We start from the raw sequence: 115,343 nt of genomic DNA, 5'->3' as shown, positions 1-115,343 counted from the left end.
AACCTCTTCTCTTGTTGTATGAACAGAATGTATGTTAATAGTTGGATGTGTATGCAAAATTCTAATTAATTCCACTCCACCGTAGCCTGTAGTACCGATGATTGCTGCCTTCATAATTTCCTCCTTCAATAGGAAATGTGTATATTTAATCATTTTTTTTTATATTTATTAATATTCGATTCTCTTATTATAAAAACTTAGCATTATAAAATCAACCTGTTTTTTCATAAAAGTATTAGTTTTCTAACTTTTCAAGCAAGTTATTAAAATAGAAAAGTAAAAATGCAATTCAAGCCGATTATTATTCACTAGGGAAAATTCAGAATTTCTGCAGGAAGTTTTTCGCCGCTTAGTGTGGTTGTATATTAATTAGGAATTATGCCTTGGCAAATCTCTGTTTCTTACAACTTATTTTCCACTCTCTCCCTTTTTATTCGCCGTCCTGCTCACTTTTTCTGCTATCCTGCATATATTTTATTACTTATCGAATTTTTTACGATCCAACCTTTTTAACAATGCAAATAAAGCTGCCCCAATTTAGGGCAGCTTCATTCATTTCTCTTTTATAAGTCTTCTATTACAATATACGATGCTTTTACAGGTCCGTGCACCCCTACAACTAAATCCATTTCTATATCGGCTGAGTTGCTTGGTCCTGTAATATAATTAATGCAGCTTGGGATTTTTTCTCCATTTTTCACTTTTTCTCTTAATTTATGTGCTGCTTGTGTCATTCGCGGTACTAGTGTGCTTTTTGGTATAAGCATAATAGAATTGGTTGGTAAAAAGCTGACTGTTCTGCCTCGATCATTGCCGCTATACAAAACTACTGTACCTGATTCGGCTAAAGTTATTTCACTGATTGTTATGCCAATATTAGCATTTTCTGCTTTTTGAATATTTTCTTTGCCTTTTGATGCTTGCCATTCGTATACTTCTATATTTTTATTAGGTAAATCTTGTGTCAATAAATTGCTGACACCATATTCCTCGTAGCGCGAGTCTTTCCAAGTAACGATTGGTCCGCCGCCATATTCTGAAATTAAATTCTCTAACTTTTGCGGGAGATCTGCTTTAGTTGTAGTAATTAAGTCTGTATGGATTTTTAAACATTGTGTTTTTAATACTTCTAATAATTCATCTTTTGTTGCATCTTTTAACACTTGTTCTTGGGGATTATACGCCCAAACAGGTTTTGCAACTTCTACTTTTCTTTCTCTTCCCAATCTTGATGCTATGTTTTTTAAAAAAGAATCTCTATTTTGAATAGTTCCTTGCATCAGCTTTTGCCTCCTTTATCACGGTTTTTATACCAGTCACGGAATCGCTCTTTTGTTGGTGCAGGAAAATCGCGGATATCTGTCCATTCTTTTATTAAGCCAACCCCTTTAGTAATTTTATCTCCTTTAGATAACGGCTTTGTTAATGCTGGAGCCATTTTTGAACCGATGTTATATAAAGCTGGCGAAGCTGCTCCAAGACCAAATGCCTTAAAGATCAGCTTTTCTGATATTGGTGCTTTCCCTTCCCTCTCTACAATTACTTGACGATGTTTATGCAATAATTCATGAAGAGGGATCTTCACTGGACATGCATCCGTACATGCGGCACATAATGTAGATGCATATGGAAGCTCTTTGAATTCATCATATCCACCTAAAAGTGGCGATAATACTGCTCCAATTGGACCAGAATAAATGGATCCATAAGAGTGTCCCCCTACTTGTCTGTAGACAGGACAAACATTTACACATGCCGCACAGCGAATGCATTGAAGAACCGATTGGAATTCTCCGCCAAGTATATCTGATCTTCCGTTATCCACTATGACTAAATGAAATTCCTCCGGTCCATCCACATCGCCAGCTTCTTTAGGGCCTGTTAGAGTAGTTACATAACTTGTTAGTTTTTGGCCTACTGCACTTCTTGTCAACATTCCAACAAGTACTTCCATTTCATCAAATGTAGGAACAATTCTTTCCATCCCCATTACAACAACCTGTGTTTTAGGCAATGCTGCAACAAGGTCCGCATTTCCTTCATTTGTTACAAGGGTAATGGAACCAGTTTCTGCTACTGCGAAGTTGCAGCCAGTTATCCCGATATCCGCCGTTAAATATTCCTCACGAAGAACTTGACGAGCATGCCATGCCAGTTCCTCGGGTCTTTCTGTATTTGTATAATTTAGTTTCTTTGCAAATACATCACGAATTTGCTCTTTATTTTTATGTAATGCTGGAACAACGATATGAGATGGTGGATCATGATCATCTACTTGCAAAATGTATTCCCCTAAATCTGTTTCAATGACCTTGCAGCCAGCGCCTTCTAGCTTTTGATTAAGAGAAATCTCTTCTGTCACCATTGATTTTGCTTTTACTACCTTTTTGGCATTTTTCTTTTTTGCTATCTCTTCAATATAGGTGCTCGCTTCTTCTGCCGTTTTTGCAAAAAAGACATGCCCTCCTCTTTTTGCCACATTTTCACTTAATTCATATAAATAATAATCCAGATTTTCTAAGACATGCTGACGTATCTCTTCCCCGTGCGAACGCCATTCTTCCCAGTTTCCCATCTCTTCTGTCACTGCATTTTTTCTTCCTTGAATGGTTTCTTGAGCCTTTGAAACAGCACCACGCATAAATTCATTTTGCAATTCACTTTTTACTCTGGACTTAAATTCTACGGAGCTAGTTTTCATTGACATAATTAAAATCCCCCTCCCCTTTTATAAACGGCTATTCAAAACTTCTGCAATATGGAGCGCTCTCACTGGCTTACCTTTTCTTCCTAAACGCCCGCCAATATTCATTAAGCAGCCTGCATCTGCACTGATAATATAATCTGCCCCTGTTTCTTCTATACAACTAACCTTTTCATCTACCATTTGTTCAGATATTTGCCCCATTTTGACAGAAAAAGTTCCGCCAAATCCACAACAATTTTGTTTTCCTGGCAAATCTTCATATTCTAAACCTTTTACATTTTTCAATAGTTTAATAGGCGCTTCTTTGACACCTAATAATCTAGTCATATGACAAGAAGTATGATAGGTTACTTTTCCATTAAAACTTGCGCCAACATCTTCTACTCTTAACACGTCTACAATAAATTGAGTTAATTCATATGTTTTTTTTGCAAGTTCTTTTGCTTTTGGTTCCCAGACAGGATCTCCTTTAAAAATATGCTGATACTCATGAAACATATAAGCGCAAGATCCTGAAGGACAAACAATATATTCAGCATGTTCAAATGCTTTTATCATTGTTTTCATGGCACCCTTTGTTTCCTCTACATAACCACTATTATAAGAAGGCTGGCCACAGCAAATTTGTGTTGTAGGAAAATCAATTTCACATCCTAAACGTTCTAATAATTCTACTGTTGCTTTTCCTACATCACTTTGAAACATATCCACTAAACAGGTTGCAAATAAAGTCACTTTCATCATGACATCCTCCTTTAAAAATAAACTCCCAACATTTATTATTCCTTACACACACAAATGAACAGGTCATCAGATGACTAGATTTTTAAAATCACCCTATATGTATCCATAGAGTGTTTTGTTTAATTAGTCTCTATAAAAAAACGTGGTTGACTGTAAGAGATTCTAGAAACTGCTATGATTTTTATGAAATTTCAAATTAAGCGTTTTCATTAATATAGTCCTAATTTTTACATTTTGCAAGTGAAAAAATTTTTCTATCATTGTCCCCTTACTCAAGCTGCTATTTATTATTCATTCTGTTCCTTTTCTTTGGAATCAAAATATTTCTTTAATACTGCCTCTACTTTTTGCAAATGATAGAGCATCGTCTCCTTTGCTTTATTTTCATTCTTCTCAAAAATAGCTTCATAAATGGCAAGATGTTCTTCATACAGTCTCTCTGTTGTTGTTTGTTTAGAAAACAGCCATAATCGCCTCGTTTCTTTCATCGCTTCCTGCATTATATCTGAAACATTAAGCAATAAGTTTACCAACAACGGGTTTTGCGAAGCTGCAGCAACTGCAAAATGAAAGTTTAGATCTGATTTTTCTCCTAGCTCTTCTACGCCATTTGCCAGTTTCATTTTTTCTAAAGCTGCTTTCATTTTTTTCAAATCTTCAGTTGTACGATTATTTGCTGCAGCGACTGCCGCACCTACCTCCATGATGCTTCTTACTTCAAGGAGATGATTAATGTCCTTCTTTTTCATCAGAATAGCGGAAGGCAAGGAAAACATAATTTGATCTGCCTCAAACTTTTTTACATAGGTTCCTTCCCCTTGTTTCATTTCAATTAACCCTTTTGCTTTTAATGCAGATAGCGCTTCTCTAACGGCCGAACGACTTACTTGGAAATTTTCTGCAAGCTGTTGAACAGATGCCAGTTTTTCGCCAGGCTTTAAAGCTCCTGAACGAATTCCTTCATGTAAAGTTTCTGCTATTTCTTCATAGATTTTTTTTGGTCGAATCTGCTTAAATTCCATTGTGGTACCTCCAACGCGCCCATCCTTTTTATAGTTATTATACTGCTAAAAATTATGATATGCATGAAAAAATACATAAAATTGTCAATTTTATGTTGTTTTTTGGAAAATATCATTTTATAATAAGTTCATCAAGTCATCAGATGACCTAATTTTAGGATATTCATAATTGAAAGCGATTTCTTTCACCTGGTGATTGATCAATGAATAATAAATCAGAAAATAAAAACGTAACATGGAAAGAAAATGAAGGAGATGAATTTATGACGTTTACACAAAACTTTACTGTTGTTGGCGACAATTTAGCATTGTCCGCTATCGTAGCACTCATTCCAATTTTATACTTTTTTTGGGCCCTTGCCATTAAACGCATGAAAGGACATATTGCTGGAGTTACAACATTGCTTTTTGCTTTGATTATTTCTGTAATCGCTTTCAAAATGCCTGTTGGAATGAGTGTGATGTCAGCAAGCCAAGGAATTGTTTACGGGCTCTTGCCAATTGGCTGGATTATTGTAACATCCGTACTTCTATATAAACTAACTGTTAAAAGCGGTCAATTCTCGATTATTCGCAACTTTATTTTATCTATTACAGAAGACCGCAGACTTCAAGCATTGCTTGTTGCTTTCTCATTTGGAGCATTTTTAGAAGGCGCTGCTGGATTTGGGGCACCTGTTGCCATCTCTGCTGCCCTTCTAGTTGGACTAGGCTTTAACCCATTATACGCTGCAGGTATCTGTTTACTGGCAAATACCGCTCCCGTTGCATTTGGTGCAATCGGTATTCCAATTACTGCTGTAGAAGGCCCTACCGGCATTCCAGCTATGGAAATTTCCAAAATGGTTGGACGCCAGCTTCCATTTATTTCAGTCTTTATTCCATTTTATTTAGTTATTATTATGGCTGGATTTAAACGAGTATGGGAAGTAATGCCTGCCATTTTAGTATCCGGCATATCTTTTGCCTTTACACAATATCTATCATCTAATTTCATTGGACCTGAATTGCCAGATATTTTATCTGCATTAGTTTCCTTATTTGCGCTTGTTATCTTCTTAAAATTCTGGAAACCAAAAACTATTTTCCGTTTCAAAGGGGAAGCAGAAATCGCAGCTGCATCAGCTGAGCAAAAGAAAACAACAGAATCTACATATACAGCCGGTCAAATTTTCCATGCTTGGTCACCTTTTTTAGTGTTGACTGCATTCATCTCGCTTTGGGGAATTCCTGCTGTGAAATCAGCATTGACTGGTCATTACGAAGGTACAAACGCTATTTTAAAAGGGCTTAACAAGCTAGGGGAACTACTTACATTTATGCCTGAAGTGCCATTAATTCATAATAAAATTATCAATGGTGCTGGTGAAGCAGTGGCTGCCATTTATAAAATAGAAGTTTTAGGGACTGCCGGCACTGCTATATTATTCGCTTGCGTTATCACAAAATATATCGCTCGCCTTTCTTGGAAAGAAGTGTATGAAACATCAAAGGAAACAATTCATGAATTAAAATTGCCAATATTAACAATTTCATCTGTAGTTGGGTTTGCCTATGTAACAAATGCATCCGGAATGTCGACAACTCTTGGAATGACATTAGCTAAAACAGGCGCATTGTTTCCATTTTTCTCTCCTGTCCTTGGATGGCTTGGCGTATTTATCACTGGCTCTGATACTTCTGCCAATTTACTATTTGGAAATCTGCAAAAAATTACTGCTATTTCTGTTGGCATGGATCCTGTGCTTGCAGTTGCAGCCAACTCCAGTGGAGGAGTTACAGGGAAAATGATTTCTCCGCAATCTATTGCCGTCGCTTGTGCTGCTGTTGGTCTGGCAGGAAAAGAATCTGAACTACTTCGCTTTACCGTTAAACATAGTATATTTCTGCTGCTGCTAGTATGTATTATTACCTTCCTGCAAAACAATGTGCTTTCTTGGATGATTCCGTAAAGCACAGCGAAAAAAGGGCATAAAAATCTTTGGTGATTTTTGCGCCCTTTTTGCTATTCTTTACCACGGGAAGCTACTTCCAGATTCTTCTTCTAAAAGAATCACTTTCACCATGTCTCCACATTTATACCCACTATCTCCGCCAGGCAATATTGTTAAACAGTTCGCAAAGGCTAAGCTGCTCACAATATTTGATTTATCCACTCCGCTTGTTCGTGTTTCTAGCTTTCCATTGACAACACAGACTTTACTTCTAATTAGGCGTGTAAATGGATTCGCTTTTGGGAAATCCTCCCTGAGTACAGCATCAACAATAGGCAAATAGGGATTTTGGGAAAACAGGAAACTTTTTATGATTGGGTTTGTAAATAATTCAAACCCAACATAACATGCAGAAGGGTTTCCTGAAAGTCCAAATAGTAATTTGCCATTTAACTGAGCTACTGTTGTTACACTGCCAGGTCTCATTGCTATTTTATTAAAGAGAACTTCTGCCCCCATTTTCCGATAAATATCTGGCAATAGATCATAATCTCCAACAGAAACGCCTCCTGTTGTAATCAGTATATCTATAGAGTCTATTGTGCAATAAATGGCTTCATAACTCGTTTCCAAAATATCCGGCAATTTCCCGAAATAACGAGGAATAGCACCTGCTCTTTCGATTTGTGCCATGATCATATATGCATTACTGTTTCTTATTTTCCCTTCTTCGAGTTCTTCATGCACTTCCAATAATTCCGTTCCTGTAGCGAATACTCCTATAATCGGTTTTTTCGCAACAGGAACCCTTTCTATTCCAAAGGTTGCTAAAAGAGCTACTATTCCTGGATTTATTTTTGTCCCTTTTAGAATTAATACTGTCCCTTTTTTTGTATCCTCTCCTTGAAACGATATATTTTCTCCTTTATTTAAAACATGATTAATTTTTATGTATGTTTTGTTGTCTTTTTTCAGCTCTACAGTTTTTTCAAACATTACCACTGTATCTGCATCATTTGGCAGCATCGCCCCTGTCATGATTCTTATCCCTTGATATCTGCCTATTCTTTTATTAGAAACTTGTCCAGCTCCTATCTCATCAATTATTTCTAATTCAGTAGGATTATCCTCTGATGCATGCATCGTATCCACTGATCGTAATGCAAATCCATCATAACTGGAGCGGTCAAATCTAGGAACATCATGTGAGGCTGTGATATCTTCACATATGTACCGGCCATTGCTGTCAAAAATGGATACAAACTCCTTTGCTCCTTCCTTTTTATATTCCATCACTCTTTTTATTGCATCTTCTACTAAAATAGGAAATCTTTTTTCTACTGCCATTTTTATTTTCCCCCAGCCCTTTTTATGTATTTTATTAAGAAGCTAAAAAAAGAAATACTATATAAACATAAAGTATTTCTTCTAATTCCTGCTATATTCCAAATCCCTTATTTTACCGTACAGCGCTCAGCCGCCAATGTAAGACATTTCTACTTTTTTGCGAGATACCGCCGTTTCCTCTGTACGTTCATCTGAATATCTGTCCTGCCTATTCCACCAGATAGTTTGGATATATTCAACTAAATCAGCATCGGATGCCCCTTGGCGCAAAAAGTCGCGAATATTATGGCCATTTCCATTAAACAAGCATGTATAAAGCTTTCCATTTGCCGATAGTCTTAATCTTGTGCAAGTGGAGCAAAAAGATTCAGACACAGATGTAATAAAACCAATGTGAATCTTTTCTCCTTTATAGCGATATTTTTTGGCAACTTCCCCATAATAGTCGGAACCAATTGGCTCTAGTTCATAATGCTTTTTTAATATTTCATATATTTCTTTTTTTGTCATCACTTGATCCATTTTCCAGCCATTTGTGCTGCCAACATCCATATATTCAATAAAACGCAGTTCTAGTCCCTCTTCTTTGCAAAATTGAGCCATCGGCAATATTTCTTTATCATTTAAGCCCTTTTTTAATACCATGTTTATTTTAACGCCAAGTCCTGCTTCTTTTGCTGCTTGTATCCCTTTTTTCACAGGTGCGACGCCAACATTTCTGCCATTTATTTTTCCAAAAAGTTCATTATCCAAACTATCTAAACTAATATTCACTCTTTTGAGTCCTGCTTCTTTTAACTGTTTAGCATACTTAGGAAGAAGCACTCCATTTGTTGTTAGAGCAATATCATCTATTCCATTAATTTTAATTAATTTCTCCACTAAAACAGGAAGATCCTTACGAATTAATGGTTCTCCTCCAGTAAGTCTAATTTTTTCTACCCCTAATTCTGCAACGATTCTAGCCAGCCTTTCAATCTCTTCAAATGAAAGCAACTCATTTTTTTGAAGAAAAGGAAAATCAGGGCCAAATATTTCCGCAGGCATACAATATTGACAGCGGAAATTGCATTTATCGGTAACACTTATCCTTAAATCCCTTAATGGTCTATTTAATTTATCTTGTATTGCAGCGAGTGTCATAATTTCTCAACTCCATTTAGAGACTTGCTTCCAATTTTCATGGGCTAATATTTTTTTCTAAAAAAACTGAATTTTAAGAATCTTTAATCCAGATTACATTAGAATCCTTTTCTAAAGGAGATTATATCTCCCTTAGAAAAGGATTATTTGAACCTATTGCATGAAAGAACATGCAAAACTATTCTTACTTAAATGTTTTTTATTGCACACCTAATGCAATTTTTGCGTAGCGAGACATGCGGTCTTTTGTCCATGCAGGTGTCCAGACAATATTTACTTCTGTTTCTTTAATTTCTGGAATATCATTAAGTGCCGCTTTCACTTGATCAACAATAACTCCGGCTAATGGACATCCCATCGCTGTTAATGTCATTGTTACCGTCAGTATCCCATCTTCCTTTAAATCTAAATCATATATTAAACCAAGATTAACTATATCTACGCCTAATTCTGGGTCAATTACAAGTTCCAATGCCCCCATGATACTTTCTTTTAATTCTTCATTCATTGTTAAGCACTCCCTTACTATTGATAATATCATTTATTTATAAGGTGATCTCCGAAGTAGACTCATTATAGTCGACAAAAATAGTTTATTTCCTTACTTTATCATATCAAAAAAAACACATTTGAAAAAGAACAGGATTCTCAATTATTTTATTTAGGAAGCAAATACTTTTCAAACCAATCGACTGTTTTAAGCATTGCCTGCCTGCTTACCTTATGGCCTGATTTTTCATCACTAATATAAGCAAGTTTTTCGGAATCCTGTTCATACATTTCTTTAATCTTTTCATAAAATTGATGAGAATATTCATATGGCACTACTTTATCTTGTTTGCTATGCCAAAACATTAAAGGTCTGTTATTCAATTTTTCTGGTTCTTTGCTTAAATCTAATTGTTCCAACTCATAAAGAAGATTAGCTATTTCTTCTTCTGTCAGCGGCAAATTATAGCCGCTCTTTTTTACTTCATCAATTGTATATTGCGCAAATTTTTCATAATAAGGCATTCCCATAAGGCTTACTGCTGTATGAATCCAAGGATATTTTCTTAATGCTCCTAGTGTAGTAATGCCTCCCATGCTAGTGCCGACAAGCCCAATCTTTTCTGGATCAATCATTTGTCTATTCTCAAAATAATCCTTAATTATTTTAATTTCCTCAATGGTTCGCAAGACAATCTCCCAAAATCTTATATTCAGTTCCATTTTGCGGTAGCCTTCATCTCTTTCCCCGTGGTAAAGGCAATCTGGCAATACCACTCTAAATCCCTTTTCCGCTAAATTATAGGCAAAATGAAGATTATGCTCTTTGGCACTTGTAAATCCATGAATAAATTGAATATATGGCAATGTTTGATCATAGTATTCTTTTTTTACTATATGCAGTATAGGTATTTCATTTACATATACTTTTTCAATGATAATCATTCAAAAACTCCTTCCATTCTATTTCCTAAAAAAATCATGAAAAAAGTTTTCTCTAATAATGGCTCTACTTATTTTGGTCATTATGCAGAAATTTTCACAATTTCTTATTTTTACTTTCTATCCTTCTAATCTAAATAAAACCTTTACAGTAAATAGTAGAAATAATGCATATATTATAATAAAATTTTATATGTATATAATGGATAGTAAAGTAAGTTAAGTTTATCATGAAGTGTTTAGTTTTTCTAAACAATAGTTATGGAAACAGCAGCAGAAGTTATGTAAGATTAGCTATTTTTACCATATCAAACATAATAGAAGGAGAAACTATGACAAAAAAACATCTAATAGCACTTGACCTTGATGGAACATTATTAAAAAATGATAAAACTATTTCTCCCTTAACAAAAAAAGTGATTCAAAAAGCAAGACAAGCAGGCCATATGGTGATGATTGCTACAGGGAGACCTTTTCGTGCAAGTGAAGCCATTTATCGTGAATTAAATTTAGATACTCCTATCGTTAACTTTAATGGAGCATTTATTCATCATCCCAAAGATCATCAATGGGGTTTTTACCATACTCCATTGGATATCAAAACAGCAAAAGATATTATTGAAGCATGCCATGAATTCTCCTTTCACAATATCATTGCAGAAGTAATGGATGATGTGTACTTCCATTATCATGATGAAAAGTTACTTGATATTTTTTCATTAGGCAATCCGAAAACAACAACTGGAAACCTTCTTACTTTTTTAGAAGCCCCTCCCACTTGTCTGCTTATTCATACAGAAGAAGAACAAGGAAAAACCATCCGCAGCCATCTGACTGATGTACACGCTGATTTGATTGACCATCGTCGTTGGGCAGATCCTTTTCATGTTATTGAAATAGTAAGGACAGGATTAAATAAAGCAGTTGGCCTAAAAAGAGTATCAGAATACTATCAAATTCCACAGGAGAATATCATTGCCTTTGGAGATGAAGATAATGATTTTGAAATGATTGAATATGCTGGGAAGGGAATTGCAATGGGCAACGGAATTAAAGAACTCCAGTCCCTTGCCAATGAAACAACATTAAGCAATGAAGAAGATGGAATCGCTCATTATCTAAATGAGGCCCTTAATTTAAAAGCAATTTAGACAAAAGTGGTTAACTTTTCCGCCTATAAGCCTCCCTGTTTTGTTCCATACTATAAAAGAAGCAGCAGTTGATTCTAAAGTTGCTTCCACCACTTATATTTGGAGGGATTACCTATGGGAAAACGTAATAAATCAAAACGCTTTGTACAACAGGGTGTAGACTCCGTAACTAAGCATGCTGAACGTATCCCTTATCACATGACCTATGCTGAAGCAGAAAGCTATAAAATGTCCAATGTGAAGGAATCTACTCATGGAGGAATATAAATGGGAAATCGACTATTTCAAGAAGCAAGACAAGCAGTAGAAGCCTTAAAAGTTGCCCAAGGGCATGATGTGGAACATTTAATGGCAGTAGCAAAAAATGCAATCAGCTCTGCATATGCCAATACCAATCTTGCAGAACAACACCAATTAACAGAACTGCAAAAGGAAATTGATACAATTAGCAACCATTAATTTCTTTTAGCATAAAAGGCTTCACTATTTTCAGCAATCCGCTTGATAGTGAAGCCTTTTTAATAAATAATTAATGTAGAAAGCATCTGCCTGCACACTAATTGTTAATCATCTTTTTCATTCAGAATTTTTCCAATTCTATTGGATATGGTTTATCATAATTGGCTGCTTCTTCAATTAGATAAAGAATAAGGGTGCCGTTTTTCGGCAGATCTTGCTCTGGAATTTCTACATGGATGGTAAATGTGCCATTCCTTTTTTTTGTTACCCATTGTTTAGAAATCAGTTCATTATGTCCATCCTCTATAGTATACAAAAGATTATTTTTTGTATCAGCAATGCCTGTGATGGTATATTTCCCCTTTTCTCCTTTGACTTGTATATTTTTAAATACTCTATTTTCTTCTGAAATCGCTATAGTGGCTTTAGCAATCATTAGTTCCGCAGGATCAGTTAAAGCCATAGGCAGCAATTCTGCTTCCACAATATAATCCCCTGGTTCTACTCTTTGTCCATTATTTTTGTAATCCCATCTTTCCTTCCAGACTAAGGATTCTCTTGGATTGATTGCCAATCTTTGTATTGCTTGTGTAAAAAGTTTATTAAAAGAATATCGATAAACTTCTTCTCCCGATAGAGATTTTATTGCAATTTCATATTTTTGTGAAGAGGAAAACCGCAGCTCCTGACGTTGACTACTATTGTTTGTCAATTTTAATTCTATTTCCATATCATCTGTTCTTGGCAATGCATTCATTTCTAAAGATAAGCTGCTAGCCTTGGCAAATATATCGTTTGCAAAAGGAAAGGCAATTAAAAGATAGACAATAAACATAAAAAAAGCTTTCTTCAGCAATGGATTACCTCCAATCTACTCTTTCCTAAAGAAACCAAAAATCGCTGTTGTTTGTACAATATTAGTAAACGCATTTGGATCCACTTCTTTGATAATTCTTTCTAAATCAAATAGTTCATATCGAGTAATAACAATCATCATCATATCTCGTTCCTCATTAGAAAAAGCTCCTCTAGCTGGAATCATCGTAATTCCTCTAACTAGTTTTTCATGAATGGCACATTTTAATTCGTCAGATTTTTTTGTCACAATCATGACAGTAAGCTTTTGATGCCTTGTGTGAATAGCGTCAATCACTCTTGTTGCTGCATATAACGTTACCAATGTGTAAAGAGCTTTTTCCCAGCCATAAAGGTAGCCAGCAGTCACAATAATAATACTGTTTAAGGTGAAAAAATAGGTGCCTACAGGCTTATCCTGTACACGAGAAAGAATCATTGCGACAATATCCATTCCTCCAGTAGAAGCCCCCCATTTGAGCGTAAAACCAACGCCAACAGCAGAGATGACGCCTCCAAAAACAGCATTTAATAATATATCATTTGAATAAGCATTCACAGGTATGATTTCAAGAAATAAAGACATAAATGCGACACTTAAAAAGCTATATAAAGTAAATGACTTTCCTACTTTCAACCAGCCTAGCACTGCAACAGGAACGTTTAATAAAAACAGCAAAATCCCTGTTGACAGCGGAGTCCAGTTGGCAATAAGCTGGGCTACCCCTGCAAAACCACTTGCATAAATATGTGCAGGTATTAAAAAGCAATTCATCCCAATTGCATTTAAGAGTGCCCCAATAATTACAACCGTTAATTTTTTTGCTTGCAGTAAATACATTTGTCTCCTCCATTTATAGTAATTTTTACTATATTGCTATTACCTATACATTGTTTTTTCACAAAAAAAAATATACACTTTTATTATGTATGACCCCTTTATTTAAATAATATAATGGAAAAACTAGCATATCAGCACTCAATATACCATAAATTTAACCATACTATTATTTTTTATAAAATTAAGAAAGAAGATGAACAATTATGACATTTAAAATCATGGCAGATAGTGCTTGTGATTTACCTTTACATTTTTATGAGGAAGATGCTGTAGTACTATTTCCTCTAAAAGTGAACTTAAATGGCGAGGAATTTGAAGATTTAAAATCCATTTCACCATCATCTGTATATGACGCGATACGCAATGGGCAGGTTCCAAAAACTTCTCAAGTTTCTCCAGTCGTTTTTAAAAATACTTTTACGCAAATGGCAGAAAACAAAGAAACAGGGGTATATATCGCTGTTTCTTCCGAGCTTTCAGGGACTTTTCAGACAGCGGTAATGATTTATGAACAAGTAAAAGAAGAATACCCAGACTTTGAAATGAAAATTTTCGATACAAAATGCGTTTCTTTAGGCTGCGGATTAATTGTGCAAAAAGCAGTATCTATGAGAAATTCAGGGGAAAATCTTGCAGAAACACTTGCTTCTCTGCAGTTTTATGCAAATCATATGGAACATTTATTTACGGTAGATGATCTAGATTACTTGGCACAAGGGGGGCGTGTTTCCAAAGCATCTGCTTTTATCGGGGGATTATTACAAATCAAACCATTGCTTCATGTCGAAGATGGCAAACTCGTTCCGTTGGAAAAAATGAGAGGAAAAAAGAAATTGCTGCGCCGCATGTTAGAGCTTATGGAAGAGCGAGGATCTGATTTATCAAGCCAAACAGTGGCCATCAGCCATGCAGATGATGAGCAAACGGCACTAGAACTAAAAAATATGATCATCGAGCAGTTTCATCCTAAAGAAGTTTATATTTCAGCGATTGGCGCTGCAATTGGCTCCCATACAGGTGCTAATACGATTGCCCTATTTTTCTTAAACAGCAAAGAATAGGCTATTACATAATCTCCCCTTTCTTAACAAATAATAAGATGGTTCTAACAAGGAACTTTACTTTTCATGTTGAAAGGAGATCAATATGAGCCATACAACCGATAATGATAAAAAAGCAAAAGACAATAATGCATTGCGTCATGAAAAAAATATGATGCGTGAAAAAAACAGAAAAAATGGGAAACATCAATACAGCAAAAAAACAGATCATCTATAATCGCTAATAAAAAAGGGAGGAGCTCTTCTAATCAGCTCCTCCTCCTTTTCTACTCTTCTTTTTTTGTCAAATAAGTCCAGCCTTCCTCTTGATACACTTTCTTTTCTTTCATCAATTTGCCTAAAGCGCGTTTAAAGGAGCCCTTGCTTAAGCCGAAGCGTTCTTGAATATCTTCTGGCATGCTTTTATCTCCATATGGCATAGCACCTTTTCTCACATGTAAATAAGCAAGAATTACTTCTGCATCCTTATCCATCGCTTCTTCTTTTCTTGGCAGCAGAGAAACATTTATCGTTCCATCCTCTTTGACATCAATAATGCGTCCCTCCACTTTTTCCCCAAGTCTTGGTTCTTTGCCACGTTCTGTTTCATGGATAAACCCTTTAAATCCTTCAGCTGTATAAATCCAGCTGCCCACTTTTGCAGTACGATAAATAAATCCATGAATATTTTTATTGTAGTCTGTTCTAGTTGCTTTTACAGAAATGCTTTCGATGACTGGATCTGTCGCCACTTTGACATATAATAAATTATTGCGGTTCACTTTTAATGTACTATACAGCATATCGCCAACTTCAGGCCAAATTTCTTCATGTACTGGCAAATCGTCCTCGCCTAGAAGCATATCCTTTTTTAGCCCAATATCAAAAAAGCAGCCTACCCCTGATTTAATGTCTGTTACTTTCACCCAATCATACGTTCCGACAGAAATTTTAGGAATAAACGTACTAGAGCATACTCTTCCTTGTGAATCTGTATAAACAAAAACGCGAACCTCATCGCCAATTTCAAACTTTTGATCTGTTTCCTTAAAATGAAGAAGGATATCTTCCTCATCTGCTTCGACTTGCAGAAAATAACCGAATGACGCTTCTCTAACAACTGTTGCTACTACTGCTTGTCCCATGTAATCTCTTAAAGACATTTATTGTCCTCCTTAAATACCAATCCATTCAAATTTCAACTTTTAACTCCAAAGTTGTTACAACTGCTATATTCTACTATAATACATACATAAAAGAAAAGGCTAGGTCCGATTCCCGTCCTATTATAAACAGGATATTAGCCAAAATCAGGAGGTTTTTATTCCATGGCAAAAGAAAGCTCATTTGATATAGTCTCTAAAGTAGATATGTCAGAAGTCTCAAATGCAATTCAAATTGCAATGAAGGAAATTCAAACACGCTATGACTTTAAAGGGAGCAAAAGCACCATTTCTTTAGATAAAGAAGAACTTGTCCTTGTTTCAGATGATGAGTATAAATTGGAGCAATTAAAAGATGTCTTAATCAGTAAAATGATTAAACGCGGAATACCTATCAAAAACCTTGATTATGGGAAAATCGAAGGTGCGTCTGGCGGCACTGTTCGCCAACGTGCAAAATTAGTACAAGGCATAGATAAAGATAATGCAAAAATTATTAATACTCTTATTAAAAACAGCGGACTAAAAGTAAAAAGCCAAATTCAAGATGATCAAATTCGCGTCACTGCAAAAAGCCGTGATGACTTGCAGCAAATTATTGCAGCTGTAAGAGACTCTAAAATTACTGTTGATGTTCAATTTGTCAACTATCGCTAAATCAAACTCCCTCCTGCATTGGAGGGTTTTTTAATTTGAAATTTTATTTATTCCCCCCTTCCCCACTTATAAACCTCCTTTTTCTCTCCTATTATTTCCATGTTTATCCTTGCTTTTTAGGGAAAAATAGACAACATACAAGAAATCAAAGGAGTGACTATATATGAGCAACAGCCAAAATCAACAGAAAACTTTCCCTCCGCAACACCAAAATCAACAACCAGGACTTCAAACGGAAATGAACCCATCTCCAACTGAAGTTAGTCCAAATTATAAAGGTTCTGGCAAGCTAGCTGGAAAAACAGCTATCATAACAGGCGGCGACAGCGGCATTGGCCGTTCTGTCAGCATTTATTATGCAAAAGAAGGCGCAAATGTCGTTATTGTCTATTTAAATGAACATGATGATGCTCAAAAAACAAAAGAATTGGTCGAAGCTGAAGGAGTACAATGCCTGACTATTGCAGGAGATATAGGCGACGAATCTTTTTGTAAATCAGTAGTGGAAAAAACGAAAGCTGAATTTGGAGCGATTAATATTTTAGTCAATAATGCAGCAGAACAACATCCACAAAACAGCTTATTAGATATAACAGCAGAACAATTAGAAAAAACATTCCGCACAAATATTTTTTCCATGTTTTATTTGACCAAGGCTGCTCTTCCCCACCTCAAGTCAGGTGACAGCATTATTAATACAACATCGATTACTGCCTATCAAGGAAATGAAACATTGCTTGATTATTCATCGACTAAAGGAGCCATCACTTCCTTTACCCGATCCTTATCCCAATCATTGGCACAACAAGGCATTCGGGTAAATGGTGTAGCACCTGGACCAATTTGGACACCATTAATTCCTTCTACATTCGACAGTGAAAAAGTCTCAACATTTGGCTCCAATGCACCATTTGGACGCGCTGGACAACCAAATGAACTCGCACCAGCATATGTATATTTAGCCAGTGAAGATTCCAGCTATGTAAGTGGACAAGTTATCCATGTAAATGGCGGAACAATTGTTAATGGTTAAATGATGCCATTTCATTTGTTAACAGGGTAGACTTCCTATAATGGAAGCTATCCTTTTTTATGTTCACCCTGTTGTATAAAAGATTGTTGCTTTTAAACATGCAGATGAAATACACTTCACTTTCCATGGGTGAACGCCGCTCCTCCTCGTCGCATACGCGCTTCTGCTTAGGTCTTGTCTTTCTCCCATTCCCACAGGAGTCTACGGGTACTACGTCTACTTAATCCTATTCCTTCCATTTTTTTCGTTAAAACAATAATGTTTACGAAAAAAGCCTATGTTTATTCATTTTAGCTGATCAGACTCTTCTATAAACCTATAAATATCCTAATTATTTCTCAAGTTCTCCTTTTAAAACCTAGTAATTTTGGCAACAATATGGAAAAGTTTTCTTTAAGGAGAGAGAGAATATAATGATTGATTTAACATCGATTTATCATAGAGCTGTTGATAACTATTGCTATCTTCATGATTCTGAAACTTTGCATATCCGTATTCGTACAAAAAAAGAAAATGTATCTGAAATTGAAATAATTTATGGGGATCAATATGAAACGTCAGACTATCGGTGGGTAACCTTTCGCCAAGGCATGAAAAAAACTGGAAGCGATGGTTTATTTGACTATTGGCAAACTGCCATTAAGTCCGACCATAAACGAGTTCGTTATGGTTTTATTTTAAAAAACGATGAACAGCAAATCACTTTAACGGAAAAAGGATTTTCTCCCTTTATTCCAGAAGATACTGGCTGGTATTTTTGTTTTCCTTATATGCATAAAAAGGATTTGTTTTCTCCTCCCAAGTGGGTGTATGAAACAATTTGGTATCAAATTTTCCCAGAGCGTTTCCGTAATGGCAATGCCTCTTTAAATCCTGATCATACAGTTGGCTGGGGAGAAGAGGAACCAAATTTAACGAATTTTTTTGGCGGCGACTTTCAAGGAATCATGGAAGCATTAGATTATCTCGAGGATTTAGGCATTACTGGAATCTATCTTACCCCCATTTTCTATGCAAAAAGCAATCATAAATACGATACCATTGATTATTTTAAGATAGATCCACAATTTGGAGATATTGATCTTTTCCGCAGACTTGTAGAGGAGTGTCATAACAGAGGCATACGTGTAATGCTTGATGCCGTATTTAATCATAGCAGTGACCAGTTTCCACCATTTCAAGATGTGCTTGTTAATGGAGAAAATTCACCATATAAAGATTGGTTTCATATTAATCAATTCCCTGTTAGAGAGGAAAATGGCTTTCATTATGAAACATTTGGATTTTATGAAAATATGCCAAAATTAAATACATCCAATCCAGAAGTAAAAAAATATTTATTTGAAATTGCTTCTTACTGGATTACAGAATGCAATATTGATGGCTGGAGATTAGACGTAGCAAATGAAATAGACCACTGCTTTTGGAGGGAATTCCGCTCTACTGTAAAAGCTATAAAACCAGACTTGTTTATTTTAGGAGAAGTTTGGCATGATGCATTGCCTTGGCTTAGAGGAGATCAATTTGATTCGGTTATGAACTATCCCGTGTTAAGCAAATCACTGCAGTTTTTTGCATATGATATGCTGTCTGCGCAGCAGTTCATTGAAGATATTACTACCATTCTTCAACAGTACTCAGATAATGTAAATCATCTGCTATTTAATATTGTAGGCAGCCATGATACTCCTCGCATTTTAAATGAATGCCAGTATCGCAAAGAACGGGTGAAACTATTATTTACTTTTTTAATGACCTATCCTGGAACTCCATGCATTTATTATGGAGATGAAATCGGTTTAGATGGGGGCAGTGATCCTGGCTGCCGCAAATGCATGCCTTGGCAGGAGGAACATCATGATTTAGATTTTAAAAATTATATAAAAACATTAATACGAATTCGCAAAGAAACACCACTTTTGACATTCGACGGACCGCTGTACTTTCTTCCGCCAATTGATAAATGTTTTGCTTATTATAAAGAAAATGACTCAGAGTATATCGTTGTCATTCTTAATCATAGCGACCAAGAAATTCATTATACATTGCCATTTTCATTAAAAGGAAAAAAAATTACGATGCTTATAAATCACCATGAATATGCTGCTGAAGCACAAGAGCTGACGGTTGTAATGAAACCGTATGAAAGCAACATTCTGTCTTTTGCACGATGATTTCAGATTTTTAAAAATAGAAGGATATTCCTTAAATTGCGATAATCTTCTTGTTTAACCTAATGATAAGTACTATATTTACTATTATACATTAGAGTAAATACAGGAGGACTATAGTGGAGCAGACAAATAATTCAAAGTCCATTGGGCTGCCATTGCTTATTTCTATTATTGCTATTTCTTTTTCTGCCATTTTTGTTAAGTGGTCTGATTCACCTGCCACCATTTTAAGCATGTATCGCATGTGGCTCGCATGTGGCTTGATGCTTCCAATGGTGTATTTAAATAGACAGGAATTTAAAAAATTAACAAAACATGATTGGCGGCTTTTATTTTTTTCGGGAACCTTTTTGGCCTTGCATTTTGCTTTATGGTTTACTTCCTTAAAATTGACAACTGTTGCAAGTTCGACGATTATTCTAGCACTGCAGCCGATTATCTCCTTATTGGGGGGATTTCTCTTCTTTCGAGAACGTACAACCTCCTCAGCCATCATGACAATGGGAATGGCGATAATAGGAGCAATGATGATTGGCTGGGGAGATATTACATTGGATAGTAAAGCACTCCTTGGCGATATTTGTTCTTTTTTAAGTGTTATTGCAGTAGTTGGCTATTTGCTGATTGGCCAAAGCATTGTCAAAAAGATGTCTCATTGGATTTACACATGCACCGTCTTCTTTTTTGCGGCATGTTTGTTAACCATTTACAACTTAATAATCGGGGAACATTTAACAGGATATCCTTCTAAAGAATGGGGAATTTTTCTATTGCTTGCCATTGTTCCGACTATTGCACATGTTATTAACAATTGGCTCCTTAATTATGTAAATGCCACCACGATTTCTATGAGCATATTAGGAGAACCAGTAGGTGCTACTATACTAGCCATTCTATTATTAGGAGAAACATTAGTTGGCTGGCAAATTGCCGGCGGATTGCTTGTCCTTTGTGGTGTATTCTTTTTTCTTCTACAGCAGCAGCAAAAACGAGAAATCAGACAAAAAAAGGAAGCTGTTTAAGAGGCTGATACAATTACAGCCTCTTTTCATGCTGCCCAAAAAACGCTCGCTCTCTTCGTCATTCTCAATAGTCAACTGTTTTCATTCAACCCCTTTTTTGCTATTTTTCCACTTCAAAATCAATCTCTTTTTTCCTTTCACCATTCACAAAAATAGTTAGCGTATGCATACCCGCATAATGTTTTCTTGTTGTTAGATCTTTAAATACATGTGTTTTTTCATAACGTCTTTTTTCACCTTGGTGCAAAACAGTTTCTGATAAATGAAACACTTTGCGATTTCTTTTTCCATTTGCTTTTACATAATCAATTGCATATTCTATCCTTAATTTTTTCTCATAAGCAGAAGCAGCTTGAAAGGAAAAATTAAGACTTTCTCCGATTCTCAGCGTAGTTCCTCTGCAAATAAAATCTGTTATTTCTACACCTTCGCTATTTTGATAGCCGAAAATCCGCAAAGCTCGAATATCTCCCTTTTTCAGCAGTGTTCTCGATGCATGCTTTATAATCCAGTTTGTATGTGGATTATGTCCATACCATCGTTGTGCAATCTCTATCATTAGGTCAGGATGTGTTTTTGAAATATCATTTAAACTATTAGCAACACTTTTGCGAACATATAAAGACTCATCCGCTTTTAACATTTCTAGAATAGGTAATATTGGAAAAGGATCCTTCTTTAAAGCAGGAATGGACATGCCCCATGGCAACCGGGGGCGGCATCCTTCGCTTGCCAATCTGCGAATATGTTCATTTTCGCTTTTTGCCCAAATTTTCATCTGATCCAGCATTGTCGTTTGATCCAACAATAAATAGGGACGGACGGCAAACTCTGAAGTTGAGTATTCGGTGAAATATTCTAAAGCAGAGATAGATTCCTCCCAATACTCGCGTCCATATACTTCTACATAATCAGGAAAAATAATGCCTGCTAGTCCTGTAAATTTTGGGGCAGCTTTGTAAAAGCAATCAAGCACCTCCGTATACTCTAATGGGATGGTCTTATGTAAAGAAATTGTGATGCGGCGCATTCTCTCCTTTAAGGCAAGCTCTTCCCAATCATCTTGCACTGCTAACTCGATAAACTCCTGTTCATGAAAGTCTATATATTCTGTTTTGATTGCTTGGGCTAACTTCTGTAAAAATAATGTATTGTATATATTTTTTAATGGCTCCATATTATCACCTTTTATCCTCTTTGTCCTTTCTATTATAACCGAACAAACGTTCCTTTCATACCCAAAAAATAAAACAGGGAGAAGTTTTTTTCTCCCTGTTTTATTTATGAAATAATTAGTGCTCTTTTTATATTTATTAATCTACTACATTAATATTATAGTCTTTAAACCAATAATGCATCTGGGCTAAATGTGCCAGTAATTGTGGTCCTGTCATTAATTGCCCAAACCATGGTTCTTTAAAAGCCGATCCTTCTGTTTCAATAATTTGATTTAATTTTTCTTTATCAAAAAATTCATATAAGGCAGAGCTTTTATTTGCAAGTATATTTGTCAGCATATCTTTTACTGTTTTTGTATAAATAGGATTATGCGTTTTCGGATACGGACTTTTCTTGCGGTATAAGACTTCCTCTGGCAGAATTCCTTCTAACGCTTTTCTAAGCAATCCTTTTTCTCTGTTTTGATAATTCTTCATTTCCCATGGCACATTCCATACATATTCTACAAGGCGATGGTCTGCAAATGGAACACGGACTTCCAAACTTGCTCCCATACTCATTCTATCTTTGCGCTCTAGCAATGTTGTCATAAACCAAAGCTGATTTAAATAAAATAATTCTCTTCTTTTGGCATCTTCTTTGCTTTCGCCATCTAATTTAGGGGTTTCCGCAATTGTTTGATTATATTTATCCATCATATAATCTTCTAGCTTTAGCTTGCTGCTCCAACCCTCTTTTAACAAACCCTGTCTTTCTTGAATCGATCTCATCCATGGAAATCCACCTCGAGCCAAATCGGCTTCTCTTCTAAACCATGGATATCCACCAAAAATTTCATCCGCACATTCTCCAGATAAACTGACAACAAAATCTTTTTTTATTTCCCGGCAAAACCATAAAAGCGAAGAATCTACATCAGCCATTCCAGGCACATCTCTTACCGTCACGGCTTCATGCAGAAACTGTGCCAGTGTTTCTTGCGTAATAATGCAATTATGATGAATAGTTCCAAAAGTATCTGTCATCTTCTTAATATAAACGCCATCTGAATTTGGCTGAAATTCATTTGCTTTAAAAAATTTATCATTGCCTTCATAATCAATGGAATACGTATGAAGAGGCCCTTTTCCAGATTGTTTATATTCATTCGAGGCAATTGCTGTAATAGCACTCGAATCTACTCCTCCAGATAAAAAAGTGCTTAAGGGCACATCGGAAACTAATTGTCTTGTGACAGCATCCTTAAATAGATAGCGCACTTTTTCTACTGTTTCTTCAAATGTATCTTCATGCTGTTCACTTTTCACATTCCAATAGCGCCATATTTTTAAGCCCTCTTGTGAGAATTTTAATGCATGACCTGGCCGCAATTCTTTAATCCCTTTAAAAATGCCGCTTCCTGGTGTATGAGAAGGCCCTAATGCAAATACTTCTGCCAATCCTTCCCGGTTTAATTCTGCTTTTACACTTGGATTAGCAAGCAATGCTTTCATTTCCGATCCAAAGATAAATCCAGAACCTGTTTCAGAATAAAACAATGGCTTTACCCCTAAACGGTCTCTTCCGATAAATAAAGAATTTCTTTTTTCATCCCATACAGCAAAAGCAAAGATGCCATTTAAGTATTGTAAGCATTCTTCTTGCCATTCTATATAGGATGCTAATAAAACTTCTGTATCACTATGACCATTAAATGAATATCCTTTTATTAGTAATTCTTTTCTTATGTCTTCTGTATTGTACAGCTCACCATTGTAGCAAATAGTATATGAAAAACCTTCTTTTTCCTTTGTCATCGGCTGAATGCCATTAAGTGGATCTACTACAACTAAACGCTTATGACCAAACCCAGCATGCAGCTTCGTCCATACATTCGTATCATCTGGTCCCCTTTTTGCTAATGTTTCCGCCATCGCCTCTAGTATATCCGATTCTTTTCTCAAGTCCTTTTTGTAATCAACCCAACCTGTTATTCCACACATTTGATTATCATCCTTTCTAAAGTGGAAAGTTTGATTAGATACCAATCAATATGGAGTATTCTATGCGGAAATAAACGAATGGTTATTTGTCCATATAAACTAATTCATTTACTTTAATTTTTGGCTGTGTTAAAGCTAATTATTTGATTTTGCACCCTGTTGATTGGAGCAGTTGTATAAGACTGCTGCATAAAAGTGAACACCCTTAACAGCCAAGTTTAACACAGCCTAATTTTTCAAGGTGAGGAGTTTTGTTTCTATCGTTTTTTCGTATGAAAGCATGATAAGTTTAAAATAGGCAATTTATGTCTAAAAAGAATTTAATGGAGCAAATAGGAGGTTTACAATGAAACAGCAACGTTTGAAGCTTATTGAATACCAAACTCGTGCTTTTACGATGGGCACTGTTGAATATATAAATGATCAATGGATTTTTTTTGATGATGAAACAGAAGAGGCTTCTTTATTAGAGGAATATATTCATCAAGAAATTGAAGTGCTATCATTAAATAACTGGCGAAAAGGCATTCTTTTGGATGAGGGGATGGTAAATGCATCTGGTTCCATTCTTACTCTTAAAAATCAAGATACCATTCGTATACGCAAGCACCTTGTCTTTGCATTAGAAAGACTTTTGGAGGAAATTAGTGATGATAGTTTTTACCAGTTTATAACCACATTAAATACGATGAAATTTTCCATTTATGACTGTATCTATTGTTATAACCAGCTTACCTTTTTAAAAGATGTAAAAAGAAAAAGCGGTGTCAATATGATGATTTTTGATAATCAAGAAGGGCTATGCAGTATAAATCATCATTTTTATTATAATGAAAAAGTGACAGACCGGTTTGAATTTACATTAAATACGGGTAAACGGATGATTATTGAGAAATTGTCTTCTTAACTAGGAGAGATGAAAAATGAGCTCTTTTAGATGATATTCAGCAAAACCCGATTTTCTACTCGAGACCAATAGAAAATCGGGTTTTTACTTATTTATTATGCCACTCCTCGCGAAGCATCCCATACACTACAGTATCTACATAATGGTCATACAGCCATTCTCCTTGCCGAATGATTCCTTCTTGTACAAACCCTAATCTTTCTGGGATACTTCTGCTTTTTTTGTTTTCAACAGCTGCTCGAATTTCCACTTTATTTAGTTTCAGCTCTTTAAACGCATATTCAGTTAATGCTTTAGCCGTTTTTGTCATAATTCCATTCCCTTGAAATCCTTCCGCAAGCCAATAGCCGATATAGGTCGTTTGATTCGCCCAATTAATTTGATTAAAGGATGCCATTCCGACTATTTCTCCTTTCCATATAATCATTACATTCATGCTTTTATTTTCAGCATATCCTGTTAAACAGCTTTTAACAAAAGACTGTGTATCTTCTAATCTAGTTGTTATATCAAGCCATGGCAGCCACTCTCGCAAATGTTTTCTATTTTTATTCGTTAAGCTAAAGATAGATTCTGCATCTCTTATATCGACAAGCTTTAATGAAAGATTTTCGTTGATTTTATGTATAAACATCGTACCCTCCCTTTCCTATAATAGTTATTATAACGTTGATTTAAAAACAATGAAAAAAATGGGCAAAGAGGACATGAATTATGTCTCTATTGCACATTTCTTTTGGAGGGATCTGCCGTTTATTTGCCGTCTTCCCCGATTTATTGGCTGTCCTGTTCTAGTAAGCTAGTTTGCTATCAAACATGTCTTCTTTCAATTAAACGGATGCCTATTCCTAGCATTAATGTTCCCATTAGCATAAGAATAGCAATTGGCAGCAGGAGTTCTGTCCATGACGCACTTTGGATAATGGCCTTTTTTAGCATCTCCATGCCATAGGTTATCGGAACAAACTTCGAGAGCAGCAATAAAAATTTGGAAGTGACAATTTCTAATGGCCAATAAGCACCACCTAACATCGCAAAGCTTACGGATATCAGTGGAATAATGGAAGTAAATTGGCTTGCTGTTTTCACCAAACCTGTCAATAAAATCGCTAATGCAACAATCGCATATAAATACGGAATAATTAAAATAAATACCATGTAAAACTTTCCAGAAAAGTCTACACCTAACGCATAGTTAAATACAGAAAAAATCAGCATGATTTGAATGTATCCCACAATAAAACTAAACAATAAATGCCCTAAATAAAGCTGTGTTTTCGAAGTCGATGATAGTATAAAACGGTCCCATATGCCATTTTGTTTATCTCTTAAAATTTCCACGACTGTATACGCCACTGTATAGATGCTAAAAAATAGCGTAAATCCAAATAATGCCTGCAGTGCTTGATTATATGTTGATTGTTTCTGAGACGAAGCACTATCATAGGAAACAGCTAAAATTGGATCTTTTTCATTCTCTTCGACTATTTTTTCAGCATCCTGGTTCACTGTCATTTCTAATAAAGACTGCTTTTGCTGTTTAGTTTGATAATACTTTTCCACATAGCGGTTGATTAGCATCACATCAGCAGTATCAGCAACCCGATATAGTGTATAGCTATTGTCGCTAAGCTTTAATCCTGCAGTTGCTTCCCCTTCTTCCACTTTCTTTTTGACTTCTTCTTTAGAAAACCGTTTAAAAGAATAACTTTCACTTTTATTCAATTCTGCTATAATCGTTTGCATATCATTTTCTTTTTCTGTAAAAACAGGCACTTCCATTTTTGAAAAAGACGATTTCCCTAGTAGAAAAGAAAATGCAATACAAATTATCGTAGTAATAAGAAGGGCACCTGGCTTTCGAATAAATTGTCTAAATTTCCCCCATAGAATGGCCTTCATATTGCCGCACCTCTTTTCCTAATTAACATCATCGTTACGAAAAGCAATACACCAGTAAATAGGAAGATTGCTTGAAATTGTTCTGCCATATCATAAAGGGAAAATCCTTGTATAACTTTTAAATAAGCGGTAAGCGCAGCACCCCCTGGAGATACTTCTCCTAACCTTTCCATAAATCCGCCAATAGCACTAAGGTCAAAAAAACTCCCCCCAACAAATGCTATAATTGGGACAATTAAACTAGAAAATAGACTTTCTATATTTTTTGAGTTTGTTATATAACTAATTGCGGTAATAAAAACGGCAAAACTTGCTGTCATACAATTTAATGCTATAGTAACACATAAATAATACATAATATTTGGAAACGCCACTCCATAAAAAAGAGCAGTTAGACTGAATAATAGATTTAACTGAACAAAGGAAAGCAAAAATGTCGCTGCAAATATTCCTGCAAAATAGGCAAAAGGAGAAACACTTGCCAGCAGTATTCGCTCATACATATGATCTTCTTTCTGCTGATAAGCAAAACCAGATACTGTTGTCGCCACATAAAATACAAACATGACACACATGCCCACTGCATAATAAGAAAATGCATCGATTTCTTTTTTCTTTGTTATATTTTCGATTGTAGCGACCTTATTTTGGCCAGAAACTATTTTTGCGTAATCAACTTGTAATTGTTGGGCAGTTTTTGCTAAGTTAATCTCTTTCTCGAAACTTGTTACAATATCTTGAATAACAGTAGCATTTACTGATGTATTGTCTGCAACTGCCAATTCCCACTTTCCACCTTCTCCCTTTTCATTGAGAAGTTTTTGATAAAATTCTTCTGAAAAAGACACAGGAATTTCTAATATGCCATCATATTTTTTTTGCTCTTTTGGCGAAAGTGTCTTTTCTATAACGGTCACTTTTAATACTTTTTTTAACTCTTTCGTTTCTATTACTTCATTTAAAAAAATATCTACTGGATGAAAGGCAGAAATAAGGGCGATTTTTTGTGCTTTTTCCTCGTTAGATAAAGCCGTGTTTTGAATTTCCTTTATTATTTTATCTTGTGCTAGCTGTGGATCATCTTTTAAAAGAACAGCAAGTTTTGCATCTACTTTTACATCACCATCATTAAATGCTCCTAGTGCACTTCCTAATATGGTGATTAAAATAAACGGCATTAATAAAAGGACAATTAATTCTCTCGGTCTTCGCCATATGACAAGCAATTCTTTTTTTATTAGCTGAAAGAACATGCCATCCCCTCCTAATCTCTTAACTGACGACCTGTCAGATGTAAAAATACGTCCTCTAAAGTCGGTGTTACAATATTTACGGAGAGTACATTTGTTGTATGTTCTTCCGCTAATTTAAAAATGTCCTTCAACATATTTACTTGTTTTGGAACAATTACCGTAATGACAGATTGCTGAATCGATAAATTTTTAACATTGCTCTGACTCTTTAATGCCTCAACAAAATCATGTTTAATTAATTCCACTTTAATATTGATTGCTGTTTCTTGGGAAAGAATATTTTTCAACTCTTCTTTTGTGCCAGATGCAATGATTTGTCCATGATCCATAATGTAAATGCGATCACAAAGGAACTCTACTTCCTCCATATAATGACTTGTATAAAGAACAGTTATATTTTCTTCTTTATTAAGATTTTTCACTGTTTCTAAAATATAGTTCCTAGATTGCGGATCAATCCCAACTGTCGGTTCATCCATAATAATAATTTTCGGCTCATGAATAAGTGCCACACCAATATTTAATCTTCGTTTCATTCCACCAGAAAATGTTTTTACTAAATCTTTTTCTCTGTCTTTTAGACCGATAATATCCAATACTTCATCGACCCGCTTTTGCAGGCGGCTGTTTGGAATACGATGCATCTTCCCGAAAAAAATTAAATTTTCTCTTGCAGATAGCTCCATATAAAGAGCAATTTCTTGAGGAACAACTCCTAAAATCTCTCGCAAACTTTGCGGTGATTTCAAAATGCTTTCATTATACAAACGTACATCCCCGCCGCTAGGTGAAACTAAAGAAGAAATCAAAGAAATAGTCGTTGATTTTCCTGCTCCATTCGGTCCCAACAAACCAACCGTTTCTCCACTATCCAAGTACAGATTAATTGAATCAACTACCTTTTTTTGCTTATATGCTTTGGACAACTTTATTATTTCTAACATGTATCATCATCCTTTCTATTTCCTATCTTAAAGAAAATTCTCCTATGCTCCTATAACTAAAGGTCACTTCTTACAGAAAAATAAATGACTTAAGTCATAGACTCTCGACATATTCACTTCAAAATAAAAAGGAAAAGATTTCTCTTCCCCTTTTTAAACAGTTTTATTTCATAATACAATTCAAAAAAGCATACTTTCTCACTTGCATCTAAATGAAGATTCTTTACCTAAACACATAAATACAGCACAATAAAGTGAAACTTCAATCAGCGTTTTTTTTTCCATCCCCACTGATTGTTAGTTGAACCAATCGGGCTTTTACGGGCAGTTGTCCCCACCTAAATTTCTCCTTTCTTCTCATAATTTTGAGGTGGAGGTCAAAAGCCCGTTAATGCGGGATAAACATAATCCTATCCAAATTAAATAAAATCATTTTTCACTGCAAAAATAGCAAGCTGTGTCCGATCTCTTAATTCTAGTTTGGTTAAAATCTGTGTAATATGATTTTTTACTGTTCCCACAGATAAAAATAACTCCCCCGCAATTTCTTTATTGGTTTTTCCCAATCCTATATGTTGAACGATTTCTTTTTCTCTATCTGTTAAATGATAATTATGCTGTATGGTAGGTTCTGTTTTATTTTTTGAAAGAAGCTTTGACATCAATTTTGGAGCCACTTCATTATGAATAGACATTCCCCCTGCCAAACAGCTTTTAATGCTCTGCAATAAATACGCGCTGTCTGTTGTCTTTAATAAAAATCCATTTGCCCCTTTTTTAAATGCTTGAATCGCATACTCTTCGTCATTAAATGTTGTTAAAATTAATATCTTTACATTCGGAAATATTTTCCTGATTTGTTCCGTTGCTTCTATTCCATCCATAACAGGCATTCGTATATCCATTAATACAATATCTACTGCATACATGTCTAATTGCCTTAATACTTCTTTGCCATTTTCCGCTTCTGCAACAACCTTTATGTCTGGGTCTTGCTCAATAATCATTTTCAAACCATTTCTTACAATCCCCTGATCCTCTGCTATTAGCACCCTTATCATATTTTTATCTCCTCTACAGGCATTGTTCCTTGTACAATAAATTGATCTTCTACTTGATATATATGTAATGTTCCGCCAATTTCTTCTATGCGCTTCTTCATATTTTTCAGTCCGAACCCTTCATGTAATGAATGTTTATGCACATACTTATTTTTTAATTCAAACATAATATGGCCAATTGGAGAAATACTTAATGTAATAAAAACTTGTTTAGAACTGGCATATTTCATTGCATTCGTTAATCCCTCTTGCATAATGCGGTATAGGATTGTGCTTTGGTGATTATTTATAGATACTTGAAGAACTCCCTTTTTGGTTGTCAAATGAACATAAACCGTATTTTCACTTTCCAATTTTTTTATTAAATGCAAAACAGAGGAAATTCCATGAAGTTCTTCTTCCTGCAAAATGCGTACAGCTTTTCTCGTTTCTTCTAATGATTCCAAAGCCATATTTTTCAGGATATTAAAAGAGTCGTTCTTCTCTTGAATTCTAAACAGCTCGATTTGCATTAGTAAAGCCGTTAACTTATGTCCGACTGCATCATGCATTTCTCTTGCAATAAGATTGCGCTCTTCCAGTCTGGCTGCCTTTTCATTTTGATAAGCATGTCGCTTTTGAATGCGAAATTCATTAACTAAAGATTCATATGCATTTCTTACTTGTAAATAATCCTGGGATACTTCATTTACACGATATAAAAGGATAACAATTAAACTCGTTCCACATAAATACATAAGCACAAAGGAAGAATAAAAAAAGAAAAAGATTAACAAATTAATGATTGCAAGAGCAATTAAAAGAATCCGAAAAGTATATACCGCCAACTCTTTGCTGCATTCTATTAAAAGAAATAGCAATATAGCATATAAATAAACTACAAATTGTCTATCCATTAATATGACTAAAGCTTCTATTAGAATAAATATCAAAATATAAAATGCTGTTTTTTTCTTCACTATCGGAGTAATAAAAAATAATGCAAGAATACAAGATGATGAAAAAAGCAGAATAAGAAACGAAATATGATAAGAAAAAGCAGTAAATAATACACTTCCCAATAAAAACAATAACAGCAATAATTTCGGATAATAAGTTCTCACATTCCTTTCACCTCATTTCTGTTAGTGCTTTTAACGTATCAAAAGAGGATAAAACTGGCAATAAAAAAATGGTTGTGTTAAAGCCAGTTGTTATTTTTTATACTCTGCTGATTGGAGTGCCCCTGTGGGAAAGGCGGAACACTAAAGGAGCTAAGGCTCAAGTTGGAGATTGAAAGAAAAGAACGCATTGCAAGATATTAACTAGTGTTTGGGCCGCAACTAATTAAAAGGACAATGCATCGAGTTTTTCACTACGCATTGTCCTTTTCTAGTGTTTTTGTTTTTAATAATGCCAAATTCCCATCGGCAATGTCATTCCTAAATAGAGAACTAGCACTAGTGCTACAATAAATTGTATCCAAAGAATGCTTGTTTTTCTGTCCTTTTTTGTACGAACAAGAATCATTTCAAACATTACAACAACCCATAGTCCTACTAGTGTTTTTAATAAGTATTTTACTGGAAGACTTCCAAAAGAAATGAGAATCCAAATGCCTGTTCCAATTACAAATAAATACATTAACCGAAGAATCATATGTACAATTTTGCTGCCTTTTGCTTTGCCGCTTTTATGCAATACTAGTGCTATCACAAAAAGAATAAGCGCCAATGCCCATGAAGTTATATGTGCATGTATCATAAGTATGTCCCCTCCTTTTCTTTTAATATCTTATCATAATTTAAAGTGGCAGGCAGTGTCTTACTTGCTGCTTTCCCCTACAATATTGGTTAAAACGCCAATATTCTCTACTTTTATGTCTATTTTATCTCCTGCTTTTAAAAAACGGGGTGGTTTGAATCCTTTCCCCACACCAGCAGGAGTTCCTGTTGCAATTATGTCGCCTGGCTCCAATGTCATGCCCTTGGATAAAACACTTATTACTTCTTCGATTGGAAAAATAAAATGCTCTGTATTGGAATCTTGTCTTACTTCCCCATTCACCATTGTTTGTACCTGCAAGTGGTTCGGATTCTTGATTGCATCCTTTGTAACAATCCAAGGTCCCATTGGTGCACTGTTATCTAGGCTTTTTCCAATAAAAAATTGCTTATGTTTTTTTTGCAGATCCCTTGCTGTAATATCGTTCAGAATGGTATAGCCAAAAACATAATCAAAGGCTTCCTCTTTTTTTATTCCTCGTCCTTTTTTCCCAATAACAACGGCTAACTCTCCTTCATAATCAAGCTGTTCTGTTACTTCTTTATGGAGAAGAATTTGTTCATTAGGCCCAATCACTGTTGTTGGAGCTTTAGTAAAAATCATCACATGTTCAGGTATATCGTCTTTGCTTCCCATTTCTATTGCATGTTCTGCATAGTTTTTTCCGACGCAAAAAATGTTTTTAGCTGGTTTCGGAATAGGTGCAAGTAATTTTACGTCTTTTAGTGGAATGTATAATTCGCCTTCTAGCTGATTGTTTTCCACCCATTGAATAAGTGAATTCATATCTTTTAAAAATTGCTCGCCATTTTGAAGACAAATAAGCAACGTATCAGCAAAGACCTTACTATCAAAACATTTCCTTTCAACATGTTTAACTAGCAGCACTTTATCCTCTAGCTCCCCCAATAAACCTACCATTTCTTTTCCTTGATACAATGCTGTTACTAATTTCATCCCTTCACCCCTAACTTGTATAATCATCCCTTTTATTATAAACTTTCAACTATTTCCATTCAAAAATAAGGAAAAAAAGCAGCAGCAATTGAGAACAAACTACACTGAGTCATTTTATTGTTCTTTAATTGATGCCACTTTAAAAAATCACCAAGTAATTCACCAACTTCTCCCAGCCCCTCCCCCTCCAGAGGAGCCGCCACCACCACTTCTTGGTCCGCCTCCATAACCACCACCTCCGCCTCGTCCACCACGGGAAAGAATCGACAGAATTGCATAGGTGATTGTGCCACCAAAAAATTTAAAATCTAAAAATAATAATACTACAACAATTATAATAATAATCCACATTGGAAAACCAGTTTCTGTTCCTTGCTGAACTGGTTTATCAGCTGCTAGTCCTTCAGGTGCTTCTATGCCATATTCTCCGTATACTTCCTTTACAAGTACTTTATATGTTTCTATTAGCGCCTTATTTGGTTTTTCATTTTGCAAATAAGGAAGAGCATATTCATCTAAAATTCTTCCAGCTTTGCCATCTGGTATTCTTCCTTCCAATCCATAGCCGACTTCGAGTCTTACCTTTCTATCTTTAATAGCAACCACTAAAAGTACACCATTATTTTTTTGTTTATCGCCAATGCCATAAGTCCGAAAAGCTTCATTAGCATATTCCTGAATTGTTTTTTCCCCTGTTGTTTGTACAGATAAAACAGCAACTTGTGCTGTCGTCTTATCTTCTAATGTGCGGCCTAGTTGGTTTAATTCCTGCTTTTGGTCATCACTCAATAAATGAGCAAAATCTTGTACGTAAATATCTCCTACAGGCTTTGGAATTGCATTCTCTGCAGCAAATGTACTTCCACAAGCAAAAAGAAAAAAAACACATGCACAAAAAGCAGAAAATAACTTGGCAGTCATTCTCCGCTTCCTCCAAAGTCTACTTCTGGAGCGTTTTCTGCATTACTATTTGCCTTAAAATATTCCTTTTCATCAAATCCGCTAATACGCGCTAATATAGCACCCGGGAACCTTTTTACCTTTTTATTATAGGAGGCCACTTGTTCATTATAGTCTTTGCGAGCAACAGAAATTCTATTTTCTGTACCGGATAATTCATCCATCAGCTGTGTAAACTGTTTATCCGCTTTTAAATTCGGATAATTCTCCACCACTACAAGAAGACGGCTTAAAGCACTTGACACCTGCGCATTTGCAGTTGCCTCTTCCTCTGGTGTCGTCGCTCCTGCCAAATTTGCCCGTGCATCCGAAATGGATTGAATTACTTCTTTTTCATGTGAAGCATACCCTTTGACTGTATTTACAAGATTCGGGATTAAATCAAGCCTTCTTTGCAGCTGGTTTTCAATTTGTGCATAGGATTGATCCACATCTTCTTGGGCATTAACAAATCCGTTATAGCTGGACATAAAAAGTATCACTAGAACAGCTATAACAATAATTGCAATAATAATGCCACTATACTTTTTCTTCATCACAAAACACTCCTTGTTTATTTTCTTTTCGAATAAAGTGAAACTAACAATCAGTAGGGTTTTTCCATGTCTCTCACTGATTGTTAGTGGGTGCCTATGGATATAAGATCACACAAATGTTGCCACAGGGCGCGGCAGCTTCTTTGTACTTTTATATCCGGCTTTTCCCCACCTAGATTTCTCTTATCATCCCTTAGCTAGGGAGTCACAAGCCCGTTAATGCATGATAAAAAAATATTACTCTAATCCTTTATATGTACAGCTAAAATATTATAGACGCCCTTTCTCTTATTCACTCATCATCCTTCATAGACACATCCTTTAATATGTACTATTCCCCAATTTTCTGTATTTTCACACCTGTTGTTTTTCATATAAAGAAAGTGCTCTATTCTTCTAATTTGCTGTAATAGTCCAACCTACTTGCTGAATACGCTAATTAAGAGAACATGAATCTTTAGGCGAATATATCACCACTTACCTACTTTCACATAGTATGTAAAAAGAATCTTATACAAAGGATGTTGATTATGCCAGCTATTGTTGGAGTGGCACAAGTAATTAACGTAGGAAGCAGTGCCATCTTTAATATTGGAGATGTCTATAAAATGATGCCCATCTCAAATGCAAAAACTTTTGCAGGATCAGGTTCTTTTAATACAGGAGATGGTTTAAGCATAACGAACTACCAAAGTTCAACGAATACATTTGATAATGATGGAGCAGACCAAGGAAATTACTTGAACGCCTAAAAAGAACTTAAAGGTGATAAAAATGAATTATTTTATCCAACAGTCAATTACAATTAATACCATTAAAATTGGCGGGATTACAAACTCATCTGTATTTCAAGTAGGCAGTGCAGGGATTATTAAGCCCTCGTCTTATTTATATAACACCGGAGGGTTTAGTGAATCTGCTCCAGGTACCCAATCAGAGCCTTTAGATATTGCAGATCAAAGTTTGCTTTTTTCACCTGCTGTTCCTCTTCAAGCTCCTGCTAAATCGTAAAAAGGAGGTTATCTTTTATGTCGCAGGAATTTTACCAATATAGTGAAAAAATGCGCTCCTACTTACAGTTCCTTGAAAAAAGAATAAAAAAATTGGAGCAGACTGTCTCTACATTAACAAATGAACTAACAGTGATGAAAGAGAAACCTTCTGTTCATGTTGATCGAATTGACTACAGCTTTGATCAACTAAAGATTGAAAGATTAGACGGAACCTTAAATATCGGACTCAACCCAGCAGATTTAGAAAAAATCGAAGAATTATCCATTAATCCGAAGGGTCCTGTAAATCCAAATGGTCCTTTTTATCCTCCACTAGATCCTAAGCAAATGATGTCCCGTTCTATGGAAATAGAAGAAGCTATACATCAGTTTATTCAATTGGAGCTGCCTGAAATTATTACAAATAAACAAGTTGAATTAGGGTTAGGGGAAGATGAATCATATATTACTTTTATACAGGAAGATATTACAAAACAATTGCCAACGAGAATTCAATATTATCTGCAGCAATTGCATCGCAGCAAGGAGGATGACCAAAATCAATTCGTAGATAAAACCATTGATTCTCTAAAGCAGGAAATGATAAATGGTGTGCATCTTTTTTTAAGCAATATTCCAGAAAATATGAAGGGACGAAAAGATGAATGAACTTTCAAGTATACAATCGAGAGTTAAGTGTCGGAGATATTAATATTATCGGGGTTTCAAGTTCTTCCATTTGTTTAATTGGGGATGCCCAGACCATTCAGCTAGCTTCTACATTCGATACTCCTGCTGAATCTCTAATTATTGGCCCATTTGTCCCTCTTGTTCCGAAAGGATAAAAAAAATGCTGCAAAGAACCTCTGTAGTCAATAAAGCAAAAGCTACTATACTGTCTTTTTCATCTATCTTTGAAATTGGAGACGCCAGCTATTTTCAAGCTATGTCGCGGGCTTTAGCTGTACAAAGACAAAAAAAAGTCTTTTACGGGATAGAAGGTTCTTTTAATGATTACTTAATCTATTCAGAACCAATTCTCCTCCCGCCAATCGAGGAAGAAATAACATGTCATTTTGAAAATTTAAAACCAATTATTAAAGTAAATAATGTTAATATTACTGGGGTCTCAGCCGCTTCCTTGCTGCAAATCGGCAATTGTCGCCATTTATATGCAGAAGTAAGAATTAAGCATATTAGACAACTTGATGCACCAAAGGCTACTTCAACAGAGAATAACATGATACAGCTAGAAGCGCCGAATGAAATTCCCTTTGATGTATCCAATGTCACATAAATAGATGAATATATAGAAAATAAGCTGTTAAATAAGGAGGTGTACCATTTTGCCAGCAATAGTAGGTCCTGTTCAAATTGTCAATGTAGGAGAAGGTATTGTTCAGTTTGGAGATTCACTATTTATTTCCCCAAAGGGCAATTCAAAAGCAACATTAGGTTCGGGAACTTCCAATACGGGAGCTTTTATTATTACAAATAACGGTATTAATGCAAGTAATTATATAGACACTAGTCTTCTCGACCAGCCAAATTTAGCGAATAACTAAATAAAAAATCGCCCTCTTAAGTTGAAGTGGGCGATTTTTATTTAATCAAACAGTTTTTGATCAACTATCCATTTTCAAAGGATTGCCGCCATCTAAGAAAAATAAGTATTTTTCGTCGATTTTTCGTTTAAGGATTTTTTCTAATGCATCTGTATATAGATCTATTTGCTGTTTATATCTTTTAAATAATTCTGGTTTTGCCTCTATAAAGCCGCCTTTATATTTGCCTGTAATTGTATCTGTTTTATAATCAAGCAGAACCGATCCCTTCTCGTCTTCAAAATATACGTCAATAATTCCTTGAACAAGGATTGATTCATCACTTCCAGACCAATTTTCATATACTTTACTTGCAGGATAGGCAATATTAAAAGGAATTTCTCTTACTAATTTATCAGCATTTAACATCCTTTGCCCAATTTCAGATTCGAAAAAGGAGACAATAGCAGAGACCTCAATCACTTCTCCCTGCTCTTTTGTCAGTAATTCTTTTGTGATCATTTCTTCTACTAGACGTTCTATATACTTTGCTGTAATCGTTTCTTCTAAGTTGATATGCTGCATCACCATATGCATAGCCGTTCCCCTTTCAGCAGGGGTCAATTTCTTTTCCTGCATAAAGCGTGGACGATTCCATAATGGTTTGCTTTCTTTCTTTAAAAGCTCTTTTCCTCCTTCCTCATCCTGTTTTTCTCCTTGTCGTTTCAACTCAGAAACCGATTGTTTTGAACGAGAAACCGTACTGTCCAAATAAGAATACTTCCAAGCGAAAACTTCCTGCAGTTGTTTTTTAAATGGGGATTCTTTATCGATTTTTTTTCCTGTTGTTACCTTGTTAAGCCATTGATTATCTTCCTCTTCCTGTTCATTCTGAAACTCTAGCACTTCTTCTTTCGAAAGAATATGGATATTCCATGATGATGGGTGTTCTCCTATCATCGGGAAACTATAAAAGTTTTCTGAATGAAGAGAAATATTTTCTTGATGCCTAACTAATGCTGGACCAATCCAATCCAAATAAGAATTGGCAGAAGCTCTGTCAAATTCATCTAATAGCCAATTATTATGACTCGTCATTTGTCCCCATTTTTCTTTGGACTTCTCAATATCTTTAATCGATCCTACTAGTATTAATTTTTCCTTTGCTCGAGTCAACGCCACATATAATACTCGCATTTCTTCTGCAAGCATCTCCATTTTTTTCTTTTTCTTAAATGCTATTTGAGCAAGCGCTGGATAAGAGATGCGATTTTTCACATGAATATACTTTGTTGCAAAGCCTAAATCTTTATCTAGCAAAAAAGATTTTTTTAAATCCATTGTATTAAAGTTTCTGCCAATGCCAGCTAAAAATACAACTGGAAATTCAAGTCCTTTACTGCTGTGTATAGTCATAATCCGAATAACATCTTCTTGTTCTGTTAACGCACGTGCTGCACCAAGATCATTTCCTCTGTCGCGCATTCTTTCAATAAATCGCAAGAAGCGGAATAGCCCCCGAAAAGAAGTGGCCTCATACTGTCTTGCTCGATCATATAGTGCACGCAAATTTGCCTGGCGCTGATTTCCTCCTGGCAATCCACCAACAAAATCATAAAAATGAGTATCACGATATAATTTCCATATAAGCGCAGACACTTCCCCCTGTCTTGCTTGTGTTCGCCAATTTTGCAGCATATCAAAAAATGGTCTTATTTTATCATACAATGCTTCTTCCCGATTTGCCTTTTCATATAGAAATGCTTGTACTGCATCATAAAAAGACCCTTGTTTATTTGCAATTCTAATTCTGCTAAGTTCCTCTTCATTTAGCCCCATAATCGGAGAACGCATAATAGAAGCAAGAGGGATATCTTGATATGGATTATCGATCACTTTTAATAAAGACATCATAATATTTACTTCTGTCGATTCAAAATATCCTGTTGTAAGGTTTGCATAAGTAGGAATATTAAATTGCTTTAGTTCCTCCATAATTTGCGGTGCCCACGTCATAGAACGAAGAAGTATAACCATATCTTTATATCGAATTGGACGATAGCTTTTAGTTTTCGGGTCATAGACTTCATGATGATTCTCTAATAGCTCTGTCACTTGTTTAGCAATTACTTTAGCTTCAAGCACAGATTGTTCCAAATCTTTTGCATCATATTCTTCATTTTCACCTTCTGATTTGTCTCCCTCTTCTTTTTCTGCTGTTTTTTGATTAACAAGAATAAGATCGATAGGATAAGAGGTTTCTTCTGGATAGGATGCACCTTTTACTAATTCTGCACTTTCGTCATATTCAATTTCGCCGACCATTACACCCATAATTTGTTTAAATATAAAATTTGTTCCATAAAGCACTTCTTTGCGGCTTCTAAAGTTTCTCGCCAAATCTATTTTATAGCCAGAATCTTCTCTTGTCTGAAAACGAAGATATTTAGATAAAAATAGATTAGGCTCTGCCAGCCGAAATCGATATATGGATTGTTTCACATCGCCCACCATAAATAAATTTCCATTGACCTCATCATCTGCCGTGACAAGCTGAAGAATCGACTCTTGCACTAAATTCAATATGGATAGGTAAGCCTTTGAGATGATCTCCGGCTTTTCCCCCCATTCACACCGTACGTGAGAGTTTCCCCTCATACGGCGTTCCATCAATTGTGAATCTTTAAACTAATACTTTATTTCCAGCCATAACTCGAAGTTTGTTCACCTTGTCTTTACATTCTTTTGTTACTTTTATCATTTGAAGATAGTTTTCAATTGTTTCTTCTCTTGTTGCGTGTATCAGTTTGTGTATGGATTTAGTTATAAAAACTAGGTTATTATATTCATCATTTCCACCTAATGACTTGGGTTTCTTATGATGTAATTCCATATTATTCAGAAGGAGCGGTTCTCCTGTTACGAAACATATCCCTTTTTGAGCAATATATTTTGATATACGGTTATCGTTGTACTCCATACTTTGATTGATTACGGGATTTTTCATAAGATACCTTATGATTCCTTCTGAAACTGACTTTTGTGTTTTATGAATAAGACTTCTACCTTCAATTGTGTAGTTGTTTATTTCTTGAGTAAAGTTCTTCGGGTTCTTGTGTTTAACACCGTCAATAGGGAATATTGCGACCTTTGCTACAAATGTCTTTTTCTTGCGTAAATAATCTTTGTAGTGAGTTTTGTAATACTTGCTAAGTTCCCCATTTTCGGATGACACATCTTTTAAGCTGTTATATAGGTTTCGTTTGACTGAAAATGCAATTTCACTAAAATCTTTTGTTACCATTGTTGCTTGCTGATAGAAGTTTTGAAGCCCTAAGATTGTTGCATTAATTTTGGACACTTCTCGAGCGCTGGTATTTTTCTTGATTCTTTTGATGTTTTCTTTGATTTTTTGTGTTGCATTTCTTTTCGCTTTGTCAGTCATGAATGATTTTACGGTATGCTTTTTCTTGTTCCTCGTCACTTTCATTTTAAAACCAAGAAATTCAGAAAAGTTCTTTCTTAAATTTATTACCTTCGATTTTTCCTTACTAATATCGAGATGCAATCTTTCCTTTAACCACTTTTTAACTCCTTCGAAAATCTTAAAGGCGCTTTTGTGGTCTCTACAAAAGATCTTAAAATCATCTGCATATCTAACAATAAACATCTCTTTTAATTTTGTGGCTCTTTTTAAAGTCTTATATTTTACAGACCTATCCAGCCTTCTTTTACCACTTATGATACGTTCTCTCTCATAATTTTTCCTTGTTTTGAAAGTTTCCCATTGATCGCTAATCCACCAATCAAGTTCATTGAGAACTATGTTTGATAGTAGTGGTGTTAGAATACCTCCTTGAGGAGTACCCTTGTCAGATTTTCCTATACCGACTATTTCGGCTTTCAACAGTTTGCTAATTATGGAGATTACTCTTTTATCTTGAATTCCTAGATTCCACATTTGTTTTAGAAGTTTTCCATGATTGACATTATCGAAGAAGCCTTTGATGTCTATATCAACCACATAGTGCAGTTTGTTAATATTCGCCAACGTTACTGCCCTTGAATATGCGTGTAGCGTTCCTCTGTTCGGTCTAAAGCCATAACTGTGATGATGGAACTTTGCTTCGCATATTGGTTCTAGGACTTGTTTTATACATTGTTGTATAATGCGGTCTTCAATTGTCGGTATTCCCAACGGTCTGATTCCGCCATTGGCTTTTGGTATTTCTTTTCTTCTTATTTTATGTGGAGTAAAATTTTCTAATCTTTTTCTAACATAATTAACGAGTTTTTCGGGTTCTTTTTCACCTATTGTGATGATTGTTGATTCGTTTATGCCTTTGGTGAAAGAGCCTTTATTTTTCTTGATGTTTCTATATGCTAGTAGAATGTTTTCTCTATTCACTATAAGTTCGTAGAGATTTTTAAATTTTTTGTTGCTTTGACTTTCTTTGTAAAGCTGATCGAAGGTTTGTTGCATACCGTAATACTCATTGTTTCGTAAAGACTGGCGTTTTAAAACTTTTTTGTTTGCTGTATCAGTCAATACTCTCACCACTTTTGAAATTCATTTGGTGTTTGCATTTCTTTTAGTCATACGAGAACCTGATAATATAAAGTAATGTTTTAGTTATTCATACAATTGACTAATGGCTATCCCTCCACCGCTTATTATCACGGCTTCGCAGGTACTATGCCATCACTTTCACTGACTTAAAATAAGGTTATACAGTTAAGTTTTCCCTTATACCTTTTCATCGAGTGCAATCTCTCCAAGTAGTCAGCTTCCCACGTTCCAAGAAATCATATCTGTACATATAATACATTTAGGTCATTCCTTTAGCCCTGTTAGCTGGATGATGCCTATAACATCATAAGGTGTTTCATAAAGACGAATTTTACTCCACCTCACTAACCCAACAATAAGTTGGAATACCCTTTCGAGTACCTATACCTCTAGAGCCGTACATTCGGAATTTTGTCATTAGGGAATTTTTTCTCCAAATTCTAACCGTGTGTATTTTTGTAGAACCCCAGTCTATCTATCACACAAAATGCCTCCACTTCGCTTTCCTATAATTAGGGTGATATTCAACTGACTTCACCGAGCTTATAACCACATTTTGATTGCACAAAATGAAGCTATTCGGAGTATTAGGTCGAGCCTTTCAGAGCGTTACCTCCTCATTCGACTCATCTGGTTTCTTAGTTCTCCTAGCAAAATGCGCTAGTGGCTAATCTTTTCAATTAGCAACGTGTCACACCATCTTGATACTCATCTATTAATAATTCCTTAAATTGATCCCGATAAACTTCAGCAGCACTAGAAGGTCTTATTGCATTTTCTGCAGCTGCTTCTGGATCATTTAATATTTCTAAACAAAAATGCTCCAAGTCAGCAAAATCCACTAACCCTTTCTCTGCTTTTGCTGCCTGATACAACTGTGAAAATTTCTGGACAAGTCCAACAAGCGTTTCGACATATGGCCTCATCTCTTTCATATCTCTTAAAAAACTTTGCGGCATTCTAGAAAATAATTCACTTTGCATTTCTTGCAGAATTTTTTTAGCTTTTTCTCTTACTCGCTGTGCTTCTTCCACTAATTCTGGAAGATATTGATCACCTTTGCAAGGTTTAGCTCGCGTAAATTTTAAAGACTGCATTGCTTCATACAATGTTTGCCATCCATCATTTTTTGCTTGAATAAGCACTTCCACGAAAGCTAAATCATCATTAAAATTAGCCTCTCGTGGGACCGGTCCACCTGAACGCTGTGTTAATTTCTTTCCATATTCCAAAAGCTTTTTTGCTCCGTCCAAATGAAGCGCAACATCAAATAATAAGTCTTTAGCAAAAGGCAATTCCTCAATCTTGCTGTCCTCTTCTAATTCATACATGTTAATAACGGAAAAAAGGTAAGCATTTGGTGATGGATTTGCTCTAGAAAAGTCATACACTTCTTGAATAATTTTCTGCAAAGCATCGTCACTTCTATCGTTTGTAAAAGCATCAACAAGATCAAAAAAAGTATTATTCTCGGCTTTTCCATATTCTTCTTCAAATAATATTTCTAAACATTCATCACGAAGCAGCTGCGCTTCCGTGTCATCGGCAATTCGAAAGCCAGGATCAAGATCAATCAAATAATAAAACCTTCGAATAACCTCCAAACAAAAAGAATGGATGGTTGAAATATGTGCTTTATTTAATAAAGCTAATTGCTTTCTTAAATGCTGGGAAGTTGGATTTGCATTCAATTGTTTTTCCAATACTTCACCAATTCGATGTTTCATTTCAGCGGCTGATGCGTTAGTGAAGGTAACAACTAACAGTTCGTCCACATTAATAGGAGCATCTGCTACAATTTTTTGAATCATTCTTTCTACTAGAACAGCCGTTTTTCCAGATCCAGCAGCAGCAGCAACTAAAATATCCTGGCCATTTGCCATGATTGCTTTCCATTGATCATCTGTCCATGTGACATCACTTGGCTTTTGAGGAATGTTGGTTTGTCTCATATTTTCTCTGCCTCCCTTTTTATCAGCTCAAGTGCTTCTTCTTTAGAGTAAGATACTAAAGGACGAAACTGATTTGTCTCTAGTGTCTCATCAAATTGACATACAGATTTAAATGCACAAAAAGTACATGGGGTCTTTTCCTTTAATCGATATGGTGCTATATCGACATTTCCTTCCGTAATGCTATTTCCAATTTCTACGTACTTATTGCGGACAAATCGCTGCAAATAGCGAAACTCTTCTTTCGTCGCAACTTTAGACCGTTTTGTTAATGTTCCATCTGTTTTCAAACCTGCAGGAACAATTGCTGAATCCCCTTTTTCTAACGTGACATCCATTAAGTTGATTACTTTTTCTTCCCCTAGCATTAAACCATTCATTTTAAATTTCTTTAGCAACTCTTCTTCTATTTCTTCTAATGTTAAGATTTTTTTGCTCGCAAGCATCGGATTGTGAACATGGAAATAAAGCACCCCTGCTGGATGCGCTTCTTTATCTACAAGCAAAGAACTATTGGTAATAATTAAATCCAGATAGGTCAGCATTTGCAGCGATAGCCCGTAATACACTTCATTCATATTCAATTCATGGGCGCTCGATTTATAATCAATTACTCTCAAAAACATTTCATTGTCGACTTCGCCTTTGTCTACACGGTCAATCCGGCCAACTAAATCCATCTTCCTGCCATTTTTCAATCCAAAAGTAAGTGACGGAATTTTTCCCTTTGGACCAAATTCCAATTCTAAATCAACAGGAGAAAAACCGCTGATTTTGGCATGTTCGCTTAATATATAAGAAGCTCTGCTGATAATTTGTTCTAACTTTCTTTTTATATAATGATGGCGATTCGTGCTTAATAATATTTCATTTTGCAGTTTTGGAGCTAATATGTCTACCGCGTCTCTTGCCAGCTTTTCACATTGCTCTCTTGTTAAATCAGACCACAATAGATTATCTTGCATAACCGTTTCTGCAATAATCTTTAAGGCAGCGTGAAATAAGTCGCCAATAGCCGGTGCCTCTAAGCGAAAAACTGGGCGCTCCTTTAAGCGTAAACCATGATTGGCAAAATGCGAAAATGGGCATGACTGAAATAATTCCATACGTGATACACTTGCCGCGATATCATTTCCATATAAATCCAAAGTTGTCCGTTCTGTCAAATTATTTGTTCCATTTTGATAGTTAAGACTAGAAAACACCTTTGTTGCTGTTTCCTTCCAGTCCCAATTATCCATGTAGGCATTATAAACATCCCACCAAAAGTCATAAATCGCATAATTGCGCTTTTTAAATTGCAGCTGGCCGGTTAAATAAGACAAGCTTGTTTTCCATGAAACGGCATATTCTAGTTGCCCAGATTCTGATAATTCTTTGGGATCTGCCATATAATAAGACGTCTTGGCATCTGGAAATAAATCTCTTAATCTTTTTATATAAACGGATGGAAGGAGCGATTTTCCTTCATCGTTTGCTAACGGATATGTTATATATAAATAATCGGCTGGCGTAGTAAATGCCTTATAAGCTAAAAACTCTTCATCCAATAATCTTGTTTTGCTTGTAGGAGCAATCTTCATGCCATTTTGGATGAGACTTTCCCTATCACTGTCTGCAAATATCCCTTCATCCGCAAACTTTGAGGGGAAAACTCCTTCATTTAAGCCAATTACGAATGCTGCTTTAATATTATCAAGACGGGATTTTTCTAAATCTGCAATTAATACTTGATCAATCGCTGGAGGCACAAGGGAAAAACGCAGTGTATCAAGTCCTGCATCAAGAACTTTTGCAAACTGTTTATTCGATAACTCTTCATCGCCAAGAATTTCAACATATTGATCAAGCAAATCAACAACACTATTCCATGCCTGATCATGCTCTTCCGCTTTTACAAGCTCCCCTTTTTTCTCTAATTCTGTCTTCCATAACTCTAATTTCTTTGGCACTTCTAATTCTTCTAAAAATAAATACAAAGCTTCACACTTAGCGCGAACCGTTTTCCCTCGCTTTAAGCGCCCTGCAAAACGAAGCAATAGATCAGATAACGCAAAACGCAATTCATTTAGCTCTTGTTCCACTCTCTGTTCATTATCTGTTTGTATCCCTTGTTCCATTTCAAGGCCATAAATTCTTTTATATTTCCACCTCTCTTTTTTTGTCCATTTCTTTCCTTTTATTCCATAAGCTAAACAATAGTTCTCTAATTTATCTACTTTTTCTCGCAAACTGGTTGTTGTTTCATGCAATGGAAATAACAGCTCTGTTTTAATGGTGCGAAACACTGGTTCATATCTCCAATTTGTCTCAAAAATCTCTAAAGACGAACGAATTAGCTCAATCAACGGATGAAAATTCATTGTTCTTTTCTGATCAATAAAAAAAGGAATCTGATAATCTGCAAAAATCGTTTCAATGATATGTTGATACTCTGTTATATTTCGGGCAAGCAAACTAAAATCTCGATAACGGTAATTTTTTTGTCTAATAAGTTTTAAGATTTCTCTTGCGATGCCTTCTATTTCCGCTCTTTTGTTGACACTTTCTGCAAAATGCACAGCACTTTTCCCCTTGTAGGGAGATTGAGGTCTGCTAGAAAATTGGGCTTCTAAGTGTTCCAAAGATGCTTCACTGCTGCCCTTTTGCCTTCTAATCACTCTTTCTGCAATCTCAAGACCCGACTGCTCTGCCATCGAATAAATGGTTTGACAAGCTTCCCCAGTCATTCGGAATAAATCCAATTCATTCGGCAAATCATATTTATAAATTTTATCTAATGTAAAAGTAATCGTGACATTTTTACATACGTTCATTAATTGCTGGATGATCAAATATTCCTGAGGAGTAAAACTGTAGAATCCATCTATATATATTTCCGCCTGCTGCAAATAGCTCGATGTCGATATACTATTTGCCAAAAGGCGAAAGTAATCCTCTCCATCTATATATTTTCCAATCATATTTTCCTCAAATTTTGCATAAATAAGCTGTAAATCATGAAGCTTATCTTCTAAGGCTTTGGAATCACTTGCAGCAGAAATATCCTGCTGTTTTGATTCCAACTCTTCTTTTGTCACACAATATCTTCTGAATTCAGTAATAAGCTGTTCTACTTGGCTAATAAAACCATTTTTCTCTACAACTTTTTGAAATAACATCAATTCTTCTTTATTGTCTTCAATGATTTTTCTAATCAACATATTAATGCCGACACTATCAATATGATAGCGGCTAATGCCACCTGTTTCTTGTAAAATTCTCCATGCAAGTCTTGTAAAGCTGTAGACTTGAGCACGGAACATGCCATCAATGCCTTCAGCAGTCACTAAACGCTGATCGGATAAAAAGGTCATTTGTTCTGGCACTAAATAAACAATTGGATTACCCTGAGGATCTTCTAGCAATTTGTTCTGAATTTCTTCTATACATTGGGCAGTTTTCCCACTTCCAGTTCGCCCAGCTAATAGACGTACTGCCATATTAACCGCTCCTTCCCATTCTAAAATAATCTTGCTTCATCATATCATACAAACACCTGTTCCATAAAGTGAACGGACATTTAGCAGGCTGAGAACTTTTGGTAAAATGCTCTTGCCAGCAAAATAAAAAGAAGCTGACTAAAATGACAGCTTCTTTTTATTTTTGAATGCTTTTTAATGCCTGTTGAACATTTGAAAAACTATTATTTCTAGTAATATTATTGATAGCGCCTTTTATGACTACTTGAACTAATTCTGGACGTAATCCAGTAATAAAAACTTCAATTCCCATTAAACGGAGCATTTCGCCAATCTCATGAAAATACCGAGAATTTTCTTCAGTAATGATATAAACACCTGAAAAATCTATAATCACTTTCTCAATATTTAATGCAGCTACCTTCGGAATAACATGCTCCGTAATATAATTTACTCGAAAAGAATCTATTATTCCGATGATAGGAAGAACAACCACCCCATTGCTGACAGGCACAAGAGGAGCGGACGACTTCGCCAATTCTTTTTGCATTTCTTCTTTATGAGCATCTGTAATCCTTTCGAATGCATAAATAGTCTCCATTAAGCTAATATCCAACATAGCATTAAGGCGTTTAATAATATACGCATTTTCTTTAACAGATAATCCCTTCTCAATACTAATCCTTGTTATAATATCTGTTATTACTTCTCGTGTTATCGGATAACGCATCGCAATTTCTGAAATTTGTCCTTCTAAAGCTACTTGCTCTGCATTTTTTTTGCTCCACTCCATTAAACCATCTGGAACACTCTCTCTATTTTGATTTATGAGCGACTTTCCAAAAAAACCCAAAAAATCAAAATACATGGACACTGCCTGTTCTTTCTCCCAAGCTGGAATTGCTAAATTAATCCCCTTAAGAACATTCTCCACTATTTCAACAGCTAGAATTTCTGCATGTTCATTTATAAATTTTGAGAATTCACTCATCTCATTCATAATCCCCACACCTTTATTTACCTATTTCTTTTTTGGCAAACACGGACTTCTATAAAAAAAACCAGTTAAATTCATTTAAAATATAACTAGTCTAATTACTATAACCACTTAATAATGGATATTTCTAAAAGTCCATTTGAAATTCATTCAGCGGCCAATATCTCAAACTTACTTTCCCAACTACTTGATCAATTGATATAAATCCAAAATGCCTGCTGTCCCAGCTTCCTAAACGATTATCCCCTAATACAAACAGCGAGTCATCCGGTACCGTTTTTTTGCCTGTAATTTCTTCTAAAGTAAAGTCACCAGTCAAGCGGCCTGCTGCAACTTGGCTTCGATAACTATCTAAAAAAGACTCCTCGTATTTTTTTCCATTGATATACAAATGATCATCTTTGTATTCTACTTTATCCCCTGGGAGTCCGATTACTCTTTTCACATAGTCATCTTCTTCATTCGCATGGAATACAATCACATCAAAATGCTTTAGATTACTTATCTTGTACCCGATTTTATTTACAACCAACTTATTTCCATTTTCTAAGGTGGGCATCATTGATTCACCATCTACTTCATAATTGGAGAAGAAAAAAGCACGAATAATAATAAAAATGATAATCCCAATAGCAAAAGCCTTGAGCCATTCCCTGCCTTCTCTCTTGAACGTTTCCTTCAACTGCTTTCTCCCTCCAGACCAGTTTTAAAGCTCAAAAACACACTATGCATTTCCTCTTTCTTTTTCTTCCGTATGATTCATCTTCTCTTCTATCCTTTTTCCTACATACCACAGAATAAATATAGCAATTGCTATAGGAATGGTTCTCATCGGCTGCATAATCATTGACTTTAAATCATACCCAATAAAGCTAATTGTAATAATCATTACCAGCTTTCCAATTAAAACAGCAAGCATATACTGTCCAATTGAAATTCTCGATAATCCTGCCACAATATTTACTAGTGCAGACGGTGTAAAAGGAAAACATAAAAGGATAAACAATGGTCCAAATCCATGATTTTCTATCCAAATCATCAGCCTTTGCACCTTCCGATGATTTCTAATAAAACTTAATAATCTTTTTTGTCCATATTTTCTTACCAATAAAAAAACAAGCAGCGCTCCACCACAGGTGCCGATCCATGAAAAAAGGAATCCTAACCAAAAACCGAATGCATTTACATTTGCCATTATAAATAAAAACAATGGCAAAAATGGAAGAAATGATTCCAGCAAAGGTAAAAGGATGCCTGGCAGCGGACCAAAAGAACGGTAGCTATCAATTATTTGCATGATATTCTCCATAGTGAACCACGCTTTAATTGTCTCTATATCCATTAATAAAAACCCCTTGCTACCTTTTAAAGAATCATTTTTATTTATCAATTCTTTTCATTTTTTTCATCAAACAATAACTGCTTAACTTCAACTTGCAATAATTCAGAAAATGCTCTATTTCTATAAAAATGACTAAATCACCCATTTTTATTTTTGCTTATTTAATCAGCCTTTCTAACGCTTGCTAAAAGACATAAACACAGCATTTTCTCCAGATATTCCTTAACAAAGATTTTTCTTAATTTGCTAAGAACTCTGCTATTTCTTGTTTATTCTGCTCAAGATCCACACTTAAAACAGCCGCTCCATTTACCCTCATATCCTGGTAACTGCCATCAACAGGAACTCTCATAGATTCTATTTCCACGTCTTTATTTGTAATAAGTTCTTTTCCTATATAAATGATATCTCCAGTATCCATACTGGTATTTATATATGGAATCATTACCCCAGCAAGCTTAGGTAATTTCGTAACAGTTTGTACACTGGAAATTTGGGAGGCCAATGCTTTTAGTGTTTTTTGCTGCCTTTCTACCCTTCCAAAATCAGAAATGGCATCATGGCGGAAACGAACATATCCAAGCAATTGTTTCCCATTTAAATGTTGCAATCCTGGCTCTAACGTTACCCCAATATTTGTAGACATTTTCTTTTCAACATCCATTTCCACACCATCTGGAAACGCCTCATCAATAAGTGCCTCAAACCCTTCAAAATTAACGATTGCATAGTATTGTAAGTCTATATCAAAATTCTCTTTAATCGTTTGTCTTAATAATTCAGGCCCTCCTATCGTAAAAGCAGAGTTTATGCGACCTTGTCCATTTCCAGGTATATCAACGTACATATCACGCATTAAGGAAATAATCTTATAGGTACCTGTATCTGGATGGTATTGAGCAATCATAATTGTATCTGTCCGAAATTTATCATCCTCTTTTCGGGCATCACTTCCTAACAATAAGACATTGGTTCCCCCAGTTGCATCCTCTTTCCCATTAAATTCATACTTAACCTTGTTAATGGCTCCTTTTTCTTCCGACTGCTTTACTCCTTGCTTATATTGAAAATAAATATAAGCTGCCCCTACTATCAATACCATTAGAAGAAATACTAAAAATACTCTGCCCTTTCTAAGCTTTCTTCGTTTTTTTCTTTTCTTTTGATAATCTGTTCTCTCCATCCCAGTAAGGTTTCCTTTCCATGCTATTTTCAGCTAATAAAGTAAAATTTCAATCAGTGAGATTTTCCACTTACCCCACTGATCGCAGCCCTGAGATCTATAGAATATAGGCGACACAGACGTTGCCACAGGACGTGGGCGCTATAGTAGTCTGTGTTCTTCTCTATCAGGCTTTTATTCGGCAAGTTTCTACCCACCTAGATTTCTCATTTTCTCTTATCATCCCTTAGGTGGGGGCAAAAGCCTGTTCATGTGTGATAAATTCATCCTTAAGTGACTTCCACATTTTTCGTATGACCATTGATTTTTAAAATTATAAAAGATTAGTCCTTCTCTGTACAATTGTTACCCTTGCTAGCTAGAAATACACTATTGTTCAGTCAAAAATCCTATTATTTTTTTTATTAAAATTTTTTATTTCAATGACTTTTCTCTTATCATATCAGAAAATATGCTTTTTAAGATAATTTTTCCACTTTCAAAATAAAGTGAAACTAACAACCAAGCTTTTACTCAGCAAGTTTCTGCCCACCTAGATTTCTCGTTTTCTCTTATCATTCCTTAGGTCGGGGAAAAAGCCCGTTCATGCATGATAAAACTAGTTTTTCATTAGATACTCTTTAAACCAATTATTTATATAGTTTAGACGTTCTATCCTAAGAGAAGGTTTCCCACTTCTTGATAATTCATGATTCGATTCTGGAAAACGAATAAATTTTGTCGTTTTCTTTTGTTTTTTTAATGCAATAAACAATTGCTCTGCCTGTTCAATTGGACAACGAAGATCATTTTCTCCATGCAATATTAGCAAGGGCGTTTCGATTTTTTCTACATATGCTAACGGAGAATGCTTCCATAATGTCTCCATATCCGTTAAATCAGCCTTTAATTGCCAATCAGAAAAATAATAGCCAATATCACTTACCCCATAAAAACTAATCCAATTAGAGATAGAGCGTTGTGTAACAGCCGCTTTAAAACGATTCGTATGTCCTATTATCCAATTTGTCATAAATCCTCCGTAACTGCCACCAGTTACCCCTAATCGTGTTTCATCAATAAAGTCAAAGTTTGCAAGAATATAATCGACTGCATCCATTATATCCTCATAATCCTTATTTCCATAATCTCCTCTAACTGCATCAACAAAATGCTGGCCATAACCAAAACTTCCCCTAGGATTTATATACAAAACAGCAAAGCCATTTGCTGCTAATGCTTGGAATTCATGAAAATAAGTATTCGCATACATAGCATGTGGGCCACCATGAATCTCAAGAGTTAATGGATATGTTTCCCCTGCTTTAAAACCTATTGGCTTCATAAGCCATCCATGCAATTCCCATCCATCATTTGATTGAAACTGAATGGCCTCTACATTTGCAAATTCATGCTCTTTGACAAATTGTTTGTTTACATCCGTTAATTGTTTTACTTCGCCTGTTTCTAAGTTTAATAGAAATAAATCTCCAGGCAGCTTTGGTGTGCTTATAGCCACAACAGCCCATTTTAGGCTGCCTCCTGTTGATAGGCCATACACATGCTGATTATCGATTAAAGATGGATAAATCGCTCCTGTTTCATGTCCAAAATAAACAATCGTATTGCCATGATCGCTTCCTAGAAATACAAAGCTTTCATTGTCTTCTCCCCACAGCATTCCAGGGGTAACAACGCCTTGCTGAAAATCTCCAATCGCGTCATCTCCAACATTTGCATCCCAATCAGGTGTTAAACATTGCAGCCACTCTAACTCAACATCATATACCCATAATTTAGAGTATGTTGCATTTTCATATTCCCTTTCATGTCCAATTAACCCTATTTTCTTTCCATTGGCAGACCATGTTACTTTTCCAAAATCCCCTGATCCGGAAGTTATTTTCTTCCAAATACTAGTTTCTACCTCATACAAAAAGACATCTGAGCAGAAACTAAGATCCTTATCCTTATGTGTATCTGCCGAAATCGCAATATATTTTCCATCTGGGGACCAGCTTTCTAGTAAATAATCATTTTCGCCGGTAGTAATCTCCATTAATTCTCCTGTACTAATATCAATCATTCCTATGTGCTGATATTTTCCATCCCATAAGCCTGATTGATCTGATTTATACTTCATGTTTGTAACTTCTAATGGCACTGTTTTGTAAGTATGATCTATGTTAGCCTCTTTACAATTGATGCTTTCTTCTTTACAGAGTCTTGTTTGAAATGCAATCTTTGAGCCATCGGGAGACCATACAGGATTGGTTGCTCCATTAGGAATATTTGTGAGCTGTCTGGCCTCGCCTCCCTCTCTATTTAAGATAAATAGTTGTTTTTTTCCTGTTCGATTGGATACAAATACAATTTTTTTGCCATCGGGAGACCATCTAGGTGAATGATTTCTATCTTTCCCAAATGTCCATTGCATCTCTTCACTTTCTTCTTCCAAACTTTTGTAATAAATATTAGAAATATATGTATCATTTTTTTTACAGATCGATGTAACAACATATAAACACCCCTTTCCACTACTATCTACTTGAGGGTCGACAACAGAATTTAATTTATACAAATGTTCAGCTGCTATGCTCTTTTTTTCTTTCATAACACACCATCCTTTTATCATTTAATATGCTAATTTCTTATTTGTTCTAATCAAAAAAAAATAACTGACTATATATAAAAGTTTCTATGCCAAGCCTTTTTCCTACATGGAATTAATTAAATGCAAAAAGAATCCATTTCTGTTCCGAATAACCACAGAAAGGATTCTTATATTGGCTACTTTAACCCAATTATTAGGTAATTTCAACTAGCAAAAGACAAATGATAGTTGTTAAAGATTCTTTTTTTATATTAACGAACACATTTTTTAATCTTTAGATAAACTTTTTTTCATGAATTAAGCTAAATACTTACATACAATTTCTACAGTACAACAATCATTTGATAGAATAAACTATTTATTTGTCTATGAATAATTATGATATCAGCATTAGTAAAAGCTTTATTTGGATCTTGTTAAAATAACAGTGAGGACTGTACACAAGGAGTTAATAAACGAAGGCATATATAAATTGTGCTAGTAAGATTCAAAAATAATTAAATATAATTCAAAACGATTTTTTGTATTTAATTTTCCTCATTGTCATCTGAATAAAGAGCATTATCTTCTTTGCAATTTTTTCTTCTCCCTCCTTTTTTATTTTTATAATCGTTTTTAATAAAAAAGGAGGAGCTATTTTTCTGTTCTTGATTATAATTAACCTTTTTCAGCAATGCATTGCTTCTAGATATTTGGTTAGTAATAGAGTGATGGGAAACGCTGACCGTAATTTCCACATTATTTTTAAACATGATATTTGTTTGCAAAGATCCGATTTTTTTCACTTCTACAATAGGCGAAACGGAGATCCATGAACAAGAAGTATGGGATGGAGAATGAGTAGGAAAAAAGCAAATGGAAAAAGCATCAATTGCAATTGGCACCTTATAGCTGTAATTCATGAGCGCTCGAGTCCCTGTTTTTTTTCCATCATAGGAGCAGCCCAAGTGAATACAATTTCTGTTTATTATTTCTTTTGGCGGCAAACTGCAAATAATAATCTGATTCCCTTCATATATCTCTGAAAATAGTTCTCCTTTTTTTGTAGTAAATGGAAAAATTGCAAGTGTTAATAAATTAATACTATAGTTATCCGAATTTTCTGAATTAAAAACCAAAAAATTCCCTCCCTTTTCATCTTTTCCTTTATCATAGCACTAAAGTACTATTTATTAATTAAAACTTTTAATTTTTCTTAATTTATTCAAACTCTTTCATCATTTTCTTAATTTTTAAAATATTTGATTGATATTTTGAAAATTTCACCATATAATATTAAAAAGGTGTCAGGGGTGAAGAAAATGAAGGAAAAGTCATACACTGAGTTAACTAAATTAAATGCTATGAAAAGAAAAAAAGCTAAAACTTATGTGATGGACCTTTACATTGATATGCTGCTATCTGAAATCCACTTAAAAATAGAAAAAGACAACTTAATGACCCTTATTGATAAAGCCATTGATGAAAGAAATAGAGAAAAATTCAATCAATTAAGTATTGAATTCAATCAATTATGTAAGCGCTTCGGCAGTTGAAATAAGCTAAAAATGCCATTTATTCTATGAGGTTCCCTACATAGAATAAGTGGCATTTTCTTTTAATTGCCTCATCCAACAGATTAAAAGAATACAGGAGAAATCTAGGTGAATAGTATAAATGCCCGCTATAACCAGTCTATGTGACCTACCTTCTATAGACTTCCTCTAACAATCAGTGTGGGACGCGGCTCGCCACTATTTGTTCTTTTTATTTTATTTCTCACTATTTTTTTTCAGCACGCTTGCTTCCTCTAGTTCAGCTATTCGTTCTAACATGGTCGGGTGATTATAGCGAAAAATCTTTACTATTAATGGAGGATTCACTTCACTTAATCCTGATTTCGCCAATTTTTGAAAAGTCGCAATCCCTGAATCTGGATCTTCGGTCATCGCTACAGCATATTTATCTGCTCTGTTCTCTTCATATCTTGATATCGTATTCGTTAATGGACTAGAAACAAAAAACAGAAGAGAAATTAGCGCAAGCATCAGTGGCAAAGAGCGGATATCCTTTATATCTACAATTTTAAAAACATCTCCCCATTTCGCTATAATAATATGCATTAACCTATAAATGATATATAAGCCTATAAATGATAAAAACAAAGAAATTCCAATTCCTATATAAATATGCTTTTCTACATAATGAGCCATTTCATGTGCCATAACAAATAGAATTTCTTTATCCTTCAATTTATTTAATGTCGTGTCCCAAAGAACAATTCTTGAATTGCTGCCAATTCCTGTAACATACGCATTTAAAGCATTCGTTTTATCAGACATATTCACTTCAAAAACATGTTCTGCTGGAATATTAGATTTTTTTGCTAAATCCAATATTTTTGTTTCCAGCTCTTTGTTTTTTAAAGGCGTAAAGTCGTTATACAGGGGATCAATGACGACAGGCTGAATAAACGTAATAAATAAAGTAAATGGCACAGAAAGAAACCAAGCATATAGCCACCAGCGTTTTTGGCTTTTATTAATCAACCAATAAATAACCACAACGAAAAGATACAAAAAACCAAAATTAACCCAAAAATCTATAAGCTCATCTTTCATCCATGCTGCAAAACTTTGTGTAGAAATATGATAGGTTTTCGATAACGTATAGCTGATATAGCTTAATGGAAATGTTGCAATATATGCTGTTAAAGATAGCCAGAATAAATAGATCCCTTGTTGCAGGAGCTTATACTTCGCTGATTTCTCTCCCCACTTTTGATAGGCCTTTGATAAACCAAATAATAAAATAAAGAGGTAAAGCACCCACTCAAAGGGTGTGGACAGAAAAAATAAGAAATTGCGAACTTTAGAATATTCCTCACTAAGAGCGAGTTCCCTGCTATTTAAAAAAGTTGCCGGATCTGCTTGTGATCCTTGGTATTCAAAAGGCAAAGCTGTTTCGGCATGGTAAAATAAGTACCAATAAAAAAATAAGCCGTACGCTACATAAAATAAAACCGTATAAAATCCAATTTTCCTCGCCATTTTATCCCTCCAATCCTAGTACAACCTATTAATAATAATTAGTCCAAAATTTTTCATTTAGAACTAGAAGTTATGAAATTATAGATAAAGTGAAACTTCAATCTGGCTTTTACTCAGCAGGTTTCTACCCATCTAGATACTCCCTTAGCTGAGGGGAAAAGCCCATTAAACGAAGTATTTGTTCAAAAAATAAGAAGATGCTAAAAAGATGGCCATCACATAAAGCCCCCTTTTTTGCATCTTCTTATTTTTAGGTTCTTAATAAATAAGATGTAGAAAATCCTCTTTCGTTACATTGCCGAAATAGTGTTTTATCGGTGTTTCTTCTAATGCTTTTTCTAAATCAGCACGATCATAACGCACGCCAATCAATCTATTTTCAATATCCGAAATATCTCCAACACCAAAGAAGTCACCATAAATCTTGCATTGCTTTACAATTCCCTTCACTACATCAAAGCGTACATCGATTTGGCCAACAGGAAAACGGTGGGAGTGCTGAATATTAAATTTCGGAGACTTGCCATAATTCCAATCCCAATTTTGGTACCGCTCTTTCGAAATAACGTGAATCTTCTTCCAATCGTCATCTGTTAATACATATTCTTGAATATTTTCTTCTCCTTCAAACAAATATGCTAAAAGTAATTTGCGGAATTCTTCAATCGTTATATCTTCTTTCAAAAAGTCTGTAATATTCGCTACTCTGCTTCTTACAGACTTAATTCCTTTTGATTCTATTTTATCTTTTTTGACTTTTAGAGCAGCAACAACATGATCCATTTCTGAACGGAACAGCAAAGTTCCATGACTGAACATTCTTCCCCTTGTTGCGTATTGGGCATTGCCAGAAACTTTTCTTCCTTCTGCAAGCAAATCATTGCGACCGCTCAGCTCTGCATTAACGCCTAAGCTTTGCAAAGCTTTTACAACAGGTTCAGTAAATTTTCTAAAGTTGTGGAAGCTGTCTCCATCATCTTTTGTAATAAAGCTAAAGTTTAAATTTCCTAAATCATGATAAACTGCTCCGCCGCCAGAAAGCCTTCTGACTACATGTATGCCTTTTTCTTCTACATAGTCTGTATTGATTTCTTCAATTGTATTCTGATTTTTGCCAATAATAATAGATGGCTCATTTATATAAAATAACAAATACGTTTCATTTATGTCTAAATTTTTCACCGCATATTCTTCTATTGCCAAATTAATGCGTGGATCCGTTATACCTTTATTATCTATAAAAAGCATGGTGACACCCCTTTTTTTCATCTTCCCATATTATAATAGTAACACAATTTTTATAGTAGTAATATTTATGTCCTTATTTACTATATCTAATCTACAGGTCTTATTCATCTAATTTTTCTAATTTCGTTTTATTGGCACATTTGCTTAGAAAATCAATAAAAAAAGAGCCTGACCTACTAAAAGATCAGACTATCTTTTCTCTATTGCTCTGCTGTTTGAATGCCATTTGCATATTTGCGTTTAAACATGGCAACAAAATAGATAAGCGTACCTATAATAAAGATTGCTGGATAAATTGCTAGAATCCATGCATTATGCCACATGAAAGCAAAATCACCACTTGAAATTACCGCTTTTAAACCAGCCACCGAATAAGACATTGGAAGGAGTGCATGCACTCCTTGCAATATATCAGGAATTAATTCTAATGGGAATGTGCCTGCACTTGTTGTTAATTGAAAGATTAATAGAATAACAACAAGGAATCTTCCTGGATTTCCTAATGTCGTAACCAAAAATTGTATAATCGAAAAAAATACAAGACTAATAATGATTGTAAATAGAATAAATAAAGGAACACTTTGCACATCTACTTTTAATACAACAAGCATAATAAAGGAAACTACTAATGCTTGTAAGATTCCGACTGTCATTAAAATGGCTGTTTTGCTTAAAAACCATCTGAATCCGCTCTTTGGCATTACTTCTGGCTCATCAAATGAAAAGACAATGGACAGCATTAATGCGCCAACAAACAATCCTAATGAGATAAAATATGGAGCCAATCCCGTTCCATAGTTTGGAACATCTGTAATTTTTTTATCACTAAGCTCTACTGGAGAAGCTACCATATCATATGTTTTATCATCAGAATGAATAGAGCCCGCATCATCTGCTCCATCTTTTAATTTAGAAGACAATTCCTTGCTTCCATCTACTAAAGAATTTGTGCCATCTGCCAACTCTTTAGAACCTTCCTTTAATTTATTCGTTCCATTAGATAACGCACTTGAACCAGATGCTAATGTATCCATCCCTGATTGAAGGGACTCCACTCCTTTAACCAGTTCTGTAGAACCGTTGACTGCATTTCCAAATTGATCAGAATACGTATTTAAGCCAGCAATAAATTGTTTTTGTCCCGCCACCTGCTGCTGGGATCCTCTTTGCAACTTGGCACTCCCATCTGCCAGCTGATTAACGCCCGACTGCAATTTCTCATGCCCTTGATTTAAATTTGTGAGCCCAGTTGATAAGGTTTCGCCACCTGAAGCTAACTGATTTGCAGCTTGCGATAAACCTTCAGTGTTTGCCGCAACCGATGCACTTCCATCTACAAGACTTTGCAAAGCAGCTGCTAATTCTTTTTGCTTTTCTTCAGGTACTCCTTCAAGCAATGGCAACATAGAATTAATCGTTTCTTGCAATTGTTTTGTACCTGCATTTAACTGTTTGGCACCATCTACTAATTCTGATGACTTTTCACTCCAATTAGTCAATCCATTAGATAATGTATCAGAACCTTCCTTTAATTTACTTGTTCCATTTATTAAAGCCGGAATACTATTTTTCACACTATTGATGCCTTCTGTTGTTTGAGAAATTCCATTTAAAATGGATTGATCTCCAGCTTGGAGTTTACTAGCTGCATCGGTAAGGTTACTTTGACCAGTTTGCAGCTTTCCTAACCCTTCAGCTAAATTTTCTGCACCATCTTTCAAATCTTTAACACCAGCATTGGCTGAAGAAACCCCTTGATTAAAAGCAATCGATTTTTCAGCAAGTGTAGCTAAATTATTGTATACATCTTTTGAACCTGATTGGACCTTCGATGTACCTTCTTCCAATTTTTTTGCACCATCACTTGCTGATTTCAGTCCATCTGCCATTTCTCCAATATTGTCAAAAATGGATTCAGCATATGTTTTTGTTATCTCTTTGCTTACACTTTCTTTAATTTTCTCCATTGCTGAATTGCCTATTTGACCACTAATAAAGTTATAGCCAGGATTAGAAACATATATCAAATCTAATTTTTTCGGATTATCTTCCATTAATGTTGTAGCATTTTCGGAAAAATCCTTAGGAATCTCAATTAACATATAATATTTTTGATTTTCTAAGTTTTTATAGCCTTTTTCCTTCTCAATAAAAGTAAAATCAAAATCATTGCTTTCCTTTAAATTGTCTACTAAATCTTTTCCAAGTTCTAATTTTTTCCCATCCATTTTCGCTCCGCTGTCTTCATTTACCACTGCAACTGGCAGCTTCTCTAGATTGCCATAAGGATCCCAAAATGCCCACAAATAAATGCCAGAATACAAGATTGGAATAAAAATAATCGCAATAATCGAAATCAGCTTCATTCTATTTTTAAAAATAGACGAAACTTCCGCTTTTAATGAACCTGTCTTCATTTTTTTACCTCCCATTACTTAATGACCATTTTATTCATTCGGTCATTCCCCTTGATAAAAATAGGATTATCTTAGACGGACAATCCTTTAAACAAAGTTTTTTCCAAAAATACAGCTATTTCTTCTCCTTGAAGTGGAACATGATTTTTTTCCCAGTCAAAAATAAGGGCAATATACAATTTAAAAATCAAAAAGGCCATTAATTCCGTATCACACTGTTGAATTTCCCTTTTATCAATCGCTTCTTGGACACGATTTCGTATATATTGAACAATTGCACTTTCTAATCTATCTATTACCTCTTTTACTTCTAATGTTCCCATTTCCCGCTGTTCTTGAAATAGTTTCACTGTTAATTGATGCTCTTTGCGAAACTCTAGCATTTTAACAAGTGTTTTATGCACATTTTCCATAAATGGACGTTCAGGATGAAACGAATCATCTGCTGTTTCTTTCATCTCTTGAATTAATCTAGAAATAATCTCAGAAAAAAGTTCCTCCTTATTTTTGAAAAAAGTATAGATTGTACCTTTGCCTACATTTGCAATTTTTGCCACTTGATCCATCGTCGTTGCTTTATAGCCAAATGTAGCAAAAGACTTGGATGCAGCTTCAACAATTTGTTTTCTCCGATCCACCGCCACATATCTCACCACCGTTTTATTTTTCTATTCTTTTAAATAATATTATTTTTATATGAATACAAAAATGACCAAATGAACAATTCAGTCACAAAGTACATTTATCACTATATCATAATGTTATCTCTATATCAATAACAATTCATCCTATCTTTTATAAACAAACGCTATCATTAAAAATATTTTTAATTTCTAATAAAAAGCAAAAAAAGGAAAAGAAAATAACTAGAATAAGCGCATTTTCCTCTCCCTTTTTGCATCTATCATTTCCTGCCTGAGTTAATTCATCGCAGCAACTCTTAATTTATTTAACACAACTGTTGCTAAAGCAGCAATAAATTCTGGTTGTGCATTTGGCATTTCTGGTCTGTAATAATTGGCGCCAACTTCTTTTGTTGCAACTAAACATTCATAATCATTATCATACAGCACTTCTAAATGATCGGATACAAATCCGACAGGTGCATACACAAATGCTTTATAGCCATATTTTTTATGCAGCTCTTTTGTTAAATCTTGAACATCTGGACCAAGCCAAGGATCTGGGGTATTCCCCGCACTTTGCCACCCGTTGTAGTAGGCAGAAATGCCAGCTTCTTTTGCGATTAAATCAGCCGTTTCCTTTAATTGATCAGGATAGGGATCTCCAAATTGCAGAATTTTTTCTGGCAAACTATGTGCCGAAACAATTAATGCCGCATGTTGTTTTTCCTCAAATGGCATCGAAGCAAATATTTCTTTTATTTTTGCTGCCCAATACTGAATAAATTTTGGCTCATCATACCAGCTGTCAATACTATGAATCGTTAAACCGCCGAGTTTTTCTGCTTCTTCTTTTGCTCGGCCATTATATGATTTAATGCTGAATGTAGAATAGTGTGGAGCGAGTACAATGCTGACAGCTTCTGTAATGCCATCTTCATGCATGCTTTTTACTCCATCTTCTATAAATGGCTCAATGTGTTTTAAACCTAAGTACATCTTAAATTCTATTTCATCTTGCAATTTATTCAAGTATGTTTCCAAACTTTTGGCCTGCTCTATCGTAATTTTCGCAAGCGGCGAAATGCCTCCAATTGCTTCATAACGATTTTTTAAATCTTCAAGCATCTCATCAGTAGGTCTTCTGCCATGTCTGATATGTGTATAATATCGTTCAATATCCTCTTCTTTATACGGCGTCCCGTATGCCATTACCAATAATCCAACTTGTTTTTTTGCCATTTTCACTCACCCATCTCTATAATCAATTAATAAACATTATTTATTCGAGGCTGTCGACAAACGCCCGCTTTCTTTGTTACTCGCCTTGCTTGGATACTCATTACCTACTTTGGCAACTCCGCTTCTCCCAAGGCTTCACGCTTTGATGCGACAAACGTTTTCGATCACATTGAAAGTTTGCATTTTGGACTTTTTCTACAATCTGAAATAAATATTATTTATTCTTTAATGCTTCTAAAGAATATTCATGAACAAATGCAGTTAATTTTTTCAAAACTTGTGGATCTACTTCAGGAAACACACCATGCCCTAAATTAAAGATAAATCCATTATGCTCTATTCCTTGATCAATAATATCTTTTGCCTTTTCTTCTATTATGTCCCAAGGCGCCAAAAGAATGGCAGGATCTAAATTTCCTTGAACAGCTTTTGTTATTCCTTTTTCCCTTGCTTCTCTAATTGGCAAACGCCAGTCTAACCCCACTACATCTAATGGGAGATCATTCCATTCTTTAGCAAGATGCGTTGCTCCTACCCCATGCATAATAAGAGGAACTGTTTCGTCTTTTAGTGCCGAGAAAATTTTGTCCATAATAGGTCTAATAAATATTCGATAGTCTTGTACACTTAATGCCCCTACCCATGAATCAAAAATTTGAATAGCACCTGCACCTGCGTTAATTTGCGCTTTTACATATGTAACTACCATATCGCCCAATTTCTCCATTAATGCAAACCATGCTTTTGAATTTGAATACATAAACGCTTTTGTTTTATGGTAATTTCTAGAAGGCCCTCCTTCAATCATATAACTAGCAAGCGTAAAGGGAGCACCAGAAAAACCGATTAAAGGAACCGTTAATTGTTCCTCAGTCAGTAATTTAATTGTATCAAGCACATATTTAATATCTTCTTGTGGCTGCAGTATTCCTAATTTCTCTACATCCTGAAGTGTTTGAATAGGGTTTGCAATAACTGGACCAACGCCAGATTTTATTTCTACATCTACCCCAATCGCAGGAAGCGGTGTCATAATGTCTTTATACAGTACAGCTGCGTCTACATTATATTGATCCACAGGCAACTTTGTTACATATGCACAAAGCTCTGGCTGATGGGTTATTTCAAATAGGGAATACTTTTCCTTGATTGCTCGATATTCTGGCTGTGATCGCCCAGCTTGACGCATATACCATACAGGAACAAAATCCGTTTTTTCTCCCTTTGCTGCCTTTAAAAATGTATCATTTATTTGCATGCCCATTACTTAATATATCCACCTTTCGGAGTGTATCCTTCTATTTTTTATAACTTACTTTCATCTATCATCTATTATAGTAAAGTTTGTGAAAAACTTCATATTTTGAGCTATTCTATTTTATCCTATCAATTGGAGCTTTCACTTTAGCTACTAACTGTTTCGAATTAATAATTGTTATTATATTATAATTTATATAATATAATAAAGGAAAATGATTTATTTTTTTATTTTCCCTCAAATAAAATAGAATAAAACATGACAATCTACTAAATATAGCTGTTTCCACTATCTCTGTATAGATAACTTAACTATCTGTCACAAAAAGTACACAAAAGATTCTTTTTAATTTTCAAATACATAATTTATTACGCTAATTTTTTCCTTTCACCTCTTAAATAACTGACTATTTTTAAAAATATAAAATATCAATGAATATAAACCATATGCAGGAAATTCTTTTTACCTATCGTATCTTTAAATAGGAATACTTCATTTAAGGAGGAACTAATGAACATTTACTTAACTAGCGGCACATATGATTTTTTATATAAAAAATATGAAAAAAAATTTAGAACAGAAACACTTCTTTTAATGCAGAAGCAAAACGGTGAAGGGGTTCTTATGCATGAGACTTCGAAAAAAACCATTTTTCACTCTCCTCGGCAATATGAAGCAATAAGTTCCTTTGGAAATTTAGTAAATGAAGGATTTGCGACCATGAATCATATTCCTGTAACGGATGAATATAAACCCCGTTTTGAATATGAGATCAATAAAATTCTTTCTTTAAAAACAGGAGATTTCCAAGCCAGCCGTTTATTAAAACCCAAAAGCGGTGATATGTATATTATTTTTTGTTTATGGAGTTCTAAAAGTGACTATATAAAATGGAGAAAAAATCCGATCAATACTCCATCACCACTTGTAGAAAGTCCAGAAAATTCTTGGAATGATTCACAACATCATCTTTTTTATGGAAAATCTTATTTGACGCAGTTGACTATACCTACAAATGATGATTAATCCTTTGCCTCCTTTGTCTTTTCAAGGAGGTTTTCTATTGAATAAATCTAGATAAGACAAATTATGCTGTTCCATCTGACAAATAGACATTTTATTTCCAAGGAAATGACACAACTAGTCGCTAACTGACAGCAGCTAATTCCTCGAAGAAATGAATAAATGAAAATATTTCCTCTCAACTACTAATATCGACAAATCTCCTGATTATTCTTAAGTTTGGCGTATACATTCCATTTCTATGCAAGTTAGGTTTCTTTACTCTCTCCTCTAAAATAATGAAATAAAAGTCCGATAATAATAAAGGGTTTTACTACATTGCCTAACATTTAATAACCAATTTAAGAAAACTAATAAAGTGAGGTTAGCTTATGAGAATAAAAACACAATTAATTGCTATATTACTTATTTTATTTATAGCAATAATTGGAATTGGTGGTTATACCAATAGCAGTATTCATACTACCAGCAAATATAATGAAAAGTTAAAAAATGCAAAAGAAATGCAGCGACTTGTTACTTATATTCAATATCGTATTGCTGGAATATCAAATGATGAAAGAGGCTTTCTTATTACAGGTGATAGCCAGTATACAGATGGAATAAATGAAAAAGCAAAAGATATAAATCAAACTATTCAAAAAATGGAAAAATCAACCAACTATAAGACTTACGAAAATCAGATTAAATTATTTGTTACAAATTTCAACAGCCTTACCGCAATGAACAAGCAAGTAACAGAACTATATCAACAAGATCGGCATGCAGCTGAAAATTTGCACTTTCAAGACTTAAGAACATTAAGAAAAGAGGTTTTGGATCCTTCTGTTCAACAGTTAGTAAATACTATTAATCAAGATGTAGAGAAACTAGAAATTTCTAATCAAAAAAATATTGCCTTAACAAAAACCATGTTATTGATGATTATTATTACTTCGACAATGTTAAGTGCAGTTCTTTCTATTACTCTTTTGAGATCAATATTAAAACCACTAAATCTTTTAAATAAACAAATGACGGATATTTCATCAGGAAAAGGAGATTTAACACAAAGGGTGAAAGTAACAGGAAAAAACGAATTTGGTCAATTAGCTTACTCCTTTAATACATTTGTAGACTCCCTTCAAGGAATGATGGCACACATTGGACAAACATCCAAAGAAGTAGCCCAAGCATCGGAGGAATTGTCTGCTAGTACGGAATTATCAAGAATTACTGCAGAACAAGTAGCTTTTTCTATTCAGTCAATCTCAGAAAATAGCAGCTTGCAGAATGAAATGACACAAAGTAGCTTACATGCTGTAAACATGTCACTGCAAAATGTTAAGAATGTATCATTGAATGCCAATAATGTTGCAAATGTATCTACATTAATTAGAGGACAAGCTGAAGACGGAGAAAAAGCTGTTTTGAAAGTGCAAGAGCAAATAGAAACAATTAATCATTCAGTAAGTTTAGCAGAGGCAGGATTGCAGTCACTTGTCATAAGTGCAAACGAAATACAAGACATCTCTTCCTTTATTACCGATATATCCAATCAAACCAACTTACTTGCATTAAATGCTGCTATCGAAGCGGCAAGGGCTGGGGAACATGGCAAAGGTTTTTCTATCGTAGCAGATGAAGTTCGAAAATTAGCAGATATGACTAATACATCTGCCAACCACATACATACACTTGTTTCCTCCATTTACGGACAATCCAGTTCAACGGTCGATAACATGAATTTAGTAAAAGAAAATGTGAACTCCGGTATTCAACTATCGCAAAAAACTAGCCAACATATTAAAGAAATATTAGAAAGCATTGAATTGGTAACAACTCAAATACAAGAAGTCGCAGCCACTACTGAGGATATTACCGCAGGAGTAGAAGAGGTTCAGCAAACAATCGAAACCATCACTATTGGTTCTAACGAAACATTAGGTAGTACAGAAAGTGCATCTGCAGCAACTGAAGAACAGACTGCTTCTTTTGAAGAGGTTTCATCTTCTGCGGTAGCGTTGTCCAAATTAGCAGATGAACTGCAGCAACTAATTCATCGTTTTAAAATATAATTTTTCAACACCCTAGGGCAAAAGTTAACATTAAACTTTTGTCCTTTTTTTGATGCAGATAACTAAGTTTCAGCATATATTGGTACGGTTTCTTTTTGAAACTTAGCCACCAAATTTTTTCAACTTATCCCCTTATTATCCAATCACCAAATCTCCCTCTATTCATACTCTGTAGTAAATCCGAAATTGGTTAATATGCCTATTTTCCACTCGGATTAGAAGGGAGCATCGAGGAATATGGGTGTAGAATTAACAGCACTTCACTGGATATATGTTTTATTTATATTACTTATTATTGGATTTATGGTAATGAAGCGTGATACTACTTTCATCTGTATTGTTGGCATATTTTTATTGGCCATTACAGCAACTGGATCATTAAGCGGATCAATTAGCAGTATTTTCACTAGTTTTATCTATGCGATTACAGAATTATTGCCAACCATATTGGTTATTTCTATTATTGTAGCAATGAGCAAGATATTAACAAAAACTGGAATAAACGATGTCATGATCTCCCCTTTTTCTAAATTGATTCGCTCGCCAAGTTTAGCTTATTGGATAATTGGCATTTTAATGATGATTATTTCCTTTTTCTTCTGGCCATCACCAGCAGTTGCCCTAATAGGCGCTGTCCTGCTGCCTGTGGCTATTAGGGTAGGATTGCCTCCCCTTGCTGTCGCGATGGCAATGAATTTATTTGGCCATGGAATTGCTTTGTCTGGAGATTTTATTATTCAGGCCGCTCCAAAACTTACTGCGGATGCAGCAGGCATTCCTGTCCAGGAAGTAATGCTTGCAAGTGTACCACTTGTTATTGTAATGGGAGCAGTTACTACGATTGCCGCTTTTTATTTTATTAAAAGAGATATGAAAAATGGCAAGTTAACGATGTCTACTGGCATCTCTTCCACTTCTTCTTCCATTTTGCCGAAACAAGATTCCTATTTGCTTTCCAAAACACAAAAAAGAATGTTCGCTTTGCTTATTTCCCTTTTATTTGCCCTTGACGTTGTAGCAATGTCTCTTTTAAAACTGCAAGGTGGAGATGCAACTGCATTAGTTGGCGGCACTTCCATTCTGATTCTGATTCTAATTACGTTAGTAAGCTATAAAAATAAAGGTTTAGAAAAAACAACAAGTTATTTAATAGAAGGTTTTCAATTTGGCTTTAAAGTATTTGGACCTGTTATTCCAATTGCTGCTTTCTTTTATCTTGGAGATTCAGGTTTTACTACTATTGTTGGTGACTATCTTCCTAAAGCCTCTCATGGTCTAGTGAATGATTTAGGAGTTGCACTCGCTTCAACCGTACCTCTAACAAAAGAAATTGGCGCCATTACTCTTACAACAGTTGGAGTAATAACTGGATTAGATGGATCCGGTTTTTCTGGAATTTCTCTTGCAGGTTCAATTGCTGGCTTATTTGCACATGCCATTGGTGAGGGAATAAGTACACTTACTGCTCTTGGTCAAATTGCCGCCATTTGGGTAGGTGGAGGAACTTTAATTCCTTGGGCATTAATTCCAGCAGCGGCGATTTGTAATATTGATCCATTTGAATTGGCAAGACGAAATCTAGTGCCAGTAATTATTGGGCTTGTTGTCACTACCATTGTTGCAATGTTTCTTATTTAAAACTTCAACTATTAACAAACAATCATTGCACAAGCAATTTATGCCCAAACAAAACCGTTTTAAATGAAGGCTGTTTTCTAAAAGATTGTTGTTTTTCGGATCGTTTCCATGAGTAAATCCATGGTTAAAACAGGTGGATTGAAGTGAAAGGTGCGAGACTCCTGTGGGATTAGTAGGACAAGGGGCGATACCCCGAGGATGCTCACCACCCACCCCATGGAAAGCGAGCCTCCTGGAACGGAAATCAACCTACTTCTTTAAAAGCAACAATGTTTACGAAAACAGAATAAATGAAAAAGGAAGCCTAAACTCCAGGCTTCCTTTTTCATTTATTTCGTTCTTTTGTTCGATTTTTAAACCGTTCATATAAAGAAATCCAAAGAAATAGCCAAATAGATCCAATTAAATATCCACCAATAATATCAGTTGGATAATGAAAACCTAATACAATTCTGCTAATTCCAATTAGCAGCACGAAAAAAAGAGCACAAATGGCAATTATTCCTTTTCCAGCCGAGGATTTTGCTTCCTTCGCTAAAAAATGGGCAATAAACATATATAATATAAGCCCCACCATTGCATGGCCACTTGGAAAACTCATGCTGCTTTCATCTACAAAATGATTAAATGTAGGACGAGGTCTTGCGATTGCTTCTTTAATTATTTTATTAAATTCATTGCCAAGCCCTACCGCAATAACAAAAGCTGCAATTCCAAGAAAATCCCGTTTCTTCCATGCAAGCCAAATAATGAAAATAATAGCAACAATCCCAATCCCTATTTTATCTCCAAAATTCGACAGAAATTCAAAAAAAGAATAACTGCTATGGGGGAATATTCCTTGAATAAAGTCTGTTAGCACAGAATCGATGGCAAAGCTGCCTTCTCTTTCTAAAACAATAATCAAATAGATGGACAATATAAAGGCGGTTACTACGCCAGCTACAATCACTTTAGAATTTTTCAACCTTGTTAGTTCCTCCATTTCTATTTACTAGCATTAGTGTAGCAAATGTTGTATCGCTAGAAAATCCTGAATTTTATTTTTCCCGAAAATCCCCTAATATCCTGCTCAATCAATGCTTTAGTATATTAGCATGTTGATTTTTCATTTCTCTTGTCATTTTATCATGGTATAATATGAAATAATAATTTCCAGAATTTTATATGAGGTGAAAGTAATGTTAGAAAATCTGTTTCTAGATTTAGAAAATAGTTATCAAGAAATGGTTGAAATAAGAAGATACCTTCACCAATATCCAGAGCTCTCCTATAATGAGCATAACACAGCTAAATATATCTATTCTTATTATGAAAAATTAGGAATTGAAGTTCAAGCAAATATCGGTGGCAATGGGGTAGTGGCGAAAATTTATGGAGGCAAGCCCGGGAAAACAGTGGCACTTCGTGCAGACTTTGATGCATTGCCAATTCAAGATGAGAAAGATGTTCCTTATAAATCAAAGATCCCTGGTGTGATGCATGCATGTGGACATGATGGCCATACTGCTACTTTATTAGTATTAGCAAAAATTCTTGAACAAAACAAAAAATCTTTATCTGGAAACTTTGTCTTGATCCATCAACATGCAGAAGAAGTAAATCCAGGTGGTGCAAAACCAATGATTGAAGCCGGATGCTTAGATGGCGTAGAGGCAATTTTCGGTACACATCTTTGGGCTACTTTGCCAACTGGCACCATTTCTTATCGTGTCGGACCGATGATGGCAGCCGCAGATGGATTTGATATTACTATTCAAGGACAAGGTGGGCATGGAGCACAGCCCCATAAAACAAAAGATTCAATTGTCACAGCATCTGCACTTGTTGTTAACCTGCAGCAAATTATCAGCAGAAAAGTGAATCCAATTGAATCGGCTGTTCTTACCATTGGGACGTTTACATCCGGATCAGCACCGAATATTATAGCAGATACAGCTACAATCAGCGGTACGGTGCGAACATTTAATGAACAGGCACAAGAATTGATTATCGAAGAAATGGAAAGAATCATTAAAGGAACTTGCTATACAGCAAACAGCTCTTATACATTTAATTTTGAAAAAGGATATCCTCCTGTTATCAACCATAAAGAGGAAACGGAATATCTTGCACAATGCGCCTCTGCTATTCCAGGAGTAACCGCTATAGAAGGCGATCCAGATTTAACAGGCGAGGATTTCTCTTATTACTTGCAGCATGTCAAAGGAACTTTCTTCTTTACAGGAGCACAGCCAGATACAGATGGGCCTACTTATCCTCACCATCATCCGAAATTTGATATTAATGAAAAAGCAATGCTGATTGCTGCCAAAACATTATGTTCTGCAGCTGTGCAATATACGAATGCAGCATTAAAGAAACCGACATTAGTAGCGGAATAAAATACAGCGTCTTTATTAGATCATCTATCCTCTAATAAAGACGCTGCATTTTGTCTCTCCTACTCTTTTTACTTAGCAGCATTCTGCAAATGGCGCATTCGATAAACATTTTTTGTTGTTTCTCCTAGTTGATCCAGCAAATTATAATTCGCATATGCCCCTACAAAAGCTCCTATTCCTGGAACTAATTGCAGCATTTTTACAAAATCAATATAATCCCGATATTCCGTTTGCAGCTGTTCCCAATTAAGTTCTGTCTTTTCCTTTTTATATTCTTCCCAATTCTCTACTATCTCAAGGATATCTGCTCTTTTCTCATCACTAGAAAAAGCAAGCTGAAAAATATATAACAGAAATACCCTTTCTTCATATAATTCTGTATCATATCCATAAAGGGAAGCTGATTCCATTAAAAACTGCATTTTAATGGACAAAAGTATTGGAAAATCGGCCAATCCTAATAATATTCCCCCTGCCCCTGTCCCTGCCCCCTCCACACTTGCCGTTTTACGGTAAAAGTTTATTTTTTTCATCATAAGCTGGTCTTTTTCTTCTAATGTTATGTTTGGGTACTGAGTTTTTTTCGTTAGTTTATTGGACCCTTTAAGAGTTGTTTGAATCATTTGTTTAATTGCTTCTGTCACTGCCCTGTGAGCTTTCGTAGGTATATATGCATTAATTTTATTTTGCGTTTTTTTAGAAAATCTAGTAATCATGGATGAACGTCTGCGAAGCTTCCGTTTCCATTCAGCTAATTCTATGTAAACCAACTTCTCATACTCCTTCAAATATATTCCCCTCCTTTTTTATTCATACGTTACAAAAAACATTTAGTTCCTCCCTTTTTTCCATTTATATAAAAACATCCATTCTTTATTAAGAATGGATGTTTTTTAAATCTTTCCTCAAGGAAGACGCTTTTTATTCACATACAATGTGACGAACAAAAAGGTAAATAAAAGACTCGCCACGATAGAAAAGAAACTAATCAACACATCCCCTTTAATAAGAATAATGAGTGATAAAAAAATTCCTTCTATGGATAAAATCATTGAAAGCAACTGTTTAAATGCTTTTGTCCGCAAGGCTACTGGCAATGGATATAGTTCCACCCAAAGCTTATCTTGATAGGCATTCCATAATGGAATTAACTGCAGTCCTGTTAAAAATAAAAATAATATAGCCAATAGCACTTGTCCATAGCCAAATGATAGGAAAAATAAAGTGATTCCTCCGATAATAGTTAAGCGGAGGACAAGCCCTAAATAATCTCCAGAGCGAAAAAAAGTTCTCCAAAATAAATGGGTAAAAGTCTTATTGGAATCAAAAGAAATGGAACGAACAAAAACATCTAAGATTCGTCTTCTTTTAATACGATTTTTTAGCTGTGGTACATCTGTAAACATATTGGCAAATAAATAAAACGATGCTAAACGCTTTTCATCTTGGGCAATCAAAAATTCCCATTTTATCCCCTTATGCCGCGTTGCCTGCTGATAATACAGATACAAGCCAGCAAGAATACAAAAAAGAATCATAATAAAAAGGATGCTTGCCCTTGAAAAAACAAAATATAATAAAACTGCATTAACAAGATAACGAATGATAGTGTCTATGTAATGAGAGTTAATATTGACAAAATATTGCACATGCCAGCGAATCAACATATTTAAACCCTTTGCAACAAGAAGTATGGAAAAAAAGTACCAAAAAGATTGAAAACTATTATTGTTAAGCACGGCATACATTGGCATAAATACACCCAAAATTATAAATAAGATATATATTTGAAAAATAAAGCTTATAAGCATGCATTTAATAAAATAACCATCCATTTTTTGTTCTACAGGAATTAGGAAAATTCTATCTGCATCCTTTAGAAATGTATAAGTGGGCGATGCTGTTACAAACCATGCTAGGATAATGCACATGATAAAACTCACAGGAAAATTTTGTGGTATGTGACTTAGCCATTCTTGATAATAATAGGCTGCTGTTCCTACTAAAAAAACAAATACAAGCACTAAATGACCGTTAAAAATATACTTTAAATATTGTGCATATTCTTTTGCCGTCTCCCCTATTCTGTCCTTCCATAACTGTTTTTCGTTAAACTCAAACATAATCTTCTTCCTTTGTTAAACGAATATAAATATCATCTAGGGCTGCCTTTGGCATATTAAATTCTTTGCGCAATTCATCCATCGTTCCTGTACACTTTATTTTTCCTTCGTGAATAATGATAATTCGGTCACAGTATCTTTCTGCCGTTGCTAGAATATGTGTAGACATAAGAATTCCTGCACCTTCTTCCCTCATCTTCTTCATTAAATCCAAAAGAGATTGAATTCCTAACGGATCTAAGCCAACAAATGGTTCATCAACAATATAAAGAGAAGGCTGCACCAAAAAAGCGCACATAATCATCACTTTTTGCTTCATCCCTTTAGAAAAATGGGAAGGAAACCACTTTAGTCTTTTTTGCATTCGAAACTCTTTCAGCAAGGTTTCCATCCGTTCTTTATATTGTTGTTCGGTTAGACCATATGCCATTGCAGTCAATTTCAAATGCTCTTCTAGTGTTAATTCTTCATAAAGAATGGGTGTTTCTGGGACAAAAGTAAATTTTCTGCGATATTTTTCCTTTTCTTTTTCAAAAACTAAACCATCAATAGTAATCTCACCTTTATGTGGTTCCATGAGACCGATAATATGGCGTATCGTCGTACTTTTCCCCGCACCATTTAAACCAATTAGTCCAACTATTTCATTTGCATTGATGGAAAAGCTAATATCTTTTAATACAGGATTTCGTGTATATCCTCCTGTAACATTTTTTATCTCTAATAGCGCCATTCATATAACCTCCAAGCTATAGTAATAATAGTGTATCAACAATTGTTTATAATTAAAAATAATTACTTATTAATTTTTTTATTTTCTTTTGTATATAAACTTCAGAATGTGGTTATTCTATCTAGTGAAGGGGAGCACCACAAAATATTGAAACAAAAAACTTCAATAATGAGGTGTTTACAAAAGATTATTTAAAATAATTCTTAATATGTAAACTTATATTCGTTCCGATCATAAGGGGATGGTTGCCTTGCACAGTGTGATAAGTGTAACTTAAAGATCAAAAGCGCCATATGTTGCTTTACTTACGTAAAAGCAATATATATCATTTCCACTTTGAAATGAGGTGTGTGTCGCAGACTGTCATCCAATCTTTATACGTTAATCAACATATAAAGCTATAAGGGGATGGTTCGGTTGAACAATGATCATTATTTCTCATCGTAAACAATTCATTAATAAATGAGGTGTTTGTTAAAGAGAATAACCCTAAAACGTAGACGATAAGTTTCCCTTCAATTAGGCAGGATTCCGTATGGGTCCTGCCTTTTTAAGTTGGTCTGTACTTCTCTCTATTTCCTCTATCCTTTTTGCCCCGATTCTTATAGCTATGATAAAATGAAAAGAACAAGATAAGAAAGGAAGTAATATTTTTGAGTGAATGTATTTTTTGTAAAATAATCAATGGGGAAATCCCTGCTAAAAAAGTATTTGAAAATGATCAAGTTATTGCCTTTTTAGATATTAGCCAAGTAACAAAAGGCCATACACTAGTTGTCCCCAAAAACCATGTAAAAGATATTTTTGAATTAACTCCAGAAATTGCTAAAAATATATTTGAAGTTGTACCTAAAGTGGCGACAGCAATAAAAGATGCATACCAGCCTATCGGGTTAAACTTATTAAATAATAACGGCGAAAAAGCTGGCCAGTCTGTTTTCCATTATCACATGCATATCATTCCTCGTTATGGAAAAGGCGATGGTTTTGGTGCTGTCTGGAAAACAAATTTTGATGCGTATTCAGAGGAAGATCTTGTCCAAGTCGCAAACACAATTAAAGGTAAAATGCAATAATTTTTTTTCGAAAAAATTAAATCCCTATAATATTATTGAATAAAAATTCTTTTTATATAAAGAAAGAGTTCATTCTTACATTTTATGCGATTTAAACTAAATAATAATAAACTTATTGTTTTATTAAAAAAACAATACATCCACCAAACCTTTTTAAATATAAAAAAAAATTTAAAAAGGTTTTATTTTTATCTGTACAAATCTTCACAATTTGTTAGTATTAGATTAAACTTTTTAGTCTTTACCGCAAGATTTTGCGGAATGTATTGGGAGGAAACGATAATATGAAACGCGCTTATAATTTCAACGCTGGTCCTGCTGCACTTCCAGAATGGGTACTGCAAGAAGCAAAAAATAGCTGGATGAATTTTAATGATACAGGAATGTCTATAATGGAATTAAGTCATCGCAGCAAAGATTACGAAGATGTCCATAATGAGGCAAAAGAACTTCTGTCATCCTTGCTTTCTATACCGGAAGATTATGAAATTCTATTTCTTCAAGGCGGAGCCAGCCTTCAATTCACCATGCTTCCAATGAATTTGCTGGAAGCAGATAAAGTAGGCTACTATACTTTAACAGGCGTTTGGGCTGAAAAAGCATTAAAAGAAGCCTCAAAAGTAGGAGAAGCTGCTGCTTGCACGTCAAGCAAAGAATCAAACTATACGTACATCCCTGCTTTAGAAGAAATTAACGTACCTGATAATGCAGCATACCTTCATATCACAAGCAATAATACGATATTCGGAACACAATGGCAATCTTTTCCAACCGATTTGAAAGTACCTTTAATCGCCGACATGTCCAGTGATATTTTAAGTACACCACTTGATATCAAACAATTCGATGTTATCTATGCAGGTGCACAAAAAAACCTTGGTCCTTCCGGTGTAACAGTTGTTATTATTAAAAAAGAGCTAATCAAAAAAGATTCTTCCTTACCAACTATGCTAAGTTACGAAACACATGCAAGCAATAATTCTTTATTTAATACTCCTCCAACTTTAGCAATTTATCTATTATCTCTTGTATTAAAATGGGTAAAACAAAATGGTGGAGTAGAAGGAATAGCTGCAATCAATAACAAAAAAGCACAAACTTTATACAACGTTATCGACGAAAGCAATGGTTTCTACAAAGGACATGCAGAAAAAAATAGCCGTTCGAAAATGAACGTAACTTTCACATTACAAACAGAAGAAATTACAAAGGAATTCCTTCAACAAGCAAAAGAAGCTGGTTTTATCGGGCTTAATGGACACCGTTCTGTTGGCGGCTGCCGTGCGTCCATCTATAATGCAGTTCCTTTAGAGCATGTTCAAGCACTCGCTGCCTTTATGGAAAATTTCCAAAAAAATTATAAATAATAAAAGCTAGGGGCTATCCATTAAGGATTAGCCCCTAATTAAAATTGACTATTCATATGGCTTTCTTCTTTCTTAATCTCTCAAAATAGAAATACATAAAAGAAATAAGTTATAATAAAACAAAGCTCTGTTAATGAATGTTGATAAAGTAAAGCTTTAATCCTAGGCGATCTTAATAGCCATTAAATAATGGATTATTCAACAGTGTCACTTAACATAGCTAGAAAAAAATGGGGTGAAAATATGAGTGCCAAATCATTTTTAACAGGAGTTATTATTGGAGGGATAGCTGCAGGAGTTACTACACTGCTTTCTACTCCTATGTCTGGTAAAGAAGCAAGAAAAACGATTCGAGATAACAGCCAAACAATTTTAACAGATATCCGGGAATTACAAGTTAACATTATCGATATAAAAGATTCCATTACAACTGCTACTGTAGAAGGTAAAGCGATTATTAGCTCCTTTATCGAAGATCTTAAACTAACGTTAAATGATTGGAAACTAGAAATTAAACCACATCAAGAACAGCTTCAAATAGAATTAAAAGAATTAGAATCTACAGTCAATGAATTAGAATCCAGTTTAAAATAAAGAATTAGATACATATCACCTATCTAACCATCAAAGAGAGAAAATCTAACATGATTCTTCTCTCTTTTTATTTTTTATTTAATATATTAAAAAATATGTCAAAAAAAATGACACAAAATCGACAATATTTCTAAAAAATTCTATTTACATATAATATTATTCCAATCACTGTTATTTAATTTCAAAAAAATTAACATATAAAAAATATATAAATTATCTCAGGACTATTATAAAATATAAATTTCAATCTTTTAAAAATATTTAGATATTATAAACATTTAACTTTACCTTATTAAAGTAGCATCTGATAAAAAAAGCATTTCCTCATTTTTTTATGATAAATTCGATAAAATATTTTTTCTCCCTAATACAAACTTCCTATTTTTCCCTATTTATTTAAATTTAATTTTGAATTTTTATTAGAAACTAAACATAAATATTCAAAGTAAACGTTTTCTAATAAAAAATATTCTTATTTCTAAAAATTTTGTTTATTTTTATCTTTATTAATTTTTGTTTTATTGGCATAATGATTATAGAAAATAGAAAAGTAGGTGAAATTGGGGATGAACGATAAACAATACTCAATGAAGGAATCATTATTATTTACTCAACGCATCGGGCAACTTAGTAAAGCACTTTGGAAGTCTATTGAAAAAGATTGGCAATCTTGGATTAAACCTTACGATTTAAATATCAATGAGCATCACATACTATGGATTGCATACCAATTAAACGGGGCTTCTATCTCTGATGTTGCCAATTTTGGAGTAATGCATGTTTCTACTGCATTTAATTTTTCCAAAAAATTAGAAGAAAGAGGCCTTCTAAAGTTTTCAAAAAAAGAAAATGATAAAAGAAACACGTATATCTATTTAACAGAAAAAGGCGAATCGATGTTTTTAAACATTATGTCAGAGTATAATCCTAATAATAGCGCTGCTTTTTCTGCTGCACTTCCAATTAAAGAATTATATGGAAAATTCCCAGAAATGATTGAAATGATGACAATTGTCAAACATATTTATGGAGATAATTTTATGGAGATTTTCGAAAGCTCTTTTACTAATATTGAAGAATCCTTTACAGAAGTAAATGGACAACTTAGACCAAAAGATCCTGTTCCTGTAGATTGAGTCAGCTAAAAAACAAAAAATATAAAAAGATAGAGAGATAAAGGACTGTAAAAAGGCAAAAGAAAAATTTCTTTTGCCTTTTTATATTTGCTAAATGCAAGCCCTCCTTGCTTGTATTTAACTGCTATGAACGCCTTTATTTTTTATGCAGCTTTTTTTTTTGCTAGTTGGCCTTCATTTAGAATCTTCAGCTTTCATCATTTAATAAAAAAACTTTATTTCCCCTATTGATTTTTTACTCTTTTCATCGTAAAGTATCAAAGTAAGTTGAGAAAAATTTCTAAATTTCTCCTTTTGGAGGTTATTAAATGAACTGTTGGAAGACAATTAATATACAAAAACAATATGGCATGCAGCGCCTTTTTATTATTTCTTCCCTTACGATGCTGATTACATTTCTTTTTCTATATGTACCATTTACTGCTTACTTCAGTCAAAACAGACTAAACGATAATTATTTTTCACTTTTTTTATTATGTATGGTGATAACTTATCCAATTCATAAATTGCTTCATTACTTGCCAATGATTCCATTAGGAAAAAAGGTAAAAAAAACAATTCATATTCACTACCATTTTTTCCCTGTCATTTATTTTCGCGCACAAGAACCTATAAAAAAATGGAATTTCTTACTAGCATCTATTACACCCGTTATTGTATTAAATACAGTATTTATTGTTTGTTGTTTTCTTTTTACACATTATGTTCATTATTTTTTAATTTTATTCGCCTATCATTTTGGGATGTGCGTTCCAGATTTCATCCGTATGAAAAACCTTTGGAAAGCGCCGAATCAATGTTTTGTCGAGGAAAATGAAAATGGCTTTGAAATTCTTATTAATAAAGCATCCTAATTTCTATTCATTATTCTAATACACGATATAGCATCATATACTATTTAAAGTCAAAAGTAGAGACAACTGTACAATTAGTAAGAGTTTATACTATCTTTTTATCCAATAATTTGATAATGTAAATAACATATAATACTACTGTTTATAAGGAGGGAATCAATGATGATCTCCATTTTTATTATCCTAGCTATATTAATATTATATAATATTAATAGAATGACCACTGCTTTATGTTTACAAAAAGAGATTGCCGAAGAAAAACAGCCAAAGGTGTTTCGAACCATCAATGTTCTAATTACAATTCTTTTGATTTCTTCCTATGTTGATATCCTTTTTAATTAATTGCCAAGGATATATAAAACTCAAAAAAGATAAAAGAGGCGAGATTGCCTCTTTTATCTTTTTTTAAGCAATTTATCTTATAACCAAGATGCCCCAATAATGATTAATAAGATGAAAAGAACTACTAATAAAGCAAATCCGCCACCGTATACGCCTGTTCCTGACATGAAATCTCCTCCTTTCTATTGATTGAATGATTATTTTGTACGCTGCTCCATTAGACTTCTCCCATTACAGATAAACTGTTTTGTTAATTAAAACCATTTATTGGTAATAGTTAATAGAAATTAAAGCCATGCAGCACCTACGATAACTAATAAGATGAACAATACTACGATTAATGCAAATCCACCGCCGTATGCGTGACCCATAGTAACACCTCCTTTTAAGGGAGCTACCATTTCAGACTCAATAAACTATTGGATCGCTATAATATTTAAACAATGTCGCACAATAAAGATTTGTTCTAACTATTCATAGCTGAATAATAGAAAAAGCAGCAAAGTACTCGTTCCTGTTATCTCCCCTTATTTTGCAACAATGCCACAATCAAGCTTTTAGAAAGGTATTTCCTTTTTCAAGCTCAATGTATCATATGTATTTGACCTAAAAACGGAACAGGACATATACCTATTTTTTCATTTGCCATTTCGAACAAAATATTTTCCCTACTCCCCCTTGTGATTCATTTTTGTTCTTTTTACCAATTATGTTATAGTTAGCATTGTCTAGAAGGAAAAACTAACATAGGAGTGTTTAACTTGAAAAAATGGATATTATCCCTCACTTTAGCCGCTGGAGTAATTTCTCTAAGTGCATGCGGCAATGATGACTCTGAAACTATCGTAAAGTCAGATACTGGTGAAATAACAAAGGAACAGCTTTATGATGCAATGAAAGAAAAATACGGTGCATCTACCCTTCAGCCAATGATTTATGAAAAAGTGCTTGCGAAAAAATACAAGGTTTCAGATGAGGAAATTGATGAAGAAGTAAATAAAATTAAAAGTCAATATGGCGATAACTTCTTAACAGCCATTCAACAATATGGCTACAATAGTGAAGAAGATTTGCGAGCCATGTTTAAAACAGGCTTGCTTCAACAAAAAGCTGCTGTAAAAAATATTGAAGTAACAGACAAAGAAATAAAAGCATACTACGAAGACTATCAGCCAGATATTAAGGTTCGCCATATTTTAGTGACAGATGAAAAAACAGCAAAAGAAGTAAAGAAAAAGCTAGATAATGGCGAAAAATTTGCAACTGTAGCAAAAAAATATTCCACCGATACCGCAACTGCATCAGAAGGAGGAGATTTAGGCTGGATCAGTTCAGGCACAAAAGATGCAGACTTTGAAAAAGCAGCATTCAAATTAAAAGCAAATGCTATCAGCGATCCAGTGAAAACAACAAATGGCTATGAGATTATTCAAGTAACAGATAAAAAAGAGAAAGAAAAATATGAAGATGTAAAAGATGAAATGGAATATAAATTAAAAGTGTCCAAGCTGACAACAGAAGATATTAATGAAGCAATGGAAAAAGAACTGAAAGAAGCGGATGTTTCTATTACAGATAAAGATTTAAAAGCCTTGTTGGATACTTCAAATTAATAAAAAAGCAATCTAGAATGAATCTAGGCTGCTCCAAAGTGTAGACAAAGCTTATTTTGTTAACTTTTCAGGCTGATCGAAAACGTTTGTCGCATCAAAGCGTGAAGCCTTGGGAGGAGCGAAGTTACCCAGGCAGGTAATGAGCATCCGAGCAAGGCGAACAACGAAGAAAGCGAGCGTTTGTCGATAGCCTCAAGTAGTCTAGAATAAATCTAGGCTGCTTTTTTATTATCCAATACTTCTCCCCTCTGGCTTGTCTTTCCTTTGTTCCTTTTCCTTTTCTAAGCGCTGCATATATACTTCGCCTTCTCTTTCTATTATTTCATTTTCCATCTTCCTATCTTCCCGCCCTGTTTTCACTGCCATAAATGCACTTATAACAATCCCACCAAATACAAATAAAATCCACATTGGAATATCCATGTAAACTGCTCCCTTCTCTTGTTCTTTCCATATCATTTATCTACTACATCATATGCTAGAAAAAATAGATTATGCCATTAGAAAAAACAGAGGGGCTGTCTAAAAGGGCTCATTCATTAAAAATCAAGAATACAGATTCAAGCATTTTTTATGAAAAAAGAGGTATCTAGCGGCCGGAAATGAGCCTTTAAAAAGCCTTTTGCATAAAAAGAGATATTCCGTTATTGCTCTTTTTTTTAATAGATAAGAACGCTATAATCTTTGTCAGATGATTAAATCCCATTTCCGCCATAAATACTTGGACTATTTTATACTAAAAAATGCTCCCCCTTAGATGATGGCCAAAAGCCCATTAATGCATAATAAAAATTTTTAAAAGGACAATTATCAGCATTCTTAAACAAAAAGAGCCATCTAATAGACGAAAAGTCAGCTTCGCTTATTGGATGGCTCCTTTTGATATTCTTTTGTATTTATTATTAGTATATTATTTATGAAAAGTTGGTTTATAAAAGGAACGATTCTCTAATGGAAAAATACGCTCTGAAAATTCTCCTGGCTTCACTCTTTCCAATGCCCGATCAAGCATGTTCATTTTCGCATCTAAATTATCGATATAATGAATAATTTCTGCTTCTTTAATTAACGGTGCCTTTGGACTTCCCCACTCTGCTTTTCCATGGTGAGATAACACGATATGCTGGAGGATCATCACTTCTTCTCCTTGAATCTGCAATTCATCGGCCGCTTTTCCAATTTCATTCACCATAATAGTGATATGCCCTAATAAATTGCCTTCTACCGTATACACAGTGGAAATTGGTCCAGAAAGCTCCATAACCTTTCCTAAATCATGCAAAATAATTCCTCCATAAAGGAGATCTGTATCTAAGGTCGGATACAGATTAGCAATAGATTTTGCCAAATCTAGCATGCTGACAACATGATAAGCCAAACCAGATACAAACTCATGATGATTTTTGGTTGCAGCAGGATATTCAAGAAATGCTTGTTGATATTTTTTTACTAAATGTCTTGTTATACGTTGTATATTTGAATTATTCATTTCAAATATATATTGAGTAATTTTCTCAAGCATTACTTCTTGTGTTAAGGGAGCTGTTTCCAAAAATTCTGCCAAGCGAACATTATCTTCACTTGTTGTTGGTTTAATTTGTCGTATCCTTAATTGCAGTCTCCCTCGATAATTTTGAATATCGCCAATTATTTTTACAATCATCTGAGGACGATAATTTTGCTCATCCGAATCAGTAGCATCCCAAAGCTTTGCTTCAATTTCTCCACTCTTATCTTGAAAGATAAGGGTTAAAAACGGTTTTCCATTGCTCGCAATTGCTTTTGTTGCACTTTTAATTAACAAATACACTTGTATTTGTTCCCCCACTTCATAATGAAGAATCCCTTTTTTATTCAAAAGCTTTCTCTCCTTTTCTTCTGGGTATATTAAATCAACTATTTAATTTCATCTACAATACTAGTAAGTATAACATGAAAACATACTCACTACTGCTCCGAAATAATCGGCGGTGAGATGAATGAAAAAACTTCTTCTTCTGAAAAATACGCAGCGATATGTGAATGACATGTGAAAAACAGCAGTTGATTGTGCTGAAATTTTTTTAACAGTTGCACCACTCTGCCTGTTCGTTTTTCATCAAAATTAACAAAGCTGTCATCAATAATAAGAGGCATTTCATATTTTGCATAAAATGTATTTACAAGTGCCAAGCGAATAGAAACATATAATTGTTCTGCCGTTCCTTGACTTAACTCGTTTGCTTCAAAAAATAAGTGCTCTTTGCTTTCTACTAAAAATCCAGCTCCATTATCATGGGGAATAATCTGAATATACTTTCCCTCTGTCAAAAAAGTGAAATACTCTTCCGCCTTTCGCAGCATTTTAGGCAGATGTCTCTCCTTATATTGTTTGACTGTATCGGATAAAAGCTGTTTGGCAACAGCATATTTCCCCCATTCCTTTGCATCTTCCTCCAACTCTGCTTTTAATTGCTTATAGGAATGTAAAATTTCTGTATAAGTTCCCCCTGCTTCAAGCTTCTCAATATCTAAATTAAATGCTGCTATATTTCCCATCCATTGCTTCTGCTGTTCAGATAATTCTTCTATCTGCTTTTCTAGGGCCTGTAATTCCGCCGTTAGATCCTCTATTTGCATAAAATCACTTATTTTATTCGGCTGCATAAAAGCCCTCTCTAGCTGTGTTTTAATGGATGCAAGGGTTACCATATATTGTTTCTTTTTTTCTTCCTTATGTCCAATTTTGCGAAATTCTTCTTCACTTTCTGCCTCTGCTTGCTTAAATAATTGCTCTTTTTCAGTTAGATAAACTTGTAATTCTCCATTATATCCTTCTATATCTTTTTTATATTCATCCAATTTACTAATATTTTCACTATAACGAACCATTTTTTCATTTTCTTCTTTAATAAGCCCTTTTAAATGAAAACACATAGTTTGAACATTTTTTGTTTGTTCTTCAAAAAAACGTTTATAAAATAAACCTATTTTTTCTGCTAGTTTCTTTATATCTGCTTCCAATAGTTCCCATTCTTCTAATAGCTTATTTTTTTCTCTTTTTTTCTTTTTCCACTCTTCAATTAATAAAAAAGCATCATAGATAAACGGACTAGCAAATTCTTTAGAAATATGCAGTTCATTTGTTAATTTCATTAGATCTGTAATATTCTTGTGATATTCATATTCCCATTTTTCAAAACCGCGCAGCACTTTTTCGTACCGTTCATTTTGCTGTTCTAGCTGCAATTTATACATCTTATATTTTTCTTGATATTCATCGTCTTCTTTTAGTTTTTCCACCGCATAGGAAAGATCAGATGTATCCCTTGCATCTTTTGTCTTCTCGATGTCATTCTTATTTTTTATGACTTCTTCCAGCTTGATTCCCAATCTTGCATTTTCCATTTTAGTTTGCTGCATCGAACGAAATAGAAACAGCGCTCCCATAATAGTTACTATTACACCCATCACAGCAAAAAGCATTTCCTCTTTAAAAAATCCCCATAGTGCTGCTAAAACCAAAAAAACTGTAAATAATCCCCATTGAATCACATCTTGTCGCTGTTTTTTATTATTTTTATCTAGAATTTGTCTAATCTCTAGTTCTTCTTTTTTAAGAGAATCTACTTGTTCCTGATGAAGAGAATGGAGTTGAACAGAATTAACTTTTTTTTCTAATTTTGTTCTTTTTTCCGGCGATAACAATTTATTTTTTAATACATCTATTTGCTGTTCTAGATTGTTTAATAATGTTTGTTCTTCATTGTACTGATTATCGAGCTCTGCTTTTTTTTCCAGTAATCTTCTTTGTTTGGAGCTTGCAGTTTTGCATTGCTCTTTCAAAAATATACTTGTATTGCTTTCAATCAGCTCTTTTTCTTCCGATACATAAAGCTTTTCTTCCAACTCCGCGATTTCTTGATTTATAGCATTTAATTGAGCGGCAATGAGCAGCTGCCTGCTTTTCCATTGGTCTAATAAAGGAAGTTTCTCTAACACTTGCATTATTTCCGTTTCTTTATTGAGCAATAAATGATTGGGTGCCAGAAGATTTTGCGCTTCTTTTATTTTTGCTGCCTTTATTTCTATATTCTTCCTCGCACTTTCAATAGAGAGCAGCTTTTCTTTCACTCTTTCCCATCTTATTAGCCCATCTATCGGAAATGATATGTCTTTATAAGCTGCTAAACTCTCCTCTATCATTTCTTTTTCTTTTACTAATGGCTGCAATTTTATCCATTCTTGCAAATTTTGCATTTCCTTTTCTAAACTTTTTTTGCTTTCCCCTGCTTCCTTTAGCCTCTCTTCCATTTGTTTTCGGTCATGCACATGCTGTTCATATGTACTATTTTTTTTCTCTGCAATTTTCAACTGTTGATATTTCTCTTTTAGTTGCTTTATTTTGTTATTCAGCTGTGGCTTTTTTCCCCCTGGTCGAAAACGAATGTCTAGTTCTTTCTGCAGTTCATTTTCAGTCTGCAATAAGCGGTCAGAACCAACCGCCCCAGTAGAAAATAAAAAACGTCCCAATTCTGCACTTTTTAATTGATGAGCATTCTGCAATCCAAACAAGTTAAATGAAAAAATAGATTGATATACTTGTTTATCTATTCCTTGCAGCAGTTCTGCCAATAGTTCTTCTTGGCCTCGTCTGCCATTGTCCATCACTACCGTAACATCACCGCTGGCTTTTCCTTTTACACGCTCAATCGTTGCTGTTCCATGTTTTGGAAAGAACACAATTAGCTGCCCTCCATATTTATGTTGCATTTTCGGTTCATATCTTAGTTCTGTTTGCTGTTTAGTTGGAAAACCAAAAAGGATGCTATGAATAAAACTCATTATTGTAGATTTTCCTGCCTCATTTTCTCCATAAAATACTTGGATAGATCGATTAAAATTCCATGATGCATTTTCCAACTTTCCATATCCATATATGGTAATTGATTGAATATGCAAGCTATTTCACCCCTAAAGCTTAGTTAAGCAATTTAATCAGAATATTCTCTGCTTCCACTGCCAATTCTTTTTTTTCTTCATCCGTTAATTCTGACAAATATCGATGAGCAGCAGGATGACCATACAGTGGATCTAATGCTTTTTCTACATTTTGCAGATTATTTGCGGCTGCAAACAGTTCTTTATAAAACTCCGATTCATTTACCAAATGATCTTTTATCCATCTTTTATTTTCCTTGTATTTTATTGAAGCCACCCATATAAATTCTTCTTCCTCTACTGGTTCTTGCTGCAAAATTTCTAACAATTCCATTTCATCTATACTATCAGTAATCATTAGTTGATGTATCTCTAGAAAAAGGATAAAGGATCTTCCTGCTTTTCTTTCTCCTTCTACCTTCTGATTGACTAAAAGCATTAATTCATCCAATGTTTGAATACCCGTCGCATCAAAGATAATATTTTTCCAAACGATAGTAGCAGTTGAAAAAAATTCTATCTTTGTATCAATTTCATTTAATTGAACAAAATATCCCCCTTTTTCTCCTGTTTCTTTTTTATGTCTTCCTTGGATATTTCCTGGATAAACAATTAGAGGTTCGTCAGCTAGTATTGCTCGTTTATGTATATGGCCAAGCGCCCAATAATCCATTTGTTTAGCTGTTAATTCTTGCATGGAAAATGGAGCATATGGGCTATGTCCACTTGATCCTTCTAAATTCCCATGCAAGATGCCAATATGATAATCACCAGTTTCTTTTCTTTTATAATCAGCTATTTTCCGTTCCATTATATGCCTCGCCTCATAGCTGAAGCCATATAGTTCAACAGTTGTATTTTCTTTTTTATAAGTTTTTGCAGTTACTTCCACCGGAAACACATATACATTATCTGGAAAAACAATTTTTGTCCAGCTTCCCTTTAAATGATCATGATTGCCATGAATAATGTATGCTGCTATATGATGAGCATGCAGCCTTTCCATTTCCTTGCGAAATCGTATTTGCGCCTTAATGCTTCTATCTTCCCCATCAAAAATATCCCCTGCAATAATAATAAAATCTACTTTATAGGCTATAGCTTTATCGATAATTGCTGAAAATGACGAAAAAGTACTTTCTTGAAGCCTTTTTACAATAAAATTCGGCACATTTCTTAGGCCTGTTATCGGACTGTCTAAATGCAAATCGGCACAATGTATAAAAGAAACTTTTTTCATGGAATAGCCACCCTTTCTAGTGCTCCACTTTTTTGCTTCTATTCTAACATGTTGAAAAAGCGAATGCACGTTCCTACATTATCACCTATTTTTATGAACCTATTTGCTTCATGTTATACTTTTTTTCCATTTATTTGTTTAATTAAAAATTAAATTATCTGTCAGAATCTACTCTGGTACGCTGTATTTATCTAGCATCTCATATAATAAAAAATACAAAAAGGATAGATGAGCAAAATAAACTTAGCTCTGTCTATCCTTTTTGCACTCTTGTTTCTGTCTGCAAATTCTACCTCCCTACATAATTTACAAACAAGAAATAATAGCATTTTTATTGCTTGAATCTATTCATTCACAATTCACTTCTTCTCGCAAAATCTACAAATCTAAATTTATCTGGCCTGTGTCTTGACTCTGTGTACTGAAATAGCGTTGCATTGTCAAAATATATGTAGTTTTTCACTACCACAATAGCTTGAAATCCTTCCATATCCAATAACTGATAATCTTCTTCTGTTGGCTGCTCTACAGTAAACTCTTTACGAGCAAAACTAATTTTTAAATTCAAGTGATGTTCAATATAATCAAAAATAGAATTTTTGCATATATCTACTGTTAAATCGGGAACATACTTTTCAACAATATAATCTTTATCCAAAATAATTTTTTCTTTATTGATTTCTCGCACCCTCAATATTTTCCAAATTAAATCATCTGGATTCAGCTGCATTTCCTTCGCCAGCCTAGGACTTGCTTTTTGCTTTGAAAAACTTTCTACAAAAGTAGTGGAAGTATGCCCCATTTTTTCTGCTAACTCTTTAAAGCTTACTAAGCCTGAAATCGGAAATTGCAATTTTTGCAAATCTAATACTAATGATCCCTTTCCTTTCATCTTTTGGATATAACCTTTCTGAGCTAAAATATTAAGGGATTTGCGTATAGTCTCTCTTGATGTCTCAAATTGTTCTGCCAACTCATTTTCTGAAGGAAGGGTAGTATTAGCAGGGTATTTCCCACTGTAAATAGCTGCTTCTAACTCTTCAAAAATAACTAAATATTTATTTTTCATTTTTTCACCAACATTAATGACAAGTTTTACTTTTTATTCTACCTTGTTTATTCCTTCTTGTCTAAATAGGAATTTTTTTAGTTCTTGTTTTCAAATGAACTTATCCTTTGTTTAAATTCTCCTCAACTGTGAGTAAAATATATGGTAAAAAAGGAATGATCTATAAATACAAAAAAATAAATAAAAGTGCTATAGAAAACTATTGTTTCCATAGCACTTTTATTATTTTAAATCATATTTCAACTAACGTTCCCTTTATGTGTAAAATGATTCTATATCTTTTTTAAATGATACACAATCGATTCATATGGACGCAATTCTGCATTTTTTGGATCTAGTTGGGAATCAGGATAGTTGGAAAGAATTATTGATTGCTTAAATCCATCAAAATTAATAGTTTCTGGAAATTTAAAAATTGTGTTCTTTTCATAAAAATTATTAATAACTAACAGCTTTTCTGTTCCTGCGGAACGAATATATGCAAATATTTGAGGATCATCAGCAAGTAATAGCTCATAATCTCCCTCTGTAATAATGTTATATTCTTTGCGTAAAGAAATCAGTTTTTGATAATGGTAAAAAACTGATTCAGATTCTTCAAGTGCCGCTTCGGCATTGATTGTTTTATAATTGCTTGCTACTTCAATCCAAGGAGTTCCCTTTGTAAATCCTGCATGTTCTGAATCATCCCATTGTACAGGAGTTCTTGAATTATCCCGGGACTTTTCTTGGAGTATTTCCAATACTTCTTCTTCTGATTTGCCATTTACTTTTAAAATTTGATACATATTTAATGACTCTACATCACGGTATTGACCAATAGAAGTGAATTTTGGATTGGTCATGCCAAACTCTTCCCCTTGGTAAATATATGGGGTTCCTTGCATCATATGAATGGTTGTTGCAAGCATTTTAGCTGATTCCTGATGATATTTCTCGTCATTTCCATACCGGGATACAACTCTTGGCTGATCATGATTGCACCAAAACAATGCATTCCAGCCCCCGCCTTTATTCATCCCCACCTGCCATTTAGATAAAATACTCTTTAACGCCAGGAAATCCATTTCGCCGAGTGCCCATTTTTCACCGTTTGGATAGTCCACCTTTAAATGATGAAAATTAAAGGTCATGCTTAATTCTTCATTTCCTGGATTAGAATATTGAATGCAATGATCAAGGGTAGTGGATGACATTTCGCCAACCGTGATGCTGTCATATTTTGAAAATACTTCTTTATTCATTTCATGAATAAATTCATGAACACGTGGACCATCTGTATAGAATTTCCTTCCATCTCCAGGAGCGATTGATCCATCATCATCAGGAAACTGCTGGTTTTTTGAAATTAAGTTAATAACATCTAAACGAAAACCATCCACCCCTTTTTCAAACCAAAATGTCATCATCTCATATACTTTTTGTCGAAGTTCTTCATTTTCCCAATTTAAATCTGCTTGCGTTACATCAAATAAATGCAAATAATACTGTTCTGTTTTTTCATCATATTGCCATGCATTCCCGCCAAATTTAGACTGCCAATTAGTTGGTTCATTGCCATCTTCTTTTCCATCACGCCAAATATAAAAGTCTCGATAAGGATTATCTTTTGACGAAGATGCCTCCTTAAACCATTGATGATCTGTTGATGTATGATTCACGACAAGATCCATAATTACTTTTATATCTCTTTGATGTGCTTGTACAAGCAGTTCATCAAAATCTTCCATCGTCCCATATTCATGGTGAATGGAATAATAATCACTAATATCATAGCCATTATCTTTTTGAGGAGATGCATATATGGGAGTCAGCCAAATAACATCGACGCCTAATTCTTTTAAGTAATTCAACTTTTGAATAATTCCTTGAACATCTCCTACTCCATTGCCTGTTGTATCATGAAAACTTTTCGGATAAATTTGATATACAACTGCTTTTTGCCACCATGATTGTTCCATTCTTTCTGCACCACCAATATTTATTTCATTTTCTTTCCATTAAGTTTTTCAATTTTTGATACTCCAAAAGTTAGTTATTCTCATCTCAGTGAATATGTTTTTTCTTTTATTACAAAAACAAGAAAGGATACTTAAAAAGCAGATGGATTTCCTACTTTTAAAGCATCACTCTCTATTATTTTTTTACCTTCACTTCTTCATTTTTCCAACTACTATTGTTAATAGGAAAGGAATGATTATTACAATTGCCATTCCAATAAAGAATGCCCCCCAATTTGCAGGGAAAATAGATAAGAAACCAGGCAGTCCTCCTACACCAATAGACGGTGCTTTAACACCTTGTATGGAAATAAATGCACCTGCAAGCGCTGATCCAGTAATCGCTGATATAAAAGCATAGCGGTAACGCAAGTTTACTCCAAATAGAGCTGGCTCTGTAACTCCTAAATAAGCAGAAACCGCGGAAGTAACTGATAAACTTTTTAATTTTTCATCTTTCAAAACAAATAGCATAGCTAATGCTGCTGAACCTTGGGCAATGTTAGATAATGCAACCATCGGCCATAGAAAAGTTCCTCCTGTATTTCCAATTAACTGTAGGTCTACTGCTAAAAATGTATGATGCATTCCTGTAATAACAAGTGGTGCATATAACCCGCCATAAAGCAAACCACCAAGGAATGGAGCAAAATTAAATACCGCAATAACAGCATCTGTAATAGCGTTTCCAATTGCAAACGTAATAGGTCCAATTGCAACAAAGGAAATAAAACCTGTTGCCAATAAAGCAATTGGTGCTACAAGAAGCATTTGAAAGGAATCGGAAATACGTTTTCTTAAGAAAATTTCTACTTTAGCTAACACATAAGAGGCAATTAATACTGGCAAAACTTGGCCTTGATAGCCTACTTTCTCTACTTCTAAACCAAATATATTCCAAGTAGGAACTTTTTCAGCAGATCCATATCCCCATGCATTTAATAAATCAGGGTGTACTAACATTAAGCCCAATACAATACCAAGCAGCGGGCTGCCGCCAAAGCGTGTCATCGCAGACCAGCCAATTAATCCAGGCAAAAATGTAAATGCTGTATTGGCAATTAAGTTAATAATACTTGCAATATCAGCCCATTGCGGATAAACCTCTACTACCGACTTTTCAAAGAAAATTCCCGGTCCTGTCAAAAGGTTATTGATGCCCATTAATAAACCTGCTGTAACAATCGCAGGCAAAATTGGGATGAAAATATCTGCCAATGTTTTCACCGCTCGCTGCAGTGGATTTAAATGTTGTTCGGAAGCCTTTTTTACATCCTCTTTCGATGCTTCGCCAATACCTGTTTGCTTCACTAATTCTTGATATGCTTTATCTACTGTTCCTTGACCAATCACTACTTGAAACTGCCCGCTTGTGGAAAAAGAACCTTTTACTAGATCAATAGATTCTAATTTTTCTTTGTCTACTTTTCCTTCATCCACTAACGCAAATCTCAGGCGTGTCACACAATGTGTTGCAGCAGCGATATTTTCTTTTCCGCCGATTGCTTCAATAATTTTACTGACTTGTTTTTTATCAACAGCCATTTATTTTCCCTCCTGTTGCTCTGATCAACGATCCAATAAATTACTAATAAAATATATAATAGCGGATAAGCGTTTTCATTAAAACATCCCCTCGAAACCTGTATATACAAGTTATCCTCTTATAATAAACCTGTATATACAGGTTGTCAATAAAAAAATAATGCGTTTTCATTTTACTCATACTCAGCCCATTTTAAACAATCGATTTCTAGCAGCCTATTCACTGAACAAACTTCAAACAATCTTTTTAAACTGTACAAAAAGATAAAAAAGCACATCACTGTATAAATGATGTGCTCAGGCTGTCGACAAACGCATATGATTATTTATCTTTAATTTACTAAAGTAAAAGTGTGCAATTAATTCTTTTTCGTAAGCTGCAGCGCTTTTTTTATGTCTTTATATGAATTAGATTTTCCATACATTAATACGCCGCCTTTATATACTCTTGCACCAAATACAGCAAGAATAATAATAGATGCAATTAGTATTATTATACCAAGGATCGGCTCCCATAAAGGCAAATTAAGCATGCCTACCCGCATAAACATAAGCATTGGTGTAAAGAACGGAATATAGGATGTAACAGCTACAAACTTGTTATCTGGTGCACCGAGTCCAAACATTGCAATCATAAAGCCCGCAACAACAAGAAGCGTCATTGGTGTAATCATCTGCTGCATATCTTCTATTCTGCTTACTAGTGAACCAAGGAAGGCAGCAAGAGTCGCATAAAGGAAATAGCCTAAAATAAAAAAGACTGCTGCATAAAAAATAGTAGAAATTGGGACATCTCCAAATCCTAAAAACCCTTCCATCGAGCTTAAATCTTTATTATTTGTCATAAAATAATAGCCTATACCAAGCAGCAAAACTAACTGGGTTAAACTCAATAGTCCAACTCCAAGAATTTTCGCAAACATATGCTTAATAGGAGAAACGCTTGATATAAGAATTTCCATTACTCTAGAGGACTTTTCCGTTGCCACTTCCATCGCAATCATATTTGCATACATGATAACGGCAAAATAAATAAGGAATAATAGTACATACACAAGTCCTCTTGCTTGATCTAATTCTTCAGCCGTTTTTGCATTTTCTTCAAGAGCTGTCGATTGAAAGGAAACAGGTTCATTTAATTTTTCCAACTGTTCACTCGTTAAATTTAATTGCGCAGCAGCTAAGTTGCTCTTAATTATTTGAATATTGGCAATAACATCTGTAGAAACAGAAGAATCTGCAATATTCATAGAATAATAATGAGCATCTGGAAGTTTTTCTGTATTATAGGTTAATACTAATAATCCTTCGTATTCTCCATCTTTCACGAGTTTCTTTCCTTCTTCTTCACTGCCATCATACAACTCTAACGCCAGCTCTTTATTAGATGATGTGGTGATTTTTTCAAGTGGTGCAAATAATTCACCTGATTGATCCAAGACAGCCACTTTTTTGTTTTCGTCTTTATCAAATACATTAATGATAGAGGTCAAATTAGCTAATGCTATAATTAGAGCAATAGTTATAGCCGTTGTAATAATAAATGATTTCGTTTTTAATTTGCTTATATACGTATGGAAAAGTATAATCCAAAAATTACTCAAAAGAACCACCCACCTTTTCTATGAAAATATCATGGAGAGAAGGCTCCTCTAATGCAAACTTTCGAATAAATCCTTTTCCAACTATATTATTAAGAATTTGCTCAGCGATTTCTTCTCCTTCTATTTGCAAAGATACTCCTTCTGTAGTCTGCTTTAATTTTACAACGCCCGGATGTTTAATTAAGTAGCTAAGATCAAAATCGGCATGGATTGTTACATTTTTTTTGCCAAAGCTTTTTTTTATTTCTTTTAAAGACCCATGAACAACCGGACTACCTTTATGCATAATACATAGATGTTCACACATCTCTTCTACATGTTCCATTCGATGACTGGAAAATACAATCGTAGTTCCTGCATTTTTCAAATCAATGACAGCCGCCTTTAATAGCTCTACATTAACAGGATCAAGCCCGCTGAATGGCTCATCTAATATCAATAATTTTGGCTTATGTAAAACAGCGCTGATAAATTGAATTTTTTGCTGATTTCCTTTTGACAGTTCTTCCACTTTTTTATCCAAATACTCAGGAACATGAAAACGGTCCAGCCAATATTCCAATTCTCTTAATGCCGTCTTTTTATCCATACCTCTTAGTCTTGCTAAATATACAAGTTGATCTTTTACCTTTAATTTTGGATACAATCCTCTTTCTTCAGGAAGATAGCCGATAAATGGACTTGTTGAATAATCGATTCTTTTATTATCCCAACTGATTTCCCCTTCCGTATTGTCCAAAATTCCTAAAATCATTCGGAAGGTAGTCGTTTTCCCCGCTCCATTTCCTCCTAAAAAACCGAACATCTCCTTCTCCGGTATAGAAAGAGATAGATTATCAACTGCTAGAAATGATCCGAATTTTTTTGAAACATTTTTTAACTCTAAAGTCATGTTTTAAACCCTCCTTCCCTATTCTATACGAAAGAAATTGGAAAAGGTTTCAAGTTATTTATTGCACCTATGATGTTTGTTTTTTGGTCCATCAGGAAAATTATTAATAAAAAAGCATTGGATCCTTATCCAATGCTTTCAAAAATGCATTATTTAATGTGGCAAAAATACTAATTGATATAAAAATAACAAAGCAAAAATATACACTAATGGGTGAACCAGCTTTCCTTTTCCTTTTACCAGCTTTAATAAAGGATAAGATATGAACCCTAATGCAATTCCTGTTGCAATACTAGAAGTAAGAGGCATACTTAAGATAACAAGAAAAGCTGGAAATGCTTCATCAAATTCTGACCACTTCACCTCGGAAATAGCCCCCATCATCAAACTTCCCACAATGATTAATGCAGGAGCTGTAATAGCAGAAAGTCCAGAAACAGCACTAACTAATGGAGCAAAAAAAGCAGCCGCTATAAAAAGTACAGAAACAACTACACCTGTTAATCCAGTACGTCCCCCCGCTGCAACTCCAGCAGTTGATTCAATATAAGCAGTTGTTGGACTTGTCCCAAAAACCGCCCCAACTGTGGTACCAAGTGAATCCGCCAGTAATGCTTGTCTAGCTCTTGGCAAATGATTATTTTTCATTAAACCAGCTTGTTCTGCAACCCCAACCATTGTTCCAGTCGTATCAAAAATGGTAACTAGCAGAAAGGAAAACACAACTGCATATAAACTATGGTGAAAGATATCTCCTATTGCATCAAGTGGATTGCTGATAATCAGACCTTCTGGCAAATGAGGCATAGAAACAAAACCTTTTGCAAATTCAAGCTGTCCAGTGAAAATAGCAATGATTCCCGTTGCAATCATACCTAAAAATAAGGCTCCTCTAACGTTCATCGTATATAAAATAATGGTAATCGCAAGCCCAACAAGAGCAAGTACAACACTTGGAGACTGTAAATTCCCAAGGCCGACTAAATTTTCCGGATGATCTACAATAATTCCTGTTTGGCGCAAACCAATAAAGGCAATAAACAACCCAATTCCGGCTGTAATACCATGTTTTAAGTTTTCTGGAATAGCTTTAATTAATTTCTCCCGGAAAGGAGTTAAAGATAAGATAATGAAAATAATTCCTGCCACAAATACAGCAGAAAGTGCAGCAGTATAGTCTGTTCCCCCATGTGTGCCTACAACCGAATAAGCAAAATATGCATTTAACCCCATTCCAGGTGCAATAGCAATTGGATAATTAGCTAACAGTGCCATCCATAATGTTCCGACAACAGCTGATATAATCGTAGCCAAAAAGACTTGTTCAAATGGTACGCCAGCGCTAGATAGAATCACCGGATTCACCACAACAATATATACCATGGTTAAAAATGTGGTAAAACCAGCAATTACTTCTGTTTTTACATTTGTATTATTTTGCTTTAAGTGAAACATATTAAACCTCCAAAAACGAACATTTAAAAACAACATTTTCTATATTATTCGTTTTAAAATGAAATTGCAACTACTTTTGTACAATAATTTAAATTTGATAATCCAATTATGAATATTTTATGCATAAACTTCTGTTGCATACATGGCAAAAATCCTTTTAAGTATGCCATCAACTCAAAAGGATTTTTGAACTAGTTTCTTTTCTTAGACCAAATAACTTTACTTTACTTCTTCCGATAGAAAATGCTCGTTTAATAATGCAATCTTTCGGTTTGTATACTCTTCAAAGCTTTCATTATATGTTTTAGGATCCTTAGGATTAGAAAATTGTGTAATTTTTCCTGTTACAGGATGAATAAACTTGCTTGAAGCACCACAGCCAATCCCTATAACCGTTTGCAATTCTTCCATCATCATAATATTATAGATGCTTTCTTTATTTGGCTTGGAATAGCCGACATTTTCTAAATTACCAAGAATATTTTTTTGGCGATACAGGTAGTATGGAACATAGCCGAAATCTTTTGTCCACTTTTCTGCCATATGCATCATACTTTCTACTTCGCTTCTTTCGGCGACTTTATATTTTGCTCTATTTCTCGTCATTTCGGAAGCGCGTTTAAAAGACAGGGTGTGAACAGTTAAGGATTCTGGCATTAAAGCTTCTGTATGATCTAGTGTATGCTGGAACTCTTTAATCCCCTCTCCCGGAAGACCAATAATTAAATCCATATTAATATTATTCATTCCATGTTTTCTTGCTAAATGATATTTATCAATGGTTTCTTCAACCGTATGGTGTCTTCCTATTGCCTTTAATGTTTCTTGTGTATAAGATTGTGGATTTATACTAATACGATCAATCTTCCACTTGTTTAATACAGCCAATTTCTCTGGTGTAATGGTGTCAGGGCGTCCTGCTTCTACTGTTAACTCCCGAATTTCATCTACATCTGGGAAACTTGCATGCATTTGTTCATACAGCATATCCATTTCTTCCGCAGTTATACTTGTTGGAGTTCCTCCCCCATAATAAACCGTTGTAATGCGAATATTATTCTTTTTTAGCCATTCACCAATTTGGTTCATTTCATAATGAAGTCCACCTAAAAAAGAGGTAACAGAACCTTGTCTTCCATTAATTGCGTAGGCAGGAAATGTACAATACGCACACTTAGTGGGACAAAATGGAATGCCAATATAAATGCTTACTTCTTTTTTTAAGTCATATAAATCAGGAATGACGGTTAATTGACGGGCAATTATTTTTTGCATTAAAGCGATTTTTTCATCTGATATTAAATATTCATCTTTTAAAGCTTGATGTGCCTCTTCTGCTGGAACATTATTCTGGATATGACGATGCAATAATTTAGTCGGGCGAATTCCTGTTAATATGCCCCATTTTTGTATCATTCCGGTATGATTTTCAAGAACCATCAAATAACTTTGTGATATAGCATTTTTTATTTGCCTAAAATATTCTTTTTCGGTAAGCTCAGTAATATTTTTTGTACAGATAAAAGGACTTTCTCCTTCTACTTGTCCACTAACAGTAAATGTTTTTTCATCAGATTCTACTTTAAAATCTATATGCAGTCCTTCTTCTTTACGTTCAAATACTACTTTTGTATCTTCAAAAAATAAGTTGCCGATATGTTCTAGCGGTCGTATAAAACGTTCATCTGTTAAACCGCTTATGGAAATTATCTTCATTTTTTATTCACCTTTATTTCATTATTAAGTGTTAAATATTTATTATACTTTAGTCTACAAAAACTAACTAGGGTAGGTCAAAATTTTCTTTCGCACTGCTAAAAAAATTTGCATAAAAAAAAATATTTTAGAGTATTCTAGTATGCATGCCATTAAATTTTTGGGGATTTATACTTTCTTTTAAAAAGCTTCTCTTAAAACCTTGCTGACTATCACGAAGCCTTTATACATAACAAAATAGGGCCTTTTTTATTTATAGACCCTATTTCCAAAATATAAGTAAATATAATAGCAAAATACTCTATCAGAAAGCTAACCCCCATCTCAAAATGAAAAGATATCTAGGGGAAGGATGAAGATCACTCATTGATTAAAGTTTCACTTTATAATATTCATCTTGCGGAGAAACTCGATTGGCTGCTGCTTGCGGAAATGCTCTTTTACCATATAAGCAACACCATCTTGATTATTAGATCTTGTCACCCAATCTGCAGCAATTTTCAAATCATTTGGTGCATTCCCCATTGCGACACCAAGTCCTGCTGCTTCTATAATTTCTAAATCATCCATAGCGTTTCCAATAACAACCATTTCTTTTTGTTTTATGCCGAGTTTTTCAGCTAAATATAATAGGCCATGCAACTTTGATACGCCTGTTGGCAAAATTTCCAGGCGAAATTCATTTATTTGAACAATATTAATCGAATCAAACATCTTTTCTAGCACTTCTTTTGCATCCAATAAATCTCGTTTCTCTTCAAAGTATACTTCCATTTTCGGTGGACTTACTGGCTCTTCTAATAAAACTTCACTAAGTACATCTACAAATTGATGAGAATAAAAAACAGGATCTCCAGATGATAGAACTGTTTTTGCCAACATATTATGATTAAGCTTTGATTTATTTGCAAGAGAGAATTTTTCATGCACTAAACGAACCTGACAAATGAATCCTTCTAAAAAACGAACAATATCATACGTAAGTTCTTCCGCTATTCTATTCACATAGATTGGTTTTTCTATATCATTGGCAATAAGTGCACCTTGATGCGTAACAATATGACTGCCAACCTTTAAAGCTTTCGCTACTTTTTTTGCGGATGGGAAGCTTCTGGATGTAACAAGTGTCACATATATTCCCTTTTGCTGCACATATTCAATTGCTTCTTTTGTTGATTTTGTTATACGACCATTCGTTTGCAGGAGAGTACCATCGATATTTAAAGCTAATAAGCGATAAATCATTTTTTTCCCCCATTTCTAGGATGAATTGTCTTTATATATCATGTATGTTGCAAATAAATATAATAGAACTAAGCTTTATTAGAAGAACCATAATTTCATTCTCATGCAAACTTTTTAAAGCGGAAATAATTACCATTAATTATTCTGCATAAAATCGCCCATTTTTTTTAAACTATAGAATGTAAGGCCAATCAAACACACTTAAAGGAGGAAACATTCATCATGGCAAACAATAATAGTTCAAATCAACTTTTAGTACCAGGAGTATCTCAAGCATTGGATCAAATGAAATATGAAATTGCAACTGAGTTTGGAGTAACCTTAGGTGCAGAAACAACTGCCCGTGCAAACGGTTCAGTTGGAGGAGAAATCACAAAACGATTAGTGCAAATGGCTGAGCAACAACTTGGCGGAAGTAAATTTTAATAAATAATGACTAAATAAAAAATCCCGTTCCTTTTTAAAGGAGCGGGTTTCTACTTTTTCAAGTTATATTCATTAATATTGGGGGTCAAACAAATAAACTGACCATCAATAGCTTTTAACAGAATTTATATATATATATGAGTAAATAAAATTAGTTTATTATTCCTAAAAAGAACATAAAAAAGAGCAGCATCTCCCTCTCCTACTACTCGATCAGGTTCCACTTGCTCCATTTATAATTATTGCTGTGGTGAGCCGTATAGTTCTTCTAACGGCTTCATAATAATTTGATTTAATTCGCCGATTGCCATGCTCATGCGTTGCTCTGCTTCCATCAACTTCGCAATTTTTTCATGTTGCTGCACTAGTGCGACTGTTTTTTGGGCTTGTTCCACTTCTTCTTGTGAAATTTCTTGACCTGTCATTTGTTTTTGCTGCAGCTGCATTTGGATATTGCGAAAGTTTTCAAACATTGCTTTTGCAGAAGCATCTGCATTCACTGCATCATACATTTTTTTTAAATTACTATACTCATCACTTTGACGAATTGCTTTTTCTAATTCATATGCAGAATCATGTAAATTTACTGCCATAATAACAACAACTCCTTTTTTACAATTGTCTCCACTATAACAAACTATGCGCTAGAAAGCTAGAAAGACCATTTATTATCTAAGAACTTGTCTTTTTAATGAATATACATAGTTCTTTCATAGAGCCTAAAAATAAAAAAGAATAGTCAATCTTGGTTGCTATCATTATTTTTACAACTCTTATAAAATGACGTTATATCCCATATTTCACCAAAAATAGTTCAGACTACCCACCAAATGAGGCATAAAAATCCTTCCTTTTTAGATATTTCATCGTTTATATTCAGCAATAATAAATATTTATCCCGCTTTCATTCATGCTAATACTCTCCATCTAGTTATTAGCACAAATTCTTTCTTTATTTCATACGATACCATATCACAACTCGCCTATTTTCAAGGGGACTTTTCTCTCTTAGAAGGTCCTAAATAGAGCTTTTCCATCTCCTGCTAAGTGAAATCTCCCTTTATAGCTTGTTTGATACTTTATTCGTAAATGAGGAAATCTAATGAACAATACTTTTTTACAGCTAACTTTACAGGAGGATGCCTCTCTCTCTAATCATTTGGAAGAATATACAATAAGCATAAGTCCTTCTTTACTCCATCATTGGGAGATAGATCCAACAAAACCAGTATGTTTATCCATAGGTCAAACTGTTGTACCCGTGACTGTTCAAACTACCTCTACAGAGAATAAATGGATGTTAATGTCTTCCAATTTAATAAATAGGATAAAACAACTCTCTACTCTATGCTCCAACTTTTTAGCACAGTTTATTCCAAAAACTCAAACGATTTGCTTAGGACCAATTATCGCTATTTTAACAGAGATCCAAGAAGCAAAAGAAGGAAAAGCGCCATTTCGTTCTCTCTCTACACTTTATAAAGAATTAGCTCATGAAATTGCCGCAATAGGCGGTATCGTATATGTATGCGGTTTACAGGGATTTTCTACTAATTGTGTATCTGGATATATCGTTATTGATAATAAATGGGTACAAATGGAGCTGCCATTCCCAACCGTTGTATACAACCGCCTGCATTCACGCAAATTAGATTCCAGTCTATTTTTTCAGCAGGTTTGCACTAAATTGGAAGAGAAAAATATTCCAATTTTTAACGCCCAATTTTTTTCTAAATATGATACACATCTTTTATTAAAAAAAGATACACATATACAAAAACATTTGCCAGAAACTCACCCTTTAACAAAACAAATTTTAGAAAGCATGTTAGAGAAATATCCTTCTCTTTATATAAAACCGATTCATGGAAGCCAAGGCCGCAACATTATTCATCTAACATTATCAGAGGGAAAATATGCTGCATCTATATCTACAGGAAAACAAAAAGATAAAAAGCGCTTCTTCTCACATATAGATCAACTTTGGAAGTGGATGCAGCCTTTCTCAAAAAAAAGAAACTATCTTTGCCAGCAAGGAATAGACTTTGTGAAAATGAAAGAATGCCCATTAGACTTTCGTGTTCTTTGCCATAAAAACTATTACGGAGAATGGAGGGCAACCTCACTTGTTGCAAGAGTTGCAAGTCACGATGCTTTTGTTGCAAATCTTGCGCAGGGAGCAGAAATCTTTCAAGCAAAATCAGTATTAAAAGAGCTTTTCGGAAAAGAAAATGCACATCAAATCATTGCTCAGCTAAAAGAATTAGCTATTGAGACAGCAGCGGCTATTGCTGCCCATTCAAATGGGCATTTTGGAGAAATGGGCATCGATATGGGCGTGGAGGCTAATTTAGATTTATGGATAATCGAGGCCAATTCAAAACCATCAAAAAATATCGAGCAAAATTCTAGCCAAATACGCCCTTCTACTAAGGCTTTATTAGAATATTTTATTCGCTTATCTTTTCCACCTGAATAGAAAGGAGACTAGTTTAGATGAAGCACTTTGGAATTATGACACTTTCTTTAAATAATGAAATAAGCTATGTGGAGGAAATTGCAAAACATGCAGACCCAGCCGACTTTCGCATTTATCATTTTATGCCATCTACCTTTAATCCCTATACTGAAAAGGTAAAAGGGAAAGTTTTTCACCATAAGAAAGGAAAGTGGATAGCAGGGGAATTCCCTCTTCCCTCCATTATTTATGACCGTTGCTTTTACCATGAAAGCCCCCATTCTAATCAATGCAAAAATATTGTTAATTGGCTAAAACAACGAAAAGATATTCAGTTCATTGGAAATGGCTTGCCAAATAAGCTAAAGCTGTATGAAGTGCTTGCTTCCTCTAGTTTAAAAGCATATTTGCCTAAAACAAAAAAACTGACCAGCGCCAAACAACTAATTGCAAACCTCCCCTCCATTAATCCTGTCATCATTAAACCAATTCATGGTTTCCAAGGAAACGGTATATATTTTATTCACAAAAGAAAAAAAGACATTGTTGTCAAAACAGATAAAAAAGAAAAACAAGTGCAGCATATCTTTACAGATGAACGGAAATTTAGTGAATGGCTAAATAAAATATTAGCTAAAAACGAATATTTAAGCCAACCTTATTTGCCCTTATGCACTCGCAATAAGCAGCCTTTTGACATAAGATGTTTTTTGCAAAAAAAGCCTGATGGAAAATGGAGAGTAATTGAAAAAGGAGTTCGATTAGGCGATAAGAATCGAATTATTTCTAATTTAAGTGCAGGAGCCACAGTAATTCCTTTTCATGACTGGGTAAAGGATTTCTCTAGTTCTTCCCAAAAATTTTTAACACAAGAATTAAATGATATTCTTTCGTCTATTCCTGCCGTATTGGAGGCATCATTTCCTTCCCTTTTTGAACTAGGAATTGATATTGGAGTAACAGAAAATGGATCTTTATGGATATTAGACATTAATTCCAAACCAGGACGAAAGGTAATACTAAGCGCTTATCCTCATTTAGCTGAACAACTGTATAAAGCTCCAACACTGTATGCGGCTGCTATAACAGATATTGTAGAAACCAAGGAGGGATAGCAATGAAAAAACTTTATCCAATTGAATATATACCATCTCCAGAAAACACCATCTTTATCCCAGAATCTTGTGAAGTGGCTTTGCCTTTGCATCATGTTTCATTTGGTATAAAAAAAACAGCGGCCATTATCAAAAAACAAAAAAATGCCAAAAATATCATCAGCATTAGCAACGATCTAAAAAGTATCCTTCAGCTGCCAGACGACTCATCCAATATTCATCTTTTTTTTGATTCCGATACACTCTACCTGGGACCATTAGTTGGAATCTTTACATGTGGTTTTCATACAGGAAAGGTAAAACCAATTGGTGAAAGATCTCTTATTTTTTCCAAGTTGCTTTCCGTCCAAAAAACAGCTGGAGTCATTGCCTTTTTATTTGGCGAGCAGCATATTAATTGGGAAAAGGAAACAATAAATGGACTTTTTTATGAGAAAGGCCAATGGGAAGTAGCAGAGATTCCCTTTCCAAATGTGATTTACGACCGTATCCCTAACCGAAAAAGCGAAAATCTTCCTCGCATACAACGAACAAAAAAACGGCTGCAGCAGGAGTTCCTCATTCCTTGGTATAACCCTGGATTCTTTAATAAATTAGATATATATGAACGTTTACTTCAAGAAAACAGCATTTCTGATTATTTGCCAGAAACTCATGCATTCACCTCTTTTTCACTGGTTGAAAGAATGCTAAGTAATTTCGGGCATGTATATATCAAGCCGAAAAACGGAAGCTTAGGAAAGGGAATTTATCAATTATTATATGATAGAAAAGAAGAGATGTATTATATCCGTTTTAATGATGAAAAAGGAGAAAAACGGCTGCAAAAGTTTGAAACACTTGAAACGTTAATGAATCACACATTTAGTAAAGTGAATATGAACAATTTTATTATCCAACAAGGCATTCATTTAATTCGATTCGAGCAAAAACCAATCGATTTTCGTGTTCATACAAATAAAAATAAAAATGGGGTGTGGGAGGTTACCGCCATTGCCGCCAAAATTGCTGGGAGCGGCAGTGTAACCACTCATCTTAGTAAAGGGGGCACCATCAAAGCAGTAGAAGAATTAACTGCCATTTCCTCAGATACAGAAGGGATGCTCCAGAAATTAAAAAATGCCTCTTTAAAAATCAGCAAGGCACTAGAAAAACAAATAAATGGAATTATTGGTGAAATAGGATTTGATATTGGAATTGATCGTAAAGGCAGAGTTTGGCTGTTTGAAGCAAATTCCAAACCTGGAAGAAGCATTTTCAAATATCCTTCTTTAAAAAAATACGATGTTCTAACAAGAAAACTTTCTTTAGAACACAGCATTTATTTGATGGAACAAAACATAAAAAAACTTGAGGGCAGCACCCGTGGACATCTATTATAACCGAAAAATTAAATGTTGGAGCACTCTCCATCAAACTGATTTAACATTTGGCAGCAATAAAGAAAAACTTTCTACTATTTCCTCTATTACATCAGATTGTATTGCTTTTCAGATTAGCCAAACAAAAAACAATATAGGACCAATTATAGGAATCCTTGTTTCGTATAATAAAAAAAACAAGCTTTCTGGAAATGGTCCATTATTTATAAATCTCCAGAAAGAATTAACTAAACTAGGCGGAATAGTCATCATCTTTGCCCCTGAAGATATTTCAGAAACAGAGGTAGCTGGATTTGTGCTAGATCCCAAAGAGAACCGCTGGATACATGTAAAATCTCCTCTTCCACACGTTGTCTATAATCGCATTCCTTTTCGGAAAACAGAAAAACAAAAGCCCTATCAACATGCCGTTCAGTTCTTTGCCAACAAAAATATTCCTTTTTTTAACCCTTCATTTTTAAATAAATATGAGATTTATACCTTTTTTAAAGAGCATCCTGTGTTAAAACCATTTCTTCCACCAACCATGCTTATTACAGACCAAAATGTTCTTTATGATTTTTTAAAAAAACATAAAAATATTTATATCAAACCAGTGGAAGGAAAAAAAGGCAATAAAATTATAAATATAAAAATAAATCAAGATGATTCGATTACTGCTAAAACACCCAAAGAAACAAAAGAGTTTTCTACCTTCATACATTTTTGGAATTATTTTAATTCAACCAACGATCCTCCTTCTTATATTGCTCAAAAAACAATAGAAGCTGCCAAATATAATGGACATCGTTATGATTTTCGACTATTAATTTTATATGATAAAGATAAATATGTATTAAAGGGTGTTGGAATTAGACAGTCTGTTTCTCAAGAAATAACAACACATATTCCAAATGGCGGACAGCTCCTTCCCTACCATGCTTTACGAACACAAAGTCATGATCATTTTATAGATACATTAGTAAAGTATTGTGGTGATTGTTTATCCAATCAGCTTGGCTTTTTTGGGGAATTTTCTATTGATGCATGTGTTGACATTTATGGTAACTATTATTTATTTGAAATTAACAGCAAACCCATGCTGTTTGATGAACTGGATATTGAGCAAGCAAGATGCACACAGCTTGCCAAACTTTGTTACCAACTAGGGAATTTCAATATTCCCGAATGAAATTCCCTTCTATATCCCATCCTAAGAAAAAAGGAGGGATAACTTTTGAGCAAACAGAAAAAGGATTTAAACTATGAAGGAAGAGAGCATGCCTATTTAGATATAGACCGTATGATTAATGAAGGAATGGGCGGTGGGCATGTTATTAACAGAGAAAAGGCAACAAATATAGAAGAAGCAAGGGACATTAAAAAAGAAGATCCCCCGTATCATATATAAGATATACATGGTGAGAATCAGGGAATGATTTATTAGCATCTTCCCATGATTCTCTTTTTATTGCTCCCTGTTTCTTTGTATTATAAAATGAGATTATACGTTGAAAAAATTCTGATAAAAGTCTTCAATCTTCTTTAGTTTTCTCATCTCCACCACAGATTGTATATAATTAGTATTTTTTATTGGCTGTTTTCTAAAAGATTGTTGTTTTTCAGATAGTTTCAATGAGTAAACCCATGGTTAAAATAGGTGGATTGGAGTGAAAGATGCGAGACAGGTGAGACCCCGCAGGCGCGGCCTGCGGAGGCTCACCGCCCGCCCCACGGAAAGCGAGCATCCCTTCACTGCAATCAGCCTACTCCTTAAAAAGCAATAAAGTTTACGAAAACAGCCTTTTTATTTATTTGAGGGAGGTTACTATGAAGAATAAATTACTCTCATACTTTCATCATTCTATTCAGCAGACATCTCCTCCTACTACTTCACAGCTCGATCTTTTTTATTGGTTTAAGCTAGATGAACAAGAAGGCTGGTTTGGAATCCCGAAAGATGAAATTCAAGATGAACAGCTTGATTTGCTCAAAAACTTGTTCGACTTATTTTTGCCAGAGGAAAATAATGCACAAAAAGAATTGCGTTGGAGCCAATTTTTATATTTTCATGATAAAATTCCAAAAACAGACACAGAAACCAGTATTATTCGAATTATCCAATTTCGTATAAACGGACAAGCATTAGAAAAAAGACAAATAGAAGCTGCCTTCAGAGGATTTATTCCTTCAGGAAGTCTGCTGATATGGAAAAATGAACATGAGGGACTAATAGTCGAAAGAAATCAGCAGTTTCTTCCAGAAGAGGAGTATGATTCCTTTGCACGAGCAGTACAAACAGATCTTTATTTTACTGCAACTTTTTTTATCGGAAAAGAATTGAAATTAAATGAGGAAACACCATCATTATTTGCAAAGGAACGAATTATTTTTTCTAATGGCCTACATACTATTCCATCTCAGCGGGTATTAACCTTCGAAAAAGTTTTGCCCTATTTATTTATTCAACGATTATCTGATGATGAATTAGCCCTCTTTAAGCATTCGTTTTCCATCTTTTCAGAAGATAAAGAACTTCTGCTAACGATCCAAACGTTTATAGAGAATAATGGACATAGTACAAATACGGCTAAACAACTATTTATCCACCGCAACACATTGCAGTACCGTTTAGATAAATTCTCAGAAAAAACAGGATTTCACTTGCGGGAGCAGAATAGTTTATTAACTGTCTATCTGGCATGTTTACTATACAGCAATGGAAAAAATTAAACATAACACGCTTTCTTTTTTCACTAGCCTATTAAAAGAAAGCGTCTTCCTCTTTTCTCTCCTCTACCTATGGAAAAAGCTTTTCCAATCAAAAAAATTCGACTATAATAAAAGGAAACATAAGTTCGTCATCTATTAATTAATGGAAGAACAAACTGCGTTTTCGTAAACAATAAAGAATAGGAGATTCAACTTGAAAGGCACATCACATGCAATAGTCGGAGCAGCAACTGGTTTTGTTGTAGCAAACTATTATCAGGCTACTCCTGCAACAACCATTTTATTAGTAGGCTTAGGAGGCATTTCTGGATTAATGCCTGATATGGATATAGATGGCACGCTCCGCAATAGAATAACTATATCTCATAAAGTCTTCCGTACCGTTACACAAATTATTGGCATCTTAATGATATTGTACAGCTTTTTAAATGGCACTTCGCAAGAACAAATATATGGTGCTGCGATTGGGGCCTCTATCTTGCTCCTTTCCCTTTTCATCAAAAAAAAGCATATGCTGACAATTACAGGGGCTGCTGTATTAGTAGGGGGTATTTCACTGCAAGAAAATTGGCTTCTGCTTTTAGGGATTTTTATTATTATTTCTTCTCTTATCGCTCATAGAAGCTATACACACTCTATTATCGGCATTTTATTTTACAGTATTATCTCTCTGCAATTTGAACAATCTACCCAAATTGAAGGGGCATACTATACTTGTTTATTAGCATATATTAGCCATATTATTTGTGATTCTCGTTTTCTTCCTGTTAATAAACGTGGAGTTAAACTTTTTTTACCTTTTTCTTCCAAAGATCTGTGAATGTATCCCGAAAAAAGCTGCGAACAATGAAATGTCATTGTTCGCAGCTTTTTTTCAGAGAGAAAAGATCAAGTTGAAAAACAATGAATTTTGTCGAAAAATAGCTATCTCCCCGAAAAATGAACCAAACTATTAAAAAAATGCACCTAAACTTTAAAAAATAAATCAATTGAGCACCTTTTCTTTATAAATGAAAGCGCTTATGCAAAATGCTCAAATATAGGTTGTTTTTTTTATGCATTTCGTCAATATGAAAACGTTATCAACGATGTTACATTATATATATACAAAACAGAGGAGGAACAAAAAATGGCAGAATTAGTTTTAAATAATATTTACAAAATCTATGATGAGAAAGTAACAGCAGTAAAAGACTTTAATCTCCATATTGAAGATAAAGAATTTATCGTATTCGTTGGACCTTCTGGCTGTGGAAAATCAACTACACTTCGAATGATTGCTGGATTAGAAGATATTTCAAAAGGTGATTTCTTAATTGACAATGTTCGTGTTAATGATGTAGCACCTAAAGATCGTGATATTGCAATGGTATTCCAAAACTATGCATTATATCCGCATATGACTGTATATGATAATATGGCTTTTGGCTTAAAACTTCGTAAGTTTCCAAAAACAGAAATAGATGAGCGTGTACAAAATGCAGCAAAAATTCTTGGTCTAGAAGAATATTTAAAAAGAAAACCAAAAGCGTTATCAGGTGGTCAGCGCCAAAGGGTTGCACTAGGTCGTGCAATTGTTCGTGATGCGAAAGTATTCTTAATGGATGAGCCATTATCCAACTTAGACGCTAAATTGCGTGTACAAATGCGTGCAGAAATTTCTAAACTGCATCAAAGATTACAAACTACTACTATCTATGTTACACATGACCAAACAGAAGCAATGACAATGGCAACTCGTTTAGTTGTCATGAAAGACGGCATCATTCAGCAAGTAGGTGCACCTAAAGAAGTATATGAAAAACCAGAAAATGTTTTTGTTGGCGGTTTCATTGGATCACCTGCAATGAACTTCTTCGATGGAAAAATTGTTGGCAATACACTTAATATTGGAAATACTTCTTTCACTATTCCTGATGGAAAATTGAAAACATTAAAAGAACAGGGCTATATCGGCAAAGAAGTGATTTTCGGCATTAGACCGGAAGATATCCATGATGAGCTAGTCTTTATTGAATCCTCTGAGGATACAGCATTTAATGCAAAAGTAGATGTCTTTGAATTAACTGGTGCAGAAAGCTTAATCTACTCTACTTTAGCAAACAAAGAATTTGTTGCTAGACTTGATTCAAGAGCCAATCTTTCAGCAGGATCCGCTGTACAGCTTGCTTTTGATATGAATAAAGCTCATTTCTTTGATAAGGATACAGAAAGCAGAATTCGCTAATATTCTATCAGCCACTGCTGACTGTAAAGACAAAAAAGTTCAAGTTTCCCCACTATCTATAAAAGATTTGGGCAGACTTGAACTTTTTTATATGCTCTTTATTCTTGGACAAATGCTATCTCTTCATTTCCGCAACTTTCACATACTACTAAATGTGGGCATAAATGCTCCTGAAAATCTTGATAACCATCCTCCATCTTCATTTGATCAATTGGCATATATGCACTGTAATCATCATAATAGTCCATTATTCTTCCTTTATCCTCAACATATTTTTTACAGTGGGAACAAACAGAGGAAAGTTCCTGCCATCCATTACAAACCGGGCAAATAGTAGTCATTATCCACCTCTAATGATTATTTTTATTTCATTTAAAAAGATTATTTAATACTTATAGATAAGCTAAAAAGAAGTAAAGATTGATCATTTTATTCCCTATTTTTTGTTCCAAATAAAAATCTATTCTATTTATATCAATTTTCTTACAAATAAATCGATGTAATGACACAAATATTTAATAAATATAAGGAATAAATTACCTTCTATTTAAAACGAATAACAAAATAGCAACTATCCATACTATTAGTACAAGCAGCAAATACCAATTAAAAAATTCAATGGGTTAAGCCAAGTGGCAATAAGGTTACTTATATGTTGGTGCGATTCCAGCTAACCCAACCAAAAAAATTTTTTATGAGGAGATGGAACATAATGACTAATTCATCAAGTAGAGGCAATTCCTCAAATCAACTATTAGTACCAGGTGTAGCTCAAGCACTAGATCAAATGAAATACGAAATCGCTAGTGAATTTGGTGTATCTTTAGGTGCAGAAACAACTGCTCGCGCTAACGGATCTGTTGGTGGAGAAATTACAAAACGCCTTGTACAACTGGCTGAAAAACAACTAGGCGGAACTCAAGCTTAAAACTTAATTTTATATAATGGCTTTAGCCCCCAAAGTTTTTTGGGGGCTGCTATTTTTATTCCTTCTGAAATAGCCACTCTAATGCATGTAAAAACTGTTTTTTGAAAGTTTCTTTATTATGTTTGGCATTTTTCCCTAGCTCAAATTTCAACTGATTATCCATTAACCCTGCATTTTTTAATAATTCATTTGCATGTTTATTATTTTCAACCATAAATTGCTGAATATTTGTTTTGTCTTTTCCCTCTTTTTCTCCAACATATAAATAAATTTTTTTATTTGAAATAGATGGCATTGGTGTGATTTTTAAAAATTGCATAAAATCTTTATACCATAACGAAGGGGACAACAAAGCGATTTTATCCATTTTATCTGGATAACAATATAAACTATAAAATGAAATTAGTCCCCCTAAAGATGCTCCTATCATTCCTGTTGAATGAGCAGTGGGATTGGTAAAAAAATGCTTATCAATAAACATCTTTATCTCATCTATTACAACTTTTAAATAAATTGCCCCTTGTCCGTTAAAATCAGGGAGTCTTGCATCTAACGCTGAAGCTTTCCACGGTGTATATTCATCCAGCCGATTATGAGGCTCTATGCCAACTAATATCATTTCCTTTAGTCGATGATTGCTAAACATTGCCTCTAACTGTATTAAAGAATCTTTAAACAAATAGCTGCCATCATGAATATAAACTACTGGATAGCTCTTAATTTCCGCTTTGTATGTAGGCGGCAAATAGATAATAACTTCTCTATCAACAATATAATAAGTTTTTAACTCTCCTTCCATTTATTGTATCTTCCTTTCCAGATGCGTTATACTTTCGCTTTTATCAGCAAATAAACAAAATAAGGAACACCTATTATACTTAGAATAATCCCAATAGATAGTTCAGCCGGGGCTACAATCGTGCGGCTGATATAATCTGCTGCTACCATTAATAGCATACCTATCATTCCACAAATAATTAAAGAGTAGCGATGTTTTTTTCCTATAAGCAGCTTCGCTATATGTGGACCAATTAAACCAATAAAACCAATATTTCCAGCAACAGAAACACATGCGCTTACTATTGCTACACTAGAAAGCAATAGAATCCATTTTTCCTTTTCAACTTTCACTCCCAACCCCTTCAGTACTTCTTCTTGCAATGTAAATAAATCAAGAATATATGCCTTTTTTATAATCAATGGGATAATAAGAATAAACCAAGGAAGAATGGATAAAATAAACAGCCAATTGGCACTATAAATGCTGCCATTTAGCCAAATGGTTGCCATCTCAAAATCCTGTGATTTCATCTTTAAAGAAAGATAAAGGGATAATGCCCCAAACCCTGAACTAATCGCAATACCAGTCAGCAATAATCTTTGTGCATCTAAACGATTAGAATCTGCTGCAATAAAAAAGATAATAAAAGCAGCCAATAATCCTCCAACAAGTCCAGCCATTGGCATCATCATAATTGCAGTTATGCTATCATCGCTTATACTCTCTTGAAAAAAGAACATATAGATAACAATTGCCGCACCTGCTCCGCTATTAATGCCTAAGATTCCAGGATCAGCTAGTCCATTTTTTGTAATTCCCTGCAATACCGATCCAGAAATGCCCAAACCAAAGCCAATAATCATAGCAAGTATAACTCTTGGCAAACGAAAATCAAATAAGAGCAAATCAATATCTTCATGAAGGCTTATGCGAAAAATACTATGATAAAACTCTTGAAAGGTTATAGGGTATACTCCATTCGTCATACTAAAATAAGCAAGGGATAAAACAATTAGAGATATACTGATTAATAGAAAAATATATTTAATAAGCCCGTTCTGTTCGATGCTGCTCCCCTCCTTTCTTTTTTATTAAATAAAGAAAGAATGGAATGCCAACCAATGTCGTTACTACTCCTATTGGCGTTTCAAACGGATAATGGACAAATCGGCTGATAACATCACAAACTACTAAAAATACCCCTCCAATTATTCCAGAGCATGGAATAACCCATTTATAATCAACTCCTACTAAAAACCTCACAATATGTGGAATAATCAAACCAACAAAAGCAATCTTTCCAGCCAAAGCTACTCCAACACCAGTCATTAGTCCTACAGAAATAATGGCTACAATTTGAATAAGCCATGTTTTTTGTCCGAGACCTGTCGCTGTCTCCTTTCCTAATGAAAGAATGGTAATAGATTTCGCCAATAATAGAGCCATTATCATTCCAACACATGCAATAGGAAAAGAATACAACAATAATTCACTGTTAATCTGATGAAGCCTTGCATTATACCAGAAACTCATCGTTTGAGATACTTGGTAATAAGATGCTAATGCTTGGGAAAGACTGCTTAAAAATGTGCCTATTACAGTCCCTATTATTGCAAGCCTTACAGGAGAAAAACCATTTCTTATACATGCTGCCAATCCAAACACCAATGCAATGCCGATAATTGACCCAATAAATGACAGCAGAAGCATTTCCAATGATGATAAATGAGGCAAAGTTATCAAAGCTATTGTGATAACAAATGCTGCACCATCTGATACTCCCATAATGGAAGGAGAAGCAAGATAATTTCTTGTCATCCCTTGCATTAGTGCCCCTGATATTGCTAATAACACTCCAATTAATAAGGAACCTACTGCCCTTGGCAAACGAGAGGTTCTTACAATTGTTTGTTGTACATTTTCTGGATCAAATGAAAAAATAGCATGATACACTTCTTTAAGTTGTATATCTGTTGATCCTAAACAAATGGAAACAACTATCGTAAATAAAATAACTACTGGCGAAGAAAAAATAATGATATATCGTGCTAAACTTTTTCTGTCCATTAATCATGTCACCTTTATTTTCATTCCGTTCCTCTTTTTATTTGGCTGTTTTCGTAAACTTTGTTGCTTTTAAAGGAGTAGGGTGATTGCAGTGAAGGGATGCTCGCTTTCTGAGGGGCGGGCGGTGAGTCTCCTCAGGCTGTGGCCTTGCGGAGTCTCACACCTTTCACTCCAATCAACCTGTTTTAATAATGGATTTGCTCATGGAAACTATTCGAAAAACAACAATCTTTTAGAAAACAGCCTTTTATTTTAAGTAATGTACGGTTTGGTTAATAATAATGTGAATCAATACAATAGTGGAGCTGATTTTTATCAAGCTCCACTGTTGATGTATTATTCTCCCAGTTTTTCTTGTAAAACAGCTAAGAAATTAGTTTTACTCCATGCCGTTCCACCAGCTGCCATTGGATCAATTGCATTTGTATAAACTTTTGCGTTTTTCACAGCTTTCATGCTATTCCATATTGCATTATTTTCATATTCCTTTAAAGCATTCTCATTCTCCGTATTTTCTGATTTCTCAAACTGGACAAATAGATAATCTGGATTTATCTCTGCAAGTTTTTCTAACGAAATCATTTCTTGTGCTTTTGCTGCTTTTATTTCATTTGGAACAGTTAATCCAAGATCTTGATAAAACACTGGATTAAAATAAACGGATTCAGGATAAATATATATATTTCCAGCCCTAATGCGGATCATTATCACTTTTTGATTTGAAAGCTTTGTAGACAATTGTTCTTTAAGTTCCTTTGCGTCTTTTTCATACGTTGCTATTATTTCCTCTGCCTGCTCTTGTTTATCCGTGATATTCCCCATTAGCAGTAGATTTTCTTTCCAGTTGACCGATATATGAGAAACTGGAATCATTGTTGCTACTTTGTTTAAATTTTTTACAACCTCTGGCTTAAACTTGCTTGTACCAAGGATAACATCAGGCTTTATCTGCAGGAGCGTTTCTGTATTTGGCTGAAACTTATCGCCAATATCCTCTGCCTCAGACATGTACTCTCCTAAATAAGCAGGAAATTCTCCAGCTGTTGCAAGTGCTCCGGCAGGTTTTACGTCAAGTACAGCTGCATCTTCCATTGCCTCTTGACTAGCTGTGACAATCGTCTTAATATTTGCTGGCAATTTATACTCTTTATCTAAATAAGTAATTGTTTGCATCTCAGTTTTTGTTTCTTTTTTTGCTCCATTATCTTCTACAGTACTTGATTCCTTACTACCGCAAGCTGCGAGCACTAATAACATTGCTGTGATTATAACTCCCAATAATTTCTTCATATCTTTTCTCCCCTGTTTATTTTCTAATTGATAGTGATAACCTTTATCAATTAGAATTATACAAGATAAAACTTTTCTTATCCATGGACGATATCCATTAATATTTATGTACTATTTCCTGATAATAAGGCCTTAGTATAAGAAATCACTCTTAAATGAGCGCTTGCAGAGTATTCCTTCCATGGATCAGAAGAAATTAGATATACTTTATTTCTCTGCACTGCTTCTAATGTATTCCATAAAGGCATGTTTATAATTTCCTTCCAATACTCCAGTGTTTCCGTATCTTGTCTAATGTTGACAAATAAATGATTAGGATTTAGTGCAATCAGTTCCTCCATTGTAATCTGTTCATTATATTTCATTTGATCTTCAGATTGAGGAGGGGTAATCCTTAAATCTCCATAAAAAACCTCCAGCATTGTTTTGGAACGATTCAAAAAGATAGAGTTTTTATATACACTCACAATTAAAAAAGTATCATTTCCTACCCTTCTTTTTAGCTCTTTGGCAGACACTTCAGCATAAGTGTCATAATCTTTTAGCCAATCAGCTGCCTCTTTTTCCATCTTTAAAAAAACTGCAATTTCTATTAGTTGCTCACGCCAATTTTTTATCGTTTGCGAATACAAAAATAATGGAGCAATTTTTTCTAATGCAGACTTTTCCTTCTCGCTGATTTCATCTGCAGCCATTATTATATCTGGGTCTGCCTCTTTTAATTTAGCAATATTTTCTTCCCAGTTTGTATGTTTTCGAAATGCATTAAGATGCACGATTATATCACTGCTATAATTTTGATAATAAGAAGAAGTCCATTTTGGGTGCAAAGGGGCTGCAAAGGGCACAATATTTAATGCAATTAAATGTCCTGTTGTGCTAAAATCATATGATGCTATTTTAAATTTTCTTTTTTTTCTATATAACGATGGAGAGATGCCAACACTTTGTTTAAACTTTCTGCTCAGATAAAATTCATCAGAATATCCCACTATCTTAGCTATTGTGCATATATTTTTTTCCGTTTTAATTAAAAGCTCTTTTGCTTTATTTAAACGAACAGAAGTAAGATACTCGATGACACCAATCCCATATTCCTTTTTAAAAACTTCTGAATAGTATTTTGCACTGAGATCTGCTTTTTGTGCCAATGAATCTATTGTAATTTTTTTATCAAAATATTTATCTATGTATTCTCTAGTTTCTTCAATTGCCATCCTTGTGTCTTTTTTGGATTTAGGCTTGCTGTATTTTAGAAGGTTAAAAAATATTCTCTCAAGCAATGCTCTCTGCAAAAAAACACTCATTTCATCCTTTTTTGTAAATATTGCATATAGCTCCTCTACTAATGGTATTATTTCATTTTCTTCATAGAGCATCTTAATTGGCAAATAACTTAAAGTTTTTTTATCTATTAAAAAAGCTTTATTTGTTACTGGTTCTTTTTTATAAATATGAAAAGAAAGTTGATAATAATCTACAGAACTATTTTCTGTAAATGCTAGGCTGTAAATCTTTTCAGGAGGAATAAATACTATATTATTTTTATTGAATATATAGGTTTTCCCATCGATTGTAATATCTCCCTTGCCCTCTTTTATAAAAACAAGCTCAAAATACTTTGTAATAATATGATCATTTTTTCTTTTATTGCTTTTTTTTATTTTTTCCATATCTAACAATATATCAGTCCAATTATTTTGTACGAACAGATTATTCATCTTGTTATCTCCACAGTTTTTTATTAGAATATTAAATGATGTTGATAATCATTATCACTAATATAGCTTAAAAGGACCTTCCTTTTCAAGATTAATAACCAACTTTTCACTTTATAAAAATAAACAATAGTCCAAAATGTTTGGAGGCATTCACATGATTCACCCGATAGAAATTCCATTTTCTATAAATAATACAGAAAAGTATCTTATTTATTCATCCATAGAAAAACGAAAATATCATTTGCTTATTAGTATTCCAACCTGTGAAATTCCTCCTGACGGATTTCCCGTATTGTATTTGCTGGATGCTAATGCCAACTTTGCAACCTTAACAGAGAATATGCGCCTTCAATGCCGACGAGCGACAATTACAGGATTACACCCTTCTATTATAGTTGGAATCGGCTATGATTCAGATGAACCCTATGATCAGGCAAGATACTATGATTTTACCTTTGACTCTTTTCAAGAAAATCTGCCTAAACATCCACTAGGAACACAATGGCCCCCACATGGCGGGGGTCAAAAATTCCTCTCTTTTATAGTCAATGAAGTGAAACCCTTTATTGAGCAAAAATTTAAGGTTAATCCTAATAAACAATCTCTTTTAGGACATTCCTTAGGGGGATTGTTTGTGCTTTTTTGTCTTTTTCTAAAGCCTGATGCATTTCAGTACTATATTGCAAGCAGTCCTTCTATTCACTGGAATGAAACTATATTATTCGAAAAAAAGCAACAATTTCTTAAAAGCTTATCTGATAAAAAAGAAAAAATAAAACTCCTAATCACAATGGGTGAATTAGAAAAAAATCATTTTTCTAATATGCATGAAAAAGCAAATATGCTTGCCTCCGAAATGCAAGCATACGATGGAGAAATTCTAGAAACAACCTTCTATGAATTCCAAAATGAAAACCACATCACCGTTCTTTTGCCTTTAATAAATAAATGCATTGCTTTTATAAATGATAAATCCATATAGTTCCAATAG

The 115,343-nt window shown here is 34.4% G+C and carries 105 protein-coding genes (1 of these 105 only partly in view); 40 read left to right on the top strand and 65 right to left on the bottom strand.

Annotated elements, in window-relative coordinates; translation table 11 throughout:
• From argC to CWS01_RS01305, 5 genes are all read right to left on the bottom strand, one after another.
• A protein-coding gene (gene argC / locus CWS01_RS01325; protein WP_101175238.1) for an N-acetyl-gamma-glutamyl-phosphate reductase crosses the window boundary here: on the bottom strand, positions 1-114 show its start. The gene continues 921 nt to the left of window position 1, outside the view; the window shows 114 of its 1,035 coding nt (coding positions 1-114); the start codon lies at positions 112-114; the stop codon falls past the left edge of the window.
• A 449-nt stretch (positions 115-563) separates the two neighbouring features.
• The gene (locus CWS01_RS01320) at positions 564-1,280 is read right to left on the bottom strand and encodes a LutC/YkgG family protein (RefSeq protein ID WP_101175237.1); all 717 of its coding nucleotides are present in this window, start codon (positions 1,278-1,280) and stop codon (positions 564-566) included.
• Positions 1,280-2,707 carry a LutB/LldF family L-lactate oxidation iron-sulfur protein gene (locus CWS01_RS01315; protein WP_101175236.1) on the bottom strand — a complete coding sequence of 476 codons (1,428 nt, stop codon included), beginning with the start codon at positions 2,705-2,707 and terminating at the stop codon, positions 1,280-1,282. Before CWS01_RS01315 ends, CWS01_RS01320 begins: the two co-directional genes overlap by 1 nt.
• A gap of 21 nt (positions 2,708-2,728) precedes the next feature.
• Complete coding sequence (locus CWS01_RS01310) at positions 2,729-3,448, bottom strand: (Fe-S)-binding protein (RefSeq protein ID WP_101175235.1); 720 nt, start codon at positions 3,446-3,448, stop codon at positions 2,729-2,731.
• Between the two features lie 290 nt (positions 3,449-3,738).
• The gene (locus tag CWS01_RS01305; RefSeq protein WP_101175234.1) at positions 3,739-4,473 is read right to left on the bottom strand and encodes a FadR/GntR family transcriptional regulator; all 735 of its coding nucleotides are present in this window, start codon (positions 4,471-4,473) and stop codon (positions 3,739-3,741) included.
• A 263-nt stretch (positions 4,474-4,736) separates the two neighbouring features.
• On the opposite strand from CWS01_RS01305, the gene CWS01_RS01300 reads away from it, so the two are divergent.
• Positions 4,737-6,425 carry an L-lactate permease gene (locus tag CWS01_RS01300; RefSeq protein ID WP_101175355.1) on the top strand — a complete coding sequence of 563 codons (1,689 nt, stop codon included), beginning with the start codon at positions 4,737-4,739 and terminating at the stop codon, positions 6,423-6,425.
• Positions 6,426-6,485: 60 nt separating this feature from the next.
• Here the strand turns inward: CWS01_RS01300 and CWS01_RS01295 are convergent, their stop codons facing one another.
• The 4 genes from CWS01_RS01295 to CWS01_RS01280 all read right to left on the bottom strand — a co-directional run bounded on the left by CWS01_RS01295 (position 6,486) and on the right by CWS01_RS01280 (position 10,331).
• Positions 6,486-7,754: a molybdopterin molybdotransferase MoeA gene (locus CWS01_RS01295; RefSeq protein WP_101175233.1), complete on the bottom strand. Its 1,269-nt coding sequence runs from the start codon at positions 7,752-7,754 to the stop codon at positions 6,486-6,488.
• A gap of 126 nt (positions 7,755-7,880) precedes the next feature.
• Positions 7,881-8,897, bottom strand: a complete 1,017-nt coding sequence (moaA, locus tag CWS01_RS01290) for a GTP 3',8-cyclase MoaA (protein ID WP_101175232.1) — start codon at positions 8,895-8,897, stop codon at positions 7,881-7,883.
• 199 nt (positions 8,898-9,096) lie between these two features.
• Positions 9,097-9,405, bottom strand: a complete 309-nt coding sequence (locus tag CWS01_RS01285; protein ID WP_101175231.1) for a metal-sulfur cluster assembly factor — start codon at positions 9,403-9,405, stop codon at positions 9,097-9,099.
• A gap of 149 nt (positions 9,406-9,554) precedes the next feature.
• Positions 9,555-10,331: an alpha/beta fold hydrolase gene (locus CWS01_RS01280; protein WP_101175230.1), complete on the bottom strand. Its 777-nt coding sequence runs from the start codon at positions 10,329-10,331 to the stop codon at positions 9,555-9,557.
• 329 nt (positions 10,332-10,660) lie between these two features.
• On the opposite strand from CWS01_RS01280, the gene CWS01_RS01275 reads away from it, so the two are divergent.
• The 3 genes from CWS01_RS01275 to CWS01_RS01270 all read left to right on the top strand — a co-directional run bounded on the left by CWS01_RS01275 (position 10,661) and on the right by CWS01_RS01270 (position 11,938).
• Entirely contained in the window at positions 10,661-11,479 is an 819-nt protein-coding gene (locus CWS01_RS01275) for a Cof-type HAD-IIB family hydrolase (RefSeq protein ID WP_101175229.1), read from the top strand.
• A gap of 114 nt (positions 11,480-11,593) precedes the next feature.
• The gene (locus CWS01_RS22590) at positions 11,594-11,746 is read left to right on the top strand and encodes a hypothetical protein (protein WP_168714348.1); all 153 of its coding nucleotides are present in this window, start codon (positions 11,594-11,596) and stop codon (positions 11,744-11,746) included.
• Positions 11,747-11,938, top strand: a complete 192-nt coding sequence (locus tag CWS01_RS01270) for a DUF3813 domain-containing protein (RefSeq protein ID WP_101175228.1) — start codon at positions 11,747-11,749, stop codon at positions 11,936-11,938.
• A gap of 121 nt (positions 11,939-12,059) precedes the next feature.
• Here the strand turns inward: CWS01_RS01270 and CWS01_RS01265 are convergent, their stop codons facing one another.
• Together CWS01_RS01265 and CWS01_RS01260 are read right to left on the bottom strand one after the other, a co-directional pair.
• Positions 12,060-12,794, bottom strand: coding sequence for a BsuPI-related putative proteinase inhibitor (locus tag CWS01_RS01265; RefSeq protein ID WP_101175227.1), 735 nt, complete (start codon positions 12,792-12,794; stop codon positions 12,060-12,062).
• Positions 12,795-12,809: 15 nt separating this feature from the next.
• Positions 12,810-13,634, bottom strand: coding sequence for a YitT family protein (locus CWS01_RS01260; RefSeq protein WP_101175226.1), 825 nt, complete (start codon positions 13,632-13,634; stop codon positions 12,810-12,812).
• A 203-nt stretch (positions 13,635-13,837) separates the two neighbouring features.
• Here CWS01_RS01260 and CWS01_RS01255 point away from each other — a divergent pair, with 203 nt between their 5' ends.
• Together CWS01_RS01255 and CWS01_RS01250 are read left to right on the top strand one after the other, a co-directional pair.
• Positions 13,838-14,695: a DegV family protein gene (locus tag CWS01_RS01255; RefSeq protein WP_101175225.1), complete on the top strand. Its 858-nt coding sequence runs from the start codon at positions 13,838-13,840 to the stop codon at positions 14,693-14,695.
• 85 nt (positions 14,696-14,780) lie between these two features.
• Positions 14,781-14,912 (top strand): DUF3941 domain-containing protein, encoded by a 132-nt coding sequence (locus CWS01_RS01250; protein WP_101175224.1) that lies wholly within the window; start codon positions 14,781-14,783, stop codon positions 14,910-14,912.
• A 49-nt stretch (positions 14,913-14,961) separates the two neighbouring features.
• Here the strand turns inward: CWS01_RS01250 and CWS01_RS01245 are convergent, their stop codons facing one another.
• A complete protein-coding gene (locus CWS01_RS01245) occupies positions 14,962-15,837 on the bottom strand; it encodes a CvfB family protein (protein ID WP_101175223.1) in 876 nt (291 codons plus the stop codon).
• Positions 15,838-16,002: 165 nt separating this feature from the next.
• On the opposite strand from CWS01_RS01245, the gene CWS01_RS01240 reads away from it, so the two are divergent.
• The 4 genes from CWS01_RS01240 (at position 16,003) to CWS01_RS01225 (ending at position 20,723) form a co-directional block, all read left to right on the top strand.
• Entirely contained in the window at positions 16,003-16,494 is a 492-nt protein-coding gene (locus tag CWS01_RS01240) for a YajQ family cyclic di-GMP-binding protein (RefSeq protein ID WP_101175222.1), read from the top strand.
• A gap of 163 nt (positions 16,495-16,657) precedes the next feature.
• Positions 16,658-17,527, top strand: a complete 870-nt coding sequence (locus CWS01_RS01235; RefSeq protein WP_101175221.1) for an SDR family oxidoreductase — start codon at positions 16,658-16,660, stop codon at positions 17,525-17,527.
• A 413-nt stretch (positions 17,528-17,940) separates the two neighbouring features.
• On the top strand, positions 17,941-19,701 hold the full coding sequence (locus CWS01_RS01230) for a glycoside hydrolase family 13 protein (RefSeq protein ID WP_101175220.1): 1,761 nt from the start codon (positions 17,941-17,943) through the stop codon (positions 19,699-19,701).
• 116 nt (positions 19,702-19,817) lie between these two features.
• Positions 19,818-20,723, top strand: coding sequence for a DMT family transporter (locus CWS01_RS01225; protein ID WP_101175219.1), 906 nt, complete (start codon positions 19,818-19,820; stop codon positions 20,721-20,723).
• Positions 20,724-20,823: 100 nt separating this feature from the next.
• On the opposite strand, the gene CWS01_RS01220 is transcribed toward CWS01_RS01225, so the two are convergent.
• A complete protein-coding gene (locus tag CWS01_RS01220; RefSeq protein WP_101175218.1) occupies positions 20,824-21,900 on the bottom strand; it encodes a DNA alkylation repair protein in 1,077 nt (358 codons plus the stop codon).
• A 136-nt stretch (positions 21,901-22,036) separates the two neighbouring features.
• A complete protein-coding gene (gene asnB / locus CWS01_RS01215) occupies positions 22,037-23,884 on the bottom strand; it encodes an asparagine synthase (glutamine-hydrolyzing) (protein ID WP_101175217.1) in 1,848 nt (615 codons plus the stop codon).
• Positions 23,885-24,230: 346 nt separating this feature from the next.
• On the opposite strand from asnB, the gene CWS01_RS01210 reads away from it, so the two are divergent.
• Complete coding sequence (locus CWS01_RS01210) at positions 24,231-24,791, top strand: DUF2777 domain-containing protein (protein WP_101175216.1); 561 nt, start codon at positions 24,231-24,233, stop codon at positions 24,789-24,791.
• 88 nt (positions 24,792-24,879) lie between these two features.
• Here the strand turns inward: CWS01_RS01210 and CWS01_RS01205 are convergent, their stop codons facing one another.
• The 10 genes from CWS01_RS01205 to CWS01_RS01160 all read right to left on the bottom strand — a co-directional run bounded on the left by CWS01_RS01205 (position 24,880) and on the right by CWS01_RS01160 (position 34,168).
• Positions 24,880-25,425, bottom strand: coding sequence for a GNAT family N-acetyltransferase (locus tag CWS01_RS01205; protein WP_101175215.1), 546 nt, complete (start codon positions 25,423-25,425; stop codon positions 24,880-24,882).
• A gap of 176 nt (positions 25,426-25,601) precedes the next feature.
• Positions 25,602-26,693, bottom strand: a complete 1,092-nt coding sequence (locus tag CWS01_RS01200) for an ABC transporter permease (RefSeq protein WP_101175214.1) — start codon at positions 26,691-26,693, stop codon at positions 25,602-25,604.
• Positions 26,690-27,946, bottom strand: a complete 1,257-nt coding sequence (locus CWS01_RS01195) for an ABC transporter permease (protein WP_101175213.1) — start codon at positions 27,944-27,946, stop codon at positions 26,690-26,692. The genes CWS01_RS01200 and CWS01_RS01195 overlap by 4 nt, the downstream gene beginning before the upstream one ends.
• Positions 27,947-27,957: 11 nt before the next feature.
• A complete protein-coding gene (locus tag CWS01_RS01190; RefSeq protein WP_101175212.1) occupies positions 27,958-28,890 on the bottom strand; it encodes an ABC transporter ATP-binding protein in 933 nt (310 codons plus the stop codon).
• A gap of 419 nt (positions 28,891-29,309) precedes the next feature.
• A complete protein-coding gene (locus tag CWS01_RS01185) occupies positions 29,310-29,951 on the bottom strand; it encodes a response regulator transcription factor (RefSeq protein ID WP_101175211.1) in 642 nt (213 codons plus the stop codon).
• The gene (locus CWS01_RS01180) at positions 29,948-31,054 is read right to left on the bottom strand and encodes a histidine kinase (protein ID WP_101175210.1); all 1,107 of its coding nucleotides are present in this window, start codon (positions 31,052-31,054) and stop codon (positions 29,948-29,950) included. The genes CWS01_RS01185 and CWS01_RS01180 overlap by 4 nt, the downstream gene beginning before the upstream one ends.
• 283 nt (positions 31,055-31,337) lie before the next feature.
• Positions 31,338-31,694 (bottom strand): YisL family protein, encoded by a 357-nt coding sequence (locus tag CWS01_RS01175; RefSeq protein WP_101175209.1) that lies wholly within the window; start codon positions 31,692-31,694, stop codon positions 31,338-31,340.
• Positions 31,695-31,754: 60 nt separating this feature from the next.
• Positions 31,755-32,672 carry a fumarylacetoacetate hydrolase family protein gene (locus CWS01_RS01170; protein WP_101175208.1) on the bottom strand — a complete coding sequence of 306 codons (918 nt, stop codon included), beginning with the start codon at positions 32,670-32,672 and terminating at the stop codon, positions 31,755-31,757.
• Positions 32,673-32,831: 159 nt separating this feature from the next.
• Complete coding sequence (locus tag CWS01_RS01165; RefSeq protein WP_101175207.1) at positions 32,832-33,593, bottom strand: TPM domain-containing protein; 762 nt, start codon at positions 33,591-33,593, stop codon at positions 32,832-32,834.
• Positions 33,590-34,168, bottom strand: coding sequence for a LemA family protein (locus CWS01_RS01160; protein WP_101175206.1), 579 nt, complete (start codon positions 34,166-34,168; stop codon positions 33,590-33,592). Before CWS01_RS01160 ends, CWS01_RS01165 begins: the two co-directional genes overlap by 4 nt.
• 530 nt (positions 34,169-34,698) lie before the next feature.
• Between CWS01_RS01160 and CWS01_RS01155 the strand changes: the two genes are divergently transcribed.
• The 6 genes from CWS01_RS01155 to CWS01_RS01130 are packed head-to-tail and all read left to right on the top strand — an operon-like array spanning position 34,699 to position 36,725.
• Complete coding sequence (locus tag CWS01_RS01155) at positions 34,699-34,920, top strand: spore germination protein (protein ID WP_101175205.1); 222 nt, start codon at positions 34,699-34,701, stop codon at positions 34,918-34,920.
• A 22-nt stretch (positions 34,921-34,942) separates the two neighbouring features.
• A complete protein-coding gene (locus CWS01_RS01150) occupies positions 34,943-35,179 on the top strand; it encodes a spore germination protein GerPB (RefSeq protein WP_101175204.1) in 237 nt (78 codons plus the stop codon).
• A gap of 17 nt (positions 35,180-35,196) precedes the next feature.
• The gene (gene gerPC / locus CWS01_RS01145; RefSeq protein WP_101175203.1) at positions 35,197-35,829 is read left to right on the top strand and encodes a spore germination protein GerPC; all 633 of its coding nucleotides are present in this window, start codon (positions 35,197-35,199) and stop codon (positions 35,827-35,829) included.
• Positions 35,826-36,005, top strand: coding sequence for a spore gernimation protein GerPD (locus CWS01_RS01140; protein ID WP_101175202.1), 180 nt, complete (start codon positions 35,826-35,828; stop codon positions 36,003-36,005). Before gerPC ends, CWS01_RS01140 begins: the two co-directional genes overlap by 4 nt.
• Positions 36,006-36,010: 5 nt before the next feature.
• Positions 36,011-36,457 carry a spore germination protein GerPE gene (locus CWS01_RS01135; protein ID WP_101175201.1) on the top strand — a complete coding sequence of 149 codons (447 nt, stop codon included), beginning with the start codon at positions 36,011-36,013 and terminating at the stop codon, positions 36,455-36,457.
• A 49-nt stretch (positions 36,458-36,506) separates the two neighbouring features.
• Positions 36,507-36,725 (top strand): spore germination protein, encoded by a 219-nt coding sequence (locus tag CWS01_RS01130; protein ID WP_101175200.1) that lies wholly within the window; start codon positions 36,507-36,509, stop codon positions 36,723-36,725.
• 60 nt (positions 36,726-36,785) lie between these two features.
• Here CWS01_RS01130 and addA read toward each other — a convergent pair whose 3' ends face one another.
• The 10 genes from addA to CWS01_RS01080 all read right to left on the bottom strand — a co-directional run bounded on the left by addA (position 36,786) and on the right by CWS01_RS01080 (position 53,920).
• Complete coding sequence (gene addA, locus CWS01_RS01125; RefSeq protein WP_328588883.1) at positions 36,786-39,362, bottom strand: helicase-exonuclease AddAB subunit AddA; 2,577 nt, start codon at positions 39,360-39,362, stop codon at positions 36,786-36,788.
• A 25-nt stretch (positions 39,363-39,387) separates the two neighbouring features.
• Positions 39,388-41,253, bottom strand: coding sequence for a group II intron reverse transcriptase/maturase (gene ltrA / locus CWS01_RS01120; RefSeq protein WP_328588882.1), 1,866 nt, complete (start codon positions 41,251-41,253; stop codon positions 39,388-39,390).
• Positions 41,254-41,954: 701 nt separating this feature from the next.
• Positions 41,955-43,226, bottom strand: coding sequence for a UvrD-helicase domain-containing protein (locus tag CWS01_RS01115; protein WP_101175198.1), 1,272 nt, complete (start codon positions 43,224-43,226; stop codon positions 41,955-41,957).
• Positions 43,223-46,708, bottom strand: coding sequence for a helicase-exonuclease AddAB subunit AddB (gene addB, locus CWS01_RS01110; RefSeq protein WP_101175197.1), 3,486 nt, complete (start codon positions 46,706-46,708; stop codon positions 43,223-43,225). The genes CWS01_RS01115 and addB overlap by 4 nt, the downstream gene beginning before the upstream one ends.
• A gap of 157 nt (positions 46,709-46,865) precedes the next feature.
• A complete protein-coding gene (locus CWS01_RS01105) occupies positions 46,866-47,687 on the bottom strand; it encodes an STAS domain-containing protein (RefSeq protein WP_101175196.1) in 822 nt (273 codons plus the stop codon).
• A gap of 124 nt (positions 47,688-47,811) precedes the next feature.
• A complete protein-coding gene (gene lepB / locus CWS01_RS01100) occupies positions 47,812-48,366 on the bottom strand; it encodes a signal peptidase I (RefSeq protein WP_101175195.1) in 555 nt (184 codons plus the stop codon).
• A 42-nt stretch (positions 48,367-48,408) separates the two neighbouring features.
• Entirely contained in the window at positions 48,409-49,026 is a 618-nt protein-coding gene (locus CWS01_RS01095; protein ID WP_101175194.1) for a TVP38/TMEM64 family protein, read from the bottom strand.
• A 238-nt stretch (positions 49,027-49,264) separates the two neighbouring features.
• Positions 49,265-50,209, bottom strand: coding sequence for an LCP family protein (locus CWS01_RS01090; protein WP_101175193.1), 945 nt, complete (start codon positions 50,207-50,209; stop codon positions 49,265-49,267).
• A 598-nt stretch (positions 50,210-50,807) separates the two neighbouring features.
• On the bottom strand, positions 50,808-52,802 hold the full coding sequence (locus CWS01_RS01085; RefSeq protein WP_101175192.1) for a S9 family peptidase: 1,995 nt from the start codon (positions 52,800-52,802) through the stop codon (positions 50,808-50,810).
• A 527-nt stretch (positions 52,803-53,329) separates the two neighbouring features.
• Positions 53,330-53,920, bottom strand: a complete 591-nt coding sequence (locus tag CWS01_RS01080; protein ID WP_101175191.1) for a competence protein ComK — start codon at positions 53,918-53,920, stop codon at positions 53,330-53,332.
• Positions 53,921-54,103: 183 nt separating this feature from the next.
• On the opposite strand from CWS01_RS01080, the gene CWS01_RS01075 reads away from it, so the two are divergent.
• A complete protein-coding gene (locus CWS01_RS01075; protein WP_101175190.1) occupies positions 54,104-54,337 on the top strand; it encodes an IDEAL domain-containing protein in 234 nt (77 codons plus the stop codon).
• 216 nt (positions 54,338-54,553) lie between these two features.
• Here the strand turns inward: CWS01_RS01075 and CWS01_RS01070 are convergent, their stop codons facing one another.
• From CWS01_RS01070 to hemE, 6 genes are all read right to left on the bottom strand, one after another.
• Positions 54,554-55,831: a M48 family metallopeptidase gene (locus CWS01_RS01070; RefSeq protein WP_101175189.1), complete on the bottom strand. Its 1,278-nt coding sequence runs from the start codon at positions 55,829-55,831 to the stop codon at positions 54,554-54,556.
• A 258-nt stretch (positions 55,832-56,089) separates the two neighbouring features.
• On the bottom strand, positions 56,090-57,079 hold the full coding sequence (locus CWS01_RS01065; protein WP_101175188.1) for a lipoate--protein ligase: 990 nt from the start codon (positions 57,077-57,079) through the stop codon (positions 56,090-56,092).
• Positions 57,080-57,279: 200 nt separating this feature from the next.
• Entirely contained in the window at positions 57,280-59,496 is a 2,217-nt protein-coding gene (locus CWS01_RS01060) for a YhgE/Pip domain-containing protein (RefSeq protein WP_101175187.1), read from the bottom strand.
• 71 nt (positions 59,497-59,567) lie between these two features.
• Positions 59,568-60,140, bottom strand: coding sequence for a TetR/AcrR family transcriptional regulator (locus CWS01_RS01055; protein ID WP_193603743.1), 573 nt, complete (start codon positions 60,138-60,140; stop codon positions 59,568-59,570).
• A gap of 276 nt (positions 60,141-60,416) precedes the next feature.
• Complete coding sequence (gene hemH / locus CWS01_RS01050) at positions 60,417-61,361, bottom strand: ferrochelatase (protein ID WP_101175186.1); 945 nt, start codon at positions 61,359-61,361, stop codon at positions 60,417-60,419.
• A gap of 214 nt (positions 61,362-61,575) precedes the next feature.
• Complete coding sequence (gene hemE / locus CWS01_RS01045; RefSeq protein ID WP_101175185.1) at positions 61,576-62,625, bottom strand: uroporphyrinogen decarboxylase; 1,050 nt, start codon at positions 62,623-62,625, stop codon at positions 61,576-61,578.
• Positions 62,626-63,129: 504 nt separating this feature from the next.
• Here hemE and CWS01_RS01040 point away from each other — a divergent pair.
• The 3 genes from CWS01_RS01040 to CWS01_RS01030 all read left to right on the top strand — a co-directional run bounded on the left by CWS01_RS01040 (position 63,130) and on the right by CWS01_RS01030 (position 67,337).
• Positions 63,130-63,645: an antibiotic biosynthesis monooxygenase family protein gene (locus CWS01_RS01040; RefSeq protein WP_101175184.1), complete on the top strand. Its 516-nt coding sequence runs from the start codon at positions 63,130-63,132 to the stop codon at positions 63,643-63,645.
• Positions 63,646-64,013: 368 nt separating this feature from the next.
• Positions 64,014-65,699 carry a methyl-accepting chemotaxis protein gene (locus CWS01_RS01035; protein ID WP_101175183.1) on the top strand — a complete coding sequence of 562 codons (1,686 nt, stop codon included), beginning with the start codon at positions 64,014-64,016 and terminating at the stop codon, positions 65,697-65,699.
• Between the two features lie 237 nt (positions 65,700-65,936).
• Positions 65,937-67,337, top strand: a complete 1,401-nt coding sequence (locus tag CWS01_RS01030) for a hypothetical protein (protein WP_101175182.1) — start codon at positions 65,937-65,939, stop codon at positions 67,335-67,337.
• A gap of 325 nt (positions 67,338-67,662) precedes the next feature.
• Here CWS01_RS01030 and CWS01_RS01025 read toward each other — a convergent pair whose 3' ends face one another.
• The gene (locus CWS01_RS01025; RefSeq protein WP_157827514.1) at positions 67,663-68,304 is read right to left on the bottom strand and encodes a phosphatase PAP2 family protein; all 642 of its coding nucleotides are present in this window, start codon (positions 68,302-68,304) and stop codon (positions 67,663-67,665) included.
• Positions 68,305-68,518: 214 nt separating this feature from the next.
• Here CWS01_RS01025 and CWS01_RS01020 point away from each other — a divergent pair, with 214 nt between their 5' ends.
• Positions 68,519-69,721: a M20 family metallopeptidase gene (locus CWS01_RS01020; RefSeq protein WP_101175180.1), complete on the top strand. Its 1,203-nt coding sequence runs from the start codon at positions 68,519-68,521 to the stop codon at positions 69,719-69,721.
• 68 nt (positions 69,722-69,789) lie between these two features.
• On the opposite strand, the gene CWS01_RS01015 is transcribed toward CWS01_RS01020, so the two are convergent.
• From CWS01_RS01015 to CWS01_RS01005, 3 genes are all read right to left on the bottom strand, one after another.
• Positions 69,790-70,509: an EcsC family protein gene (locus tag CWS01_RS01015; RefSeq protein WP_101175179.1), complete on the bottom strand. Its 720-nt coding sequence runs from the start codon at positions 70,507-70,509 to the stop codon at positions 69,790-69,792.
• A 117-nt stretch (positions 70,510-70,626) separates the two neighbouring features.
• On the bottom strand, positions 70,627-71,844 hold the full coding sequence (locus tag CWS01_RS01010; RefSeq protein ID WP_101175178.1) for an ABC transporter permease: 1,218 nt from the start codon (positions 71,842-71,844) through the stop codon (positions 70,627-70,629).
• Positions 71,837-72,577 carry an ABC transporter ATP-binding protein gene (locus tag CWS01_RS01005; protein WP_101175177.1) on the bottom strand — a complete coding sequence of 247 codons (741 nt, stop codon included), beginning with the start codon at positions 72,575-72,577 and terminating at the stop codon, positions 71,837-71,839. The genes CWS01_RS01010 and CWS01_RS01005 overlap by 8 nt, the downstream gene beginning before the upstream one ends.
• Positions 72,578-73,230: 653 nt before the next feature.
• Here CWS01_RS01005 and CWS01_RS01000 point away from each other — a divergent pair.
• The 6 genes from CWS01_RS01000 (at position 73,231) to CWS01_RS00975 (ending at position 77,946) form a co-directional block, all read left to right on the top strand.
• On the top strand, positions 73,231-73,653 hold the full coding sequence (locus tag CWS01_RS01000; RefSeq protein ID WP_101175176.1) for an HIT family protein: 423 nt from the start codon (positions 73,231-73,233) through the stop codon (positions 73,651-73,653).
• Between the two features lie 284 nt (positions 73,654-73,937).
• Positions 73,938-75,020, top strand: a complete 1,083-nt coding sequence (gene serC / locus CWS01_RS00995) for a 3-phosphoserine/phosphohydroxythreonine transaminase (RefSeq protein ID WP_101175175.1) — start codon at positions 73,938-73,940, stop codon at positions 75,018-75,020.
• Positions 75,021-75,263: 243 nt separating this feature from the next.
• Positions 75,264-75,614, top strand: coding sequence for a YtxH domain-containing protein (locus CWS01_RS00990; RefSeq protein WP_101175174.1), 351 nt, complete (start codon positions 75,264-75,266; stop codon positions 75,612-75,614).
• Between the two features lie 566 nt (positions 75,615-76,180).
• A complete protein-coding gene (locus CWS01_RS00985; protein WP_101175173.1) occupies positions 76,181-76,750 on the top strand; it encodes an HTH-type transcriptional regulator Hpr in 570 nt (189 codons plus the stop codon).
• A gap of 308 nt (positions 76,751-77,058) precedes the next feature.
• Complete coding sequence (locus CWS01_RS00980) at positions 77,059-77,604, top strand: DUF3267 domain-containing protein (RefSeq protein ID WP_101175172.1); 546 nt, start codon at positions 77,059-77,061, stop codon at positions 77,602-77,604.
• Between the two features lie 162 nt (positions 77,605-77,766).
• Complete coding sequence (locus CWS01_RS00975; protein WP_101175352.1) at positions 77,767-77,946, top strand: hypothetical protein; 180 nt, start codon at positions 77,767-77,769, stop codon at positions 77,944-77,946.
• 77 nt (positions 77,947-78,023) lie between these two features.
• On the opposite strand, the gene CWS01_RS00970 is transcribed toward CWS01_RS00975, so the two are convergent.
• Positions 78,024-78,113, bottom strand: coding sequence for a YjcZ family sporulation protein (locus CWS01_RS00970; protein ID WP_101175171.1), 90 nt, complete (start codon positions 78,111-78,113; stop codon positions 78,024-78,026).
• Positions 78,114-78,233: 120 nt separating this feature from the next.
• Complete coding sequence (locus CWS01_RS00965) at positions 78,234-78,317, bottom strand: YjcZ family sporulation protein (RefSeq protein WP_101175170.1); 84 nt, start codon at positions 78,315-78,317, stop codon at positions 78,234-78,236.
• A gap of 390 nt (positions 78,318-78,707) precedes the next feature.
• Here CWS01_RS00965 and CWS01_RS00960 point away from each other — a divergent pair, with 390 nt between their 5' ends.
• Complete coding sequence (locus tag CWS01_RS00960; protein WP_101175169.1) at positions 78,708-79,559, top strand: peptidylprolyl isomerase; 852 nt, start codon at positions 78,708-78,710, stop codon at positions 79,557-79,559.
• Between the two features lie 228 nt (positions 79,560-79,787).
• On the opposite strand, the gene CWS01_RS00955 is transcribed toward CWS01_RS00960, so the two are convergent.
• The 12 genes from CWS01_RS00955 to CWS01_RS00900 all read right to left on the bottom strand — a co-directional run bounded on the left by CWS01_RS00955 (position 79,788) and on the right by CWS01_RS00900 (position 97,245).
• Positions 79,788-79,982, bottom strand: coding sequence for a sporulation YhaL family protein (locus CWS01_RS00955; RefSeq protein ID WP_101175168.1), 195 nt, complete (start codon positions 79,980-79,982; stop codon positions 79,788-79,790).
• A 487-nt stretch (positions 79,983-80,469) separates the two neighbouring features.
• Positions 80,470-81,417: a 3'-5' exoribonuclease YhaM gene (gene yhaM, locus CWS01_RS00950; RefSeq protein WP_101175167.1), complete on the bottom strand. Its 948-nt coding sequence runs from the start codon at positions 81,415-81,417 to the stop codon at positions 80,470-80,472.
• A gap of 89 nt (positions 81,418-81,506) precedes the next feature.
• On the bottom strand, positions 81,507-84,500 hold the full coding sequence (locus CWS01_RS00945; RefSeq protein WP_101175166.1) for an ATP-binding protein: 2,994 nt from the start codon (positions 84,498-84,500) through the stop codon (positions 81,507-81,509).
• 19 nt (positions 84,501-84,519) lie between these two features.
• Positions 84,520-85,719 (bottom strand): metallophosphoesterase family protein, encoded by a 1,200-nt coding sequence (locus tag CWS01_RS00940; protein WP_101175165.1) that lies wholly within the window; start codon positions 85,717-85,719, stop codon positions 84,520-84,522.
• Between the two features lie 352 nt (positions 85,720-86,071).
• Positions 86,072-86,788 (bottom strand): trehalose operon repressor, encoded by a 717-nt coding sequence (treR, locus tag CWS01_RS00935; RefSeq protein ID WP_101175164.1) that lies wholly within the window; start codon positions 86,786-86,788, stop codon positions 86,072-86,074.
• A gap of 272 nt (positions 86,789-87,060) precedes the next feature.
• Complete coding sequence (gene treC / locus CWS01_RS00930) at positions 87,061-88,749, bottom strand: alpha,alpha-phosphotrehalase (protein WP_101175163.1); 1,689 nt, start codon at positions 88,747-88,749, stop codon at positions 87,061-87,063.
• Positions 88,750-88,938: 189 nt separating this feature from the next.
• Positions 88,939-90,333 carry a PTS system trehalose-specific EIIBC component gene (treP, locus tag CWS01_RS00925; RefSeq protein ID WP_101175162.1) on the bottom strand — a complete coding sequence of 465 codons (1,395 nt, stop codon included), beginning with the start codon at positions 90,331-90,333 and terminating at the stop codon, positions 88,939-88,941.
• A 359-nt stretch (positions 90,334-90,692) separates the two neighbouring features.
• Complete coding sequence (locus CWS01_RS00920; RefSeq protein ID WP_101175161.1) at positions 90,693-91,937, bottom strand: ABC transporter permease; 1,245 nt, start codon at positions 91,935-91,937, stop codon at positions 90,693-90,695.
• Positions 91,930-92,829, bottom strand: coding sequence for an ABC transporter ATP-binding protein (locus CWS01_RS00915; RefSeq protein WP_101175160.1), 900 nt, complete (start codon positions 92,827-92,829; stop codon positions 91,930-91,932). The genes CWS01_RS00920 and CWS01_RS00915 overlap by 8 nt, the downstream gene beginning before the upstream one ends.
• 153 nt (positions 92,830-92,982) lie before the next feature.
• Positions 92,983-94,284: an NCS2 family permease gene (locus CWS01_RS00910; RefSeq protein ID WP_101175159.1), complete on the bottom strand. Its 1,302-nt coding sequence runs from the start codon at positions 94,282-94,284 to the stop codon at positions 92,983-92,985.
• A 219-nt stretch (positions 94,285-94,503) separates the two neighbouring features.
• On the bottom strand, positions 94,504-96,000 hold the full coding sequence (locus CWS01_RS00905; RefSeq protein ID WP_101175158.1) for a coproporphyrinogen III oxidase: 1,497 nt from the start codon (positions 95,998-96,000) through the stop codon (positions 94,504-94,506).
• Positions 96,001-96,378: 378 nt separating this feature from the next.
• Positions 96,379-97,245 carry a Cof-type HAD-IIB family hydrolase gene (locus tag CWS01_RS00900; protein WP_101175157.1) on the bottom strand — a complete coding sequence of 289 codons (867 nt, stop codon included), beginning with the start codon at positions 97,243-97,245 and terminating at the stop codon, positions 96,379-96,381.
• Positions 97,246-97,467: 222 nt separating this feature from the next.
• On the opposite strand from CWS01_RS00900, the gene CWS01_RS00895 reads away from it, so the two are divergent.
• The gene (locus CWS01_RS00895; RefSeq protein WP_101175156.1) at positions 97,468-97,671 is read left to right on the top strand and encodes an alpha/beta-type small acid-soluble spore protein; all 204 of its coding nucleotides are present in this window, start codon (positions 97,468-97,470) and stop codon (positions 97,669-97,671) included.
• Positions 97,672-97,910: 239 nt separating this feature from the next.
• Here the strand turns inward: CWS01_RS00895 and CWS01_RS00890 are convergent, their stop codons facing one another.
• Positions 97,911-98,264 carry a YlbF family regulator gene (locus tag CWS01_RS00890; protein WP_101175155.1) on the bottom strand — a complete coding sequence of 118 codons (354 nt, stop codon included), beginning with the start codon at positions 98,262-98,264 and terminating at the stop codon, positions 97,911-97,913.
• A 509-nt stretch (positions 98,265-98,773) separates the two neighbouring features.
• Here CWS01_RS00890 and CWS01_RS00885 point away from each other — a divergent pair.
• The 8 genes from CWS01_RS00885 to CWS01_RS00855 all read left to right on the top strand — a co-directional run bounded on the left by CWS01_RS00885 (position 98,774) and on the right by CWS01_RS00855 (position 107,565).
• Positions 98,774-100,150: a YheC/YheD family endospore coat-associated protein gene (locus CWS01_RS00885; RefSeq protein WP_101175154.1), complete on the top strand. Its 1,377-nt coding sequence runs from the start codon at positions 98,774-98,776 to the stop codon at positions 100,148-100,150.
• A gap of 17 nt (positions 100,151-100,167) precedes the next feature.
• The gene (locus tag CWS01_RS00880) at positions 100,168-101,244 is read left to right on the top strand and encodes a YheC/YheD family endospore coat-associated protein (protein WP_101175153.1); all 1,077 of its coding nucleotides are present in this window, start codon (positions 100,168-100,170) and stop codon (positions 101,242-101,244) included.
• Between the two features lie 2 nt (positions 101,245-101,246).
• Positions 101,247-102,626 carry a YheC/YheD family endospore coat-associated protein gene (locus CWS01_RS00875; RefSeq protein WP_101175152.1) on the top strand — a complete coding sequence of 460 codons (1,380 nt, stop codon included), beginning with the start codon at positions 101,247-101,249 and terminating at the stop codon, positions 102,624-102,626.
• Entirely contained in the window at positions 102,610-103,797 is a 1,188-nt protein-coding gene (locus tag CWS01_RS00870) for a YheC/YheD family endospore coat-associated protein (RefSeq protein ID WP_157827513.1), read from the top strand. Before CWS01_RS00875 ends, CWS01_RS00870 begins: the two co-directional genes overlap by 17 nt.
• A 45-nt stretch (positions 103,798-103,842) precedes the next feature.
• On the top strand, positions 103,843-104,016 hold the full coding sequence (locus CWS01_RS22585) for a hypothetical protein (RefSeq protein ID WP_168714347.1): 174 nt from the start codon (positions 103,843-103,845) through the stop codon (positions 104,014-104,016).
• Between the two features lie 419 nt (positions 104,017-104,435).
• Positions 104,436-105,338: a PucR family transcriptional regulator gene (locus CWS01_RS00865; RefSeq protein ID WP_101175150.1), complete on the top strand. Its 903-nt coding sequence runs from the start codon at positions 104,436-104,438 to the stop codon at positions 105,336-105,338.
• Between the two features lie 193 nt (positions 105,339-105,531).
• Positions 105,532-106,158: a metal-dependent hydrolase gene (locus CWS01_RS00860; protein ID WP_101175149.1), complete on the top strand. Its 627-nt coding sequence runs from the start codon at positions 105,532-105,534 to the stop codon at positions 106,156-106,158.
• A gap of 309 nt (positions 106,159-106,467) precedes the next feature.
• Entirely contained in the window at positions 106,468-107,565 is a 1,098-nt protein-coding gene (locus tag CWS01_RS00855) for an ABC transporter ATP-binding protein (protein WP_101175148.1), read from the top strand.
• A 98-nt stretch (positions 107,566-107,663) separates the two neighbouring features.
• On the opposite strand, the gene CWS01_RS00850 is transcribed toward CWS01_RS00855, so the two are convergent.
• A complete protein-coding gene (locus tag CWS01_RS00850) occupies positions 107,664-107,906 on the bottom strand; it encodes a hypothetical protein (RefSeq protein WP_101175147.1) in 243 nt (80 codons plus the stop codon).
• 371 nt (positions 107,907-108,277) lie between these two features.
• Here CWS01_RS00850 and CWS01_RS00845 point away from each other — a divergent pair, with 371 nt between their 5' ends.
• Positions 108,278-108,493: an alpha/beta-type small acid-soluble spore protein gene (locus tag CWS01_RS00845; protein WP_101175146.1), complete on the top strand. Its 216-nt coding sequence runs from the start codon at positions 108,278-108,280 to the stop codon at positions 108,491-108,493.
• A gap of 55 nt (positions 108,494-108,548) precedes the next feature.
• Here CWS01_RS00845 and CWS01_RS00840 read toward each other — a convergent pair whose 3' ends face one another.
• The 5 genes from CWS01_RS00840 to CWS01_RS00820 all read right to left on the bottom strand — a co-directional run bounded on the left by CWS01_RS00840 (position 108,549) and on the right by CWS01_RS00820 (position 114,352).
• Complete coding sequence (locus CWS01_RS00840) at positions 108,549-109,292, bottom strand: alpha/beta hydrolase (protein WP_101175145.1); 744 nt, start codon at positions 109,290-109,292, stop codon at positions 108,549-108,551.
• Positions 109,293-109,318: 26 nt separating this feature from the next.
• A complete protein-coding gene (locus CWS01_RS00835) occupies positions 109,319-110,341 on the bottom strand; it encodes a FecCD family ABC transporter permease (RefSeq protein WP_101175144.1) in 1,023 nt (340 codons plus the stop codon).
• Positions 110,319-111,341 (bottom strand): FecCD family ABC transporter permease, encoded by a 1,023-nt coding sequence (locus CWS01_RS00830; RefSeq protein ID WP_101175143.1) that lies wholly within the window; start codon positions 111,339-111,341, stop codon positions 110,319-110,321. Before CWS01_RS00830 ends, CWS01_RS00835 begins: the two co-directional genes overlap by 23 nt.
• Positions 111,342-111,677: 336 nt before the next feature.
• Positions 111,678-112,631, bottom strand: coding sequence for an ABC transporter substrate-binding protein (locus tag CWS01_RS00825; protein ID WP_101175142.1), 954 nt, complete (start codon positions 112,629-112,631; stop codon positions 111,678-111,680).
• A gap of 104 nt (positions 112,632-112,735) precedes the next feature.
• Positions 112,736-114,352 carry an AraC family transcriptional regulator gene (locus tag CWS01_RS00820; RefSeq protein WP_101175141.1) on the bottom strand — a complete coding sequence of 539 codons (1,617 nt, stop codon included), beginning with the start codon at positions 114,350-114,352 and terminating at the stop codon, positions 112,736-112,738.
• A 154-nt stretch (positions 114,353-114,506) separates the two neighbouring features.
• Between CWS01_RS00820 and CWS01_RS00815 the strand changes: the two genes are divergently transcribed.
• Positions 114,507-115,334, top strand: a complete 828-nt coding sequence (locus CWS01_RS00815; RefSeq protein WP_157827512.1) for an alpha/beta hydrolase — start codon at positions 114,507-114,509, stop codon at positions 115,332-115,334.
• Positions 115,335-115,343 lie beyond the last annotated feature (9 nt).

The organism is Niallia nealsonii, from assembly GCF_002835805.1.
Lineage (GTDB): Bacteria > Bacillota > Bacilli > Bacillales > Cytobacillaceae > Niallia > Niallia nealsonii.
This window is presented reverse-complemented; position numbering and strand designations above follow the sequence as displayed.

Bases quoted from the DNA above. Each gene is read 5' to 3' on its own strand.
- hemE (WP_101175185.1), bottom strand. From the start codon at position 62,625: ATGGGCATGCAAATAAATGATACATTTTTAAAGGCAGCAAAGGGAGAA.
- hemH (WP_101175186.1), bottom strand. From the start codon at position 61,361: ATGGCAAAAAAACAAGTTGGATTATTGGTAATGGCATACGGGACGCCG.
- CWS01_RS00855 (WP_101175148.1), top strand. From the start codon at position 106,468: ATGGCAGAATTAGTTTTAAATAATATTTACAAAATCTATGATGAGAAA.
- addB (WP_101175197.1), bottom strand. From the start codon at position 46,708: ATGGCAGTACGTCTATTAGCTGGGCGAACTGGAAGTGGGAAAACTGCC.
- CWS01_RS00940 (WP_101175165.1), bottom strand. From the start codon at position 85,719: ATGAAAAAAGTTTCTTTTATACATTGTGCCGATTTGCATTTAGACAGT.
- CWS01_RS00885 (WP_101175154.1), top strand. From the start codon at position 98,774: ATGAACAATACTTTTTTACAGCTAACTTTACAGGAGGATGCCTCTCTC.
- CWS01_RS01190 (WP_101175212.1), bottom strand. From the start codon at position 28,890: ATGTTAGAAATAATAAAGTTGTCCAAAGCATATAAGCAAAAAAAGGTA.
- CWS01_RS01210 (WP_101175216.1), top strand. From the start codon at position 24,231: ATGAAACAGCAACGTTTGAAGCTTATTGAATACCAAACTCGTGCTTTT.
- CWS01_RS00820 (WP_101175141.1), bottom strand. From the start codon at position 114,352: ATGAATAATCTGTTCGTACAAAATAATTGGACTGATATATTGTTAGAT.
- CWS01_RS01065 (WP_101175188.1), bottom strand. From the start codon at position 57,079: ATGCTTTTTATAGATAATAAAGGTATAACGGATCCACGCATTAATTTG.
- CWS01_RS01285 (WP_101175231.1), bottom strand. From the start codon at position 9,405: ATGAATGAAGAATTAAAAGAAAGTATCATGGGGGCATTGGAACTTGTA.
- gerPC (WP_101175203.1), top strand. From the start codon at position 35,197: ATGTCGCAGGAATTTTACCAATATAGTGAAAAAATGCGCTCCTACTTA.
- CWS01_RS01070 (WP_101175189.1), bottom strand. From the start codon at position 55,831: ATGGCGAGGAAAATTGGATTTTATACGGTTTTATTTTATGTAGCGTAC.
- CWS01_RS01075 (WP_101175190.1), top strand. From the start codon at position 54,104: ATGAAGGAAAAGTCATACACTGAGTTAACTAAATTAAATGCTATGAAA.
- CWS01_RS01250 (WP_101175224.1), top strand. From the start codon at position 14,781: ATGAGCCATACAACCGATAATGATAAAAAAGCAAAAGACAATAATGCA.
- moaA (WP_101175232.1), bottom strand. From the start codon at position 8,897: ATGACACTCGCTGCAATACAAGATAAATTAAATAGACCATTAAGGGAT.
- CWS01_RS00830 (WP_101175143.1), bottom strand. From the start codon at position 111,341: ATGGACAGAAAAAGTTTAGCACGATATATCATTATTTTTTCTTCGCCA.
- CWS01_RS00955 (WP_101175168.1), bottom strand. From the start codon at position 79,982: ATGGATATTCCAATGTGGATTTTATTTGTATTTGGTGGGATTGTTATA.
- CWS01_RS00880 (WP_101175153.1), top strand. From the start codon at position 100,168: ATGAAGCACTTTGGAATTATGACACTTTCTTTAAATAATGAAATAAGC.
- CWS01_RS01165 (WP_101175207.1), bottom strand. From the start codon at position 33,593: ATGACTGCCAAGTTATTTTCTGCTTTTTGTGCATGTGTTTTTTTTCTT.
- treR (WP_101175164.1), bottom strand. From the start codon at position 86,788: ATGAAAAATAAATATTTAGTTATTTTTGAAGAGTTAGAAGCAGCTATT.
- CWS01_RS00915 (WP_101175160.1), bottom strand. From the start codon at position 92,829: ATGACTTTAGAGTTAAAAAATGTTTCAAAAAAATTCGGATCATTTCTA.
- CWS01_RS01305 (WP_101175234.1), bottom strand. From the start codon at position 4,473: ATGGAATTTAAGCAGATTCGACCAAAAAAAATCTATGAAGAAATAGCA.
- treC (WP_101175163.1), bottom strand. From the start codon at position 88,749: ATGGAACAATCATGGTGGCAAAAAGCAGTTGTATATCAAATTTATCCG.
- CWS01_RS01315 (WP_101175236.1), bottom strand. From the start codon at position 2,707: ATGTCAATGAAAACTAGCTCCGTAGAATTTAAGTCCAGAGTAAAAAGT.
- CWS01_RS00865 (WP_101175150.1), top strand. From the start codon at position 104,436: ATGAAGAATAAATTACTCTCATACTTTCATCATTCTATTCAGCAGACA.
- CWS01_RS00980 (WP_101175172.1), top strand. From the start codon at position 77,059: ATGAACTGTTGGAAGACAATTAATATACAAAAACAATATGGCATGCAG.
- CWS01_RS01160 (WP_101175206.1), bottom strand. From the start codon at position 34,168: ATGAAGAAAAAGTATAGTGGCATTATTATTGCAATTATTGTTATAGCT.
- CWS01_RS01105 (WP_101175196.1), bottom strand. From the start codon at position 47,687: ATGAATGAGATGAGTGAATTCTCAAAATTTATAAATGAACATGCAGAA.
- CWS01_RS00970 (WP_101175171.1), bottom strand. From the start codon at position 78,113: ATGTCAGGAACAGGCGTATACGGTGGCGGATTTGCTTTATTAGTAGTT.
- CWS01_RS01200 (WP_101175214.1), bottom strand. From the start codon at position 26,693: ATGAAGGCCATTCTATGGGGGAAATTTAGACAATTTATTCGAAAGCCA.
- CWS01_RS01220 (WP_101175218.1), bottom strand. From the start codon at position 21,900: ATGGAGCCATTAAAAAATATATACAATACATTATTTTTACAGAAGTTA.
- CWS01_RS00825 (WP_101175142.1), bottom strand. From the start codon at position 112,631: ATGAAGAAATTATTGGGAGTTATAATCACAGCAATGTTATTAGTGCTC.
- CWS01_RS01230 (WP_101175220.1), top strand. From the start codon at position 17,941: ATGATTGATTTAACATCGATTTATCATAGAGCTGTTGATAACTATTGC.
- CWS01_RS01060 (WP_101175187.1), bottom strand. From the start codon at position 59,496: ATGAAGACAGGTTCATTAAAAGCGGAAGTTTCGTCTATTTTTAAAAAT.
- CWS01_RS01175 (WP_101175209.1), bottom strand. From the start codon at position 31,694: ATGATACATGCACATATAACTTCATGGGCATTGGCGCTTATTCTTTTT.
- CWS01_RS00815 (WP_157827512.1), top strand. From the start codon at position 114,507: ATGATTCACCCGATAGAAATTCCATTTTCTATAAATAATACAGAAAAG.
- CWS01_RS01255 (WP_101175225.1), top strand. From the start codon at position 13,838: ATGACATTTAAAATCATGGCAGATAGTGCTTGTGATTTACCTTTACAT.
- asnB (WP_101175217.1), bottom strand. From the start codon at position 23,884: ATGTGTGGAATAACAGGTTGGGTTGATTACAAAAAGGACTTGAGAAAA.
- CWS01_RS00845 (WP_101175146.1), top strand. From the start codon at position 108,278: ATGACTAATTCATCAAGTAGAGGCAATTCCTCAAATCAACTATTAGTA.
- CWS01_RS00850 (WP_101175147.1), bottom strand. From the start codon at position 107,906: ATGACTACTATTTGCCCGGTTTGTAATGGATGGCAGGAACTTTCCTCT.
- CWS01_RS00895 (WP_101175156.1), top strand. From the start codon at position 97,468: ATGGCAAACAATAATAGTTCAAATCAACTTTTAGTACCAGGAGTATCT.
- CWS01_RS01020 (WP_101175180.1), top strand. From the start codon at position 68,519: ATGTTAGAAAATCTGTTTCTAGATTTAGAAAATAGTTATCAAGAAATG.
- CWS01_RS01150 (WP_101175204.1), top strand. From the start codon at position 34,943: ATGAATTATTTTATCCAACAGTCAATTACAATTAATACCATTAAAATT.
- treP (WP_101175162.1), bottom strand. From the start codon at position 90,333: ATGGCTGTTGATAAAAAACAAGTCAGTAAAATTATTGAAGCAATCGGC.
- CWS01_RS01090 (WP_101175193.1), bottom strand. From the start codon at position 50,209: ATGGAGAGAACAGATTATCAAAAGAAAAGAAAAAAACGAAGAAAGCTT.
- CWS01_RS00905 (WP_101175158.1), bottom strand. From the start codon at position 96,000: ATGAAGATAATTTCCATAAGCGGTTTAACAGATGAACGTTTTATACGA.
- CWS01_RS00985 (WP_101175173.1), top strand. From the start codon at position 76,181: ATGAACGATAAACAATACTCAATGAAGGAATCATTATTATTTACTCAA.
- CWS01_RS01085 (WP_101175192.1), bottom strand. From the start codon at position 52,802: ATGAAAGAAAAAAAGAGCATAGCAGCTGAACATTTGTATAAATTAAAT.
- CWS01_RS01135 (WP_101175201.1), top strand. From the start codon at position 36,011: ATGCTGCAAAGAACCTCTGTAGTCAATAAAGCAAAAGCTACTATACTG.
- CWS01_RS01195 (WP_101175213.1), bottom strand. From the start codon at position 27,946: ATGTTCTTTCAGCTAATAAAAAAAGAATTGCTTGTCATATGGCGAAGA.
- CWS01_RS01280 (WP_101175230.1), bottom strand. From the start codon at position 10,331: ATGATTATCATTGAAAAAGTATATGTAAATGAAATACCTATACTGCAT.
- CWS01_RS22590 (WP_168714348.1), top strand. From the start codon at position 11,594: ATGGGAAAACGTAATAAATCAAAACGCTTTGTACAACAGGGTGTAGAC.
- CWS01_RS00840 (WP_101175145.1), bottom strand. From the start codon at position 109,292: ATGGAAGGAGAGTTAAAAACTTATTATATTGTTGATAGAGAAGTTATT.
- CWS01_RS01310 (WP_101175235.1), bottom strand. From the start codon at position 3,448: ATGAAAGTGACTTTATTTGCAACCTGTTTAGTGGATATGTTTCAAAGT.
- CWS01_RS00975 (WP_101175352.1), top strand. From the start codon at position 77,767: ATGATCTCCATTTTTATTATCCTAGCTATATTAATATTATATAATATT.
- CWS01_RS01095 (WP_101175194.1), bottom strand. From the start codon at position 49,026: ATGGATATAGAGACAATTAAAGCGTGGTTCACTATGGAGAATATCATG.
- CWS01_RS01005 (WP_101175177.1), bottom strand. From the start codon at position 72,577: ATGGCGCTATTAGAGATAAAAAATGTTACAGGAGGATATACACGAAAT.
- CWS01_RS01235 (WP_101175221.1), top strand. From the start codon at position 16,658: ATGAGCAACAGCCAAAATCAACAGAAAACTTTCCCTCCGCAACACCAA.
- CWS01_RS00965 (WP_101175170.1), bottom strand. From the start codon at position 78,317: ATGGGTCACGCATACGGCGGTGGATTTGCATTAATCGTAGTATTGTTC.
- CWS01_RS01185 (WP_101175211.1), bottom strand. From the start codon at position 29,951: ATGATAAGGGTGCTAATAGCAGAGGATCAGGGGATTGTAAGAAATGGT.
- CWS01_RS01300 (WP_101175355.1), top strand. From the start codon at position 4,737: ATGACGTTTACACAAAACTTTACTGTTGTTGGCGACAATTTAGCATTG.
- CWS01_RS00990 (WP_101175174.1), top strand. From the start codon at position 75,264: ATGAGTGCCAAATCATTTTTAACAGGAGTTATTATTGGAGGGATAGCT.
- CWS01_RS01040 (WP_101175184.1), top strand. From the start codon at position 63,130: ATGAACATTTACTTAACTAGCGGCACATATGATTTTTTATATAAAAAA.
- CWS01_RS01035 (WP_101175183.1), top strand. From the start codon at position 64,014: ATGAGAATAAAAACACAATTAATTGCTATATTACTTATTTTATTTATA.
- addA (WP_328588883.1), bottom strand. From the start codon at position 39,362: ATGAGGGGAAACTCTCACGTACGGTGTGAATGGGGGGAAAAGCCGGAG.
- CWS01_RS01240 (WP_101175222.1), top strand. From the start codon at position 16,003: ATGGCAAAAGAAAGCTCATTTGATATAGTCTCTAAAGTAGATATGTCA.
- CWS01_RS01275 (WP_101175229.1), top strand. From the start codon at position 10,661: ATGACAAAAAAACATCTAATAGCACTTGACCTTGATGGAACATTATTA.
- CWS01_RS01270 (WP_101175228.1), top strand. From the start codon at position 11,747: ATGGGAAATCGACTATTTCAAGAAGCAAGACAAGCAGTAGAAGCCTTA.
- CWS01_RS01320 (WP_101175237.1), bottom strand. From the start codon at position 1,280: ATGCAAGGAACTATTCAAAATAGAGATTCTTTTTTAAAAAACATAGCA.
- CWS01_RS01205 (WP_101175215.1), bottom strand. From the start codon at position 25,425: ATGTTTATACATAAAATCAACGAAAATCTTTCATTAAAGCTTGTCGAT.
- CWS01_RS01245 (WP_101175223.1), bottom strand. From the start codon at position 15,837: ATGTCTTTAAGAGATTACATGGGACAAGCAGTAGTAGCAACAGTTGTT.
- CWS01_RS01170 (WP_101175208.1), bottom strand. From the start codon at position 32,672: ATGAAATTAGTAACAGCATTGTATCAAGGAAAAGAAATGGTAGGTTTA.
- serC (WP_101175175.1), top strand. From the start codon at position 73,938: ATGAAACGCGCTTATAATTTCAACGCTGGTCCTGCTGCACTTCCAGAA.
- CWS01_RS01115 (WP_101175198.1), bottom strand. From the start codon at position 43,226: ATGAGACAAACCAACATTCCTCAAAAGCCAAGTGATGTCACATGGACA.
- CWS01_RS01260 (WP_101175226.1), bottom strand. From the start codon at position 13,634: ATGTATTTACTGCAAGCAAAAAAATTAACGGTTGTAATTATTGGGGCA.
- CWS01_RS01030 (WP_101175182.1), top strand. From the start codon at position 65,937: ATGGGTGTAGAATTAACAGCACTTCACTGGATATATGTTTTATTTATA.
- CWS01_RS00910 (WP_101175159.1), bottom strand. From the start codon at position 94,284: ATGTTTCACTTAAAGCAAAATAATACAAATGTAAAAACAGAAGTAATT.
- CWS01_RS01155 (WP_101175205.1), top strand. From the start codon at position 34,699: ATGCCAGCTATTGTTGGAGTGGCACAAGTAATTAACGTAGGAAGCAGT.
- CWS01_RS00875 (WP_101175152.1), top strand. From the start codon at position 101,247: ATGAAAAAACTTTATCCAATTGAATATATACCATCTCCAGAAAACACC.
- CWS01_RS01010 (WP_101175178.1), bottom strand. From the start codon at position 71,844: ATGTTTGAGTTTAACGAAAAACAGTTATGGAAGGACAGAATAGGGGAG.
- CWS01_RS01140 (WP_101175202.1), top strand. From the start codon at position 35,826: ATGAACTTTCAAGTATACAATCGAGAGTTAAGTGTCGGAGATATTAAT.
- CWS01_RS01295 (WP_101175233.1), bottom strand. From the start codon at position 7,754: ATGGCAGTAGAAAAAAGATTTCCTATTTTAGTAGAAGATGCAATAAAA.
- CWS01_RS00900 (WP_101175157.1), bottom strand. From the start codon at position 97,245: ATGATTTATCGCTTATTAGCTTTAAATATCGATGGTACTCTCCTGCAA.
- CWS01_RS00890 (WP_101175155.1), bottom strand. From the start codon at position 98,264: ATGGCAGTAAATTTACATGATTCTGCATATGAATTAGAAAAAGCAATT.